This is a genomic window from Streptococcus sp. 27098_8_12, from assembly GCF_041432115.1.
GTDB classification, from domain to species: domain Bacteria; phylum Bacillota; class Bacilli; order Lactobacillales; family Streptococcaceae; genus Streptococcus; species Streptococcus parasanguinis_V.
The window spans coordinates 1-115,343 of sequence record NZ_JAPVZA010000005.1 but is presented as its reverse complement, the minus strand read 5'-3'; the positions used below and the strand labels follow the sequence as shown (position 1 = coordinate 115,343).

Genomic DNA, 115,343 nt, shown 5'->3' with positions numbered 1-115,343 from the left:
GAATTTTTATTGGAAGAGCTTTCTCTTTTATGATAAAATAGGAGAGTAGAAAGTAAAGAGGAGAAATAAAATGGAATCACATTTAGTACGGATTATCAACCGTTTGGAGACGATGACAAAAGACGGTGGAAACTTGAAACGTAATTTTGAACGTGACGGTGTTGTTGTCGCTGAAGTAGCATACAACCACAATGAAGAAGAAGGTTCAACCTTTACACTTCGTGATGTTGAAGCGCGTGAAACCTATACATTTGATAGCATTGATTTAATTGCAATGGAAATTTATGAATTGCTTTACTAAGCAGCTGTGTGGATGAGTTTGGGGTGGTCTCAAGCTCATTTTTTGTCCATCTGGCTATAGTTTTCGTCTATAAGAAATTCTAATTAGGAACAGTTAGGTTTGAGAGTTGAAATCTGCTATAATAGAGAGGACTATTTTCATTACTTGACTAGAAAGAGAATTGATATGACGACACTCATTGATGGAAAGGCGCTCGCTACAAAATTACAGGGTGAGATTGCAGAGAAAACAGCACGATTAAAAGAAGAGACAGGAGTTGTGCCTGGCCTCGTTGTCATCGTGGTAGGAGATAATCCAGCTAGCAAAATCTATGTAAGAAATAAAGAGCGTTCTGCTATTGCGGCAGGCTTTCGGAGTGAAGTGAGACGACTTCCTGAAAGCATTAGCCAAGCTGAATTATTAGAAGTGATCGAACACTACAATCAAGATCCCCTTTGGCATGGGATTTTGGTGCAGTTGCCACTGCCTAAGCATATCGATGCGGATGCAGTCCTTTTAGCCATTGATCCGACAAAAGATGTGGATGGCTTTCATCCATTGAATATGGGACGCTTGTGGGCTGGAAATCCTCTCATGGTGCCTTCAACTCCCGCTGGGATCATGGAGATGTTCAAAGAGTACGGGATTGATCTAGAAGGGAAGCGAGCAGTCGTGATTGGTCGTTCCAATATCGTTGGAAAACCAATGGCGCAGTTGCTCCTCGCCAAAAATGCGACGGTAACCTTGACCCATTCCCGGACCCATCATCTGCCTAAAATTGCTAGAAGAGCAGATATCTTGGTTGTTGCGATCGGTCGTGCGAAATTTGTAACAGCAGACTTCGTGAAAGAAGGCGCCGTTGTTATTGACGTCGGAATGAATCGCGATGAGAATGGCAAATTGTGTGGGGATGTCGATTTTGAATCCGTTGCACCTTTGGCCAGTCATATTACTCCGGTTCCAGGAGGGGTTGGGCCTATGACCGTCACCATGCTGATGGAGCAGACCTACGAAGCAGCTGTTCGTGCCTTAAAAAAATGAAAGTGTGAACAAGATGAAGTTTGTATTTGATTTAGATGGAACCCTGTCATTCGATGGTGTCACAATCGATGATGAAATCAAACAGGTCTTATTGAGAGCAGAAGAATTTGGTCATGAAGTCGCCTTTGCTTCTGCACGTTCTTACCGGGACAGCTTGGGCCTTTTAGGGGACTCATTGAGTCAGCAACTCGTGATTGGCTTAAATGGTGGATTGGCCTATCGTCAGGGACAATTAGTATATGAGGAACAATTGGACAAGGATGTGTATCGGGAAGTCCTTGGCTTTTGTCGCCATTACAATCTACCATTTTTTGTGGATGATACCTTTGATTATAGCGGACAGATTTTGGAAAAGATTCCTTTTGTTGCTAATGTAGATCCCCTCAAGAAAGCCAAGTATCGTTCGTTAGAGGAGCTGACAGATCCGATTAAGGTCGTGATCTATATGGGTGGCCATGAGGAGCTCGTGGATGAGATCATCGAGCGGATCGAAAAGACTGATAAGGCCCATATCCGATATCATGCGCATGAAAAATGCATCTATCTCAATCCAGCAGACACGCATAAAGCGACAACCGTAGAAGAACTCTGTGGAGAGAATTTCGTGGCTTTTGGCAATGATCAAAATGATATCGAGCTCTTTGAAAAAGCTCTTTATGCAGTTCAAATTGGTGATTTTCCAGCCCTTCAGCCTTATGCGGATGATCAATTGGTAGCCAAACAAAATCAACCACAAGCTGTGGCTGCTAAGATCTTGCAAGTCTTCGCAGAATTCAGAGGAAAATAAAAGAAGGAGGGGGAGTCGTGGCTTCTCCTTTTTCGCTAGAAATGAGGAAGGTATGAGAAGAGTTGAGATAGGAATATCTCGGCTTTTTTTATTTATTGTAAAGCAGGTTTTGTCAATTGAAGTTTCTTTCTATTGTTTTGTAGTATAATGATAGTAAGAAAATTTGAGGAGAAGGAATATGCTTGTAAAAATTTGTAATGCAGATTATAGTCTCCAGTGGGATGGAATTTATCAATTTGCTCTTGAAAACTATCCACAGATTCAAGAATGGGAATTGGAGAAGCTAGCAAAGTTTATTGCTTACGAACAGGACCATCATCGTCAGACCATTGTGGAATGTGAGAATCATGAATTAAATATACAAATTCATGATTACTTGCAAGAGCATAGCTATTTTCCTCCCTACAGGCCAAGTCATCGGCTTGTAGCTTCTACCTATGATATCCATAGGAAGTTAGTTACTTCAAATTATTGTAGTCATACTTGTACAGTTGAGGTGGCTCAGGCTATTTTTCAGATTGGAAAACTCATGTCGGCGGTAAAAGTATTTGGTAAAAGTGGGGCTGAGTTAGTTACAGATAGTCGTAATGCAGCTTCTGATCCAGCAGACTATTTTGACTATATCATGTTCGGATGGTCTAATACGACTTCGGGTTACCGACTCGCTATGGAGCGTTTGTTAGGACGGGCACCGTCTGAGGAGGAATTACAAGAAAAGTTCATTCCTGGTGTTAGTTTTCATTTTCTGTATGAAGAATTAATTCAAGCACCAGGCTATATGTTTGATGGCTATCATGTTGCGAAGGTAAGAGATAGTTTAGATTTGGATACCTTTCTTCATTTGTGTGTTATTCCTTCAAAAGATAAGTCTTGTTTTGAAGGTTTGATTCCTTGTCAATTACAAGATAGAGTGATTTACCTAGACTATGAAGGAGAAGGGTTACAGGCTTGGAATACTAAGGTTAATCAAGTACTATATGGTAAGGATAAGTTGAGGGAGTAGTGTATGAAAGAGATTGATCAAACTCTACTGAAAAAAGTTATCATTGAGCGTCCTCGTTCTAGTCATAAGGGAGATTTTGGTCGTCTGCTCTTGATTGGGGGAACTTACCCCTATGGAGGAGCTATTATTATGGCAGCCCTTGCTGCGGTTCATAGTGGTGCGGGGCTGGTTACTGTCGCAACAGATCCTGATAATCTGACAGCCCTTCATAGCCATCTTCCTGAAGCCATGGGCTTTGATTTGGCAGATCACGAACTCCTTTGTGAGCAGCTCCAAAAAGCCAGCGTGATTCTTGTAGGACCGGGCTTAAATGAAGCAAGAGAAAACCAAGCAATCTTGCACATGATTTTTGAGCAAGTCTCTAGCCAGCAGGTCTTGATATTAGATGGAGGGGCTATTAGTCTTTTTGCAGTCTCTCAGTTTGACCTGCCAGAGGCTCAGTTGGTCTTTACCCCTCATCAAAAAGAGTGGGAAAAGCTGTCAGGACTTGATCTAGCAAGCCAGACTGAAGATAGAAGCCGAGAAGCGGTTCAAAGCTTTCCTAAAGGGACTGTCATTGTAGAAAAAGGGCCTCACACCCGCATTTGGACAAGTGGGCAAGAAGAGGGCTATCAGCTAGATGTTGGTGGTCCCTATCAAGCCACAGGTGGAATGGGGGATACCTTGGCAGGGATGATCGCAGGATTTGCGGGTCAATTCCCACAGGTCAGTCTCTATGAGCGCGTGGTGGTTGCGACCTACCTCCATTCAGCCATTGCTGAAGACTTGAGCAAGGAGGCTTATGTGGTTCTACCGACAACCATCAGCCAAGAAATCCCAAAATGGATGAAGAAATGGAGTGACCAAGACCAGGTTGCCAGCACTGAAAATAGAAAATAGGTAAAAAAGATGAAGGAAAGCATTCGAAAAGCAAATCAGTATATCGATGAAAACAGGGTAAAGGTTAACCAGCAATATAGAGGAGCATTTCATTTGCTACCTCCAATCGGCTGGATGAACGATCCAAATGGCTTTGTTTATTTCCTTGGGGAATACCATTTGTTTTACCAATTCTATCCCTATGATAGTGTTTGGGGTCCCATGCATTGGGGGCATGCCAAATCAAAAGATCTTCTCCATTGGGAAGAACTGCCAGTAGCTTTAGCGCCAAGTGAAAGCTATGATAAGGATGGCTGCTTCTCGGGTAGTGCTATTGTGAAAGATGACAAGCTCTATTTGCTGTATACGGGTCATGTAGACGATGAGGAAAAGCGAGAAGAGACGCAGTGTCTTGCGGTGTCGACAGATGGCATTACCTTTGAAAAGTTGCCTACTAATCCAGTGATCCATGCTCAACATATTGAGGGGATCGCAGATATTGCAGATTTTCGTGATCCTAAAGTATTTGAATACCAAGGAAACTATTACGCTGTCGTTGCTTCTAAGACGCCAGATGACAGAGGTCAAATTCTCCTATTTGCATCAAGTAATCTAGTAGATTGGACCTTTACATCAGTTCTTTTAGAAGGTGAAAAAGGGCAAGGGATTATGTGGGAGTGTCCCGATTTCTTCCCTTTAGATGGCAAATGGGTCTTGATCCTGTCTCCCATTGAAATGGAAAGGCAGCAAGAAAAATACTGGAATTTAAATTCGACGGTTGCCTTTATCGGTGACATGAATTGGGAAACGGGGCGCTTTCATGTCGATTCCTATGATGAAATCGATGGTGGTTTGGATTTCTATGCCCCTCAAACTTGTCAAGGACCAAATGGCGAACGATACATGGTTGCCTGGATGCAAATGTGGCACCGGTCTATCCCCAGTCATGATTTAGCTCATGGGTGGGCAGGTAGTATGACTCTTCCAAGAAAATTGTCTCTGAAAAACGGACGATTGGTTCAGGGGTTACCTGAGTCAGTGAAAGAACACTTTCTTGTAGAGCATGCGTCAGAAACCATTGTTAAGGCCAATCAGATCACGATCCCAGCGAAAGGGAAACAAACCTTGTTTGAACTAAATGCCAAACCGGGTCGCTCCTTTATCCTAGGTTATGGTGATGAAACTGATCCTGATAGTGTCTTGCAATTGAGTTACGACGCCTCTCAAAAACGCTTTAGCTTAAGTCGAGACCAATTTGGGCACCCAATTTCTGGAAAAGAAAATCCAGCATTTCAATCGAGATGGATTCAGTTGGATGCTGAAAAAGATCATCATTTTTCGATCATTCGCGATACCAACTCAATTGAAGTATTCGTTGATGGTAAAACTCTCTCGATGACCTTTTATGAAACGAGTCAAAATCCCGTCTATACCCTCACGGCAGATGAAGGGATCGATTGGGTCGTAAAAACCTATCAAAAATAGGAAATCAATAGCCTCCTAAAGAAAAAAAGACAAGTTCTATGACTTGTCTTTTGTATTAGGAAAGAATGGAAGCGAGGAGTCCTCCCAGAATGAGGATGATAGCACCGCTCAGTCGGTTGGCCATTTGGGCGAAGGCGATCATTTCCATACGATCAGATGCGGAGAGAACAGCGATATTTCCGGTTCCTCCCATCGAGTTATTGATCATACCAGATCCGATAGCAGTCTCGACTGGATACAATCCAACCAGTTTTCCGATCAAAGCAGAAGCAAGCCCCATAGCTAGAACAGAGGTCAAGCTTAGGAGAATGAATTGCCAGGTCATCGCCATAGCTAGAGTTGAAAGGTCAATCAAGGAAAGACCAATCCCAGCTAGGACTGCATGGGTGAGGTTGGTCATAATGACTTGGTTGAACATAACCACACAGTTTTCCAAAGGTTTTGGGACAGCATTGAAAGCTTTCAGGATAAAGACGATGATAATCATGAAGGCATAACTGTGGATTTTTGGAACAAAGGCATTGCAGATGACCCCGATAAGAAAAATACTAAAGGCAAACATCATTCCAACTCCGATTTGGGTCGGATCAAGTATGAGTTTTTCTTTCTTCAATTCATCTTTATTGACGGGAATCAAGACACCGTGACCATTGTAAGGACTGTCTGCAAAGATTTTGACGATCAAAACAGCTCCAATGATGGCAAGGATATTACCAAGTGTGGTAGCGGGTGCCAATTGAGAGAAGATGGCTGCTTGGCTTCCATGGAGATTAGCAGCGTATATCTTTGAAAGAGGCAGGATTCCAGCTCCCATTCCTCCGACCATTTGTGGGAAGGAAACATAGAGAATCGAATGTCCAAATCCTTGTCCCAAAAGGCTTCCAACGATCCCAACAGAGAGAGCCCCAATGACCATGGTGACCAAGGAAACAGGAATAAAGCGAGCAGAAGCTTTTACCAAGAGATTGCGATTCATCCCTAGAATAGCCCCACAAATCAAGGCTGCGATATAAAAATCCAGAAAGCCAAAGGAATCTCCCAAAAAGCCCTTGGTAGCTGTGATGATGTTTGCCGGAATAACATGGAAGGTCGCTAGAAGAGTAGCTCCTAGTAAGGTGAAGACGGATCCTCCACCTAGGTAAGAATTCATAATTGGCAGTTTCTCACCGATAAAGTAGAGAAGATGCCCCATGACGACCAAAAGGAGGGTTAGTCCAAGCATATTGAGTGGGAGTTTCCCCATAGCAATCGTCACCGAAAGAACGATGACGATGAATGCATATAGAGGAAGACTGACACCGGAAATGTTGATTTCATTCAATTTTTTCATGGTTGTTCAGTCAGCTCCTTATTAGTATTTAGGATACCATTTAAGGTCACGTACAGCTTTGGCCATATCTGTTTCTTTAGCTTGTGCAAGCCCTTGTTCTTGAGCTTTCTTGGCAACAGCTTCTGCCACCTTGATAGACACGTCAGCTACATATTGGAATGGTGGAAGGACTGGCGCACCTGGTTGACCTGGATTGACAATACCTGACAATGAGTGAGCTGCTGCCCCGATCATTTCGTCTGTCAACAATTTGGCTTCAGAGGCCAACATACCAAGACCAAGACCTGGGTAGATCAAAGCGTTATTGGCTTGACCGATTTCGTAGTTCACACCTTTGTAGCTAATGGTTCCTGAAGGGACACCGGTAGCGACAAAGGCTTTACCGTCTGACCATTCGATGACTTGTTGGGCTGTTGCTTCCAATTTCTTGGTTGGGTTAGAAATTGGGAAGATAACTGGGCGTTCAGTGTTTTCACACATGGCTTCAACCACTTCTTTAGTGAAGGCACCTGGGTTTGTAGAAGTTCCGACCAAGATCGTTGGTTTCACTGTTTTGATCACTTCAAGAAGATTGGTCATATCGCCTCTACCTTCGAAGTCAGCACGTTTTTTAGCAAATGGTTTTTGAGCTGGCGTCAAATCTTCCATATCGTCAAACAAAAGACCTTGTTTATCGATCATGAAGAAACGTTTGTAAGCTTCTTCTGGAGAAAGACCTTCAGCAACCATTTCAGCGTGAACACGGTCTGCGATACCAGCACCAGCAGAACCACCACCATAGCAAAGGTAAACTTGGTCTGTCAATTTTTCACCAGTGATATCCATCGCTCCAAAGATACCACCCAAGACAACGATCCCAGTTCCTTGAATATCATCGTTGAAAGTTGGAATTTCTTTCTTGTAACGGTTCAAGATATCAGCCGCATTTGAACGACCGAAGTCTTCCCAGTGAAGGTACAATTTAGGGAAAAGTTTTCCAGCTGTTTGAACGAATTGATCGATAAAGGCATCGTATTTTTCACCACGAACACGTTCATGACGATTCCCCAGATACATTGGATTGTTTAACAATTCTTCACGGTTGGTACCAGCATCGATGACAAGAGGCATAACGCAAGCTGGATCAATTCCGGCTGCAGCAGTGTAGACCATCAATTTCCCGACAGAGATATCAACCCCTTGGACACCCCAGTCACCAATACCGAGGATTCCTTCTGCATCAGTTGCAACGATCAAGCGGATATCGCGATCGCCAGCTGCATTTTTCAACGTTTCTTCGATATTTTCTGGGTGGTTAATATCAAGGTAAGCGGCATATTGTGGGTCTACAAAGAGTTCAGAATATTGTTCAATGGTGTCTGCGATCACTGGATCATAGACGATTGGGTTGAACTCAACGATGTGTTGGTTAAAGAGGTAGTAGAAAAGAGTACGGTTTGTATTGAAAATTTCCATCAAGAAAAGACGTTTTTCAAGGTCTGATGGTTTGCGCAAGAAATGTTGGTAAGCTTGTTCAGCTTGTTCTTCGATGGTTTGAACATATGGAGGAAGAAGACCAATCAGGCCAAGTTCTTTACGTTCTTCCATTGTGAAAGCAGTTCCTTTATTTAAGAAAGGATTGTTTAAAATTTCATGTGATTTCATTGCGAAATACTCCTCATAAATAATTTATCTGTAAGATTTTTTCTCACGCAAGCCATTATAGTCTTCTGTAATTCTTATAGTCAACTTCCCTTGTCCTTATAAAAAAATTTTATAAGTAAGGGTTTTGTGTTAAAATGAAGGAAATGGAAATTGTAGAAATAGAGGGATAGAGATGAATATCCGAGACTTGGAATATTTTTATCAACTGTCGAAATTAAAGTCTTATACAGATGTGGCGCATTATTTTCAAGTGAGTCAACCGACTGTGACCTATGCCATCAAGCGTTTAGAGGACCACTATGCTTGCCAGTTGGTAGAAAAATCGTCTTCTAATCGTGTCTTGCACTTAACTCAGCCGGGGAAGGTTTTAGCCAATCACGCGCGAGAGGTTTTAATCGAAATCGAAAAGACAGAAAAAGCTGTTGAACGAAGTAAAAAGAATCTGTTGCGCATTGGACTACCACCATTGATCACTAGCGATATCATGAAAAAATTTGGGACGCATGATGAAGAGCTTGAGATTTTTCGTCAATCGCAATTGGTGCAATTAGGTTCCAGGGATTTGATGCGTTTGTTGGTGCGTGGAGATTTAGATTTTAGTCTGTTGGGAAGCTTAGAGCCCATTTCACACGCGCATTTGACCAGTCAGCTCTTGTATAAAAAAGAATTTTTTGTGATTGTTTCAAAGGATCATCCACTAGCAGATCGCAAGGAAATTTCTTTTAAAGAGGTGTTAGAGGAGACCTTCATTCTGTTAGATGAGCATCATGTCCACATGACGGCTTTTAAACGCTTGAATGCTCGCTTTGATGATTTAGCCCAGTCTACTGTTGTCTTGACCGATTCCAACTTGGTCTTGAGTTTCATCGAAGAAAATTTGGGAATTGGTCTCATGACCGATCTGACTCTCTTTCCAGAATATCCAAATCTTGTCAAAATTCCGCTGGTTGAAGAGGAAAAAACAGTCTTCTATATTAGTTATGCCTATCCAAATGAAGGGGAACCCCAAGCGCTTCTTAGCTCCTTTATTGAACGGTTAGAGAAGTGTGAAAAATAAGGAAGCTGGTGTCAAACAGACAAGTAGAGGGTAACTTGAATAAAATGAGGCTTGTAGAGAAAGGAAATTCATGATTTCGCTTTGTCTCCCAGCCTTTTTTGGTGTTTTTTGGTATAATTAAACTTGATCATATTCTGCAGAAAGGAGTTCCTATGTCCAACTATTTATCCGTATCAAGTTTGACCAAATATTTGAAATTAAAATTTGATAAGGATCCCTATTTGGAAAGGGTTTATCTGACAGGGCAAGTCTCCAATTTCCGAAAACGTCCCAACCACCAGTATTTTTCATTAAAGGATGAAAAAGCGGTCATTCAGGCAACGGTCTGGGCTGGGGTTTATCGAAGCTTTGGTTTTGAGCTAGAAGAAGGCATGAAGATCAACGTCATCGGTCGCATTCAGCTCTATGAGCCAAGTGGGAGTTATTCCATTGTCATTGAAAAGGCTGAGCCAGATGGGGTAGGGGCCTTGGCCATCCAATTTGAGCAACTCAAGAAAAAGTTGACCGAAGAAGGGCTCTTTCAGGATCGGTGGAAGCAAGCTCTGCCACAATTTCCAAGAAAGATCGGGGTCATCACCAGTCAAAGTGGGGCCGTGATTCGCGATATTATCACAACGGTGAGCCGACGCTTCCCTGGTGTAGAGATTGTGCTCTACCCGACCAAGGTTCAGGGTGAAGGCGCATCTAGTGAGGTGGTTGCTAATATTCAAAGAGCCAACCAACGGGATGATTTGGATGTCTTGATTATCGGTCGTGGGGGTGGTTCGATTGAAGACCTCTGGGCCTTTAATGAAGAAGCAGTGGTGCGAGCCATTTTTGAATCGCGGATTCCGATTATCTCCAGTGTTGGACATGAGACAGATACGACTCTAGCCGATTTTGTAGCAGACCGACGAGCTGCTACTCCGACAGCCGCTGCTGAATTGGCCACTCCAGTAACCAAATTGGATCTCTTGTCTCATATACAAAAGCAGGAGAACCGCATGGCAACAGCTATGTCCAATCGCTTGGCCTATAATCGTGAACGCTTGGCCAAATTAAGTCAATCGGTTATTTTTAGACAGCCTGAAAGACTCTATGATGGCTACCTGCAAAAGATTGACCAGTTGCAATTGCGATTGAAACAAGGGATGCGCGATGCGTATGGAGAAGGGGCCAATCAGCTACAAGGTCTGCGTCATTGCCTAGAAGCCATGTCTCCTTTGCATCGTATTGAGCGCTACCAAGATCGCCTGCTCCAAGATAAGAGAATCTTAACCAACCGAATGGAACAAGTCCTAAAAGAGCAAAAGATCAAAGTGCAAGGCTTATCAGAAGCCCTCTTGATGCTCGATACCAGTCGGATTATTGCGCGTGGCTATGCCATGGTCAAGGAAGGAGATCAGGTCCTAGATTCCGTTGCGAAAGTAACAGAAGGGGATCCGCTATCCCTCATCATGAGAGATGGCCAGTTAGAAGTAGAGGTAAAACATGTCGAAAGAAAAGAAATTTGAAGAAAATTTAGCAGATTTGGAAGCCATTGTCCAAAAATTGGAGAGTGGTGATGTGGCTTTAGAAGAAGCCATCACAGAATTCCAAAAAGGAATGAAGTTGTCAAAAGAATTGCAAGATACCTTGGATCAAGCAGAGAAAACCTTGGTCAAGGTCATGCAAGCAGATGGTACTGAAGCGGATCTAGCATGAGACAAGAAGAAAAACGAAATAGAGTAGAGCAAGCAGTTCGCTCTTTTTATGAGGAGAAAGCCGTTGCCCCCCATTTAGTGGACTCGGTCCTGTATTCGATCCAGGCAGGTGGAAAACGCCTGCGCCCCTTGCTCCTTCTAGAATTGTTAGAGGCTTTTGGGCAGGAATTGACGGAGGCTCACTTTCAAGTGGCAGGGGCTTTAGAGATGATCCATACAGGAAGCCTTATTCACGATGATCTGCCTGCCATGGACAATGACGATTACCGTCGGGGACAACTGACCAATCATAAGAAATTTGGAGAAGACCTGGCGATTTTAGCAGGGGATGCGCTTTTTCTTGATCCCTTTGGGATGATTGCTGCGAGTGCCCTTCCTGATGCGGTCAAGGTCTCCTTGATCCTCGAATTGTCGGATGCTTCCGGTAGTCGTGGAATGGTAGCTGGCCAAGTCCTTGATATGGAAGGGGAGCACAAACAGCTCACACTAGCAGAGTTGAAGACCATCCATGCCAATAAGACAGGACGCCTCCTTGCCTATCCTTTCATCGCAGCAGGTTTGATTTTAGAGTTGCAAGCAGACATTGCTCAGCTCTTAGAAAAAATCGGGAAAAAATTAGGCCTGGCTTTTCAAGTGCGGGATGATATTTTGGATTTGGTCGCTGATTTTGAAGCTTTGGGTAAGACTCCTCAAAAGGACTTAGTAGCTGAAAAATCGACCTATCCAGCCCTGTTGGGATTGGAAGAATCAAAAGCTTTGCTGACAAGCGAATTAGACGCTTGCGAGGACTTGTTGGATCAGATTACAAGTGCTTGTGACTTTGATCCGCGAGCGATCAAGAAATTAATAGAAGGATTACGAATAGATGGCTAAGGAAAGAGTGGATGTATTAGCCTATAAACAAGGCCTATTTGATACCCGCGAACAAGCCAAAAGAGGGGTGATGGCAGGTCTTGTCGTTGCCGTCATCAATGGTGAGCGCTTCGATAAACCGGGTGAAAAAATTGATGAAGCAACCGAGTTGAAATTAAAGGGTGAAAAGCTCAAATATGTCAGCCGGGGCGGTCTTAAATTAGAAAAAGCACTGAACAAATTTGGTTTGTCTGTAGAGGGTAAAATTACGATTGATATTGGAGCTTCTACAGGTGGCTTTACAGATGTCATGCTGCAAAACGGAGCCAGCCAGGTCTTTTCGGTGGATGTCGGGACCAATCAGTTGGCCTGGAAATTGCGCAATGATCCTCGGGTGGTCTCGATGGAGCAGTTCAATTTCCGATATGCCGAGCCAGGTGATTTTGAAGCGACACCGAGCTTTGCGAGCATCGATGTCAGCTTTATTTCCTTGGACTTGATTCTGCCAGCCCTTCACCGGATTTTGGCAGATAATGGACAAGTCGTGGCCTTGGTGAAACCTCAGTTTGAGGCAGGACGCGAACAGATCGGGAAAAATGGGATCATTAAGGATCCTAAGATTCATTTAGCCGTTCTTGAAAAGGTCGCTACTTTTGCAGGGACACATGGCTTTGCGGTAATGGGAGTGGATTATTCCCCTATCCAAGGAGGCCATGGCAACATCGAATTTTTGATGTATCTAGAAAAAAAAGAAGAGAAAACAAAGCCTAGTACAGAGCAGCTGGAGGCTGTTGTGGAGCTGGCACACAAGGAATTTAAACATGAAGAGTAAGAATATCAGATTAGAAAAAATTCGTCGCTTTATACGTGATCATGAGGTGGGGACCCAAGAAGAGATCGTCGAACATTTGAAAGAAGAAGGCATCTCAGCAACCCAAGCGACAGTATCACGGGATATCAAAGAATTGGGCATCGTAAAACGCCCTCTGAAAGACATGACCTATGTCTATGAATTGCCACGTAAGCACCACCAAGGAATTGGGATGATTGAAAGCAATATCTTGTCTCATCGTCGCATGGGAGAATATGTCAATTTCACCATGGTTCCAGGGACAGCGCCTTTGGTCAAACGTCGTTTGCGGGAGATTTATAAAGATCATATCTTTAGTATTGTTGCAGATGATGATACGATTTTACTGATTGCTTATTCCGCACCAGAAGCAGAGAACATCCTCAAATCAATCTTTGGGTGGTAAGAGCCTATGCTATTAGAAATTTCGATTAAGAACTTTGCCATTATCGAAGAGATTTCCTTAAATTTTGAAAAGGGAATGACGGTACTGACAGGGGAAACAGGTGCAGGGAAATCCATCATTATCGATGCTATGAACATGATGCTGGGAAGCCGTGCAACGACGGATGTCATTCGACACGGAGCCCCAAAAGCGGAAATCGAAGGTCTCTTTGCTGTTGAGAGCAATCGCCACTTGACAGCGCTCTTTGAAGAACAAGGATTAGAGTGGACGGATGAATTGATCATCCGCCGAGAGATCCTGCAAAATGGACGAAGTGTCAGCCGGATCAATGGCCAAATGGTGAATTTATCGGTCTTAAAAGCAGTCGGTCAACATTTGGTGGACATCCATGGCCAGCATGATCAGGAAGAACTCATGCGCCCCCAATTGCATATCACTATGCTAGATGAATTTGGGGATGCCGCCTTTTTCCAAACCAAGGACGCTTATCGTCAGACCTTTGAAGACTACAAACGCCTGCGTAAACAAGTGGTGGAACTCCAGCGCAACCAGCAGGAAAACAAGGCCCGTATTGAGATGTTGGAGTTTCAGATTGCAGAGATTGAGGCAGCTGCCTTGGAAGTGGATGAGGACGTGCGTCTGGAGCAAGAACGCCAACGCCTGCTCAATCACAAGATGATCGCAGATACCCTAACCAATGCCTATACCATGCTGGATGCAGAAGAGTTTTCGAGCCTCTCCAATGTTCGCTCAGCCATGAATGATCTGGAAAGCATCGAAGAATACGATCCCAGCTACAAAGAGCTCTCAGGCCAGCTGGCGGAAACCTTCTATGCCCTTGAGGACATTACCAAACGCTTAGAAGATGTGGTCGATGGTCTGGAGTTTGATGGCAATCGCCTCATGCAGGTGGAGTCGCGTTTGGATTTGATTCATTCCATCACGCGAAAGTATGGTGGCCAAGTCAAGGATGTCTTGGAATACCTGGCGCAAATTACTAAAGAATATAGTCTCCTCACCGGAAGTGACCTCTCATCTGAGGAATTAGAAAAAGAACTCAAACGTTTGGAAAAGAGTTTGGTATCCTTGGCTCAAGATTTGAGTGATCAGCGGCATGCCTTGGCCCAAGCTTTAGAAAATGAAATCCAGCAAGAATTAGCGGACCTCTACATGGACAAAGCGCGCTTCCAAGTGCGCTTTAGCAAAGCTAAGTTTAATCGTGAAGGAAATGAAGCTGTTGAATTTTACATTTCGACCAACCCAGGTGAGGACTTTAAACCGCTGGTCAAGGTAGCATCCGGCGGAGAATTGTCACGCTTGATGTTGGCCATTAAGTCTGCTTTTTCTCGAAAAGAAGGAAAAACCAGTATCGTCTTTGATGAGGTGGACACAGGAGTTTCTGGGCGCGTGGCTCAAGCGATCGCAGCGAAAATTCATAAGATTGGTCAAAATGGCCAAGTGCTTGCTATTTCGCACCTACCTCAAGTCATCGCAGCAGCGGATTATCAATTCTATATTGAAAAGATCAGTGATGCACACTCTACCGTATCAACTGTGCGCTTGCTCAATAGAGAAGAACGAATCGAAGAAATTGCCAAGATGCTGGCAGGAGAGGATCTAACGGAAGCTGCCCGTCAACAGGCAGAGCAACTTCTCAAGCGTTAAGAGAGAAAGAAGGTTTATAACCATGTCAACATACTTTGTAGTCGGAGATATTCACGGGAAAGCACAAATGCTAGAAGAGCTCATGACAGAGTGGGATGGAAAAGCTCAATTGGTCTTTTTAGGGGATTTGATAGATCGAGGCGAAAACAGCAAACGATCGATTAAGATTGTAAAAGACTACGTAGACCATCATGGAGCTGTTTGCCTTTCCGGGAACCACGAGTACATGTTTTTAGCTTGGTTGGACAATCCAGAAGAGCGTTATGACCACTACCGAAGAAATGGTGGCGATACGACCATTAATTCTCTATTGGGACGCCCGCTCGATGCTCCTGTAGATGGGGTTGCAGATGCGCAAGCAGTAGAGAGCGCTGTTCCTGAATTGGTGGCCTTCATCCGCAGTTTGCCCTTTGACTATGAGACAGAGAGCTATTACTTTGTTCATGCCGGTGTGGATTTAACCCTTGAAAATTGGCGGGAAACCAGTGATTACCAAAAGGTCTGGATCCGAAAACCATTCCATGAAGCGGAGAATCAGACAGGCAAATGGATCGTCTTTGGTCATACACCGGTCTATGGACTGCTCAATGAGCCAGTCGGTACCGAAAATCTTTGGATTTCAGATCAAAAAATGGGTGTCGATGGGGGCGCTGTTTATGGAGGGGTTCTTCATGGGTTGCTCTTGGATGATCAAGGAATTGTCCAAGACCATGTCCTTCACAATACAGGTTTTTCTGCTGCAGATGATTAAGGGAGCCGAACTAGTTATCTTTCACTGCAAAACCCCGTGTTTTTTGATATAATAAAAGCAGAACATTCTAGGAAGAGTATAGGAATATATGGCAAATATTAAAATAGTTACAGACTCATCTATTACAATTGAGCCTGAAGTGGTTGAAGAATATGGCATCACCATTGTGCCACTTTCTGTTATGGTGGATGGAGTCCTTTATTCCGACAGTGAGTTGGGCGAAGGGGACTTCTTGCGCTTAATGCAGTCTAGCAAAAATCTTCCAAAGACCAGCCAACCACCCGTTGGAGTCTTTGCGGAGGTGTATGAAAAGTTAGCAGCAGACGGAGCTCATATCGTTTCAATTCATATGTCTCATGCCTTGTCAGGAACCGTAGAGGCGGCTCGCCAAGGGGCAACCTTATCAGGGGCAGATGTGACCGTGATTGATAGTGGCTTTACAGACCAAGCCATGAAGTTCCAAGTGGTTGAGGCAGCTAAGTTGGCTAAAGAAGGAGCAGATCTAGACACCGTTTTAGCTCGTATTGAAGAAGTCAAAGAAAAGACAGAGTTGTATATCGGCGTATCTACCTTGGAAAATCTAGTAAAAGGTGGTCGGATTGGCCGTGTTACCGGACTTTTGAGCTCGCTTCTTAACATCCGTGTGGTGATGCAAATGAAGGACCATCAGTTGGAACCAATCGTCAAAGGACGTGGAAACAAGACCTTTAAGAAATGGTTGGATGAATTGGTAGAGAAACTTTCCCATAGTAAGGTGGCTGAGATCGGGATTTCTTACGCAGGGACACCAGAGTGGGCCAATGAAATGAAGGCTCAGTTGCAATCGCTCGTTGAAAAAGCAATCCCAGTTCTCGAAACTGGATCGATTATTCAAACCCATACAGGTGAGAATGCATTTGCAGTTTTGGTGCGCTACGAATAAGCTGAATAAATGTTTGAAAAAACAGGTTTAGTACTTGACCTAAAGGCTTTTTTTAGATATTATAGTACTGTTAAGGCGTAAAGCCTAAAAAAATTTGGAGGATTTGTTAAATGGCTAACAAACAAGATTTGATCGCAAAAGTGGCAGAAGCTACAGAATTGACTAAAAAAGATTCAGCAGCAGCTGTTGATGCTGTATTCGCAGCAGTTTCAGAATACCTTTCAAAAGGTGAAAAAGTTCAATTGATCGGTTTTGGTAACTTTGAAGTTCGTGAACGTGCAGCTCGTAAAGGTCGCAACCCACAAACTGGTAAAGAAATCAAAATCGCAGCTTCTAAAGTTCCAGCATTCAAAGCTGGTAAAGCTCTTAAAGAAGCAGTTAAATAATTGCATTTTGAAAAGCCATCCTAGATTTCTAGGATGGTTTTTTTGTTGGACAGCTCTATAGGATAAGGGTATAATAGGAAAAAAGAAAGAGAGAGAAGAGACCATGCGATTCATTTTAGGACTCTTTGCCTTGTTGTTTATCCGACCTATTTTGTATCTACTGAAAGGGCTGTGGTTCGTACTGGAGTTCTGTTTTATGATCCTCGTGGTCAAAATGATCCTAGGAACCGTGCGCTGGATGACCAGTTGGATCGGCTGAGAGTAGATTAGACTCGCTCTTCCATTTTCAGGCTCGTGAAAAAAATGTCCCCCGGACATTTTTTTTAATTAAAAGCATTCTAAATAGTGATTTATTTTGAAACATGATATAATAAGGGTAACGAATCGATTAAATCATATTGGAAAGGGGGAATCATAGTGAACGCATTGCATCGTCATGAAGAAGAGCGCGTGGAAGAAGTCTTGCAAAATTTGCGTGCCAAGGGTATTCGGATTACTGATACCCGTAGAGCAGTTCTTTCCTATTTAGTGGCGAGTCATGAACATCCAAGCGCTGAGAAGATCTATCGTGATTTATTGCCTCAGTTTCCAAGCATGAGTCTAGCAACTGTCTACAACAATATCAAGGTTTTAATTGATGAGGGGGTTGTCTCTGAGATCAAGGTTCGCAATGATACCACGACCTATTTTGATTTCATGGGGCATGACCATTTGAATGTGGTGTGTGAAAAATGTGGCCGTATCGCAGATGTGGACATTGAAGTCCCAGATCTTCGCGAAGAAGCAGCCAGTCAAAGTGGCTACCAGATCACCAAGACCCAGATGACGGTCTATGGCATTTGTCCCGACTGTCAGAAAAATTAATGTGAGAGAAAGCAGAGCCGTCAGGCTCTTTTTTGTGAGAAATTGCACTTTTCTATGGTCGCCACTAGATTTTTTACTGAAAATCTAGTAGAATAAAATAGATAAACGGGGGAAACCTCGGAGAATAAAAAGGAGATCCATCTAATGGTAAAATTGGTTTTTGCTCGCCACGGTGAGTCTGAATGGAACAAAGCTAACCTTTTCACTGGTTGGGCTGATGTTGATTTGTCTGAAAAAGGTACACAACAAGCGATCGACGCTGGTAAATTGATCAAAGAAGCTGGTATCGAATTTGACCAAGCATACACTTCAGTATTGAAACGTGCGATCAAAACAACAAACCTTGCGCTTGAAGCTTCTGACCAATTGTGGGTCCCAGTTGAAAAATCATGGCGCTTGAACGAACGTCACTACGGTGGTTTGACTGGTAAAAACAAAGCAGAAGCTGCTGAACAATTTGGTGATGAACAAGTTCACATCTGGCGTCGTTCATACGATGTATTGCCTCCTGCAATGGACCGTGATGATGAACACTCAGCACACACTGACCGTCGTTATGCTTCACTTGACGATTCAGTGATTCCAGATGCTGAAAACTTGAAAGTTACTTTGGAACGTGCTCTTCCATTCTGGGAAGATAAAATCGCTCCAGCTCTTAAAGACGGTAAAAACGTATTCGTAGGAGCACACGGTAACTCAATCCGTGCTCTTGTAAAACATATCAAACAATTGTCAGACGACGAAATCATGGATGTGGAAATCCCTAACTTCCCACCATTGGTATTCGAATTTGACGAAAAATTGAACGTTGTAAAAGAATACTATCTTGGAAAGTAAGATAGCGTGATTCGTTATCAATCATAGAAAGCTGACTTCGGTCAGCTTTTTTGCTTGTCTTTCCAAGCTCCTAGCTGGTTTTGGGTTTTCAGGGTCTCCTAAAAATGTTATAATAGAGTGTTACTAAATTGGGTTCCATTAGCCCTGAAAGGAAAAGAAACATGACAAAATCATTCTACATCACAACCCCTATCTATTACCCATCTGGTAAATTGCATATTGGTTCAGCATACACAACGATCGCCTGTGACGTCTTGGCGCGTTACAAACGTATGATGAACTACGATGTGTTCTACCTGACTGGTCTTGATGAGCACGGTCAAAAGATCCAGCAGAAAGCAGAAGAAGCTGGGATCACGCCGCAAGCTTATGTAGATGGGATGGCCGTTGGAGTGAAAGAACTCTGGCAATTACTCGATATCTCATATGATAAATTCATCCGTACGACAGACGACTACCATGAAAAAGTGGTGGCCCAGGTCTTTGAACGCTTGCTGGCACAAGATGACATCTACTTGGGTGAGTACTCTGGCTGGTATTCAGTCTCTGATGAGGAGTTCTTTACAGAAAGCCAATTGGCTGAGGTTTACCGTGATGAGAATGGCAAGGTCATCGGTGGGGTAGCCCCATCAGGCCACGAAGTAGAATGGGTTTCTGAAGAATCTTATTTCCTTCGTCTCAGCAAATACCAAGACCGCTTGGTTGAATTTTTCAAATCCCAACCAGATTTCATCACGCCAGATGGTCGTCTCAATGAAATGTTGAAAAACTTCATCGAGCCAGGCTTGGAAGATTTGGCAGTATCTCGGACTACCTTTACTTGGGGAGTCCCAGTTCCATCTAATCCAAAACACGTGGTCTATGTATGGATTGATGCCCTTCTCAACTATGTGACGGCTCTTGGTTACGGTCAAGAAGATCATGAAAACTTTGATAAATTCTGGAACGGAACCGTCTTCCACATGGTTGGAAAAGACATCCTTCGTTTCCACTCGATCTACTGGCCAATCCTTCTAATGATGTTGGATATCAAATTGCCAGAACGCTTGATTGCCCATGGTTGGTTTGTCATGAAAGACGGCAAGATGTCGAAGTCTAAAGGGAATGTCATCTATCCAGAAATGTTGGTGGAACGCTTCGGCTTGGATCCACTCCGTTACTACCTCATGCGTAGCCTTCCAGTTGGTTCTGATGGGACCTTCACACCAGAAGACTACGTGGCTCGTATCAACTATGAATTGGCCAATGACCTTGGAAACCTCCTTAACCGGACGGTAGCCATGATTAACAAATACTTTGGTGGTCAAGTTCCAGCTTATGTGGAAAATGTCACTGCATTTGATGCAGATTTGGCTAAGGTAGTTGAAGAAAACATCGCAGAATACCACAAGCAAATGAACGCGGTTGATTACCCACGCGCTTTGGAAGCCGTATGGAACATCATCTCTCGGACCAATAAGTACATCGATGAGACTGCTCCTTGGGTCCTCGCTAAAGAAGATGGGGACAAGGAACAATTGGCAGCGGTCATGGCTCACTTAGCGGCTAGCCTTCGTGTTGTGGCTCACTTGATCCAACCATTCATGATGAACACCTCAAATGCCATCATGGAACAACTTGGCTTGGGCTTGGACTTCGATCTTGAAAACTTGACCCTAGCAGGTTTCCCTGAAAATGTCACAGTGGTTGCCAAAGGAACTCCAATCTTCCCACGTCTCGACATGGAAGAAGAAATTGCCTACATCCAATCTCAAATGACTGCTGGAAAACCAAAAGAAAAAGAATGGATTCCAGAAGAAGTGGAACTCAAGTCTGAAAAAGACGAGATCAAATTTGAAGACTTTGACAAGGTTGAAATCCGTGTAGCAGAAGTCAAAGAAGTGGAACGCGTCGAAGGATCAGACAAACTGCTTCGCTTCCGCCTAGACGCAGGAGATGGCGAAGACCGTCAAATCCTCTCTGGTATCGCGAAATTCTATCCAAATGAACAAGAATTGGTCGGTAAAAAACTTCAAATCGTGGCCAACCTTAAACCACGTAAGATGATGAAGAAATATGTCAGCCAAGGCATGATTCTTTCCGCAGAACACGGAGATCAATTAACAGTCTTAACAGTTGATCCATCTGTTCCAAATGGAAGCATCATCGGCTAAACGATAGAAAAAGAAAAAATCATCTAAAAAACTTTCCTTAGGTGAGTACGGACGTCAGCGAACTTCGAAGAAGTTCCATGACTTAGTTTTGGACCCTAGGTTCCAAAACTCCCGAGTGCTAGAAACACAATTGTTTCTAGCACTTTTCTCACGGCGGAAAGTTTCAGTAGATGATTGAATAATTCTAACGAATAAATTTTTTGATTTTTATAAAATTAATTTGATTTGTAAGGAAGAACAAATTGTATACGCTCTCAAGCACTCCCGCGGGAGTGCTTTTCTTGTATTGATATAGTTCCCATCATTGAGTTTTACAAGGATGGTATTTGAGTCCTATTAGTAATGGATATTAATGGAGACTTCCGCAGTGAGAAAAGAGTCTGAAACGGTATCATTTCAGACTTTCGGGAGATTTGAGACAGTAGGCTCAAATCTTAGGTATGGAATCCCAAAGGGATTCGCTACCGTCCGTCCTCACCCAAGGAAGGTCTCAAATTATATTTTCCTATTCATCCGGCCGGTATTCTAGGATATCTCCTGGCTGGCAGTCGAGTTCTTTGCAGATGGCTTCAAGGGTGGTGAAGCGGATGGCTTTGGCCTTGCCGGTCTTGAGAATGGAGAGGTTGGCTGTCGTGATGCCGATTTTATCGGCTAGCTCATTGGATTTCATTTTCCGCTTGGCCAGCATGACATCTAGATTGACGATAATCATGGCACCCTCCTTAAATGGTTAGCTCATTTTCTTCGGCAATCTCAATCCCTCTCTCTAAAATCTTGCCAGAGACCCAGACGATTGGAACGGCAAGGAGAAGCCCTGTGTTAAAGGTAAATTGGAAAGTGAAGGGAAGGAGATAAGCATTGCCACTGGTCTCAAGTGTGCCAGACATAAAGGACAAGACCAAGAGAATCTTCCAAGCTCGGTTGCAAAGATCAATGTTGGAGTGAGAAAAGATCTTTTCTTGGTAGAGATTTTGGAGGAAGCTGCGAATGGTGATGAGAAGGTAAATATAGATAGCGCTTGAGGCTAGTGGGAAGAGCAACTGCCAGAGAGGTTGCAGATGTTTGGGGAAGAGCTGGATGCCATTCACATCAAAGGACAAGCGTCCAGTTTGAATGAGATCTTTAAACACTCCCATCCGTGAAAGCAGGTGGACGACCAGTGCAGCCACAGTCATAAAGCCACAGAAGTAAATGAAAGCCGTCAAGACTTCAATGACATTTTTTAAGGTTTTTGAGTTTTTCATCGCAAGCCTCCTTGAAGTTTATTTATTTTTCACTTATAGTATACTCCTTATAAAAAATTAGTCAATAAAAAAGTATCGAAAAACGATAAAAAAATAACGATAAACAAAATATTGTTTTTGAAAAACAGGTATTCTCTGCTCAAACTAGTCGGTTTAAGCCGGGGAAACCACTACATAGAGGGGAATTTTACTATACTTTCGATTTAGGGTATACTAGTGTAAAGATCTTATTCCATGGAGGTAGTAAAATGAATCTTAAGTGGAAGAAAAAATACCTGGGGCCGATTTTGGGGCTTGTCGGAGCAGTTGTTCTGATCGGTGGAGTCTATCTCTACTCTAGTTCCAACATCCAACCAGACCATCAAAAGGAATTTAACCAGACTAGCAAGAAGGTCACCAAGCCAAAGGAAAAAGCTATTGACCTGAGTGGTGACTATGTCTCTAATGAACGGGATGAAGCCAAAATCGAGAAAAAAGGCAAGGCCTGGAAGATCGATTACCAAACAGCTGACGGCAAGGTATCCGCTGAATTTAGCACGGATTGGAAGGTCGAAGGGTCTAATAAAGTTTCGACAGGCAAGATGAAAAAGTCCGATGGCAATACAGACTTTACAGTCACTGTTCGTGTCTTTAAATACAAGACAGATAAGAAGCCTTTGATCACGGTCACCATGTCTGACAAAAATCCCGACCACGAGATGGTCTTTGCAAATCGGGAGGATTTTTTCAAATCGACAGATCCAAATGATGTCGTCCTTGATGGCAATCTCTCACCGTTTGAAGGTGCTTATTCCAATGATACCTATGAAAAGGAAATCGCAGATTCCGGTTTTAAACTTTATGGCTATACTCCAGAAGAATACTACCAAAACAAGACCAATGCCTTTCCAAGTATTGTAAATGGGGAGACTGGCTGGACTTTCTGGAGTGGAGGCACTCGGGCAAGTTACTTGTTCAATAAAGAAAAAGAGCCCAAGAAGCGAAAAGGCTATTATGAAGTTTATTTCACAGGGGCAAATGCGACTGCGATCCAAGGGCAGGAGCAAACCTTGTACTTGATCCCAGCGGGTGTGACAGGTCCTGACGGAGTAGCTTCCCAAGAACGTCGGATTCTCTTTGGTGACGTGGCCTACAGTGATTACCATCTAGAGTGGTGGAAAGCTTACCCACAACCGAAAAAAGAGAAAGACTTGGATATTGCGGCTATTAACGGAGGAGACTTCTCAAGCTTAGCTGGAACCTGGCGCAATGGCAAGGGAGCTGAGATCGTCATCCAAGCAGATGGAAAAGTCAAGGGCCAAGGTAGCCTCAAGGCTGTTGCGGACTCGGATAAGAAGAGCAAGATCCCTTATGTTGAGATGAAGATGGGTGAGACTGGTGCTGCAATTGGACTTCTGAAAATCGGTTTCCAAAATCCAGATGGAGACCAGTCTGATACCAGCAAGCCACGTCTAGTGGTCACTCAATCTGCAGGCAACTATCCGGCTGATCAATATTTCTACCGTCAATAAAAAGTTTGAGACAGGTTTGTCTCAAACTTTTTTACTGTCTAAAAGGCAGCTATCTATTTGCAGAATGCTAGTCTCTAACATTAAAAGGAAAAAAATGTAAAAAAAGCTTGACAAAGCAAATGATTCGCAGTATTATTAACTAGTTAATTAACTGATTAATAAATTAGTTAACGAAAGTGAAAAAGAGGTGAAGGATGAATAGGAGAAGAATGAAGGTTCTGGGACTTTTGTTTCTCGGTTTCTTTCTGCTGACAGCTTGTGCTAGTCAAGGAAATGCAAAGCCCCCTTCTAAAAAAGGTCTTAAAATTGTCACGAGTTTTTATCCCATCTATGCCCTGGTCAAGGAAATCTCTGGCGATCAAAATGATATCTGGATGGTTCAGTCAGGTGCAGGGATCCATGATTATGAACCCTCAACCAAGGAAGTGGCCCAGATCTATGATGCGGATGTATTTGTCTATCATTCTCAGACCCTGGAATCTTGGGCCGGTCGCTTAGATCCCAATCTTCAAGGTTCCAAGTTGCGAGTGATCGAAGGCAGCCAAGGAATGACCCTTGATAAGGTGGCTGGATTAGAGGATGTCGATGCTGGTCAGGGAAAAGAATCCAAGCACTTGTATGATCCGCATACTTGGTTGGATCCTGTAAAAATTGCAGAGGAAGGAAAGGTTATCGCCCAGCGTTTGGGAGAGATCGATCCAAAGAACAAGGAGCTCTATCAGGCCAATGCTCAAAAGCTTGAAAAGCGCTGTGAGGACCTAGTAGCCCACTACCAGCCTCTCTTTGACAAGGCCAAGCAAAAGACTTTTGTGACCCAGCATACGGCCTTTTCTTATCTGGCCAAACGCTTTGGTCTCAAGCAGTTAGGGATTGCAGGGATATCCCCAGAGCAAGAACCGACCGCTCGGCAATTGGCCGAGATCCAGCAGTTTGTCAAAGACTACAAGGTGAAAACGATCTTTGTGGAAAAGCACACGTCGTCAAAGGTGGCAGATAGTATCGCCAAGGCAACAGGGGCGCGTGTTAAGGTTCTGGATCCACTGGAAGCTGATCCACAAAATGATAAGGATCTATTAGAAAATTTAGAAGAAAATATGGCGACTTTAGCCAAGGAATTAGAGGAGTAAATCAAGAATGAAGAAAAAGGGAACGATTGGAATTGTAGCGACTTTGGGGCTAGGACTCTGTGCCTATGCGCTCAGTCAGCAACCACAAGTCAAGGAAGAGAAAAAGAATCAGATTCAGTATTTGCAAGCGGACAAGAAATCGTCATCGTCTGCCTCCAGTAAAAAGGAAGACAGCATCGAAGCGGTCAATGCCAAGGAAAAGACCCAGGCAGAGCAGATTGTCATCAAGATTACAGATGAAGGCTTTGTCACTTCTCATGGGGATCATTTTCATTACTACAGCGGCAAGGTCCCATTTGATGCCATCTTTAGTGAAGAGTTGATTTTGCGGGATCCAACTTATCAGCTGCAAGAAGCAGATATCGTGAGCAAGGTCAAGGATGGCTATATCATCAAACGCGCTGGGAAATACTATCTCTACTTAAAGGATGCCCAACATACAGTTAATGTGCGCTCGATCGAAGAGATCGCCCAACAACAAAAGGGAGGCACCAAAGAAGAAGGAGAGACGGGATCGGTGCAAGCTAGCTCCTCGCACAAGGCAGGCAAGACCCGTGACTTCCGTCAACCGAGTCAAGCGCTGAAAGAAGGTAAGACTCTTGAGATGTTGACGGCTAAGAACCATACAGGTGGTGGCTACCGTACGGACGATGGTTATGTCTTTAGCCCTGGAGATGTTATTTCAGATACAGGGGACGGCTTTATTGTGCCCCATGGAGGCCATTTCCATTATATTCCAAAGAGTGCCTTATCTGCTGGAGAGTTAGCAGCAGCCCTCTCCGTCTTAGGTGGTCAAGCCGGCCATCAGGCTGGGAACTCACGCCTAGCTGGAGCAAGCACAGAGCAAGGTACTCCAGATCAAGTCTCTCCAAGCCTTGGGAAGCAAGCGAGCAACCAGCCGTCATCCAGTCCAACCAATACACAGACAACCCCAACGACGTCTAAACCAGCTACCTCTAAACCGAGTCCAACCCTGACCAACTTGATCGAAGAATTGCAGAAAACACCTCTGTCTTCTCGTCATGTGGAGTCTGATGGTTCTGTCTTTGATCCAAGTAAGATTACCAAGTGGACCGATCAAGGAATTGTCTACCCTCACGGGGATCATTTCCACTTTATCCCATACAGCTCTCTATCGCCTTTAGAGCGTGAGTTGGCGCGGCAATTCCAATTGCTTCGTGCTCAAGGAACTGGTAGTTCAACAGAAGGAAGTCCAAGCTTGCCTTCAAATCCAAGCACAAGACCAGTTGATCCTGATCATGAGCATGGAAATAGTCATGATCACGAAGAGGAGCACGATCACGGCTTCCACGCTGACAAGGTCATCAGCAAGGACGAGGAAGGCTATATGGTCGCTCATGGCAACCATGCCCATTATTTCTATAAAAAGGACCTCTCTCCTCAAGAGATTGCGGCAGCAGAGGCAACTCTAGCTGGTAAGAAGGAAGAGGACAAGGGTCAGCCCCTGACAGATGACGTTGCGACCTATTCTCGTGATGCCTCAGATGAGGAAAAGATCCAGTACATCAGTAAGACCTACGGTGTCCCTCGCGAGGCCATTAAGATTTCCAATGGTTTCTTTGTCTTTAACAATCCAGACCAAGAATATGATCCGACCCACATCCATCCTTATGCCGTTCGGAAGGAACATGTCCGCATCCCACTTGAAACTGGCAATCCTGAACTAGACTTTATCAATGAACTCTATGCAACAGCGCTTCGTTCAGGGATTTCTCCTTATAGCCTCCAGATTGAAAATGGTCAGTTTGTTATCCCGCATGGCGATCACAACCACTACATCAAGGTACGTTCAGCAGGACTAGCAGACTACTTAGCCCACCGTCTTCCAACAATCCAATCTCCTTACAAAAAAGGAGACTTGGACAAAAAAGCAGTAGAGGAAAAGGTCAACCAGCTCTTAGCAGAAAGCCGGACTCTCTATGCTTCTGATCCATTGCAACAAAGACGGATTGAGCTCATCTTGGGCCACTTCTTGGAAAATGTCAAGAGTTTCCCAAGTAACTCAACAGAGGGCTATCTGGCCAGTCTCAAACAGGTTGATGCGCAGTACATTCATGCGACTCAAGCGGTCAAGCCAAAAGAAGAGACAGCCTTGGACCGTCGTTACCAAGAATTGCTGGAACAAGTGCGCTTGCTAGACACAGAAGCCTTCCAATTGAAGAAGGAAGAGTTGGTCTCTCAACTGCAGGAAGCCTATGCTGCCAAGGACAGTAAGCGTCTAGAGCAGGAAGGGAAGCTATTAGAAGCTGTTCAGGAGATGCAAGATCGGACGGGTGTGACATCGGTCGATTACCTCAAGTATTTCTACCAAAGCTTGAGCGATGCGCGCTTGACACCAGAACTCCGCACTAAGGCAGCAGATCTAGCCTTGAAGCTCTACCGAGCTCAAGCCTTTGAAGAAGCTTGGGATTCCAAGTCTCACTTTATGGAGCTCTACCAAACTAAGCAAGCTATTGACCAGCTTTTCTCCCAAGATAAAGGCCAAACCTATCCTATTGAAAAAACAGTTTTGGATCAAAAAGGAAGTCAAACTCCATCCTACAACGTAGCGGTTTATGATTTCCTCAAAGGCTTGTATGGAGAGTTGGATAAGGCAACAGAAGCCCGTCAACAGAACAAGATTTTGACAGCCCTCTTAGAGCAAATCCAGTCGCTCTTGCCACAAGTCGAAGACCAAGGTAAACGAACGGCTTTTGAAACAGGCTTGGCTCAACTTGGAAAAGAATCTGATCCAGACAAGGCTATTTCAAGTGGGGAAGCACTTCTACGCGAAATCAGTGATACCATTGAAAAGCAAAAACAAAAGAAAACCGAAGAACCTCAAATTGGGGATGTCGCGCTTTATCAACAGCTCTATAACCAATTGATGGCCTTGCACCAACAATTGCAGGACAAGGGAGCTAGTGATGCTGTATTTGATCGCTTAGAAGCTCTCTTTGACCAATTGTCTAATCCAAAGAGTGATAAAGCAGCCTTACTACAGGCCATCCAAGCCTTCCAGGCAGAATTAGCTGCAGCCCCATCTGCAAGCGAAGCGGGCAAACCAGCTTCCACAGCTGAAACGCCTGTCGCTACAGAGACTCCAGCAGCAACAGAAGCAGCAGCTTCAGAAGGGAACAAGCCTGCCACAACTGAGACAGAAACAGAGCCTGCAAGCGCAGCTGTAACAGAAGCAAGCACGCCAGATGCTCCATCTCCTCAGAACCAATAGAAAATAGAAAAGAGAGTGGGACAGAAATCGGTAATTCGTTAGAATTCGATTTCGTCCTCCCACCTCCGCACAGTTGAGTAGGGCTGTAAAAGCTGATGAAATCAGCGTAGTAGAGCCCACTCAACCACTGCGTATTGCTCGACAATCCAAAGATAATTAAGAGGCTAGGACTTTTGTCCCAGCCTCATTTTGCGTTCTAGTGAATAGAAGAGGTCAGTAGTTGAGCTTCACTCCTTGTGCTCAAGAAGCAGTGGTGAGGAAGTCTCGACTGCTTTTTTTCGCTTGAAAAATGCAGCCATTTGAACCAGGATACGGGGAACCGTCTGCCATTTTTTCCAAGCTTGTACCCTGGTGTCGATGAGTTGTTTAGCGAGACGTTCCAGCATTTCTCGCTCGGTTGGATCCAAATCCTGGGCATTTTGGAGGATTTCCTTGGCTTTAGCTAGCTGCTTGAGATCGGTTAGATCATTGATGGAAGTGATGCCGGCATCTAGAAAAATGCCAAAAAAGGTATCAAAGAACTTCTTGCGCTCGTCTGCCGAGGTCTCACGAACCCATTGTTTCAAGGTGAGATCTGTCTGTTGGCTATCTGGGCTGGTTTCAGAAACGGTCACAAAGCTGTAGTCCTTAATTTCCCAAGTGAAGGCGTCGTGCTGGGCAAAACCACCCAAGGCGCGACTTTTGACAATGGTCGTCGGTTCTGGCACTTCCAACATCATGCCAACGATGGATCCTTGAGGGACAAATCGACGAATGTTTGGGGACGTGCGCTGGTAGCCTTCGGTTTCGATGATGGCCTTGTTGAGGCCAGGAGCATCGTAGCTGTAGATCGCGTCGACCCGCTCAAATAAGGAATCAGGTAGATACGAGCAGGCATAGGTCGCAAGGTTGCCCCCTTTGGAGTGACCGGCTACTAAGAAACGTCCTTTTGGAAATTCCTTCATGACATGTTGCAGGTAGCTGGCTGCGCGCCTCTGAGCTGGAACATGGTCCATATAGGTCATGTGGAAGTCTTCCTTCCAGCCGATCAAGGTATCATCCGTTCCTCTGAAAACGACCAAATACGCATCCAGACTAAGCCGATAGGTCATGGCCGCAAACTGTTTTTGTACATCGGGATCGTACTCATCGACATAGTTAAGGAGTTTGATGTTCTTAAAGCGCTTTGAAGTAGCTAATTCATCGACTAATTGGAGGTGCTGGTTACTCACGATGAAATCGGTTGTCCGGTCGATCAGTTCCATCGCATCAGACAGGCGCACTGGGATTCCTGTTGTATCTCCTTGAGGTACAATGTGTCCAAAGGGCAGATAGGTCAGCTCTGTCAAAGCGAGAACATCCAGCTCCTTGAAGGGACGGTCATATATGGAATCATAAGTCACTTCTTTTAGGTAATCAAAAATCGTCGACATCTGTGCCTCCCGTGTCTTATTTCTTTCAGTATAGCACAAAAATGGATGTAGAAAAAGCGCCTCCTATCAAGAAAGTAGAGGCCAGCTCTTCTTTCCCTCTGAAACAGCCTTTTTCTCTGCTGTTTAATCTGTTATAATAGGAAGAAGAAAAAAAGAAGGAAAGAAAGCCATGCATAAAATTCTCTTAGTAGAAGACGATGAAATTATCCGCCAACAAGTCAAACAATTATTGGAACAATGGGGCTATGAAGTGGTCGCAGTAGAGGACTTTATGGATGTCCTCGGGATCTTTGTCGAAAGTGACCCCCACTTGATCCTCATGGATATTGGCCTGCCTCTCTACAATGGTTACCACTGGTGCCAGGAGATTCGTAAGGTTTCAAAGGTTCCGATCATGTTTCTTTCTTCACGGGATCAAGCCATGGATATTGTCATGGCCATCAATATGGGGGGAGACGACTTTGTCACCAAGCCGTTTGATCAAAATGTCCTCCTTGCCAAGGTCCAAGGACTCTTGCGCCGCTCTTACGAATTTGGGACAGATCAAAATTTGCTGGAACACCGGGGAGCCATCCTCAATCTCAAGTCCACAGACTTGATGTACCAAGGAGAAGTCATTAAGCTGACCAAGAATGAATTTCAGATCCTGCGCGTCCTATTTGAACATGCGGGCAGTATCGTGGCGCGCGATGATATGATGAAGGAGCTCTGGAATAGCGACTTCTTTATTGATGACAATACCTTGTCTGTCAATGTGGCCCGCCTTCGCAAGAAACTAGAGGAGGCTGGCTTGTCAAACTTCATCGAAACCAAGAAAGGCATCGGTTACGGGTTGACCCATGAATAAATTTGGAACGATCTTCTGGCAATATGTGGTATCCCGCAGGCGCCTACTCTATCTATTGGTCATCTTTTTGATGGTCGATCTGGTCTTTGCCTATCTATTTCCAGAGACCGGGACGGTTTTCCTCTATGCGACCCTAGTGCTAGGCTTTTTTGCCCTCTGTGTCTTGATCTGGGATTTCGCCATGACATTTCAGGACTATCGCAAAGCCTCACTTTATGAGGAAGTTGAGGTTGCCTCACCACTAGAACACCTTCTTTATGAAAAATACAGGGAAGAACAGCAGGCGCGCTTGGAGGAAGGGAAGACAGCCCAGGCCAAGTTCAATGACCTGATGGATTACTATACCCTCTGGGTTCACCAGATTAAGACGCCCATTGCGGCCAGCCAGCTCTTGGTGCAAGATGTCGAGACGCCCATTGTCAAGCAGCAGATGGAGCAGGAGCTCTTTAAGATTGACTCCTATGCCAATTTGGTTTTGCAGTACCTGCGACTGGAGAGTTTTCATGATGATCTGGTCTTAAAGCGCGTGTCGGTAGCAGATTTGGTCAAAGAAGTAGTCCGCAAGTATGCCCTCTTTTTTATCCAAAAGAACTTGACAGTGGACCTACATGATTTGGAGCAGGAGGTCATCACCGATCGCAAGTGGCTCCTGGTCATCATCGAGCAGCTCTTGTCCAATAGCCTCAAGTACACCAGCACAGGTGGAATCGAAATCTATTTTAAAGACCAGACTCTCTATATAAAAGATAGCGGGATTGGGATCAAAAATAGCGATGTCCTCCGTGTCTTTGAGCGGGGCTTCTCCGGCTATAATGGCCACCTGACCCAGCAATCTTCAGGGCTGGGGCTCTATCTGTCTAAGAAAATCGCAGAGCAATTGGGCCACAGGATCACCCTCCATTCAGAGGTCGGCCAAGGCACGACTGTTGCCATTCGCTTTGAAGAGAAGAAGTTGGTCATGGATTAAGATTTCCCCATCTTACAAAAATGTAAGAAATAAAGGTCAAAATGAAAGGTTAGGTTATGGTAGCCGCCTTTTATTTTTTATACAATAGTCTCATCAAATGAAGGAGGTCAAGAAAATGAAACTCTTGAAATGGATGAAACAACTCAAAAAGACTGAGAAACCCTGTAACCAAACCGATCTGGAAAAGACGGAATTTGGTCTCCAAGTCCTGCAACAAACCCAAGAATTTTTCTTGATCTACTAGTAAAAGGAGAAAAGCATGTCATTACTAGATGTTCAACATATCAAAAAGATCTACAAAACCCGCTTTCAAGGAACGCAGGTTGAAGCCTTAAAGGATATTCACTTCACCGTGGAAAAGGGTGAGTACGTGGCTATTATGGGGGAATCAGGATCCGGGAAATCGACCCTCCTTAATATCCTGGCCATGCTGGACCAGCCGACCGAAGGGCGGGTCTACCTCAATGGCACCGATACCTCCACTATCAAGAACAAGGATGCTTCGAGCTTTCGTCGGGAAAAACTAGGATTTGTCTTTCAAGACTTTAACCTGCTCGATACTTTATCGGTCAAGGACAATATCCTCTTGCCACTAGTCCTCTCTCGCAGACCGGTCAAGGAAATGATGAGCAAGGTCGATAGCGTCAGTCGGGAGTTGGGCATCCACCAACTGCTTGAAAAATACCCTTACGAAATCTCTGGTGGGCAAAAACAACGGGTGGCTGTAGCACGGGCTATCATCACCTCACCTGAAATTCTCCTTGCTGATGAGCCAACAGGGGCACTGGATTCTAAGTCTTCGGCTGCTTTGCTAGATGTCTTTGAAGATATCAACAGCATGGGACAAACCATCCTCATGGTGACCCACTCAACCGCCGCAGCAGCGAGGGCCAAGCGCGTGCTCTTTATCAAGGATGGGATCCTTTACAACCAGATCTTCCGCGGGGAAAAGACAGAGCGTCAGATGTTCCAAGAAATCTCGGATACCCTAACGGTCATGGCAAGTGAGGTGGAGTAGATGTTTCGATTAACCACTAAATTAGCTTGCTCCAATCTGATCAAGAACCGCAAGCTCTATTATCCCTTTGCGATTGCGGTCATTCTCGCAGTGACCATCGCCTATCTCTTTGACTCCCTGACCTTTAATCCTCGCATTTCCGAGCTTCGAGGGGGCTCTTCTATAGTGTTCACCCTCAGCTTGGGATTCTTCGTGGTCAATGTCGCGGGGGCCATCATCGTGCTTTATGCCAATAGCTTCGTCATGAAAAACCGCTCCAAGGAGCTGGGCATCTACAGCATGCTGGGCCTTGAGAAACGCCATCTCATCAGCATGATTTTCAAGGAACTCTTGCTTTTTGGCTTTCTAACCATCTCAGCCGGAGTCTTGATCGGAGCTCTCTTTGACAAGCTGATCTTTGCCTTCCTCTTGAAACTCATGAAGATGAAGGTCCAGCTGGTATCTACCTTCCAACCTGGGATTGTCGTCCTGGTCTTTGTCACCTTTGGTCTCATCTTTGGCCTTTTGGTTCTTCTCAATGCTTGGCGCATTCTCCGTTTGAATGCCCTGCAGTTGACGCGTGAGAAGGCTAGTGGTGAAAAGAAAGCCCGCTTCTTGTGGCCCCAAACCATCCTGGGCTTAGCCTCTCTTGGTTTTGGCTACTACCTAGCTGTGTCTGTCAAAGACCCTATCATTGCGCTTGTGACCTTCTTTTTAGCCGTTATCTTGGTCATGATCGGGACCTACCTGCTCTTTAATGCGGGGATCACCGTCTTCTTGCATCTGCTTAAGAAAAAGAAGAACTATTATTACCAACCCAACAACATGATCTCGGTCTCTAACCTCATCTATCGCATGAAGAAAAATGCAGTGGGGCTTGCGACCATTGCCATCCTCTCGACCATGGTATTGGTAACCATTTCTGCTGCGACCAACATCTATATCGGTGGTGAAACGATCAAGAAGATCATGTCTCCTCATGATTTCTCTGTCCAAGGAAAAGGGGTAGACCTAGAGCAAATCAACCAGAAATTTGATGAATTTGCCTCTGAGCATCATCTTGAGATCAAAAATCGTGACCTGATGACCTATGCCAACTTTGGAGTTAAATCACAAAATGGCACGGCTTTCACCGTCTATCCAGCTGATGAGCGCAACGTCACTCCCAAAACCGTCTTTATGGTCTTTGATGTAGCTAGTTATGAACACATGACAGGCGAACAAGTCGATCTGACTGGCAACCAAGTCATCCTCTTTGCCCATAACAAGGCTCTTAAGGGGCAAAAGCAGTTCACTATCAATGGGCAAGACTTCCAAGTCAAGGAAGAAGTGAGCAAGGATTTTATCACGGATCATGTGCCAAATCAGTTCAATATGCTGACGGAGGATTTCAATTACTTGATCGTGCCAGACCTTTCAGCATTTGTCGCCCAGTTTCCAAATCTTGCCATTAATACCAATATCTACGGTGGCTTCAATGTCAATGTTGATGAAGACCAGCAGCTCAAGCTAGCAGCCAGCTATGACAAGATGATCGATGAATTGAGTAGCCAACAGGCCCAAGGAACATTTATCTATGGAGGCAACCGAGCCAATGATGTGGCAGAGTTGAATAGCCTCTTTGGCGGCATCTTCTTTATCGGTATTTTCTTGTCATTGATCTTTATGGTCGGAACCGTCATCGTTATCTACTACAAGCAAATCTCAGAAGGCTATGAAGACCGTGACCGCTTCGTCATCCTCCAAAAGGTAGGGCTTGATGAAGATGAGGTCAAACGGACCATCAACCGTCAAGTGCGGACTGTCTTCTTCCTCCCCCTCATCTTTGCCTTTGTCCACCTGGCCTTTGCCTACCATATGATCCGCCTCATTCTCAAAGTGCTCGGTGTCATCAATAGTGGCCAAGTCCTCATCGTGACCCTCAGTGTCTGTGCCGTCTTTCTCATCACCTATCTGATCGTCTTTTGGATCACCTCTCGGAGTTATCGTAAGATTGTGCAGATTTAGGAAAAGAAACTCAAATTAAATTAGAAACTTTCCTTAGGTGAGTACGGACGTCAGCGAACTTCGAAGAAGTTCCATGACTAATTATTGAGCCTAAGGTCTCAATAATTCCGAGTGCCTGAAACATAATTATTTCAGGCACTTTTCTCACAGCGGAAAGTTTCAATATACTCTAATAATAATCAGATATTATTTGGATATTTTTGCACAATAATCCAGCATAGGTTATTCAAAGAAAAGAATTGTCAATTTTTTTAGCTTGCTCATAGCGGGCTTTTTTGTACGAAAACCGACTGCGATTGTTTTTGTTTTTCAAAGGGATACACAAAAAAGACTGAACCCGTAGAGTTCAGTCTTTGTTCACTTTCTATTAAAGTGATGTAAGGAAAGTCAATCCCCCTAGGATGACACCTGCCGAATTCGGAATGATCAAAATCCAGTCTTTTTTAGGTTCCTTTGTCCAACCATAAATGACCCAGATCAAGCAAGAAATAGCAGCTGACAAGGGTTGGAAAGGTTGGGCCTTATTTCCCTGTAAATTAGCAATAATTTGTGGGATGTAGGCAATGAAAACGATAATCCCAATAAAGGCACCGATCGAGCCAACGATTTGGTTGATTTTTTGTTTATTCATAAAATTTTACCTCTGTGTATCAAAATAGCATAAGTAGGAAGAAAATGCAATTAATTTGCATGCTATGCAAGATGAAAATGATTACATTCGCACAAAATTAGACAATGTGTCAAAAAATGGCAACTAGAGAGAAGACTCTCTCGAAAAGAAATCCATCTTCCTGCAAAATCACAAGATTGTGACACTTTACAGTTCGGTAACATTTGAAAAAAAGACTTGAATTTGTAAAGGACAAAAGGTAGAATAGTGCATACTTTAAAAAAAGAAAAGGAAATGGTAGTTTCAAAATGAATGAAAAACAAATGAAAATTCTTGGTTGGGTTGCGACCTTTATGTCTGTTATGATGTATGTGTCTTACTTCCCACAAATCATGGATAACCTCGCAGGTCACAAAGGGAACTTTGTTCAACCCCTTGTCGCAGCCATCAACTGTAGCCTTTGGGTTTACTACGGACTCTTCAAAAAAGAACGCGATATTCCACTTGCTGCAGCCAATGCACCAGGGATCATCTTTGGTTTGATCACAGCCATCACAGCCTTGTAATCAATGAAAGAGAGAGTGGGACAGAAATTGGTAATTCGTTAGAATTCGATTTCGTCGTCCCACCTCCGCACAGTTGAGAAGGGCTGCAAAAGCTGATGCAATCAGCGTAGTAGAGCCCACTCAACCACTGCGTCTTGCTCGACAATCCAAAAACAATTGAGAGGCCAGGACTTTTGTCCCAGCCTCTTTTTGATGGAATGAAGCATTTCCATGGTATAATGGGAGGACTATTGATAGAGAGAATCAAAAGGAGACAAGAGTGGATCAAAAACATCACTGTCAAGTCCTATGGGCGAAAAATAAATACTTGGTGCTCAGTCGTTCCAGTAATATCTACAAGGAAATCCGGGAATACCTCAAGCAAGACCAGGTAGAGGTCAGCCACGTCGAGGACCTGATCCAGCAAGCGCTAGCCCTGCCGGAAAATCGTGGGCAGGTCTCCAATGCCTTTCAGCATATCTGGGGCTATTTCAAAAAGCAGGCGACTGCAGAGGAAAAGGCGGACTTTATGTTGCTACTTGAGAAATACCAGCATGGGCAAGCTAGCCAGGAGGATCTCATCAAGGGGATCCAAACGCTCCTTGAGCGCTATCCAAATCGCTACTTGCAAGACTCGACGCTACTAGGAGGTCAATAGATGAGACTGTGGCACCAAGATTTGATTCCCAAACTCCCTCGTCCCCAGCTCCTGGGCCAACACCGGGAATGCTGCGCCCTGAGAGGCAATGGCTGGGGCAAGAAGCACGCGACGGTCAACTATGTCTTTGACTACTCGCCCTATCGCCTCTATGCTTATCACCGCCTGATTATGGAGGAGATGACGGCTCGTGGCTACAAGGTGAGCCCAGAGTGGTGGGAGCCTACCTACCGAGGCAAGACCTGCCCTGCTTATACAGAGTTGGAAGAGGAAGCCTTGAGCACCCCTATCTATCCCGAGCATCAGGACACTTACCTCCAAGAATGCCTGGATAACCTGGCAGAAAAAGGGATTCATTTAGATTAATCATTGATTAAGTAAAAATGTAAGCTAAACCATTCGTAATCAATTATTACGAATGGTTTTTAGTATCTAAAATATGATAAAATAAAAAGGATAATACATTAATTAAGGAAAGTAAAAATGGCAAGTAAAGAAAATGCAGAGCGCAAGGAACTTCACCGTAAAATTTGGGCGATTGCGGACGATGTTCGTGGGGCTGTTGACGGTTGGGATTTTAAGCAGTATATCCTAGGAATCCTATTCTATCGCTTTATTTCTGAGCACATGGCTGACTATTTTGATCATGCTGAGCACGAGGCTGGAGATTTAGAATTTCGTTATGCTAACCTGAGTGATCAAGAAGCTGAGCGAGATTTCAAACCAGGGACAGTTGAGGATAAGGGATTCTTTATTTTTCCTAGTCAACTATTTGAAAATGTCGTCAAGAATGCTTCACAAAATGAAAATTTAAACGAAGATTTAGCCAATATTTTCCAAGATATTGAAAAATCAGCAATTGGGTTCAAATCAGAAGATGATATCAAAGGCTTGTTTGATAACTTGGACACACGAAGCAACATACTTGGTGGAACTGTTCCAGAAAAAAATAAACGTCTTTCTGATATTATTAATGGTATCAATAGTATTAACTTTGGCAACTTTGAGGAAAATGACATTGATGCCTTTGGGGATGCCTATGAGTTCTTGATTTCAAACTATGCGAGTAATGCTGGTAAAAGTGGTGGTGAATTTTTCACTCCACAGACAGTTTCTAAATTACTTGCTCGTTTGGTAATGGTTGGTAAGGACAAGATTAACAAGGTCTATGACCCAACATGTGGTTCGGGTTCGCTCTTGCTTCAAATGAAAAAACAATACGAAGACCATATCCTAGAAGATGGTTTCTTTGGTCAAGAAATTAATATGACTAACTATAACTTGGCTCGTATGAATATGTTCTTGCACAATATCAACTACAATAACTTCGATATCAAGCGAGGAGACACCCTTTTAAATCCTCAACATTTGGAAGAAAAACCGTTTGATGCGATTGTTTCAAACCCTCCTTACTCTGTCAAATGGGTGGGAGATGGAGACCCAACTCTCATAAACGATGACCGTTTTGCGCCAGCAGGGAAGCTAGCTCCTAAGTCAAAAGCTGACTTTGCCTTTATCATGCATAGTCTCAACCATTTGTCTAACAGAGGTCGAGCAGCCATTGTTTGTTTCCCAGGTATTTTCTATCGTGGTGGTGCTGAGAAGACCATTCGTCAGTATCTAGTAGATAATAACTTTATTGAAGCAGTGATTGCTCTACCTGATAATCTCTTCTTTGGAACCTCTATCGCGACTACGATTTTAGTGTTGGCGAAGAATAAACTAGAAAATAAAACACTCTTTATCGATGCGAGTAAGGAATTCAAAAAAGAGACCAATAACAATGTCTTGACGGATGACAATATCGACCATATCGTTGAATTATTCACTAATTATCAAAGTGTAGACTATAAAGCAACTCTTGTTGATAATGAAGTGATTGGTTCAGAACAGGATTACAACCTATCTGTCTCAACCTATGTTGAGCAAGAAGATACACGTGAGAAGATTGATATTGATGTGCTTAATAAAGAAATCGCTGAGACTGTTGCTAAGATTGACCACTTGCGTGCAGAGATAGATAAAATTGTAGAGGAACTAGGAGGTAAATCATGAACATCCTAGAAGAAATCCAAAACTGCCCCGTTGAGTGGAAAGAGTTGGGGGTAGTTTGTTCTGTTAATAAAGGTAAGCAGCTAAACAAGAATCTGTTGATAGATGATGGATTATATCCTGCGTATAATGGAGGACAAACTTATTCAGGAAGAACTAATGATTACAATGTCGAAGCTAATACAATTATTGTAAGTCAAGGTGGTGCTTCTGCAGGTTTTGTCAATTTTGTAGAGACTAAATTTTGGGCTAATGCTCACTGCTATTATATACTTCCCGATGAAACTCAAGTGAAAAATAGATTTGTATATCATTTTTTAAAAATGAATCAAAAATATCTTATGGATTTTCAACACGGCGCCGGTATACCTGCGTTAAAATCTGATAAATTAACTAAACTATTAATTCCCGTCCCTCCTATAAAAATTCAGGAAAAAATCGTGCAAATACTTGACAAAATGACAGAGTATGTTACAGAATTGACCTCAGAATTGACCTCACGTAAAAAGCAATATTCTTTTTATCGAGATAAACTCTTATCATTTGAAGATGAAGTTTATCAGGTTGAGTGGAAGACGCTAGGGGAAGTAGCTAAATTTAATTATGGATATACTGATAAAGCAAAAGAGACGGGAGATATTAGATTTATTCGAATTACTGATATTGATGAAAATGGCTATCTCAAGTCGAATGATAAAAAATATATTTCTTTAACCGAAGAATCTAGAAACTATCTAGTAAAACATGGTGACTTATTGATGGCTAGAACGGGTGCTACATATGGTAAAACTCTATTTATTGATACTGATGAAACTAGCGCGTATGCCTCTTTCTTAATAAAAATTACTCCATCAGATAAATTGAATTCGAGATACTATTGGCACTTTTCAAAGAGTGAATTGTACTGGAAACAGGCTAATAATTTGGTTTCAAAGGCAGGTCAGCCCCAGTTTAATGCGAATAGTTTGAAAAATGTAAAAATCCCAATACCTTCTCTAGAAATCCAGTCTCGTATTGTTCAAGTTCTGGACAACTTTGATATGGTTTGTAACGACTTAAATATCGGACTGCCTAAGGAGATTGAACTGCGTCAAAAACAGTACGAATATTTCCGAGAAAAACTCTTGACATTCGTCGCCGAAGGCGAGTACACTGACAGTACAGTACAGACAAGACATCATTAGGCTCTTAAATTGGGTATTTGGACCAATTCGAGTGGAGTTGGGTAGTATTTGTGAATTTGTAAGAGGAAATGGTCTTCAGAAGAAAGATTTTACCCAAGCTGGAAGATCTGTTATCCACTATGGACAAATTTACACTAAATATGATTTTACAGTAGTTTACACTTTCTCCAAAACTAGTGAAATGGTGTTTAAAAAGTTAAAAAAAGCCCAACCAAATGATTTGGTAATGGCAACTACATCTGAGAATGTTGAAGATGTCGGGAAAGCAATTGTTTGGGAAGGAAAAGAAGAGATTGGAATCTCTGGAGATAGTTATATCATTCGTACAAGTCAAAATTCACGGTACTTGAATTATTGGCTAAGATCGATTTCGTTTCAATCTCAAAAGGAAAGAAAAGTGACTGGGACAAAAGTTGTTAGAATCAATTCGAAGGATATGGAAAAATTTCAAATTGTAGTTCCATCCATTACAGAACAAGAAAGAATTGTCTCCATTCTTGACCGTTTCAACACTTTAACTAACTCTCTTTCTGAGGGCCTCCCAAAAGAAATCGAACTAAGACAGAAACAGTATGAATACTGGCGAGAACAATTATTAAACTTTACTAGATAAAGTCTTTAATCATTTTGAGAAAGAATCTCAATTAAAATAAAAAAGGAACATACTATGGTTGATTATTCAAAAATACATGAAGTAATTGCGGAAACAAATGAAGGGATTCTCTTGGCTGAGTATCAACCAGAGTATCGTACAGATAGGGAGTATCAGTCAGAGGCTGATTTAGAAAATCAGTTGATTTCTGATTTGGTAAATCATCTCAACTATGAACGCTTAAATATTCATACACCTGAAGAGCTCTTAGCAAATGCTAAGGTGCAAATTGAAAAACTTAATAAGGTAACGTTTACGAATGCTGAGTGGAATCGATTTGTAGTAGAGTATTTAGACTGCCCCAATGAAGGATTAGTTGAAAAAACTCGAAAAATCCAAGAGAATTATATCTATGATTTTGTCTTTGATGATGGACGGATTAAAAATATTTTCATTCTTGATAAGAAAAACATTCACAACAACAGCATGCAAGTCATCAACCAGGTGACCCAAGTGGGTAGTCATACCAACCGTTATGATGTCACCATCTTGGTAAATGGACTTCCTTTAGTTCAGATTGAATTAAAGAGACGAGGGGTTAGTCTTAAAGAAGCTTTTGAGCAAATCCATAGATATAGCAAGGAAAGCTTCAATAGAGAAAATTCTTTATACAAATACATTCAAATTTTTGTCATTTCTAATGGGACTTATACACGCTACTTTGCCAATACGACAGCTCAAAATAAAAATCATTATGAGTTCACCTGTGAATGGGCAGACCGAAAAAATAAAACGATTCACGACCTGGAGGACTTTACCATTACCTTTTTGAGCAAACGAGTTCTTTTAGAAGTTTTAACCAAGTATTGTGTCTTTGATGCTGATAATACATTACTCATCATGCGCCCATATCAGATAGCTGCAACAGAGAGTATTTTACGAAAGATTCATTCCACAAATGAAATGAGGAATTTCGGTACGATCAATGCCTGTGGCTATATCTGGCACACTACTGGTTCTGGGAAAACTTTAACTAGTTTTAAGACTGCTCGTTTAGCAACAGAGTTGGACTATATTGACAAAGTGATTTTTGTGGTTGATAGAAAAGACCTAGACTATCAAACCATGAAGGAATATCAAAAATTCCAACCGAATTCAGTCAATGGTAGCAACAATACAAAAGAACTCCAACGTAGTATTGAAGAAAATGATGATCGAATTGTTGTCACAACGATTCAAAAGTTAAATAAATTTATAACAGCAAATCCAAACCATGAAATCTATAGTAAAAAATGTGTTCTAATCTTTGATGAATGCCACCGTTCCCAGTTTGGAAAGGCTCAAAAACGTATCAAAAAAGCCTTTAAGCAGTATGCTTTATTTGGATTTACAGGGACCCCAATTTTTCCAGAAAATAGCTTGACTGGAGAAACAACACAAGAGGTTTTTGGAGAGCAACTTCATAACTACGTTATCACAGATGCTATTCGAGATAAAAAAGTGCTGAAGTTCAAGGTTGACTATAACTATATCAAGCCTGAAATCAATAAGTATAGAGAAGCGGAAAAGGCAGTCGGCCGAGAGCTTGATGAAAAGAAACTCAAAAAGATGGAGAAGGAACTCCTTTTACATCCAGAACGGATTGCAACCATCACAGAGTATCTGTTGAGAGTTTATAATGATAAGACGCACCGAAATCAACACTATACTCATAAACAAAAACAACTGTCTGGATTTAATGCCATGCTGGCAGTACAAAGCATTGAAGCTGCGAAATTATACTATGAAGAACTTCAGCGACAACAAGCAGCATTACCAGAAGCTAAGCGTTTGAAGGTCGCAACTATCTTTAGCTTTGCGCCTAACGAAGAACAGTCAGCTTATGGAGAAATTCAAGATGAAGAGCTAGAACCTCAAGATACAGCTATGCCTCTTTCATCTAAAGAGTTTCTTTCTAAAGCAATCTATGACTATAATCAAATGTTCAAGACCAACTTTTCGACTGATGGGAAAGAGTTTCAAAATTACTATCGTGACCTTTCTAAACGAGTTAAGTCCAAGGAAGTGGATTTGCTGATTGTAGTGGGTATGTTCTTGACAGGTTTTGATGCGCCGACCATGAATACTCTCTTTGTCGATAAAAACCTACGTTATCATGGTTTGATTCAGGCTTTTTCTAGAACCAATCGAATTTTTAACAAGGTTAAACCTTTTGGAAATATCGTATGTTTCCGTGATTTAGAAAAAGCTACTCAAGAAGCTATTAAAACCTTTGGGGATACTAATAAACTTGATATTATCTTAGAAAAAAGTTTTAGCGAATACATGGATGGTTTCGTGGATCAGATAACGGGTATCAAGGTTAAAGGTTATACAGAAGTCTGTCAGGAAATTCTCGAAAGATTCCCTAATCCACAAGAAATAGAAACAGAACATGATAAAAAAGAGTTTGTTAAGTTATTTGGTGAGTTTCTGAAACTTGATAACGTGCTCCGAAATTATGATGAGTTTCAGGAAATCGATAAGCCTATCTCGGAAGGATATCTCCAAGATTTAAGAAGTTCTTACGTGGAAATTCGAGATGAATTCTTAAACCTTAAAAACTATGAAAGAACAAAAGATTTAGGTGTTGACCTTTCAGATATTGAATTTGAGATTGAACTCTTAAAAACGGATGAGATTAATCTAGACTATATACTTGCTTTGATTGTCGAAAAATCGAAGAACTCTGAGTCTAAAGAAGCAATGAAAGCTGAAGTTAGCCGTGTCATCCGCTCAAGTATTGATATTCGTGCTAAGGAAGAGTTGGTGATTGGCTTTATCAATGATACTGATTTAGCGAGTCTGAAAGACCATGATGAAATTATCAATGCATTCTATGCTTATGGTAAAGAACGTAAAGCAGTCGCTATTCGTGAATTGGCAGAATCTGAAAATCTTGTAAAAGATTATCAATTATTCATTGATCGTTCTATTCAACGTGGTTATGCTGAGAATAGTGGAGCTGATTTGGATTCGATTATTCCACCGACTTCTCGTAGACATGGAGCTCGTGAACGTAAGAAACAAGAAGTTCTACATCAGATTCAAACATTAGTAGAAGTATACTCAGGTATTTGATCATGAAACTAAGAATAATTACCTAAGAGAAAGATCAATTCACTATTAAGAAATTTTGGGTTTAATAATGAAGGATATTATTAATAAGTGGATTGAAAAAACAGTAGAGGTTAAATTTCAACTATTCCCAAATTTTTTTCGAATGATAGAAGTAGAGGGGCCTTCCCTCTATTTTTTATCGAAAAGGAGCAGGAATGCAGAAAAGACATGCACATGTATCGCCGACCTTGGACATCATGGTCAAGAAGATTTTTAGTTTGCCGGAGGTGACGGCAGCATTTATTCGGGACATTTTAGAGCTAGATGTGGCAGATGCTCAGATTGTGGAGGGAAACCAACCCCACAGCATGGCCTATGAGGAGGATGATTTGTTCTCCACTGCGGTGGATGTGAGGGCCAAGCTCCATGACGGGACCGAGGTGATCATCGAGATCCAGATTCGCAAGCAGCAGTATTTCTTGAATCGGTTCCATTACTATTTGGCCAATCAGCTGGTGGAGAATGTGCAAAAACTGCGCCAGCAAGGACAGACACATAAGATGTACGAGCAGATGGAGCCCGTCTATGGGATTGCCATTTTGGAGAAGTCGCTCTTACTAGACGAAGAGGCCGCCATCAACAAATACTGGCTGACCAATAGCCGGTCCGGGAAGCAACTCAAGGCCTATTATAAAAATGGCAAGCACCAAAATCTTCTGCAGGTTGCCTTTTTAGAGCTAGACAAGTATAATAAAGATGAGAACCTGACAGATGCAGGTAGACAGTGGTTGGAGTTTTTTGGGAATCTTCCGTTTACAAAAGCTCCCAGTCAGGCTGTGGCTCACGCAGATTCATTATTAGATTCATCTAGCTGGACCAAGGAGGAGAAGACCATGATAGACGAGCGAATTCGGATTCAAGAAAATTATGATATGACTATGGAGACGGCGATTGATGAAGCGCGTGAAGAAGGTTTGGAGCAAGGATTGGAACGTGGTCTGGAACAAGGTTTAGAAAAAGGCTTGGAACAAGGCCTGGAACAAGGTCGTAATGAAGAACGTCTGCAGTTAATCCGCAAAATGGTCTCACGAGGAATGACACCTGAGCTTATCTCAGATATGACGGGCTTATCGCTTAAAGAGATCAATTCTATGTTAGTGTAAGATCTAGCTGGACCAAGGAGGAGAAGACCATGATAGACGAGCGAATTCGAATTCAAGAAAATTATGATATGACCCTGGAAACAGCGATAGACGAAGCGCGCGAAGAAGGCTTAGTACAAGGTCTGGAACAAGGACGTAAACAGTTGGTATGTGAGATGATTTCACGAGGGATGACGGCTGAACTTATCTCGGAGATGACGGGTTTGTCCATTGAAGAAATTGAGACTCTTCTTTCCTGAGTCGTTAACGGAGGCATCGCCTCTTTTCTTTTTTGAAAAAAATTGAAAATTTTCCCATTTTTTCAATCCGCCTTTCTAGAATTGTGGTAGAATAGAGTCAACAAAGAGCTATCCTCACCAACAGTGTGATCGATACTAGAAAAGAGGATTCTGATGACAAGAAAAATTGGTATTATTGGTTTGGGGCATGTGGGTGCGACCTTGGCCCACAGCATGATTTTGAAACACACCTGTGATCACTTGGTCTTGATTGATACCAATGAGAAAAAGGTCAAGGCAGATGCCTTGGATTTCTGTGATACAGTTGCCAATACGGGGTATCCGGTTCATATCACGGTCAATGACTACGCGGCTTTAAAAGATGCGGATGTCGTGGTGTCGACTCTTGGAAATATCGAGTTGCAGGCTAATAACACTGATGACCGTTTTGCAGAGCTTCCTTTTACTAGCAAGCAAGTGGTGCAAGTAGCGCGTGATTTGAAGGCTTCTGGCTTTAGTGGGGTCTTATTGGTAGTGACCAATCCGGTCGATGCAGTCACTCAACTCTATCAACAATATACCGGCCTTCCAAAAGAGCAGGTGATTGGGACAGGAACCTTGCTGGATACAGCTCGGATGAAGCGCGCAGTCGCCGATCGTTTGCAGGTTTCTCCTGCTAGTGTATCAGGCTATAACCTTGGTGAGCATGGAAATTCTCAATTTGTTGCTTGGAGTCAGGTCCGTGTCAAAGGACACGCTATTACCGATCTCTTCTCTCAAGAAGAGCTGGACACCATCAACTACGAGTCCTTGCGTGGTGGTCATACTGTCTTTTTTGGCAAATTCTATACCAATTTTGGAATTGCTGCAGCAGCCCAACGCTTAGCAGAAGCTGTGATCAATGATAGCCACGAGGAAATGCCAGTGTCTAACTATCGTCCAGAATATGGAACTTATCTTGGCTACCCAGCGATCGTGGGTCGAAAAGGAATTCTTGAACGATTGGATTTGCATTTGACAGAAGAAGAAAAAGAAAAATTGCTCCATTCAGCCGAAACTATCAAAGAAAATACACGAAAAGGATTGGAGCATGCATAAAAGCAAAGAGAGTGGGACAGAAATCGGTAATTCGTTAGAATTCGATTTCGTCGTCCCACCTCCGCACAGTTGAGTAGGGCTGTAAAAGCTGATGAAATCAGCGTAGTAGAGCCCACTCAACCACTGCGTCTTGCTCGACAATCCAAAAATAATTGAGAGGCTAGGACTTTTGTCCCAGCCTCTTTTTCTGCAATTTTTTCGAATGGTATAAGTGAGGGGATTCCCTACACGAAATCATTGGAGGTTGCTATGAAGAAACGACACGAGTATGTATCGCCCACCTTGGATTTAATGGCAAAAAAGATTTTTAGTCTGCCGGATGTGACAGCCAAATTCATCCGCGAAGTATTGGATCTGCCAGTAGAGTCCGTTGAGATCTTAGAAGGAGACCAGATCCATGAGCAGGGGTTTTTAGGAGATCTTCCTTTTGAAACATCCGTTGATGTGAGAGCAAGACTAGATAGTGGGCTTGAAGTGATCATTGAGATTCAAGTTTTGAAGCAAGAGTATTTCTTGAATCGTTTTCACTATTATTTAGCCAATCAACTGGTAGAAAATGTCCAACGCAAGCGAAAGAAAGGGGCGACCCATTCTATGTACCAGGAGCTGGAGCCGGTCTATGGGATCGCTATCCTGGAGCGAAGTATTTTTCCTCATTTAGATTCACCTGTCAATGTCTATGAAATGCGCCATACAGTAGATGGGACACCTCTTTATAGCTCTCGAAAGGATGGAGTAGCGCACAATATGTTAAAGGTTGCCTTTTTAGAGTTGGATAAGTATAATGAAAGTAGAGATACGGAGTTGAATGCTCACTGGAGACAATGGCTTGAATTTTTTGGCAATCGCCCATTCAGTCATCAACCAGATCAAGTGATCGAGCAGGCAGAATCACTCCTGATCCCATCAAATTGGACAAGGGAGGAAAAAGAAATGATTGATGAACGGATTCGTATCAGAGAAAATTGGGAAATGAGCATGGATACCTTTCGGAAAGAACAACTGGAAGCCGGTTTTCAGAAAGGGTTGAAAAAAGGTCTTGAACAGGGAATCGAACAAGGTCTTGAACAAGGTCTCGAACAGGGACTCGAACAAGGTCTCGAACAGGGACTCGAGTGTGGTCTTGAACAAGGTCTCGAGCGTGGTCTTGAACAGGGATTGGAACAAGGCAGACAAGAAGGCATGGAGTTGGGAGTTCAAGCTGGTCAGCAGTCTCTGATTCAAAAACTATCTTTGAAGGGGATGAGTATCGAGATGATTGCTGAAATGACGGATTTATCCAGCGAATCCATCAAAAAAATGTTGGCTACGGATTCGTCTGACGAGGAGTAGTAGCGTGAACAGAATTTTGGGAACAATGAAACTTCGAGAATTACCTTGCTGAGAAAAAAGTAGTTCTAAAATGGATTGTAAAGATCGTCAGGAGTTCGTTATTTTTGGATCTTGATCCTCTACAGATTTATACGGTTATGATTTATTGAAGGTTGGAAACTTTTATCCAACCTTTTTTTCTCACTCCTCTTGCTCCTCACCTAGTGAACTGGAATAGAAGTTTAAAAATACGAGTTGTAATCCTTGACATTACATTGTGATCCTGTATAATAGCTATTGTAATAAATAATCTTACAACAGAAAGAGGAAGCAACTATGAAAAACATTTTATTTATTGTCGGATCCCTTCGTCAAGGATCTTTTAACCACCAAATGGCTAAGAAAGCAGAAAGCCTTCTTGAAGGAAAAGCAACAGTGACTTACTTGGACTACAAAGACATCCCAATGATGAACCAAGATTTGGAAACGCCAACCTTACCAGCAGTGCAAGCAGCGCATGATGCAGTCCTTGCTGCGGATGCCATCTGGATCTTCTCGCCAGTCTATAACTTTGCTATTCCAGGTGTAGTGAAAAACCTGATCGACTGGCTTAGCCGTGCCCTTGACCTGTCAGAAACTCGTGGTCCATCTGCCCTTCAAGACAAGATCGTAACGGTTTCTTCAGTAGCCAATGCCGGACACGAACCAATGTTTGCGGCATACCAAGCGCTTTTGCCATTCGTTCGAACTCAAGTAGTTGGAGAGTTCACTGGAACAACCGTAAACCCAGAAGCCTGGGGAACAGGTGAATTAATCTTGACGGACGAAGCAGTGGAAGGACTGAAAAAACAAGCACAAGATCTATTAGAAGCATAAGAAAAAGCTGAGACAAAATTCTCAGCTTTTTTAGATACTAAAGAGTTGTCCGAAGAAGTAAGTCACACCCATGGTGAGAAGTCCAATGATGAGGTTGCGAAGCATGGCTGGCTTGGTTGGTGCTTTTCCCAGTTTTGCACTGGTATAGCCAGTGAAGATCAAGGATAGTCCAACAACGAAGACTGTCACCGGAATGCGATAGGCAGCTGGAAAGAGAATGATAGAGAGCATTGGAGGAAGGGAACCAACCGAAAAAGCAAGGAAGCTAGATGCAGCAGCATGCCAAGGATTTGTAAACTCCTCGTATTCAATACCATATTTCTCTTCGACCAGGGCTTTGAGGGGATGTTTCAGAAAGGCTCGTTCTGTCAAAATCTTTGCGGAAGTTTCGCATTCTCCATTTTGAAGATAAGCGTGGTAGAGAGATTCTCTCGCTAACTTGGGATCGCGATCCAACAAGGCTTGTTCGCGGTTCACAGCGGCTTCTTCCGTGTCTTTTTGTGTGGAAACAGAGACATACTCACCGCCCGCCATCGAAAAGGCACCTGCCAGAATCGCCGACAAGCCAGATAGGAAAATGATCCAGATGTTTGGTGTGGCACTGGCTACCCCAATCACCACCCCAGCAATAGAAATAATCCCATCATTGGCCCCGAGAACAGCGGCTCTCAAGATATTCAAGCGGTCGTTAAATGATTCATCTACTCCATGTTTCATTTCAGTCATACAATGTCTCCTTTATCTTATTTAGAATGATTATAAATAAAATACAAAAAGAAAGCAAGGATTTTAACTCAAATGATAAAAGTTCGACAATTTAATGAAGTTTAAGTTGTAATATTTGACATTACAACACAAAAAGATATAATGTAATAAATAAAGTTACAACAAAAAGGAGAAAGAATATGGTATACGCCTATCGTAGCAAGAATTATTTAGCAGAAGTGACTTTACCTTTCAAGATCCTGATGGCATTGTCACACGGGTCAGAAAAGGATAAAAAAACAGCAAATCTTGCTGTTTTTGATGAGATAAATTAGTTGGTTTCATTTTCTTTTCCGACAACCCAAAATAAGAGAAGGAGTTGGAAGATGCCTAAGGCAAATAAGACCATAAAACCGTTGCGACTTCCTTTAGCAGTGGCTTGGGTGAAGTCCATCTTTTGATTGGCTTGGCTCATGGCAACGATCAGTGAAGCCAGGGTTGTTCCGACAGCGCCTGCAAATTGTTGCAAGGTGTTAAAAATCGCGTTCGCATCGGGTTGCTCTTCCAGAGTGAGTTGTTTTTGTCCGTTGGTCATGATATTGCCAAAGGCAAGTCCCATACCGGTCATGAAGATCATGTAAAAGATAAGAATCAAGCCATTTGTCAGTTTCAGGGCAAAAAGGGTGAAGTGGAAATGGGCCAGAAGGATTAAAGCAGCTCCAAGGAGAATCGGTTTACGGGCGCCCAACTTATCTAGAATGAGACCAGAGAAGGGAGCAAAGCCAGCCCCAATGATGGCACCTGGAAGCAGCATCAAGGCTGCAAGCGTGGTACTCGAATGGTTGACCAATTGGACATAATTGGGCAAGAGGAAACTCATGGCCAGAGAACCTAGTTGGAAGGTGAAAAAGGCAAGAACATGGCCAGTGAGGAGATGGTTCTTTAAGATGGCAAGGTTGATAATGGGAGTCTCCAACTGATTGGACCGCCAGACCAAGAGAACGAGTCCCAAGAACCCGATCACCAGCCAACCAAGGACAGAAAAACTAAAGAAAGCATGATCAGAAAGACCGTGAATCCCTAAAATCAAGCCTAAAAATGAAGCAATAATGGCGAGAAGGCTCATGATATCAAGTGTTTCCCGCTTGACTGTACTGATTTGCTCAATGGAGCGAAGTCCTGAAACTAGCGAAGCTAGAAGGATCGGGAATTGCACTAAGAAGATGGACCGCCAGCCAAAGTTAGCTGTCAAGAGACCACCGACAGTAGGCCCAATGGCGGGAGCGATGGCTGTAATCAGGGTTCCCACTCCCATCATGAGACCTATCTTGCGTTTTGGGACCTGTTCTAGAATGATATTAAACATCAGAGGAAGGGCAAAACCAACCCCCATTCCTTGAACCAATCGCCCCAGAACCACAAAGCCAAAACTTGGAGCTAGGAAGTCAATGAGAACACCTAAAACAGATAGGAGATTTCCAACTAAAAAGATGGACTTCATTTCAAAGGAACGCTTGAGATAAGCAGACAAGGGGACCACACAGGCAACCACTAGAAGATAAATGGTGGTGACCCACTGGACGGTTGCTGTATTGATCTCAAATTCCTTCATCAATATTGGAAAGGTGATGTTCATGGCAGTTTCTCCAGCCACCCCGCAAAAGGAAAGGATCCCTGTCGCAAAGATCGCGAACAAGACCTTGGCTGAAATTTTTTCTTGTGACATAGACGTCTGATTCCTCCTAAATCTTTCTATAATCTTGTAAAAATGGTCTGAAAATCCATCCTAGCTCTCTCATTTCCCATCAATTCCAATTGCTATGAGCATAGCAGGACCGACGTTAACCTGATCCATCGTTTTGTTAGCTAACAAATAGTATAGAGGAAATGAAGACCCCTGTCAAAGAGTTTTTGAAAAGTTTTGAAAATAATAGCATTCTCAAATGATGACGTCTCTCCAAACGAAAGGAAAGGCTCGCCAATATGATATAATAAGAAGAAAGCAGTAAACGTGAATAAGTCAATCAACTCGAACAGGAGGCCTCATGACCAAGTATTTAGTCCAGAAGTTTTTCTGGTTACGAGAAAAAAGTTTGATTCAAATTTCCCAGAAAACCCTGGTTTCCTTATTTCCTTTTTTTCTATTTTCAGGAATCATTCGGGTGATCGCTCTATCGGTCTTCTCCGATCGAGGCTATATCCATCAGCTCTTTTCGATGGATAGCTGGTTGCCATGGGATCAGGCCATTAGTCAAGTCCTCATTAATTTTTCCAATTTTTTAGGAGGTCTAGCTGGGCCTTTAGCGACCTACTTCGCTGGAAAATACACAGCTGGGCACTACGGTAGAAGTACAGGGACAGCAGGTGTCACCGCTCTTTTGGTCAGCTTGATTGTAGGGTCCCAGGAATTGTTGGTGAGACCACTCAATGATGGGCAACTGACGCGTATCAACTTACCTGCGACGACCAATATCGTCTTAGCGATTTTTTTAGGCTATCTAATCGGGCAAATCTTTCGTCTATCCAAGGCCAGTGACGACCAGATTGTGGACAAGGATTTCATCTATCAGCCCAAGACTGTGCGTCCCATTTTCTTGTCCTTAGTTCTAGGGGTCAGCCTCAATCTTCTTGTGGTTCTTGGGAACCAATTTAATATTTTTCAGACTATCCGACAGTTCTTGGATTCTCTAACGGTAAGCAGTCATCATCTCTTGTCCACCTTTGTCATGGGACTATTTAGTGGGCTATCTGCTTGGTTTGGTAATAGTCAAGCCTTTGCCTTGAACTCAATTGCGGATGATAACTTTGCTTTGGAAAATCTCACCTACGCTGTGACGCATCATACAACGACAGGCATTCCTCATCTCTATACCTTGACCAATTTGTACCGCAGTTTTGGTCTGGTAGCTGGTGTCGGAGCCGTCCTAGCTCTTTTGGTTGCAATCTTATTGGTTTCACGAAGTCAAAAGGACAAGAAAGTCAGTTTTCTCAGTCTGTTTCCAAGCCTCTTTAACAACGGGGCGTCTTTCATGGTAGGGATACCGGTCCTTCTCAACCTCCTATATGTGATTCCCTTCTTATTGATCCCCTTGGTGAATATGGGAATAGCAGCTCTAGCTTTGTGCTTTAAGCTGATGCCAGCAGCTGTTTATCCGGTACCAGATGGTACACCTAGTCTCCTCTATGCTTTTATTGGAACGGGAGGAAGTCTGAGAGCCTTAGCTGTCAGTATCCTTTGTTTTGCCGTCGATGTGCTCCTCTATCTACCATTTGTCCGCATGGGAAATCGTATACGAAAAGATTTAAAAGTGAAAGGAGAAAGCGATGAAACAATCTAAAAAAACAGCCATCGTCCTCACTTTGGTCAGTCTTTTCTTGATCGCTTTGGCCATTCCTTCTTATAGCTGGACTCGAACCAATGTTTCAAAAATCGAGAAATTTTATAATTCCAAACTGTCTCCCATCATCATGATCCCGGGAAGCTCTGCGACAGAGAACCGCTTCGATGGCTTGGTGACTAAGCTCAACCAAGACCGTCAAGGAACCAAACACAGTCTGCTCAAGGTTAAGGTTTGGAATGATGGGCATATCACCTATAGTGGTAGTATTGATGCCAAGGACAATGAGCCGGTAATTGTAGTTGGTTTTGAAAACAACAAAGATGGCTATAGCAACATTAAAAAGCAAGCCAAACTATTTAATCAAGCCTTCGAAGCCCTTCAAGAAAAATACAATTTTAATAATTTTAAAGGCTTGGGTCATTCCAACGGTGGCTTGATGTATACAGCCTTTATTGAAAATTATTTGGGGGATTATGATATAGATCTCAAGACCCTCATGACCATCGGAACTCCCTATAATTTCACGGAGACCAATATCAAAAATAAATCTGAGATGTTGGCTGACTTTATCAAGGGAAAAGAAGCTATCCCCACAACCCTTCATATGTATTCAGTAGCAGGGACCATCACCTATGATTCAGATGAGTTGGTCCCAGATGCCAGTGTTTCTGCTGGGAAATATATCTACCAAAACCAAGCAGCTAGCTATACGGAGATTACGGTGACGGGGGAAGATGCCCAGCACTCGGACCTTCCAACCAATGATGAGGTGGTTGCCTTGGTGAAAGAGCATATTGAAAGTCAAACGGATCGTCGAGCTAAACCGAATAAAATAAACTAAGTGTGAAGAAGGGATTCCTTCCTCACCTTTTTTTTAGTATAATAAAGTTTAGTATGAAAATAAGGGAGATTATAGGAAATAAGATGAAAAGAAAAAAATGGGTGCAGTTAGGATTAGTGGCTTCGAGTATGGTCATGTTAACAGGATGTTACCAAAGATACCAGCGCCAGTCCAGTCCTAAAAAAGAGGCTGCAACGAGCCAGACTTCAGCAAAAAAACAAGCGAAAAAAGCAGATAACAAACAATTATACCAGTCTGTTTTTTCAGACTACCAAAAGATTTTTGCCACTTCAAAAGATTTAGATGCTATTTCCAAATTGAATGATGCATTAGCCAAAGAAGATCGGATGATCAATAGCTGGGTGATCGAGACCGTGATCAATCAGCCAGAAGCTGTTCGCTATGCCTTTAAGGACTTAAATAACGATGGGGTAGATGAGATGATCATCGCCAATCAGCAGACCGATGGAAGCTACTTTGTGACAGGAGTCTATTACCTCAAGGAGCAAAAACCGACTCTGCTAGCTGAAGGTTTCGTCGCTGGACACGGTGGAGCGCGCAATGCGACGACCCTCTATCAGGGAGGAGAAGTCTTAGAAGTCAGCTGGATGTCAGGAACTGGCCGTGGGGTAGCTGTGCTCTCACGAATAGAAAAGACGCCTCAAGCCGCGACCAAAGTCCAGGAAGAAGAAGTCCAAGTACCTGGGTCAGATCTGAATAGCCTCTTTGGAAAATCGGATGAGGAAAAATTGGATATCAAGAGTTTCGATTGGCAAACTTTTGACAGCACACCATCAGCGGGAAATAGCCAAAGCCAGGAAAAAACGCCTTGGAATGCTGAAAAATCAGCAAAATTGGCAGAATTTATGAAGACCTGGGGCGAAAAGATGGGCCAACCCAACTATCAAAAAGGCATCGCTGGCGGTGATGTAGGACCAGACAACCTCTATACTCTAGGGGAAAATAGTAAGATGGATGCCATTTATACAGATACTGGTCAAGGAAATGCAAAATACCGCATCGTGGAACGCTATAGCAATTGGGACAAGTATCCAGATGTGCATAGTTATTTCTTTGCCATTACAGATACAGGAGAAGGCATTGTCTTTCATTCTCCAACGACTAATGGTGGGAAGATGTATCTAAAACCAACGGACAACAAGGAACTTCAAGAAGAATTTACACAGTTGCTTCATCAATAAAAAGAAGAAACAGCCAGAAAAGGACTGTTTTTCTGGTTTTGTTTATTCAAACAATGAATAAAAATACAATAAAAGAAATAATTTTTAGGATATAAAATATGTTAAAAACTAGTGATAATTAGCGGTGCATAAGTATTTGAAAACAGAAAATGTTTGACAATTAAAGGAAAATCATTTAAAATATATTCATTCTTTATTTATAGGAGAAAAAATATGAAAAAACTTCTTACAGCCGGTGTGGCTCTCTTGTCAGTTGCAACGTTAGCAGCTTGTTCTGGTAAAACTGCTTCAGAATCATCAAGCAAAGATGCAAAAGCTTCTTCTAGCAAAGTAGAAAAATCATCTACTTCAGAAAGCAAATCAAGCAGTTCATCAAAATCATCTAAATCAGCAACCTCTTCTGTTAAAATTCCAGAAATTGTCTTGTTGACTGATGACGAAATCGATAATGCCAAAACAATTGGTGATATGAAAACTCTTTATAGTAAATTAGTGGATAACTATAAAAAATATGCTCAAGATATTGGCGATCAAATTCCCGAATCACTGAGATCTAAATATACTCAACAAGTAGAGCCAGCTCTCAAGACATTGGACGAATCAAAAACTCAATTTGATACAGCACTTTCAACTGGTGGTTCAGATGATACGGTTGTTCCTGAACAAGGGCGTACTGTTTTTGTACAACAATTGAAATCTGGACGTGACACTATGAAACAAGCTCTTGAAAGTGCATATAAATCAATTGCGCCATTGCTCTCTTCATCAGCTGAATAATCAATGAAAAAAATAGGGTAGGACCTCAAGTCCTAGCCTATTTTTTGCTTTCTTACAAAAATGTAAGAAATAAAGGGGAAAATGTAAGGTTATGTTATGGTGAAAGCGTTTTAGTTTTAGTACAATAGATTTGTAAAAAACGATTGAAGCTTTTATCAAGCTAGAAAGGAACGGACCATGACCCTACTAGACGTTCAACATATCAAAAAAATCTACAAAACCCGCTTTCAAGGAACGCAGGTTGAAGCCTTAAAGGATATCCATTTTACCGTGGAGAAGGGCGAATACGTCGCAATCATGGGGGAATCAGGATCCGGGAAATCCACCCTCCTCAATATCCTGGCCATGCTGGACCAGCCGACGGAAGGACGGGTCTACCTCAACGGTACCGATACTTCAACTATCAAGAACAAGGACGCCTCCAGCTTCCGTCGGGAAAAACTAGGCTTTGTCTTTCAAGACTTCAACCTGCTTGATACCTTGTCGGTCAAGGACAATATCCTCCTGCCCTTGGTCCTCTCTCGTAGACCTGTCAAGGAAATGATGAGCAAGGTCGATAGCGTCAGTCGGGAGTTGGGCATTCACCAGCTCTTAGAAAAATATCCCTACGAGATCTCTGGTGGGCAAAAGCAACGAGTGGCTGTAGCACGGGCCATCATTACCTCGCCAGAAATCCTCCTGGCCGACGAGCCAACAGGGGCGCTGGATTCCAAATCATCGGCTGCGTTACTAGATGTCTTTGAAGATATCAACACCATGGGCCAAACCATTCTCATGGTGACCCACTCAACCGCAGCGGCATCGCGTGCCAAGCGCGTGCTCTTTATCAAGGATGGGATCCTTTACAACCAGATCTTTCGCGGGGAAAAGACGGAGCGTCAGATGTTCCAAGAAATCTCAGATACCCTGACGGTCATGGCGGGGAAGGAGGATCGTGATGTTTAAATTAACAAGTAAATTAGCTCTTTCCAACCTCAAACAAAATCGCAAGCTCTATTACCCTTTCGCTATAGCTGTTATTTTAACGACCATGATCCTCTATAGCTTTATCGCCCTGGCAACGACCCCTCATTTAGAGGATTCTTACGGAGGGGGAGCGGCGAGAACTGTTCTTGGTTTTGGTAGTTTCGTTGTCCAATTAGTCGTCATCATTTTAGTGGCTTATGCCAATGGCTATGTCATGAAAAATCGTTCCAAAGAACTGGGACTCTACAGTGTTCTGGGAATGGAGAAGAAGCATCTCCTCATCATGACCTTATGGGAATTGCTCTTCTTCTATGTTCTCACAGTTGGAGTAGGACTGGGCTTGGGGCTCTTGTTTGATCCTTTGATTTTTGCCCTGCTCTTAAAATGTATGGGGCTTCCAGTCGTCATTCAATCGACCTTCCAGATAGAGGCTGTTCTTAACACTTTACTTGGATTAGCCTTAGCTTTTGGTCTCATTCTTTTGTTGAATTCTTTCCGCCTCTTGCGCTACAGTTCCCTCCACCTCATGCAACAGAAAAAGGCAGGAGAGAAGAAGGGACGCTTCTTGCTGGTTCAAACTCTGTTAGGACTAGGGCTCTTAGGAATTGCTTTTTATATGGCGCTAACCGTTGAGCGTCCGGTTGCAGCGGTTCAAGGATTCTTTATTGCTGTCATCTTGGTCATTCTAGCGACTTATCTCTTATTTAACGCAGGCTCGATTACCTTCTTAAGATTTCTCAGAGGTCGGAAATCCTACTATTACAAGCCAGAGAATTTTATATCTGTCTCCAACTTAATAGCTCGGATGCGAAAAAATGCAGCGGGTCTTGCGACGATTAGTATTCTATCCACCATGGTCTTGGTCACCTTAACCGGGTCGCTCAATATCTTTATTGGAGGGCAGAATTACCTAGATACTGTTTACCCTTCTGATTACATGATTAGTGTGGGGCATATGCCTTCAGATGCTGAAACAGAAACGGTTATTGAAGATGTTCAAGCTCAAATTAAGAAAACAGCCGATGCGACACATCTATCAGATTATCAGGTGGCACAGACAACATACTGGTCGGCTGAAATTCGAAAGATTGATGGAAGGAGCTTAGAGGTGAATGACCAGTCCACTCCATCAACTGGTCAGGAGTTGAAGTCAGAAGGAACAGTCTACTTTTTTGATCAGGCGACTTATGAGCAACTGACCGGTCAAAAAGTTGAGCTTGGGGAAAATGAAATCCTAGCCTATGGGTATCAATATCCTGGAAGATTAGACGCACAATTAGAAATCAATGGGAAGACCTTCACGATTAAAGAAAAGCTAAACTCCAATTTTATCCAAGGGAAACTCCCTCAAGCCGACCTGTTTCAACACCAAATGGGCTTGTACCTGGTCCTCCCTGACTTGAACCAACTGGGACTAAAAGTTGATAAAAATTTGGAATTCTCTATTAGTGCTAAAAATAAAGATAACCAAGATTTTATTTCTGGCTTGATCAAAGAGCTGTATTCGACAGACAAAATCAGTCAATATGGTGCGACTTATTTTGGTGGATTTGATCGATACAGTATAGAGAAAGATTGGCGTGAAACAGCAGGGACTCTTCTATTTATCGGGATTTTTTTATCTGTGATCTTTCTATTAGCTACGGTTCTCGTCATTTACTACAAACAGATTTCAGAAGGCTATGAGGACCGGGAAAATTTTGTGATCTTGCAACAAGTAGGATTGGACCAAAAGCAAACCGGCACCACCATACGCAAACAGATTCTCACCGTCTTTTTCCTTCCATTATTCTTCTCCTTCCTCTACCTAGGAGTGGCCTATAAGATGATTGCAAAAATCGTTGCTCTCTTAGGAGCGAACAATGCGGGCTTGGTCCTTCAAACAACCTTAGCCATCTGCGCTGTCTTTTTCATCTCTTATATCCTCGTCTTTCTTCTGACTTCTAGAAGTTATCGGAAGATTGTCGTGAGGTAGCGCTGAGTCTATAAAAGATTGAGAAATGAAAAATCCAATAAATAGACAAACTGTTTTTTACATAGGACAAGCCAAGTGTTGCGGAAAGAATTATAATAATCTAATTTATTAAGCTTATTTAAACAAATACCGAAACTTTCCGCCGTTAGAAAAGTGCTAGAAATACTAGTATTTCTAGCACTCGGGAGTTTTGGAACCTTAGGTCCAAAACTAAGTTATGGAACTTCCTGGATTGCTGAAATCATCCACTGGATAATTTCACCTAACGTCCGTACTCACCTAAGGAAAGTTTCAAAGATAGGTATTTCCTTAATCAAAAACACCGAGGATTTTATCCCCGGTGTTTTCTATCACGATTATTTCACGTGTTTTGCAAGTTCTTCTTGCGCTTTTTTGTTTGATTCTTCTTTTTCTTTCAACCAATTCTTATAAGCTTTTTCATGTTCGGCAGTTGTAACTGTCTTATCTTGAAGTTTTTGGTATTTGAAGAAGGTTGTTTCACCTTTAATACCAATTGCAGAATTTGCTGCTGAGAATGGTGTTACCTTCGTGATAGATGGTACTCCACCCTTAGAGTAGATTGGAAGAACCATTGCGTTTTCAGTCAACCAAGCTTGGGCATCAGCGTATTTTTCATAACGTGCATTGGTATCCAATTTTTCAGCATTGGCAGCATCTAGCAATTCTTTGTATTGATTCAAACCAATTTTCTCGATGAGCGCTTGGTCTTTCTTAGGATCAAGTCCCATACCAGTCAAGGTTGAACCATCTGTTGGGTTCAAGATATCCAAGTAAGTAGATGGATCTTGGAAGTCAGGTCCCCAACCTGTGATATCCATATCAAAGTCTTTTTGATCTGGTGATTGGGCGAAGTAAGTAGCGTTGTCTGCATCGTCTGTAGACAATTTTTGTACATCGATCACGACATTGTCTTTACCAAGAGCTGTTTCAATAGAACTCTTCATAGAGTCTGCTTGTTGGACAAGAGCATTAGAAGATTGGTCTACGACATAGTCGATATGGATTGGGAATTGAACACCTTGTGATTGCAATTCAGATTTCGCTTTTTCAAGTTCCGCTTTGGCTTTATCCGCATTATGCAAGCTGTCTTGAGCATCAGCAAAGCTCACACCTTTCCACTCATCTCCTGTTGCGGCAAGTTTTTCTTCAACGAGCGTACCGAAGTCTTTTCCGTTGGCTTGCACAAATGTTGGTGGAACTAGAAGGGTACGTAGAGTTTTTGATGCTCCGTCTTTCCCGTTAACTTGAGCGCTGTAGGAAGTTCTGTCTAAAGCAAAGTTCAAGGCTTGACGGAAATTCTTGTTTTGAAGAGCTGTCTTAGTACTGTTCTTTTGCTCATCAGACGTCTTCTTCGTATGACCGTAGTTTTGACGGTTAACGTTGAAGTAAGCGTAGTAAACAGTAGAATCTTGAGGTGTATAAACGATGTTATCCTTGAATTTCTTCTCAATTGTGCTGTAAGTTGAGCTTGTTGGGAAGAGACGAGCAGTAGATAGGTTCCCATCTGAGAAGTTACGAGCAAGATAGTCTTGGTCAGATCCATCGAAGTAAGTCAATTTAACCGTATCGATGTGAACATTTTTCTTGTCGTAGTAATCAGGGTTTTTATCCAACTCGATTTGTGATTTTGAAGTGAAGGATTTCAAAATGTATGGACCATTGTAGAGGATACCATTTGGTTTCACGCTACCAAAGTCTTTCCCAGCTGATTCCAAGAATTTTTCATTAACTGGCATCATGGTAGCAGTCGTCAATTTAGAATTCCAGAAAGATTCTGGTTGGTTCAAAGTGTATTGAAGAGTGTGATCATCAACAGCTTTTACCCCAACAGTTGAGAAGTCTTTGGTTTTCCCGTTTACATAGTCATCCAAGCCTTTGACCGAGTTTTGAACCAAGTAAAGAGCATCCGATTTTTTATCTGCTACGTATTTTAGAGATGTCACGAAATCTTGTGCAGTGACGTCAGCGTATTCATTTCCTTCTGAATCATACCACTTCGCATCTTTTCGAAGCTTGTAAGTATAAGTCAGACCGTCTTTTGAAACGGACCAGTCCTCAGCAAGAGCAGGCACTAAGTTACCGTATTGATCGTTTTCAAACAAACCATCGACCAAGTTGGTTGTAATGTCGCTTGTAGTTGAACGATTTGAAGTCAAATAGTTCAAGGAATCAGGGTCTGTACCATACACGTAGTTGTAAGTAGTCCCTTTTGACGCATTAGAAGATGAGCCACATGCAGCAAGGAAAAGCGTTGAAGCCGCGGCGACACCTGCTAAAAGAGCAAGCTTCGATTTTTTCATATTCGTGTCTCCTTTTGAATAATTTTAATTATTATACTCCAATCAATCTACAAAATAAAGTGTTTTTTGAACTTTTTTTGTATATTTACACACCACTATACAGTAAAACCCTTGATTTTAAGGGATTTTTAAGGAATAAAAATTTTTTTAAAAAATTACTATTATGCTTTACATACTAGTAAAGAAAGAGTATACTGATAGTGAGCAAACTAGTATGTAAAACAAACTAGTGAAAAATGTGAAGAAAGAGGTGAGAAGGATGAAAGAGTCCCAATTACTAAAGGGAGTCTTGGAGGGCTGTGTGCTGGAGATTATTTCCAAAAAGGCTATCTATGGCTATGAATTGATCCAAAGTCTCAAAGAGATGGGATTTGATAAGATTGTCGCTGGGACCATTTATCCCCTGCTTCAAAAATTAGAAAAACAAGGGGTCATTCATGGGGAAATGAGGCCGTCTCCAGATGGTCCTGATCGCAAGTATTTTTCACTCAGTGATGCTGGAAGAGAGCGCTTAGAGGAATTTTGGGACCAGTGGCAGGAGCTAGTCACAAAAGTAGAACGTATCAAGAAGGAGGGAGAAGAATGGTAGAAAGTTATACCGAAAAAATGTCAGATGAATTGATTCATCTAAACAAAGAGGATCAAGCCTATGTGAAAAAAATGGTGGCCTATATTGGGGCCAAATCCTATTTTTATGATGATGAAGCACTCGGTGAACAACTCTACAATATGGTTTGCGACCTGAAAGTTGCTGAAAAAGAAGGCATTCGGGCGGTGGATTATTTTGGAAAGGATCCACGGGCGATGGTGGATCAAGTTCTTTCAGACTTGCCTAAACGCTCTTTAGGATCTTATGTGGGACTCGTCTTCCTACTTGGAGTGATCTTGGTTGGCATGCGTTATTTAATGGATTTTACCTGGATGACGCCACTAAAAATCGAACCCTTGACCTATGTTGTCATTCTCCTCAATTTCTTGGTGTTCAGCCAGTTCATCACGTGGCTTTGGTCTAAACAGAGCTATGGTGAAATGAAGTGGTCTTGGGCTATGTTTATCAGTGTGATCAGCCTGATGGTATTTCTGAACATCGTACGACAATTTTCGATCTATTTTGGCCACATTGGGAGTCTCTTCTTATCAGATGGTTGGGCAATTGTTCTCGCTGTCCTAGTCTTACTTGGGTTTACGGTCATGGCTTTTAGAAGCAGGAATCGTCTGATGTCGAGTCTACTAGTCATGGGCCTGACTTTCCTAGTTACAGGATGCTGGATTCGTCTTGTGAATCAGGAAACTGCTCATTTAATAGGCTGGTTACTTCCTCTCATGGGACTAGTCCTGACCCTTATTGTATTTTGTCTCCAAAGAAAGAAGGAAGAAGCATGAAATCAGCAATGTATTTTGAAGAAACGCAGGCCTTGATGCAAACCTTTAGCCAGGAGGACCAAGCCTATTTCCAAGATCTCTGGGATTATTTCAATTTTGCAGGTTTCTTATATGAGGAGAAAGCCTTAAGAGAGCAGGTCTATAATCTAGCGCTAGATTTTTCGCAAGCAGGAGCGGATGGCTTAACGGCCAAGGACTATTTTGGTCTCGATCCAAAGGGAATGGCAGACCAAATCATCGAAAATATGCCCAAAGAATCGACGCGGTCTGTTTTGAAATATGGGGCTATCTTTTCAGGTATTGTGATATTTTATCGCCTCTTAAGTGATTTTGCTTCTCAAGCGGTCCTTGTGCTCAAGCCACTAGTCTATTTGACAGACATCATTTTGGGACTCCTAGCTGTTGGGATCATCTTCTATCTCCTTCGTCGTCTCATTTTTGCGGAGGAAAAAACGAAAAAAGCAATTTATGTAGCATTTGTTCTAGTTCTAGGATTCTATTTTGTCGGTGAAATAGTGGGAGTCCGCTTCTTGCCAGCTCTTGCTTGGTTTGTAGTCCCTAGTCCTTGGGATACTCTTCTCATGACAGGGGCTAGCGGGGCTCTCATTCTTTGGCAATGGAAAGAAGAGTTTGGACGAGCTTTCATCTTTCCTATCGTCGCCTTTTTAGTGGTTGGATTCTTACATCGCTGGACCTTGGCACAAGGAGTTCAGAATCTTGGTATGACGGTTCTTCTGCCCACAGTGATCATCGTCTTTGGGTTGGTTATTTATTATTGGTTTACGATTCGTGCTTTGAAAAAGAATAGGACGGAAAGTGATAAATAGTAAGAAAAGGGGGGGCTGGGACAAAAGTCCTAGCCTCTCAATTATTTTTGGATTGTCGAGCAAGACGCAGTGGTTGAGTGCTCAAAGCACTGCTTTGAGGTGGTAGATAGGACTTGCTAAGCAAGTTTCCTAAGTAGTTGTTCGCTTTTCAAGTTCCAAAGATGCCCTACTCAACTGTGCGGAGGTGGGACGACGAAATCGAATTCTAACAAATTACCGATTTCTGTCTCACTCTCTTTCTTATCCAAGTATGATAGAATAAACTCATTAGATGGGAGAATATACATGAATCTATTTCGAAAAAAGGCTTGGGGACAGGTTCACCCAGGGTTAAACCGCTATTTACGGTTGTGGGATTTGATTATTTTAGGAATCGGTGCCATGGTGGGGACAGGGATCTTCACGATTACGGGGACTGCAGCGGCGAATTTAGCTGGTCCAGCCTTGATCATTTCAATTGTGATTGCGGCTTTTTGCGTCGGCTTATCTGCCCTCTTCTTTGCAGAATTTGCATCCCGCATTCCTTCAACTGGTGGAGCCTATAGCTACCTCTATGCCATCTTTGGAGAGTTTCCAGCCTGGATTGCAGGTTGGTTGACCGTGATGGAATTCATGACAGCCGTATCAGGTGTGGCCTCAGGTTGGGCTGCTTATTTCAAGGGATTGTTGGCCAATCTTGGCTGGCGTCTGCCGACGGCTTTAAATGGGACTTTTGATCCAGCTGCGGGAACTTATGTGGATCTCTTACCTATTTTGGTCATGGTCCTCGTCACAGCCTTGGTCCTTATGAATGCAAAAGCCGTCTTACGCTTCAATTCCTTGCTGGTCTTACTCAAGTTCTCAGCTCTTACCTTGTTTATTCTTGTCGGGATTTTTCACCTAAACCCTGGCAACTGGGGAAACTTTGCCCCTTATGGCTTTGGCGAAATTTATGGTGGTCAAACAGGGATTATGGCTGGCGCTTCGCTCATGTTCTTTGCCTTTCTTGGTTTTGAGTCCATTTCAATGGCGGTCGATGAAATCAAGGAACCACAAAAGAACGTTCCTCGCGGCATTGTCCTTAGTCTTTTGATCACAACGGTTCTTTATATCTTGGTTACCCTGGTTTTGACCGGCATGGTTCCTTTTAAGAACTTAAATGTAGAGGATGCGGTTGCCTTTGCCCTCCGTCAGGTAGGAGCTAGCTGGGCAGGGAATTATGTATCGTTGGTCGCTATTTTGACCCTGATTACCGTCTGCATTTCTATGACTTTTGCCCTCTCACGGATGATTTACAGTTTGGCGCGAGATGGCCTTTTGCCAAAAGCGATGAAACAGCTCGATCCTAAAACCAGAATCCCAAAAAATGCGACCCTGGTCGCTGGAGTAATGGCTGCCATTGCTGGTGGAGTTTTTCCGCTAGCTAGTATCGCTTCCTTTTTAAATATCTGTACCTTGGCTTACCTGGTTATGTTGGCCTTTGCCCTCTTGAAATTGCGCAAGGAACACGGTGCTCCTGGACCTGGTGAATTTAAAACGCCTTTGGTTCCGGTCTTGCCAATTCTATCGATTGTGGTCTGTGTGTCCTTTATGACCCAGTATTCTCTATCGACCTGGCTGGCCTTTGGAGTTGCTCTCTTGATTGGGATAGGAATTTATTTTGGCTATGGGTATCGCCATTCAGAAGAACATAAATAAAAGATGAAAGCTAGAGTAGAAGAACTCTGGCTTTTTGTATAGGGAAAGCTCTTTTTTTGGTATAATAAAGGGAGAAAGTTAAATAGATAACAAAGGAGAACACCATGACATTTGAAGAGATTTTAAATAATAGTAATCATAAATTTCTTTAATGAATTCCACATAGAGTTCTGGTTTCTTAAAATTATATTTTATAGAGTTCGTCTACATTTCTTATTGTTTCACTCTAGAATAATTGGTAGAGGGTTATAATAGAATTATATTTTCGAAAAGTCGAAGTAGTTATAAATATTTATAAAAGTATAAGAAAGTAAAAGATAAGATTGAAAAATGAATAGGAGGTTATTATGAGATTCATTATTTCTTTTATCACATTTTGTGGTTTAGTTGGTGTTTGGTATTTTATAAAAAAACAACCTAATATAAAATATCGAAACATTTCGGCTTTGATCTCTTTAATTAGTTTTGTTATATTTGGTTTATTCTTTCGAGAAGATAAATCTCAACAAGGTTCGGTCAGATCTGTTGTTAGTTCAAGCAGTTCGTCTTTGAATTTATCTACAACAACTCAGGCATCTTCCTCGATATTAGAAGTGAGTTCATCAAGCGAATCAGCTTCGATATCAAATCAATTTAATGATGAAGAGTTTCAAAAATATGCTAGTCAATTTCAGAATAAATTGAATGAGTTGGTAAAAGAAACTGGGCAAGTTTATAGTGCTACAGGGAGAGGTCTTATACTATATCTGACTGTTCCACAAGACTTTAAATATAATTCAAAAGATAATATTCAAGAATTTGCTGATAAAGTGTTGCAGGTCAAGAATGAAACTTTTCCTGTTTGGCTTGTTGAAAATGGCTATTCTGCACAAGATGTAAGTATTCGTCTACACATTAAGACAGAAGATGGAACGGTACTCGCAAAAGAAAAGTTATCGGGAATAATGAAAGTTACGAAGTAAAAAATCAAATTAAGCAAACCTACCTCAAAAATGTTGGCTGATCTGTCTATTAAAAATGAAATAAGTCATCTTATTAATTTGCTAAAAAATAAATACATATTTTGGTTCTTCTAGTTTTGATAGAAGAAAAATTAAAATGTTAGTTTTTGTTAGTATGTGTTATTTTTCGAAGAAAACCGAAAATTTTATCTAGGTTTTCACAATATGTGATATAGTTTTTTTGAAACTATTTTTATATAGACTTTGAACTAATTAATTCTTGACATTGGAGTACGTGGAATTTACTTGGAAAATAAAAAAACGCTGATTTTACGACGTTTTTAACCTATTTAGAATTTACTTGGAAAATAAAAATTATGGAAGATAAAGATTTAAAAAAGTTATTAGAATTATTGAATAAAAATGAAGATGAAATTATTGAATACAAAGTTAATAATAAAGATCATGATCGTATAGGCAAATATATATCAGCTTTAGCTAACTCAGCAGCAATGTTAGGTCAGCAATTCTCATACTTAATTTGGGGGGTTAATGATGTTTCAAAAGAAATTATTGGTACAAAATTCTATCCAAAAACTGAAAAACATGCACAGGGTGAGCCGTTTATTACTTGGTTAGAAAGGATGCTTGATCCTCGTATCACAATTCGTTTTGAAGAATATGATATCGAACAAAAACATGTTGTCGTTTTAGTCATCCACATGAATGCTGGTAGACCTGTTGCTTTTAGCGGTAGTCGATACATTAGAAGTGGATCTTCATTAAAAAACTTAAAGGATTATCCTGAAAAGGAAAGAGAACTGTGGAAATCCTTTGAATCGCGATCATTTGAAAGAGAGTATGCAAAAACCGCATGTACATTTGAAGAAATTAAAGAATTGATTGATGTTAATTCCTATTTGAAAATGATGGGATACTTTGAAGATTCAAACGATGAAGAGATAATTTTTCATATGATAGAAGATGGTGTGATAGAATCTTCTGGAAAAACTTTCAATCTAACCAATATGGGAGCATTTACATTCGCAAAAAATCTTAAAAATTTTGAAAATTTATCTGCTCATGCTTTACGAGTAATTAGATATGCCGGTAATAATAAACTAAGTGCAGTAGCTGATAATACAGCTAGTAAAGGAGCTGCCGTTGGTTTTGAAGGTTTACTAAAATTTATCAATGGTCATTTACCTCGTAATCCTGAAACGTTAAAAGATAATGGACAAATCACTTCTGATACAGATTATCCTCCTCTGGTTATACGTGAAATAGTTGCAAACCAAATAGTACATCAGGATTTTTCTGTAAAAGGTAGCTCACCAACAATTGAAATATTTGATAATAGAGTAGTATTCACAAATCCTGGATCTCCTCTTAATCGTCCTGAAAGATTGCTTGATATGCCTCCTTACTCTCGAAATGAAGCTTTAGCTGAACTATTTCGAAAGATGCATTTAGTAGAGTCTCGTGGTAGCGGTATAGATAAGATTATCTTAACGTTGGAATTAAATCACTTACCTGCTCCGGATATAGCTGCTAAGGATAATTATACTGTTGTTACTTTACATCAACGACGAACAATCCAAGAAATGGGGAATAGAGAAAAAATAAATGCTATTTATTATCATTCTGCATTACTCTACATAGAAGATAATTTTATGACAAATAGTACACTAAGAAAAAGATTCGGATTGACAAATAAACAATCATCTATCGCTTCTAAACTCATTGCTCTTGCGTTAGAAAATGACAAAATAAAAATTTATGACGAAAACGCTGGAAAAAAGAATATGCAGTATATTCCATACTGGGGCATTAGTTACAATAATAACTCTACTCCAATTTCCTCAAAATAAACGCTAATAAGGGATTTCACAAGTTCAAACATGATTTGAACCACAATTTAAAACCTTTTTAATAATAGTTTACCTAATGATGTTTTTTGAAAGGAATATAAAAATTTCAGAAGTAAAAAAAGATGGCAGTACAGTATATTGTGCTAGTATGTATTTAGAAATAGATTAGATAACTGGAAAAAGGTGAAAACTAGTATAACTGCCCAAACTAGAAAAGAACAAAATTAAATGATAAAACCTAGCAAAAAAATTTAAATATAAATTCAGTTACATTACTGAGTTAGTGTAGATATAACATTATTAGGAACCAGCTGATTTATGGCTAGATACATTTAAATTAACTGTAAAACCATAGACCTTAAAATATAACGAAATCACAATTGTATAACATTTAGTTCTTATTATAAAAGAGCCATGAATGCTCTTTAGGTTCACAAAAAGGTGAACAAAATACAATGAATATGTTTTACGAGTTCATAAAGTTCATCATATCAATATTAAATTACATCAAAGGAGAACACCATGACATTTGAAGAGATTTTACCAGGATTAAAGGCCAAGAAAAAATATGTACGAACAGGATGGGGTGGAGGAGAAAACTATGTCCAATTGTTTGATACCATCGAGCAAAATGGAGTGGCTCTGGAAGTGACACCTTATTTCCTCATTAACGTGTCTGGTGAAGGCGAAGGCTTTTCCATGTGGAGTCCAACTCCCTGTGATGTTCTAGCGACAGATTGGGTGGAAGTCCATGACTAAACGGGTCTTGATTACAGGCGTGAGCTCCGGGATTGGTCTGGCGCAAGCTCGTTTGTTTTTAGAAAAGGGCTACCAGGTCTATGGGGTGGATCAGGGAGCTGATCCCCAGTTGCCAGGTGAGTTTCACTTCTTACAGCTAGACTTAACCTTGGATTTGACGCCGATTTTTGACTGGTGTCCTGAGGTAGATGTCTTGTGCAATACAGCTGGAGTATTGGACGATTATAAACCGCTTCTGGAGCAAAGCGCTCAGGAGATTCAGGAGATTTTTGAGATTAACTATGTGACTCCGGTGGAGCTGACACGGCATTATCTGACTCAAATGTTGGAGAAGAAGCGAGGTATCATCATCAATATGTGCTCCATTGCATCTATTCTAGCTGGTGGAGGCGGTCACGCTTATACTTCCTCCAAGCATGCTCTAGCGGGCTTTACCAAGCAGTTGGCCCTGGATTATGCAGAATCTGGCATTCAAGTCTTTGGGATCGCTCCAGGTGCTGTCAAGACTGGCATGACTGCTGCGGACTTTGAACCCGGTGGCTTAGCAGACTGGGTAGCCAGTGAAACACCTATCAAACGCTGGATTGAGCCAGAAGAAGTGGCAGAAGTCAGTTTCTTTTTGGCCAGTGGGAAGGTATCTGCCATGCAGGGACAAATCTTGACCATTGATGGTGGTTGGAGTTTGAAGTAGGAGGAATTGATGGAAATCAAAAAACACTTTGGTGTCTACGGCATTTGCTATGAGAATGGGAAACTTCTCTGTATTGAAAAAACAAGAGGCCCCTATCAACATCGTTTTGATCTACCGGGTGGTAGTCAGGAACTCGGTGAGGGGTTGACAGAAACCCTTAAGAGAGAAGTTCTGGAAGAGACGGGTTATACGCTTAGCCGTTACTTAAATCCTAGGATTTATGACGTGCTGGTTCAAGAAGAGGGGCAAGACTTCGCTGTACATCATACCATGGCCTTTTATGATGTAGTGCTCGATTTCGAGAGCTCTCAAAAATCCCTTCCTCATGAAGTTCTTGATGGAAGTAATGATTCAGCAAATGTTATTTGGCTGAATTTGGAAGAAATTACCGAAGAAAATGCCTCGCCTTTAGTATTAAAAGTGAAGGCAGAGTTACGAGGATTTCCAGAATTAGAACGGATAAGTTATAGGAATTGGAAGGTAAAATAGAGGGATAATGGAACTATTTAAAACATGGAAGAAAAATATGGTTCTCTATGGTCTTAAATCTCAAATTGGAACTGTATACCGAAACAGTGATGGGACAACAAGTTTTTATGATATTGGGAATTTTCTATACTTAGCAGGGGAGCTAAATTCTAGATTTTGGGAAGATTTTGTTAGGCAATATGGTTTAGATTATAAGATTATTATTTCAGAAGACACTAAGTGGCAAGATTTTCTGCATCAGAAACTGGAGCTAATTTCTTTTGCTCGCTATTCTTTTAAAGATAAGGCAAATTTTCAAGTTGAATTTCTAAATGATCTAGTTAGTCAGTTAGAGAAAGGTTACAATATTGTACCTATTGATAATCGTATTTATAACTGCCTTTCTGAGGAAGAATGGTCACAAGATTTACAGGGGGATTTTGAGTCCTACCAGGATTTTGCTTTAAAAGGTGGATTTGGCTTTGTGATTCTTAAAAATAATGAAGTGATTGCTGGGATTTCCTCAGGGTTAGTTTACCGTGAAGCAGTTGAAGTGGAAGTTGCAACTAGACCAAACGAACAAGGAAATGGATTTGCCAAAAAGCTTGGTGCTGCAATGATTCTAGAGAGTTTAAATAGAGATATGTTTCCACTTTGGGATGCTCATAACGAGGCTTCCAAAAAAGTAGCAGAATTTTTAGGATATGAGTTAGTTGAACCTTATGAAGCTTTTGAACTAGAGGAAAGTGTCATATAATGATATCTGATATTGTATCTTTTAAGACGAGGTGAATGAACATGCAAAATCAACTAGCTCTTAGTGGCGAAAAAATTGTTGAGAAAGTTTATCCCCATTTATTGCACCACGTCGGCTTGATTCGTGGGGAATACTTGTTGAGAGAACTAAACCAAAACATACTATTACCAAATTGTCAGCAATTTGTGAAAGATTATCTAGACACTATTTGTCATTTGTACTCAGATGAAGAAGTCTGGTATCGCTTTTCAGAGTTAACAAATGCAGAAGCAAATAGTCTAGACGGGACTAAAGAGTATTTTGACGAACGCCACCCCTTATTTGGATACAGAGGTATCAGGCGTTTGTTGGCGTGTCCAGATGAATTTCAGGCTGAGACTAATGTTGTTACGGAAGTTTTTCAAACCAATCCCAATCTGTCTGTTATTTTTCCTTTTGTCAATGATGCCGAACAATTAAAACAAGCTATTACAGTATTGCGTCAGTATGGTTTTACCGGGAAAGTCGGCACGATGATTGAATTACCATCAGCTTATTTCGACTTGGACAGGATACTGGAAACGGGCATTTCAAAGATTGTAGTTGGAATGAATGATTTAACTTCTTTTATTTTTGCGACTGTGAGAAACAGTCAATGGCATGATATGGAAAGTCCAATTATGTTAGATATGTTGAGACAGATGCAGGATAAAGCAAAGAAGAACAAGATTGATTTTGCTGTAGCAGGCTATCTTAATACTTCTTTCATACAAAAAATGAATCAGATGGGTATCGAATGTATTCTCCATTACAGCTCTATTCCAGAGATTTTTGATTTAGAAATTGACCATCCAGACCATCTTAAACATATAAAAGAAGAAAGTAAAAAATTACAAAGGAGAACTCATGACACCTCAAGAAATGTGGAATTCATACAAACAAATCAACCCCTCGATTGGAGATGAGATAGATGCCTGGGCGTTTGGAGTGGATCCAGACCTTTTAGCGGAACTGGTGTTTACAGGCGAAAAAACAGCAACAGCTTCAGCTTATGACCTCTATGCACTAGAGGACGAACCCCTTCCCCAAGAAGGAACCTTTGATGTTATCTTAGACAGTCAAAACCAAGCTATCTGCATTGTCGAAATTACCAAGGTTTCTGTTCAGCCCTTCCATCAAGTGTCAGCCGACCATGCCTTTAAGGAAGGTGAGGGAGACAAATCTTTAGCCTATTGGCGTCAGGTTCATGAGGACTTTTTCAAAGACTGCTTTGGAGAAGCAGGTCTGGTTTTTACACCTGACAGCAAGGTGGTTTTAGAAGAATTTCGCAGAGTTTATCCATTATAGAACACGCTCTCCTTTTCGGAGAGTTTTTTGATCTGGTCTGATTTTCCAAAAGGGGTGAAAAATGGTATAATAAGTACGATATTGTACAGAAAAGAGAAATGTTATGCCAAATTATGCCATTATTTTAGCAGCGGGGAAAGGTACCCGTATGAAATCAGATCTGCCCAAGGTTCTCCATAAGGTTGCAGGGATCTCTATGTTGGAGCATGTCTTCCGTAGTGTTGGAGCCATCTCACCAGAAAAGACTGTAACAGTTGTGGGCCACAAGGCGGAATTGGTAGAGCAAGTCTTAGCGGGACAAACAGAGTTTGTCAAACAAACCGAACAATTGGGAACTGGTCATGCGGTCATGATGGCAGAGCCAGTCTTGAAAGGTCTTGAAGGGCATACCCTCGTCATTGCAGGAGATACTCCTTTGATTACGGGTGACAGTCTCAAACACTTGATCGACTTCCATATCAACCACAAGAATGTGGCAACGATTTTGACAGCCGAAGCAGCTAATCCATTTGGCTATGGTCGGATTGTCCGTAATGACAATGCGGAAGTGCTTCGCATCGTCGAGCAAAAAGATGCGACAGATTTTGAAAAACAAATCAAAGAAATCAATACAGGGACTTATGTCTTTGACAATGCCCGCCTCTTTGAAGCTTTGAAGAATATCAATACCAACAATGCCCAAGGTGAATACTATATCACAGATGTGATTGGGATCTTCCGAGAAGCAGGAGAGAAAGTTGGAGCCTATACGCTCAAAGATTTTGATGAAAGTCTCGGGGTTAACGACCGCGTTGCCCTTGCGACAGCAGAAGGCATCATGCGTCGTCGCATTAACCAAGCCCACATGGTCAATGGAGTGAGCTTTGTCAATCCAGATGCAGCCTATATCGATGTCGATGTTGAGATCGCACCAGAAGTGCAAATCGAAGCCAATGTTACCCTAAAAGGGCACACAAAAATTGGGGCTGAAACCGTCTTAACTAATGGAACCTATATTGTGGACAGTGAAATTGGTGCAGGTGCCGTTATTACTAACTCTATGATTGAAGAGAGCACGGTAGCCGATGGTGTGACAGTGGGACCTTACGCCCACATTCGTCCAGGATCTAGCTTGGCCAAAGATGTCCATATCGGAAACTTCGTCGAAGTCAAAGGTTCGTCTATCGGAGAAAATACCAAAGCAGGTCATTTGACTTACATTGGCAACTGCCAAGTTGGTAGCAACGTCAACTTTGGTGCTGGAACTATCACGGTGAATTACGATGGCCAACACAAGTTTAAAACAACAATTGGCAACAATGTCTTTGTTGGTTCAAATTCGACCATCATTGCACCCGTCGAGCTCGGAGATAATTCCCTAGTCGGGGCTGGATCCACCATTACCAAAGATGTGCCAGCAGATGCGATTGCGATCGGTCGTGGCCGTCAAGTGAATAAAGAAGAGTATGCTCTTCGCTTGCCACACCATCCTAAAAATAAATAGGAGAATCTCATGCAATTTGAAGAAAAAACCATTGAGCGCAAGGAAATTTATCAGGGACCGATTTTCCAAGTGGTGACTGATCAAGTAGAACTACCTGACGGAAAAGGTCAAGCGCAGCGTGATTTAATTTTTCATAATGGAGCAGTAGCTGTTTTACCGATCACAGGTGAGGGCAAGACTATTTTGGTCAAGCAGTACCGCAAGGCGATCGAGAGGACTTCAGTAGAGATCCCTGCAGGGAAGTTGGAAAAGGGTGAAAATGCGGATCCTCAAGCAGCTGCTCTGCGTGAATTGGAAGAAGAAATTGGTTACACAGCGGATCTAGAGTTATTGTATGATTTTTATTCTGCCATTGGATTTTGTAATGAGCGGATTAAACTCTATCTTGCAACCAACTTGAAAAAGGTGGAAAATCCACGTCCACAAGATGCGGATGAGACCTTAGAGTTATTAGAAGTAACCTTGAAGGAAGCCAAAGACTTGATCCAAGCTGGCGAAATCTGTGATGCCAAGACCATCATGGCGATCCAATACTGGGACTTAATCAATAAATAGAGGAGGATCCGATGGGAAAACCTTTATTAACCGATGAAATGATTGAACGAGCGAGGCGAGGTGAGGACATTTCGAGTCCTAAAATGGTCGATGCTGAAGAGACGAAGATTATTCGGACAGACCACAGGGGATTTGGCTACGAACGTCCTATGAGAGAAAGCCGTATGGAGCGCCCGCAGGAGAGCTATTCACAGGATACCTTGCAGATCCAAGTGGAGCCCACTGTGACCAAGAGTCGTCGCATTGAAGAGCGCAAACAAAGTGTGGTCCAATCCAAACTCAATAAGATTTTGTTCTGGATCATTGTGCTCCTCATTGTTTTGATCATTGCTATTTGGCGTCTGTAAGGTCGTCACAAGGAGAGAATGGATATGAAAATTGGAATTATCGCAGCCATGCCCCAGGAGTTGAAGATCTTGGTTGAAGCCCTTGAAAATGGGGAAAAGCATCTGCGTCTTGGAAAAGTCTACTATACAGGATCGATTGGTCGCCATGAAGTCGTTTTGGTTGAAAGTGGCATCGGGAAAGTCATGTCTGCCATGAGTGTAGCGGTTCTAGCCAATGATTTCAAAGTGGAAGCTATTATCAATACCGGATCTGCAGGAGCAGTCGCACCGGGAATGGCTGTTGGGGATATTGTCCTTGCCGACAAACTGGCCTATCATGATGTGGATGTGACAGCCTTTGGCTACAAGTATGGTCAAATGGCAGGTCAACCGCTCTACTTTGAATCCAGTCGCTATTTTGTTTCAGAGATGAAAAAAGTTCTGGAAGAAGAAGCTGCAACCACACATGTGGGCTTGATTACAACAGGAGATAGCTTTATCGCGAGTGAAGAAAAAGTCGCAACAATTCGGGAGCATTTCCCAGAAGTATTAGCAGTTGAGATGGAAGGGGCAGCTATTGCCCAAGCCGCTCATGCAGCTGGACGTCCCTTCATGGTCATCCGAGCGATGAGTGATACGGCAGATCACGCAGCCAATATTTCTTTTGATGAATTTATCGTAGAGGCTGGTGAGCGCTCTGCTCAAACCCTGATTACCTTCTTAAAGAGATTGGTGTAAAACAAAAAATAGATAGAAGTGGGATTGGATGAATTTTTTACAATTCGTTTTGTCCCTCTTCTTTTTTTGAAGCTGATTCTTTCAGAAATAGGGTGCTTTCATGCTATAATAAAGTCTAGTAATGCAAAGGAGAAGTTATGGTCTTATCAAAAAAACGGGCCCGTCATGTGATTGAAGAAATTATTGCCCTCTTTCCGGATGCTCAGCCAAGTTTGGATTTTCGCAACCATTTTGAATTACTAGTGGCAGTCATGCTCTCAGCTCAGACGACAGACGCGGCTGTTAACAAAGCGACACCAGGTTTGTTTGCGGCTTTTCCAACCCCACAAGCCATGGCAGCAGCCAGTGAAGCTGATATCGCCAAGCATATTTCTAAATTAGGCCTCTATCGAAATAAGGCCAAATTTCTCAAAAAATGTGCCCAGCAATTGCTAGACAATTTTGATGGTCAAGTGCCTCAGACTCGTGAAGAGTTAGAAAGTCTAGCAGGAGTAGGACGCAAGACAGCTAATGTGGTTATGAGTGTAGGATTTGGGATTCCAGCTTTTGCTGTCGATACCCATGTGGAGCGGATCTGCAAGCACCATGATATCGTCAAGAAATCAGCGACGCCATTGGAAGTTGAAAAGCGGGTCATGGATGTTCTGCCAAAGAGCGAATGGCTAGCGGCCCATCAAGCCATGATTTATTTTGGACGGGCCATCTGCCATCCTAAAAATCCTGAATGTGACCAGTATCCACAACTCTATCATTTTGATTAGGAATCAGTTCCTCTGCTCGAAAGAGCAGAGGTTCTTTTTTTGTAATGAAACGTATATTTATTAAAAGGATTGAAAGGTGATATCTTTGTTGGATCTGGTGGTAGGTGCCTAGACTCCCATATCCGGCTTCTTTGAGGTCGATTTCAAGATGCTTTTTCTTTATATCTTATTATATTCATTCAGAAAAAACGAACTTTTTTAAAATAAATTTGGTTTTTTTTAAGAAATAGTGTATAATGGTAGAAAATCTAACATAAGGAGATAGTGATGAAAGCAAAAAAACTGTTAGCTCTTGCAGGAGTTTCTGTTGCAGGTGCCTTTTTCTTAGCAGCGTGTGGCGGTGGTAGTAGCAATCAAGCAACTTACTCATTCGTCTATTCAGCAGATCCAAATACCTTGGATTACATCGCTGCAACTCGTACAACAACTTCAGATGTCACAAGTAACCTTGTAGATGGTCTTCTTGAAAACGACCGATACGGAAACTTTGTGCCAAGTCTAGCAGAAGATTGGACTGTCTCTGAAGATGGATTGACCTATACTTACAAACTTCGTAAGGATGCCAAATGGTATACGAGTGAAGGAGAAGAATATGGTGCTGTAACGGCTCAAGACTTTATTACAGGGATTAAACACGCGGTTGAGTCTAAATCAGAAGGTCTCTTCTTGATTCAAAATTCGATCAAAGGTTTGGATGCCTACGTAAAAGGGGAAACCAAAGACTTTAACACAGTTGGAGTGAAAGCTTTAGATGATCACACCATCCAATATACCTTGGTCCGTCCAGAAAGCTTCTGGAACTCCAAAACAACTTCAGGTGTTCTTTTCCCAGTCAATGCGGATTTCTTGAAATCTCAAGGAAAAGATTTTGGTTCTTTGAAACCTAGCAGCATCTTATACAATGGTCCATTCTACTTGAAATCTTTGACTTCAAAATCTGAAATTGAATTGGTCAAGAACAAAGACTATTACGATGCGAAAAATGTTCATATCGACAATGTCAAATTGACCTTTAACGATGGATCAAACCCAGATTCTATCATTAAAAACTTTGAAAAAGGTCAATATTCCTTTGCATCTGTTATGCCAAACAGCTCGACTTATAAGAGTGTTAAGAAAAACTTTGGCGACAACATTGTCTACGGTTTGCAATTGGGAACATCCTACTATCTTGGATTCAACTTGGACCGTCAAAAGTATGACCACACTGCCAAAACTACGGATGAACAAAAAGCTTCTACCAAGAAAGCAATCCTGAACAAGGACTTCCGTCAAGCGGTGAACTTTGGTTTTGACCGCAAATCTTATGCGGCACAAGTTTCAGGGGCTGATGCGGCTGAAAATACGCTTCGTAGTACCTTGGTGCCACCAACTTATGTCCAAGTCAATGGAGAAGACTTTGGTAAAGTCGTTGAAAAACAATTGGTTACCTACGGAGACCAATGGAAGGGTGTGAGCCTGGACGATGGTCAAACGAGCCTTTACAGCCCAGAAAAAGCCAAAGCTTCCTTTGCGAAAGCCAAAGCTGAATTGCAAAAACAAGGCGTTCAATTCCCAATTCATTTGGACTACATTGTTAGCCAAGTGGACAACAGCATGGTCCAACAAGCTAGCTCCTTCAAACAATCTGTAGAGTCAGCGCTTGGTGCAGACAATGTCGTTGTGGACCTTCAAAAGGTATCGGATGATGATTTCCAAAATATCACCTACTTCAGCGATACAGCGGCTGCGAGAGATTACGATATCTCAGGCGGTGGTTGGGCTCCTGACTACCAAGACCCATCGACTTATCTTGAAAGTATCAGCCCAGTAAATGGTTCTGTCTTCTACTATCTTGGTATTGATGCAGGTTCAAACAATCCAGCCATTGCAACAGTTGGTTTGGATCAATACGCTAACATGTTGAAAGACGCCGATGCTGAATTGTTGGATCAAGGAAAACGCTATGAAAAATATGCAGCAGCGCAAGCTTGGTTGACAGATAGCTCGATTACGCTTCCAACTGTCTCAAATGGTGGTGCTCCAATGCTTCAACGGACCGTGCCATACAGCCGTGCTGCTTCATGGGTAGGTACTAAAGGAACAGGAACATTCTACAAATACCTTGAAATGTCTAAAGATGTTGTCACAACAAAAGACTTTAACAAGGCCAAAGAAGAATGGTTGAAGAAAAAAGCAGAATCCAATAAAAAAGCTCAAGAAGATCTCAAAGATCACATTGAGAAGAAAAAATAAAAAAATCAATCATTGGTCTATCAATGAGGATAAAAAAAGTCGAGGCTGGGACAAAAGTCCTAGCCTCTCAATTGTTTCTGGATTGTCGAGCAAGACGCAGTGGTTGAGTGGTCTCTACTACGCTGATTTCATCAGCTTTTACAGCCCTACTCAACTGTGCGGAGGTGGGACGCTCCAGTCTTCTATCAACTATTTGAAAGCTGGAAATCTAGGGGATGTCCTAACCATCAGGGGGGAATGTGTCCATCAAGGTCGTACAACCTGTGTCGTCGATGTAGATATCACCAACCAAGATGGCCGAAATGTCTGCAAGGCAACCTTCACCATGTTTGTCACAGGCCAACGATCTGAAGATAGACAGGTGAGGATATAAAAGAAAGAATGAGTAGATAGTTACATCCCAAAAATCCCGAGTGTGATCACTATCCGCAACTCTATAACTTTAAAGACATTTGAAAAGCGAGGTCTGATGACTTCGCTTTTATTTGATAGGGAAGAAAGTAAGTAAGAGCCAAGAAAACAACAGAGCAATAGCGCCAATTCCAAGGCTAAATAGAACAGGAAGGATAATATTTTGGTAAGGAGCCTTGCCCCTTTCCTCGGCTTCTTCAATCTCGCTCAGGCTGCGTCCTTGATCATAGGCGACAATCTGGCGAAAGGTACGAAGATTATGCTGTTTCTTAAATTTCTCAATGCGTAGGGCGTAGAACATTGTGATAGCATAAATCAAGCAACTAATAGCGATACCGAACCATTCCAGATAAAGTATTAGAGGAATCATTATTATAGGACTTCCAATTAGTAAAATGGTAAAAACCACTCCATCTTTTTGATAGCTCATAAATTCTTGGTCGTGAATAATTTGTTTCATGGTTTCTAAATCTCCTTTGACTAGTTTGTCCAATGACACTTCAAAGACCTTGCTCAGTAAAAGCAGGTTTTGAATATCAGGGTAGGTTGCTCCGCGTTCCCAGTTGGAAATGGATTGACGGCTGACAAAGATGATTTCAGCCAAATCATCTTGAGATAAATTTTTCTCTTTACGATAGTGCTGGATCTGCTTTCCGACTTGCATAAGATTTCCTCGCTTTCTGATTTCATTCTACCTAATTATACAAAAAATGGCTATCAAAGTTCTTTGACATGCTGATTTCATGGGCTTTAGCAAAGGTTTCTGTCACTGGATTTACAGGTCTGTCAATTTATATTTACTTACTGAAAAAGAGGCCAACAACCTCCTTTTTCTTATTCACTAAATCTTAAAAAATAGCCATCTGGATCTAGAACTGCAAATTCATGGGGATAGATATATTGTTCACCAACACGAAATTTTCTTTTGGTCAAAGGACGATGAATAGGATAGTTAGACTCGATTACTTTTTGATAGAGTCTAGGGACATCTTTTATGCCGAAGGAGATATTAACTCCACGACCAAAGGGGTAGGTCAGTTCAGCTAGTTCCTCCTTACTCCCCTCCTCTATCATTAGCTGGCACTCTTCAAGAGAAAGAAAGAGGAAGTTCTCTTCTGGTCGCCCGTATTCGATGGTAAAACCCAGTAAATCACAGTAGAAGGAACGGGACTGCTCTAAATTCGATACAATAAACTCAGGAATCACTGCATTGAAATTCATAAAGACCATCCTTACAAATCAATTTCTAATACAATTGGTGTATGATCTTGACGAGCGCCTGAGTCAATCATATCTGATTTAGTGACCTTGTCAGCAATGCGGTTTGAGGTTAACCAATAGTCGATTCTCCAGCCCGTATTGTTGATTTTTGAGGTTTTACTTCGTTGTGCCCACCAAGTATAGCGCTCAGGAACATCACCATGTAGGTGACGAAAGGTATCTGTAAATCCTTTGGCCAAAAGATTTGTAAATCCTTCACGTTCTTCGTCTGTGAATCCTGGTGAACGGCGGTTGCTGGCTGGGTTGGCAAGGTCAATTTCCTTGTGGGCAACGTTGTAGTCCCCAGTTGCAAGGACGGTTTTTTCTTTGTCTAATTCAGCCAAATATTCAGCATACTTAACGTCCCAAATTTGACGTTCTTCCAAACGTTTGAGTCCATCACCAGCGTTAGGTGTGTAGACCTGAGTCACGAAAAATTCATCAAATTCCAAAGTAATGATCCGACCTTCCAAGTCCATGGTCGAAGGAGCTCCGATTTCTGGGAAAGTCACAACTGGTGTGAGCTCTTTTTTATAGAGGAACATGGTTCCAGCGTAGCCTTTACGAGCCGGTTCTTGAGAAGAGCGCCAGGTGTTTTCGTAGCCAGGGAAGAGCTCCTCAAGGATTTCGAGGTGTTTTTTAGTAGGACCTTTGGCGGATAACTTGGTTTCTTGAATGGCAATGATATCTGCATCCTCAGAAACCAAGGTTTGGAGGACTTCTTGAGAGAGTTTGGCGCGTGCTGAATCACTAGTTAATGCAGCATTAAGCGAGTCGATATTCCATGAAATGAGTTTCATTGTATTTCCTTTTCTTGACATGATAGATAATTTTATTATAACAAAAAATATATTTTTTTCTGATTAGAATGCCTTGAATTCTCCCCTGAAATACATTATAATAGCTTGAATTCATTTGGAGAAAGGGAGTTCATTATGAAATTTTACTCTTATGACTATGTATTGAGTCAGATCAGTCAGCAAAACTGGGTGACCATTGGGATATCTGGCTTGCTTGTTCTTCTGACTGGTTTTTTTGCGGTGAAAGCCTATCGGGAGAAGCACGATAGCAAATTCCGCGAATTATCTATTATCTCCATTTTAACTCTGGTGGCAGTGGTCTTGATCAGTATCAGCAATTTCCAAAATAGCCAAAGTAATAATGATCAGTTCCAACTCTCACTCCATTTTATTGAGGTCATCTCAAAGGAGTTGGATGTCAAAAAAGAAGATGTCTATGTCAATACTTCAGCAGCCACAGATGGGGCGATCCTGAAGGTTGGAGAGGTTTATTACCGAGCTATCGCAGGCTCTGACCCAGATAGCTACCTATTAGAAAAGATGGATCTGTATAAAACAGACGTGGAACTTGTGGAGGTGAACAAATGACAGTAGATTTTTTAGCCATTTTGATTAAATTAGCTATCGGCTTGATTTCCTTGGTATTTGTAATCAATGTGACCGGGAAAGGAAACTTAGCACCAAGTTCTGCAGTAGACCAGATACAGAACTTTGTTCTTGGGGGAATTATTGGTGGGGTCATCTACAATAGCTCCATTACCATTCTTCAATACATTGTGATTCTCTTGATGTGGACTATTTTGATCTTACTCTTAAAATGGCTCAATACCAATGTCCGTTTTATGAAGCACTTGATCGATGGCAAACCAACTGTCATTATCAAAAATGGGAAGCTTGATCCGGAAGCTTGTCGATCCAAGGGACTTTCTGCTTCAGACGTTGCCTTGAAATTGCGTTCACAAGGAATTTTCCAATTAAAGGGAGTGAAACGAGCTGTAATTGAACAAAACGGTCAAATGATCGTTGTCCGTGCGGGGGATGAAAATCCTAAATACCCAATCATTACGGATGGTGTGGTTCAGCTTGAAATTTTGGAAACAATTGGGAAAAGTGAAGAGTGGTTGCTAGCTGAATTGGAAAAAAAAGGCTATGACAACGTTTTGGATATTTTCATTGCTGAGTATGACAAAGGAAAAATCAATGTTGTGACTTATTAGAAAAAAAGATTGGGCGAGCATGTCCAATCTTTTTTCCTTGCAAAAAAGAGAAAAGGACCCTTCCTTTTCTTGAGATACTCTTGGAAAAATAGTAAAATGGAGTGTAAGTGTTCATTAGAAAAGAAGGATAAACTATTTCATGAAGAAAAAAATACGGAAGTTTGAAAATCATTCGATTACACGCAGAATGTACCTGCTGTTTAGTTTGATTTGCCTTCTTTTTTTGGCTCTCATTGCCAGGCTTGGCTATATGCAGATCACTCACCAAGCCTACTATACAGATAAGTTGGCAAAGGCTACGAAAAAGACGGTCAAACAAGGGAGTGTGCGAGGGCAAATCTATGATGCCACTGGTAAGCCCTTGGTGGAAAATGTTGGCAAACAAGTCTTGACCTTTACGCGCGATCGCAAAATGACGGCCCAAGAAATGCGAGAGACCGCAGGTAAACTCTTGCAGTATGTGGATGTAGAAAATCCTCAAGTAACCGAACGGCAAGAAGTGGATTACTATCTAGCCAATACCAAAGTCTACCAAGAGGTTGTAGGTCACTTACCCGAGAAAAAGAAATTTGATACAGATGGCAACCGTCTACCAGAAGCTAAGATTTATCAAGCAGCTGTAGAGAGTGTCGATCCCTCTAAACTTGGTTACACAGAAGATGAGAAAAAGATTATCTATCTCTATAGTCAGATGAATGCTGTGGAGAATTTTGCCACCGGAATCATTACGACACAAGCACTAGGAGCTGAGCAAATCGCGACCATTGCTGCAGACAGTCAAGATCTTCCAGGAATTGCGATTACGACTAGCTGGGATCGCAAGGTTTTGGATACTCCTTTAGCCTCTATCATCGGAACGGTTTCGACTGAGCAGGCGGGACTTCCGGCAGAAGAAGTTGAGGACTATGTCAAAAAAGGCTACGCTCTGAATGACCGGGTCGGAACCTCTTATCTCGAAAAGGAATACGAGGAGGTCCTTCAAGGAAAACGCAGTGAAAAAGAAATTCTCCTGAATAAAAATGGCAACATGGAGAAAGTGGTAGATATTTCAAAAGGAGCTAAGGGGGAAAACCTCAAGCTCTCGATTGACTTGGATTTCCAAAAAGGGGTGGAAGATATTCTCCGCTCTGCCTTTAGCGCAGAGTTGCAAGCTGGAAATGCGACCTACTCCGAAGGTGTCTATGCTGTAGCCCTTGAGCCTGATACAGGGAAAGTTCTTGCCATGGCAGGCATTAAGCACCAGGCTGGTAGCCAGGACTTGTCAACCGATGCTCTGGGGACAGTCACCAATGTTTTCGTCCCAGGATCGGTCGTTAAAGGAGCAACCTTGACTTCAGGATGGGAAAATGGTGCCATTTCTGGCAATCAGGTACTGACCGATCAGCCTATTGTCTTTGCAGGATCGACGCCGATTAACTCTTGGTTTACCCAATACGGCAGTCGTTCTATCAATGCAGTTGAAGCTTTGGAATACTCCTCTAATACCTATATGGTCCAAATTGCCCTTAAGATGATGGGGCAACCTTATACCCCAAATATGACCTTAAAAGTGGATCAGGTCGAACCTGCCATGAAAAAACTCCGCTCCACTTTTGCAGAGTATGGACTTGGAGCGGCGACAGGTATTGACCTTCCCAATGAATCGACCGGTTTTATTCCAAAAGACTACACAGTCGGTAATTATTTGACCAATGCCTTTGGCCAGTTTGACAACTATACACCGATGCAATTGGCCCAGTATGCGGCAACCGTTGCAAATGATGGGAAGAGGGTGAGTCCTCATGTCGTCGAAGGTATCTATGACAATAATGATCAAGGGGGGCTTGGTCAGTTGAAAAAAGCGATCGAAACCAAGGAGCTCAATCAGGTCCATATCTCTGCTGAGGACATGGCTTTGATCAAGCAAGGATTCTACCAGGTTGTCAATGGTACGAGTGGGTTGACGACAGGGAAAACCGTCGGTCAAGGTGCTAGTGTCTCTATTAGTGCCAAGACCGGTACGGCCGAAACCACAGTCGATGGAGGCAAACAAGCCATTAATACCAATGTGGTGGCTTATGCACCGTCAAACAATCCAAAGATTGCAGTAGCAGTGGTTTTTCCACATAATACCAATCTACAAGCGACGGTCAGTCATTCCATTACGCGTGACATTATTAATTTATACAATCAGAAACACCCCATGAATTAGAGAGGAAACTATGCTTTATCCAGCACCTATTGCAAAATTAATTGACAGCTATTCGAAGTTACCAGGAATTGGGATCAAAACAGCGACTCGTCTGGCTTTTTACACCATTGGTATGTCAGATGATGATGTGAATGAATTTGCCAAAAACTTACTGAATGCCAAGCGTGAGCTAGGGTATTGCAGTATTTGTGGCAATTTAACCGATGAAGAAACCTGCGAGATTTGTCGAGATGAAACGCGGGATCCATCCCTCATACTTGTTGTAGAAGATAGCCGGGATGTATCTGCTATGGAAAATATCCAGGAATACCATGGCCGTTACCATGTCTTGCATGGCTTGATCTCGCCCATGAATGGCGTGAGACCCGATGATATCAATCTCAAGAGTTTGATTAGTCGCTTGATGGATGGAACAGTCACAGAGGTCATTGTTGCGACCAATGCGACGGCAGACGGGGAAGCGACATCTATGTATATCTCGCGTGTGCTCAAGCCAGCAGGGATCAAAGTGACTCGTTTGGCACGGGGGCTAGCAGTTGGAGCCGATATCGAGTATGCGGACGAAGTGACCTTGCTTCGCGCGATTGAAAATCGGACAGAATTATAAGAGAAGTTCTTTCGAAAGGGCTATCATTGTGGTATACTATCAAGTGAGAAATCAAGGGAACAATTAGGGAGAAACTATGAGTAAACAAGACTTAATCCTGTTGTATGGTGGACGTAGTGCAGAACGTGAAGTATCTGTTCTTTCAGCAGAAAGCGTGATGCGCGCGATTGATTACCAAGCATTTTCGGTTCAAACCTACTTTATTACGCAGTCAGGAGATTTCATCCAGACGCAAGCTTTTGAAGAGAAACCAGCGGATGATGAGAAATTGATGACCAATGAGACAGTGGACTGGTCTAAAAAAGTGGCACCATCTGCGATTTACAAGGAAGGAGCAGTAGTCTTTCCAGTTCTTCATGGACCAATGGGAGAAGATGGTTCCATTCAAGGCTTCTTAGAAGTCTTGAAGATGCCTTATGTCGGCTGTGGCATCCTAGCTTCCAGTGTTGCGATGGACAAGATCACGACCAAACGGGTCTTGGAGTCTGCTGGAATTCCTCAAGTTCCTTATGTAGCTGTAGTGGAAGGCGATGACGTGGATGAGAAAATTGCTACAATTGAAGCGACTCTCTCTTATCCTGTCTTTACCAAACCATCCAATATGGGCTCTAGTGTTGGGATTTCAAAATCTGAAAACCAAACAGAGCTTCGGACTGCTCTCGAATTGGCCTTCAAATACGATAGCCGTGTCTTGGTAGAGCAAGGAGTCAATGCGCGTGAGATCGAAGTTGGACTGCTTGGAAACTATGATGTGAAGAGTACCTTGCCAGGTGAAGTTGTGAAAGATGTGGCCTTCTATGATTATGATGCCAAATACATCGACAACAAAATTACCATGGCGATTCCGGCTCAATTGGACCCTGAGGTTGTGAAAACCATGCGGACCAACGCAGAAAAAGCCTTTCGTGCGATCGGTGGTCTAGGTTTAGCGCGTTGTGATTTCTTCTATACCGATAAAGGAGAGATCTTCTTAAACGAACTCAATACCATGCCAGGATTTACTCAATGGTCTATGTATCCCTTGCTTTGGGACAATATGGGACTCAACTATACAGATTTGATTACCAAGTTAGTAGAGCTTGGAAAAGAAGTCTTCCAAAAACACGAAGCGCATTTGTTGTAAGAAAAGAGAGAGTGGGACAGAAATCGGTAATTCGTTAGAATTCGATTTCGTCGTCCCACCTCCGCACAGTTGAGTAGGGCTGTAAAAGCTGATGAAATCAGCGTAGTAGAGCCCACTCAACCACTGCGTCTTGCTCGACAATCCAAAAACAATCAAGAGGCTAGGACTTCTGTCCCAGCCACTTTTTTTGTGGTCTAGAATATGGTATAATGAGAAGAATTTGATAGGAGCGTCCAAATCTTTGAGGACGTTACGGAGAACTGAGGAGTCGGATATGAATCTCACATTACATGAAGTTGCTCATCTAGTACATGCAAAAAATGATATCAGCCAATTTGAAGATGTGGCCCTCGTCAAGCCGGAATTTGACAGCCGTTTAATTGGGCCTGGAGACCTGTTTGTTCCTTTAAAGGGAGCGCGTGATGGTCATGACTTTATTGAGACTGCTTTTGAAAACGGAGCCGTAGCCACTTTTTCAGAGAAAGTGGTAGAAGGCCACCCTTATATTTTGGTGGAAGATGTGCTGAGCGCTTTTCAAACACTTGCTGCAGCCTATCTTCAAAAGACAAAAGTAGATGTTTTTGCAGTGACGGGGTCAAATGGTAAAACAACTACAAAAGATATGTTGGCACAGCTTTTATCCACTACCTACCTGACCTATAAAACACAGGGAAACTATAATAATGAAATTGGTCTTCCTTATACGGTTCTCCATATGCCAGAAGGGATAGACAAACTCGTCCTTGAAATGGGGCAAGACCATCTAGGAGATATCCATCTCTTGTCAGAACTGGCGCATCCCAAGGCTGCTATTGTCACCTTAATTGGGGAAGCCCATTTGGAATTCTTCAAAGATCGAAGCGAGATCGCAAAAGGAAAACTCCAAATTGCGGATGGCATGCCAGAAGGTGGCCTTCTGGTGGTTCCAGCTGATCCGATTGTGAATGCCTACCTCCCTGAAAAACAAAAAGTGGTCCGCTTTGGTCCAGACGAGGAGATTTTTATTACCGAGTTGGTAGAGCGAAAGGATAGCTTAACTTTCCGCGCTAATTTCTTAGAAGAAGCGATTGATCTACCAGTAACAGGAAAATACAATGCGACCAATGCCATGATTGCAGCTTATGTTGCCCTGCAAGAAGGAGTGAGCGAAGCGGCGATTCGTGATAGTTTTGCTACTTTGCAATTGACGCGCAACCGCACAGAATGGAAGAAGGCCAGTAACGGAGCGGATATCCTATCCGATGTCTACAATGCTAATCCGACGGCTATGCGCCTAATCTTAGAAACCTTCTCAACTATTCCTGCCAATCAAAATGGTCGAAAATTAGCCGTCCTGGCAGATATGAAAGAACTAGGGGAGCAATCTGTAGATCTGCACAACCAAATGATTCTCAGCCTGTCACCGGATGTTTTGGATACGGTTATTTTCTATGGTCAAGACATTGCGGGATTGGCTCAGTTAGCGAGTCAGATGTTCCCACTCGGACATGTCTATTATTTCAAGAAAACAGCTGAGGAAGACCAGTTTGAGGACATGGTCAAACAAGTCAAGGAAAGCTTAAAAGAGCAGGACCAAATCCTCATCAAGGGAAGCAATTCCATGAATCTAGCCAAATTGGTAGAGGAGTTGGAGAAAGCCTAGTGAAAAGAGAGGATTCATCTCTCCAAGGATAGGCTATTATAAACTAAAGGAATGTGAAAATGACACTTTGGGATTTATTGTTTACGAACCAAAAATCAGCCCCGCCTGAGTTTGGACTCTGGTATGTTTTCCTACCAGCTTCCTTGTTGGTGGTTGGCTACTTTTCTATCAAATATGCACAGTCTAAAAGCTACCAACGCTTTTGGTATTGGGCGCAGTTGATCCAAGTCTTGACTATTAATGCTTGGTATATTCTCGCCCACATGCCTTTGACGGATAATTTGCCTTTCTATCATTGCCGCTTGGCCATGCTTGCGATCCTCTTTGCGCCTAGAGGGACCTATATCAAGCAATATTTTGCCTTGTTGGGTGTTCTAGGATCCATTGCGGCTTTGGTTTATCCGGCCTTTGACCCCTTCCCATTCCCTCATATTACTGTACTCAATCTGATTTTTAGTCACTGGGCTTTGTTTGCCAATAGTTTGATTTACCTGCAGGATTTTTACCAGTCGGAAAAACAGGACACCTTACGAATTGTTAAGATCACCTTTGGTATGAATGCAGTCATCTTTTTGGTCAATCTCTTGACAAGTGGAGATTACGGCTTCTTAAAGCGTCCACCAATCATTGGAGACCATGGTTCTCTCTTAAACTACCTCTTGGTCAGCATCGTGATGGTGGCTGGTATTTGCTTGGTCAACCAGCGCTACAAATACAAGATGGCTGAAGAGACTGTTGTTTCGCGTTCGGAATAGAAAAAAGAGTAGATGAGGGAAAGAAATCATGGCACTTTGGAACTTATTTTTCACTAGTCAACCAACATCCCCTCCTCAATTGGGGGTCTGGTATTTCTTATTGCCGACTTCTTTGGTAGTGGTGGGAGTTCTGTCCGTTCGATTTGCTCACTCCAAAAGCTACCAAACCTTTTGGTATTGGGGACAGTTGATCCAGTTGCTGATTATCAACGCTTGGTATCTAGCTGCTCGCTTGCCTCTTTCAGAGAGTCTTCCTTTCTATCATAGCCGGATGGCCATGTGGATCATTCTTTTGGCGCCCAAGGGCAGCTTCAAACAATATTTTGCCCTTGTGGGAGTCTTTGGCTCCATTATGGCCTTGGTTCATCCTGTTTTTTATCCCTACCCTTTTCCTCACGTTTCCTCGATCAACAATGTCTTTGGTCACTGGGCCCTCTTGGCCAACTGTTTGATCTATCTGGTTCAATCCTACCAGGTGGAAGAAGGGGCTGTTTGGAAGATCTGTCAGATGACGTTTGGAGTCAATGCTATTATTGTTCTAGCCAACCTTGTAACGGGCGGAAACTATGGATTTCTGCGTCGGCCACCTGTGCTAGGAGACCATGGCCTTGTGCTCAACTATTTCATCGTGACAGTCCTAATGACGGGGACACTGATCCTCATCAATACGATCGTTCAGTACAGTAAGAAAAGAAGAATACCTGAATCTGTTTAAATAAGGAGACTTTATGCATCATTTTTTCACTACAGAATCAACAGCACCACCAGCAATCTCAGCACTTTGGTATAGTGTGATGGTCTTGTTCGTTGTGACAGCGATCATGATGTCACTTCGCTATTATCAGAATGAGCAATTTCGCAAATGCTTTCAATACTTACAAGGCTTCCAGTTAATTTGCTTGTATCTTTGGTATTTTGCCTACCACATTCCTTGGTCCAACAGTTTACCATTTTATCATTGCCGCTTGGCCATGTTTGCGGTCTTGTTTTTACCAGACAGATGGAAAAGCAAACAGTTCTTTGCCTTGATGGGAGTGAGTGGAGCCATCTTTGCTTTGGGCTATCCAGTCTTTGATCCCTATACTTTCCCTCATATTACAAGCTTTTCTTTCCTCCTCGGACATTACTGTCTTTTAATCAATTCCTTGATTTATCTCTTGAGATGGTATGATCGAAACCTCTTAAAAAATAGTCAGATTGTTCTCTATACCTTTGCCTTAGATTTATTCCTGGTTGGAGTCAATCAATTGACGGGAGGAAATTATGGCTTGATGGCCCGCCCTCCGATTATGAGAGGGGATAAGGTGTGGCTCAATTATCTGGTTGTATCCAGTATTTTAGCCCTTGCTTTATTACTCTTTAATCAGTTCTTCAGTCGCAGAAGTGAGCGGGTGAAAGTGAGAAAATAAATATGATTGAATTAGACTAGAATCGACGGATTTTAGTCTTTCTTTCTGCTCTCAAAGAAGAATCATCATTGAAAAAAGTGCCTATTTTCGCTATAATAGAAAAGATAGAGAAATTGAGGAGAGATCCGATGTAGAGATGAATTTGTAAATTTATCAGAAAATAAAAAGAGAAAGAATTAGGAATATGAACGTACAAGAAGAAATTAAAAAACGCCGTACCTTTGCCATTATCTCCCACCCGGATGCTGGTAAAACGACGATTACAGAGCAGTTGCTCTACTTTGGGGGAGAGATTCGAGAAGCAGGTACCGTAAAAGGGAAGAAAACAGGAAACTTTGCTAAATCTGACTGGATGGATATCGAGAAGCAACGTGGGATTTCGGTAACTTCATCTGTTATGCAGTTCGACTATGATGGCAAACGGGTCAATATCCTAGATACCCCAGGGCACGAGGACTTCTCAGAAGATACTTACCGAACCTTGATGGCGGTGGACGCTGCCGTCATGGTGGTAGACTCTGCCAAAGGGATTGAAGCTCAAACCAAGAAATTGTTTGAGGTTGTGAAACACCGTGGCATTCCCGTCTTTACCTTTATGAATAAGCTGGACCGTGACGGTCGTGAGCCACTGGATCTCTTACAAGAATTGGAAGAAGTCTTAGGTATCGCCAGTTACCCAATGAACTGGCCGATCGGGATGGGGAAAGCCTTTGAGGGACTCTATGATCTTTATAACCAACGTTTGGAACTCTACAAAGGGGATGAACGTTTTGCGAGTCTAGAAGACGGAGACAAGCTCTTTGCCAACAACCCCTTCTATGAGCAAGTAAAAGATGATATCGAACTCTTGCAAGAAGCTGGAAATGAATTTTCAGAAGAAGCCATCCTTGCGGGTGAATTGACTCCCGTCTTCTTCGGCTCAGCCTTAACCAATTTTGGAGTACAGACTTTCTTGGAAACCTTCCTCAAGTTTGCCCCGGAGCCACACGGCCACAAGAAGACAGATGGAGAACTTGTCGATCCTTATGACAAGGATTTCTCAGGCTTTGTCTTTAAAATCCAAGCCAATATGGATCCTCGTCACCGCGACCGGATCGCCTTTGTGCGGATCGTATCTGGCGAATTTGAGCGTGGGATGAGCGTCAACCTGCCTCGTACTGGTAAGGGTGCTAAGTTATCTAACGTAACTCAATTTATGGCCGAAAGCCGTGAAAATGTCAGCAATGCTGTAGCAGGAGACATCATCGGGGTTTACGATACCGGTACTTATCAGGTTGGAGATACTTTGACAGTGGGCAAAAACAAGTTTGAATTTGAACCCCTGCCAACCTTTACGCCTGAAATCTTCATGAAAGTGTCAGCTAAGAACGTCATGAAGCAAAAATCCTTCCACAAAGGGATTGAGCAATTGGTGCAAGAAGGAGCTATTCAGCTCTATACCAATTACCAAACAGGTGAATACATGCTTGGTGCTGTTGGTCAACTTCAGTTTGAAGTCTTTAAGCACCGGATGGAAAATGAATACAATGCCGAAGTGGTCATGAGCCCAATGGGTAAAAAGACCGTTCGCTGGATCAAACCAGAAGACTTAGATGAGCGCATGTCTTCAAGCCGAAATATCTTGGCGAAGGACCGCTTTGACCAACCAGTCTTCCTCTTTGAAAATGACTTTGCCCTCCGCTGGTTTGCGGATAAGTATCCAGATGTTGAGCTGGAAGAAAAGATGGGATAAGGAACGATTCAAAACCGATCCATAACAATAGAATAAGAAAACGGATAAGATCCGTTTTCGCTTTTAAAGGAGAAATAATGGGATTATTAAGTGGTTTGATGGGCAATGCCTCTCAAAAGAATGTTGATAAAGTAGAAAGAGATCTGGAAGATATCTTGGTGCCGGGAGAGCAAGTCACACTTGCTTTTAGCTTGATTCGTGATTTAATCGTCTTTACAGAGTTTCGTTTGATCTTGGTGGATAAGCAAGGAGTAACAGGGAAGAAAACATCCTACAAATCCCTTCCTTATCGCTCCATCTCTCGATTTTCAGTAGAAACTTCCGGTCATTTTGATTTGGATGCCGAATTAAAAATCTGGGTTTCTTCAGCAGTGGAACCTTCAGAAGTTTTACAATTCAAGAGTGACAACAGTGTCATCGAAATTCAGCAAGCATTAGCCAGTGCGGTCTTTAAATAAAATAATCATTTTGATAGAGAACAGTTGAGAAAGGAGACGGAATGTTTATCGAAAAACAATTGGGTCAAGATCGGAAATGGATCAATATCGACTCGGATATGATTGCTGAAAACTCATATCTTTATAAAAAATACGAGATTGACAAAGAAACCATTGAGTACGCGATGGATAAGAACGAACGTGCCCATATGGATTATAATCGAGAAAACGGTACGATCACATTTATCTACAATGTATTGGATTTAGAAAAGGACAAGGAATACTACGAAACCATCCCTATGACCTTTATCGTTCAAGATACGCGACTCGTGACCATCAGTAACCAGGACAATGCCTATATCATTGAACAAATGGTTCGCTATTTGGAAAGCCATGGGGAGTTGTCGATCTATAAGTTGCTTTTTGCAGGTCTTGAAATGATCAGTAATGCTTATTATCCGATTATTGATCGCTTAGATAAGCACAAGGATGAACTCAATCGTTTGCTTCGAAAGACAACGACGACCAAGAATCTTTATGCCCTGTCTGACCTTGAGACCGGTATGGTGTATCTGGTCGCAGCAGCCAAGCAAAATCGGATGTTGCTAGAACATATTAAAGCGCATGCCATTTATCGCAGGATGAATGATGTTGAAAAAGAGCAGTTTGATGATGCCATGATCGAAGCGCGTCAGTTGGCTTCGATGACTGAGTTGATTTCCAATGTCTTGCAACAGTTGTCAGGATCTTACAACAATATCCTAAACAACAACTTGAATGACAACTTGACAACCCTAACCATCTTTGAAGCCTTGTTGGCGGTTTTAGCCGTTATCACCGGTTTCTTTGGAATGAATATCCCTCTTCCTATGACAAAGGATCCCAATGCTTGGATTTATGTATCCGTATGTAGCTTTATATTATGGCTCATTTTGGGAAAGGTTATGCGGTGGATTGTGAAACAAAGATAAAAAAGAGGCTTGGAGAAATCCGAGCCTCTTCGTATCTAGAATAATCTGAGAAATAGGAACCATCTAGACACCTGCCCTCCTCTCCAAAGAAGGGGCAGTGTGAATAGTTCATTGACTGTACAAAATCTTCTTGGAAATAGTAGGAGTAGATTTAATAGTACTGAGTGGTTCTAAATAAATCAGAACGTAGAATAAATCGTTGAATCAGATAAAATGATCCTATTTCTTTATACAGAAATATTTTAGATACTAACTGTATTATACATATTTATTTGTAAAAACGCAAGAACTACCAAAAAAAGTTTTTCCGAAGTTTTTATACTCCTATTTAAAGGGATTCTTGAACGGTGTCAGAAGAAAGTCAGCTAAATCTAGGGGAAACTGCCCTCTTGACTATTTTCAAGTTTTTAAAAATTTTTCCTAAAAAATAAAATTATTCTCCTTTGACTATCATTTGGTCGTCCATTGTGTTATACTAGATAAGTTGCAAACTTGTATGAGAGAAATGCTGGTGAGATGGAACAATTAGAAAAGGAATGTTGGTCAATCTCCCACAAGGAGGATCTTGGTGTCTTTTCGTTTGGAAAACGACTTTAATCAACCAAATCCGCTAGTGCGAAAACATTTTTCGCAGAAGGGAATTCCATAAAAAAACGATTGGGTTTTCCTTTAGATGAGTCTTGCGACAGGTAACCGGGAAGGAGACTTCCTATGCAATCAGTGCGTTTTCGCATTGAAAAGAAGTGTGATAAAGTGGCTTCGCACCACTTTTTAGAAAGAAGAAAGAATTGAAATTCAATGAATTTAACTTATCTGCTGAATTATTAGCAGAAATTGAAAAAGCTGGCTTTGTAGAAGCGAGCCCCATCCAGGAACAAACCATTCCTTTGGCCCTTGAAGGAAAAGATGTCATTGGTCAGGCACAAACAGGGACCGGTAAAACGGCTGCTTTTGGTCTTCCAACTTTGGAGAAGATTGATGTTGATAACACAGTAATCCAAGCCCTTGTTATTGCCCCGACACGTGAGTTGGCGGTTCAAAGTCAGGAAGAACTCTTCCGTTTTGGACGCAGCAAGGGTGTCAAAGTCCGCTCTGTCTATGGTGGATCAAGCATCGAAAAGCAAATCAAAGCCTTGAAGTCAGGTGCTCATATCGTTGTGGGAACCCCTGGACGCTTGCTAGATTTGATCAAGCGCAAGGCCTTGAAACTCGATCATATTGAAACCTTGATCTTGGATGAAGCAGATGAAATGCTCAATATGGGCTTTTTGGAAGATATCGAAGCTATCATTAGCCGTGTTCCAGAAACACGTCAAACTTTGCTCTTTTCAGCAACGATGCCAGAAGCCATCAAACGCATTGGTGTTCAGTTTATGAAAGAGCCAGAACACGTTAAGATCGCAGCCAAAGAATTGACAACTGACTTGGTCGATCAATACTATATTCGTGTCAAAGAAGGCGAAAAGTTTGATACCATGACTCGATTGATGGATGTCGAGCAACCGGAGCTTGCCATTGTCTTTGGTCGGACTAAACGCCGGGTCGATGAATTGACGCGTGGCTTGAAGATCCGTGGTTTCCGAGCAGAAGGGATTCACGGAGATTTGGATCAAAACAAACGTCTTCGTGTACTTCGTGACTTTAAAAATGGGAACTTGGACGTCTTGGTGGCAACGGACGTTGCGGCACGTGGTTTGGATATTTCAGGTGTGACTCATGTCTACAACTACGATATTCCACAAGATCCAGAAAGCTATGTTCACCGGATCGGACGGACAGGTCGTGCTGGGAAAACAGGGCAATCCATTACCTTTGTTTCGCCAAATGAAATGGGCTATTTGCAAATCATTGAGAACTTGACTAAAAAGCGGATGAAGGGAATGAAACCTGCAACAGCAGCAGAAGCCTTCCAAGCGAAAAAACAAGTAGCGCTGAAGAAAATTGAGCGAGACTTTGAGGATGAAAAAATCCGAACTAACTTTGAGAAGTTTGGTAAGGATGCTCGCAAATTGGCTGCAGAATTCACTCCTGAAGAATTGGCTATGTATATCTTAAGCTTGACCGTTCAAGATCCAGATAGTCTTCCAGAAGTTGAAATTGCGCGTGAAAAACCATTGCCATTTAAACCATCTGGTGGTGGCTTTGGTGGGAAAGGCAAAGGGGGCCGTGGAAATGGCCGTCGTGGAGACCAACGCCGTGACCGAAATCGCAGAGATGACCGTGAAGGTGGACGCCGTGATTTCAAACGCAAGTCCAATAAAAATAGCCGAGACTTTGAAGGTAAAGGCAACAAACGTCCTCATCGTACTTCTAATGAAAAGAAAAATGGCTTTGTCATCCGCAACAAAGGGGATAAATAAGTCCTAAAGACGGTCTAGCAATAGGCCGTCTTTTTAATGAAAATCAAAAATACAAGGGTTAACTAGCTGTTAACCCTTGTATATTTATAAGGAGACCTAAATGATAACTGACTCTTTTAGAAAAAATGTATCATGATAAGGAGCATCCTAAAAAAGTCAGAAAACAGAAAGAACGGATTCCTAAAACGGAATGTTTCTGTTAACATATTAAGTTTACAATTATTTCTGAGCTTTGTCAAGGTTTTTTTCTTATTTTTTTAAAAATTTTTAACGAAAAAGATAAAAATTGACAATCTTAGCTAAAAGGTTATAATGAATATAATAACTATATTAATTATAAAGAGGTGGCGTCCATGGTGATTGCATTAAAAAACGATGATCTAGAACTACAATGTAAGACATTTGGAGGGGAATTGAGCTCCATTCGAAGTAAAGAAGGCATAGAATATCTCTGGCAAGGGGATCCAGAGTATTGGTCAGGACAAGCGCCTGTTTTGTTTCCAATTTGCGGAAGCGTTCGTAATGGCCAAGTACAGTATCATCTAAAAGATGGAGTGAAGACCGGTCAGCTGCCAAGACACGGTCTCATTAGGAAGAGAGAGTTTGAACTCAAAGAACAAACAGACCATCGTCTTGTCTTTGAAATCACCTCTAACGAAGAGAGCCTGCAAAATTATCCCTACCATTTTCGAGTTGAAATCGTTTATGAATTACAAGGGAAAGAAATCACCATCACCTATCGTGTACAAAATCTAGAGTCTGATCAAGTCATGCCTTATTTCATTGGAGGGCATCCAGCCTTTCATTGTCCCCTTTTAGCAGATGAAGACTATGAAGACTACGAGTTGATTTTTGAAAAAGAAGAAAGCTGTAGTGTCCCTCTCTTGTTCACAGAAACTGGATTGGTCGATCGCCTGCAGCGGACGCCATTTTTCGATCATAAGCGTAGCCTACCTTTGCGACATGAACTATTTGAAAAAGATGCCATTATTTTAGATCAGTTAGCCTCTAAATCTGTGAAGCTTATCTCGAAAAAGTCAGGTAAAGGTTTGGAATTTGATTTTGCAGATTTTGAAAATCTGGTCCTTTGGTCTACTAATAACAAGGGGCCCTTCATTGCCTTAGAGCCTTGGACAGGTATTTCCACATCTGCAGAAGAGGGCGATTTCTTCGAAGACAAAAAAGGTGTGATCCAGTTGGACCCTCAAGAGACACGGAGTCATCAGTACCGTATCACCATTTTGTAAATGAAAAACCGTTGGACTATGGAGTCCGACGGTTCTTTTTGATATAGTTTAGTTTTTCCTGGCGCGATTTCTTTTTAAAGAGAGCTTCGGCAGACATCGCAGAGGGTTTATCTGGATAGGATTCTTTGTAAAGAAGTTTAACGGGGAGGCGAGCCCGTGTGTATTTGGCCCCTTTTCCAGCATTGTGAGTCTTCAGGCGTTTTTCGACATCAGTGGTATAGCCAGTGTAGAGAGAGCCATCCGCACACTCTAAAACATACATGTAAGCCTTAGTTTCCATAGTAGATCTCATGAATCTCGTCTGTATAGCTGCCATCTTCATTGTGAATAAAGAGAGGAGGCAGAATTTTTAAACCATCCAGTGAGCCATCCTTGATCGCCTCAATCAATAACATATTCGCCTCTTTGGTCACTTTTGGATAGACAAACTGGATCCGCTTAGGTGCAAGATTGTAACGCTTCATGGTTTCGATGATATCTAAAAAGCGATCTGGACGATGGACCATCGCTAAGCGACCATTTGATTTGAGAACCCGCTGGGCCACATGGCAAATCTCATCTAAATTGGTGGTAATTTCATGCCGTGCTAAGAGGTAGTGTTCGCTCTCATTGAGATTGGAATGCTCATCTACCTTGAAATAAGGAGGATTACAGAGGATAATATCCACCTTACTCCCCTTGATATGTCGAGGCAAATGCTTGAGGTCATCGGTGATCATGGACATTTGCTGGTTCAAGCCATTGAGGGCAATCGAGCGGGTAGCCATATCTGCTAAACGTTCCTGAATTTCGACACCAATGATCTGAGCCTCTGTTCGGGTACTTGCAAATAGTCCCACAGCTCCATTTCCAGCGCAGAGATCCACGATCAATCCTCGCTTGGGCAATTTTGGAAAACGCGAGAGCAGGACGCTATCCACGGAGTAACTAAAAACTTCCCGATTTTGTATGATTTTTACATCACTTGAAAAGAGTTGGTTGACGCGCTCGCCGTCTTTTAATTCGATATCTGTCATGGCTCTATTATAGCATGAAAAGAGGCTCGGGGAAAGATGATAATTTTTGATATATTAAAATAATATTTTTTTGTAAAAACGCTTTCTTTTCTTATTTAAATATGTTACTATATATTAAAAAAATGGGAGGTTTTGTAAATGAACAAATCGAAAAAATGGTTTGGCTTGGGGGTAACATTGCTTTCAGCAAGTATACTAGTAGCCTGTGGAAATTCTAGTAGTAAGTCTGATGATACTTCAAAAGAAGCTAAAACAGAGAAAAAGGCATCTACTGAGAAGAGTAGTGAAAAGAAATCAACCTATGCAATTGGTGATAAGATTGTTTTTGATAAACAAGCTGAGTACACTATTACAAATGTTGAATGGACTGATGAACGGAATGATTTTGATAAAACAAATCCCGATAAAGTATTAAAAGTGACCTATAATGTGAAAAATCTATCAGATAGTGATCTAGCAGTTGGGGTTGACATTGATCTATTTGTTGGTGGAAATAAAATGGAGACTTATCCTAATACAAATACAATGGGGTCAATTTCACCGGGTCGATCAATGGAAGGTGCTGTACAACATTTTGGTGTAAAAGGGGATGGCAAATTAGAACTGGAAATAAAACCATTTGCTGCATTTAATGAAAAACCTGCGATTGTTGCTTTTGATGCACCGTAAAAAAAGTTGAGAGTAAAACTCTCAACTTTTTTTAATCAAATTCATATTTTTGGAGAATCGTAGTGAGGATAAAGACTCCTGTAAAGATAGCCATCAATGCCAGATAAACTGGGAAAGTAGTGGCTGTAAGGAGGGAAATCTCGATCAAGTTTTTCAACACGACCGCAGATGCGTAGAATCCTACTACAGAGAAGAGGATGAGGAGGGCCCTCCAGATATTTAGTGGCAGGCAAGCACGGATAACGGATAGGAAACCGATGGAGCCAAGTAAGTAGTAGGATACAGTAGACATATCGGCTGCAGACCAACCATGGCTTGCTCCCCAAAGGTGAATAAACAAGACACTAAAGACGACCATCAAGGCGCTTGGTAAGGCTAACAGAAGGGAACGTCTCAAGAAGTGTTTTTCAACCGGTTTGATATTGCGTTCAAAGGTCAACACAAATGGTGGGAATCCTTCGACGAATTGGTCAATCAGGGTGATTTGAATAGGGATGAAAGGGAAAATCAGCAAATAGTTGACGTTAAAGAAGAGAGCACTGGCAATACAGATGATAGCCAAGAGGAAGGAATAGATCGTTTTGATAAAGAAGATTGGAGCGATTCGTCCAATGTTATTCACCACACGACGGCCTTCAAAAAGAATTTCTGGAACGTCATTAAAGTCAGAGTTCAAAAGAACAATATTGGCAATTTGACGGGTTGCTGGATCTCCCTCGGCCATCACGATGGAGCAGTCTGCTTCGCGAAGAGCAAGGATATCATTGACCCCATCTCCTGTCATAGCAGTCGTCCGACCAGCTGCTTTCAAGGTTTGGATAAGCAGTTTTTTCTGGTGAGGAGACACACGCCCAAAGATAGCTGTTTCTTCTGCTTGATCCACTAATTGATCATCAGAAATTTTTGAACAATCGATGTAGTTTTCATAATTTTTGAAGCCAGCTTGTTGAGCGATATAAGAGACCGTCACAGGGTTGTCACCGGAGATGATTTTGAGATCCACTCCTTGAGAGCGCAAATACTCAAGAGTATCTGAAGCCCCTTCACGAATGGGGTCTGTAATCTCAATAACCGCAATCCCTTCAAGATTTTCAGGCAGTTTCAATTCCTGCATGCTGATCAGTTCTGAACTGTGAGCCAAGACGAGCACGCGCGATCCACGAGCTTGTGCTTCGACGACAGGAGCTGGATTTTCTTGAAGGAGCATTTCAGGAGCACCGAGAAAGACGGTTCCAAGGTTGGATAGGTGCATGGCTCCCCATTTCCGATCACTTGAGAAAGGAATAATGTTTTCCGCAGTATAAGCATGCTCCAACTCCCCATAAGCCTTGCGAATAGCTTGAGCAGTAGGATTGGTGTCCTCGCTATTTTGCATGTAAGCTGAAAGGATAACTTTGATGGTTTCCTCAGAAAAATGATCAGATAAGCTATAGAGAGCTTCGACTGTCATCTTCCCTTGAGTGATGGTACCGGTCTTATCAAGACACAAGGTATCCACACGCGCCAAGGTTTCTACTGAGTACATTTCTTGGACAAGAACCTTGCGCATACCGAGCTTAATAACCGCTGTCAAAAGAGACGTAACTGTCAGTAAGGCAATTCCTTTTGGCAACATTCCCAGGAGAGCTGTGGAAGAATTCACGACAGAATCCTTGATTGGCAGCATCTTGATCAACAATGCTTCAAAGAAGAGGGCAAGGCCAAATGGGATGATAATTTTACCAGTGAAGCTAGAAATTTTCGCTAAGTTATAAAGAATACGCGAATTGATAGGCTTCAAGGTTTTAGCTTCCATCATCAGTTTGTTGGCATAGTTGTTTGCTCCAACTCGCTTGACACGGGCATAGACTTGACCACTGGCAATATAACTACCAGAAAGCAGTTCATCACCAACTTCTTTTAAGACCAGATCACTCTCACCAGTCAGCATAGCCTCATTGGCTTCAGCGATACCAGACATGACTTCGGCATCACTAGGGATCTGCTCACCCGAAGACAAGAGCATTAAATCACCTAGAACAAGCTTTTCTGGTGGAATCGCATCTTTTTCCCCGTCACGAATGACAGTCACTAGCTCACGACTCATGAGGTTGAGCTTATCAATCATCCGTTTAGCGCGCATCTCGGTCATGATCCCTGTAATGGCATTGAAGCAAATGACTGCGAAAAAGATCATATTGCTCCAGGCCTGTACAGCAGCCAAGGCCACGGCAATCACAAAGTTTAAGGTATTAAACAAGGTGAAGACGTTGCGCTTGATAATTTGCCAGGTACTGGTACTTGTATTCGTTGTAAAATCATTGGTTTGTCCGCGATCCATTTTCTTGCGGACTTCACTGAGGGACAAGCCCTTTAAATCAATAGTTTCCATAGACAATATGATATCATTTTTTTGAGAAAAAGACTATCTAGAATCGGTCCGCTGAGACAATTTTTATCTAAAAAAGGTTTGCGGTCAAAATCAGGATACGGTATAATAAGAAAGAACCTTTTACAGGATGGAATATCTTGTAGAGAGACGAATGAAATGGATTTGAGGAATAACTATGTTTTATACCTACTTACGTGGCCTTGTTGCCTTTATTCTTTGGGTTTTAAATGGGAATGCCCATTACCATCATAAGGACAATATTCCAGATCGGGAAGAGAACTACATCTTGGTATCCCCTCACCGGACTTGGTGGGATCCGGTCTATATGGCCTTTGCGACTAAGCCAAAGCAGTTTATCTTTATGGCAAAAAAAGAGCTCTTCACCAATCGTATTTTTGGCTGGTGGATTCGCATGTGTGGGGCTTTTCCGATTGACCGTGAAAATCCAGGAGCAGAAGCCATTAAGTATCCTGTCAATATGCTGAAAAAGAGCAACCGTTCTTTGATTATGTTCCCAAGTGGAAGTCGTCATTCTCAAGACGTCAAAGGCGGTGTTGCCATCATTGCCAAAATGGCGAAGGTCCGTATCATGCCAGTGACTTATACTGGCCCAAGAGACTTGAAAGGGTTGGCAACGGGTGAACGCATTGATATGAACTTTGGACATCCCATTGATATTTCGGATATTAAAAAGATGAATGACGAAGGAGTGGCAGAAGTTGCCCGCCGTATCCAAGAGGAGTTTGATCGCTTGGATGCGGAAGCACAAGCGATCAACACCCCAACAAAACCTTTTATCTTGATTCGTTTGTTAAAAATCCTTTTGATTCCCCTTGTCTTAGTCGTTGGCATCTTGACCTTGCTCTTTAGTTACCTAGCAAGCTTTGTATGGGATCCAGACAAACATCGGAAAAATAAGTAAAAAAGCTGAGAGTTTTTCTCAGTTTTTTTTATTTTTACGAATAATAAAAGTGAGAGGAGGTTTCTTATGGAGGATATCATCGAAAAAATCAAAGAATATAAGCTCTTTTTAGCTCTTACTGCTATCGGACTCTTACTTGGAGGGTATTTTCTTTTTCATCGACCTCAGTCAAGTGCATCCACCATACCGGATCTTTATCAGTCTTCTAGTTCAACTTCGAGCAAAGAAAAGGTGCAGACCGCTAGTTCTAAAGAAGAAAAGACGGCGACTTCTGTGTCTGATGCACCTGAGATCATTACCGTCGATGTCAAAGGAGCCGTCAAACAACCAGGGGTCTATGAGTTGCGCTCCGATAGCAGAGTCCACGATGCCATTCATAAGGCGGGTGGGATGACAGCCGATGCCAATAGTCAATCGGTCAATTTGGCGCAAAAACTCTCCGATGAAGCAGTGATCTATGTGGCTAAAGAAGGAGAGGATGTTCCAGCACTTGGAAGTTCAGAAAGTTCTGCAACTTCGTCAGCGCCAGCAGAAAAAACAGGCAAGGTCCATTTAAATCGAGCAACCGAATCAGAGCTCCAGACCGTATCAGGCATTGGACAGAAACGTGCCCAGGACATTATCGCCTATCGCGAGGCAAATGGGCCTTTTCGATCTGTGGATGATCTGAAGAATGTTTCAGGAATCGGAGAGAAAACACTGGAGAAACTAAGAGATGCTTTCACGGTGGATTAAAGACCTTCCTTTTTCGCTTGTCCATCTCGCCTTTGTACTCCTATGGCTGTATTTTAGTACCTATCAACCATCTTGGCTTTCGATCAGCGGTCTAGTAGTAGTGGGAATTTTAGCGGTTCATCACTATAAAGGGGAGCGCTCAAGTTTGCTAGGGCTTGCTTTAGCAACCCTTTGTTTTGCAGCCTTCTTTGTCTTTCAGCGAATACAGGATCATCCAGTACAAGCAGAAAGTCAGCTGCCACCCCACTTACGTCTGATTCCAGATACCATCAAGATCAATGGGGACGCCCTGTCTTTTCGTGCTAAAAATCAGGGAAGGATCTACCAAGTCTTCTACACTTTAAAATCAGAAAAAGAAAAACAGCAGTGGCAAAGTCAAACTCATTTGTTGGAGTTGACGTATAAAGGTGCTATAGAAGAGCCAGAAGGGCAGCGAAATTTTAGAGGATTTGACTATCGGTCTTATTTGGAAACACAGGGGATTCACTATCAAATAAAAATTGAAGCGATCCAATCCGCACTTCCTAGACAGACTTGGAATGTTTTCGATTGCCTATCTCAATGGAGGCGCCAAGCCATTGTTTGGAGCAAGGAGCACTTTCCGCAACCGATGAACCAGTATATGACCGGCCTTCTTTTTGGCTATTTAGATACGGATTTTGAAGAGATGGATCAGCTTTACACGAGTTTGGGAATCATCCATTTATTCGCCTTATCTGGGATGCAGGTCGGCTTTTTCATTAATGGGATCCGGAAAGCTCTCTTACGTCTAGGAATCTTGCAAGAGACAGTCGATATCTGGATGGTTCCAATTTCTTTGGTCTATGCTGGCTTGACAGGTTTTTCAGTTTCAGTGGTTCGTAGTCTCTTGCAGAAGATCCTCTCTCAAAAGGGGATCCGAGGGATGGAGAATATGGCGATGACCTTGATGATCTTAATGGTGCTCATGCCCAAGTTTCTTCTGACAGCTGGAGGGGTCTTGAGTTGTGCCTACGCCTTTATTTTGACCTTGGTAGATACCAGTTCTTATTCAGGACTTAAAAAGCTACTAGTGGAAAGTTTCTGGATTAGCCTGGGAATTTTGCCCCTTTTGACCTATTACTTTAGTGTCTTTCAACCGTGGTCACTCCCTTTAACCTTCCTCTTTTCTTTCTTATTTGACCTTGTCCTTCTTCCAGGTTTAACGGTGCTATTTATCTTATCGATTCTAAAGCCCCTTACAATTTTTAACAGTTTCTTTCTTCTCATAGAGGAGTGTATTCGTTGGATTTCAAAGCTCACGTCGCTACCTTTGGTATTTGGTCAGCCGACGGGACCAGCTCTGATTGCTCTCTTCCTTCTTTTAGGAATCTTGTATGATCTTCGAAAGCAAAAAAAACGTCGTTTCCTGTTAATAGGCATGATTCTACTCATCTTTTGTTGGACCAAGCATCCTTTAGAAAATGAGATTACCATGGTGGATATCGGTCAAGGAGATAGTATCTTTTTACGCGATTGGAAAGGAAGAACCATATTGATTGATGTCGGAGGACGTGTCACTTTTAAAAGTGGAGAAAAGTGGCAAGAGCGCAGTCAATCTGCCAATGCGGATCAAACCTTGATTCCCTATCTCAAGAGTCGAGGTGTTGGAAAACTTGATGCTTTGGTCTTGACTCATACAGACCAGGACCATATGGGTGATATGGTGGAGGTTGCCAAACAAATCCCAGTTAAAAAAGTGTATGTCAGTCCAGGTAGTCTAACTAATTCTCAATTTCGAGAGAAATTGCAACAGCTTCATAGTCCGATTAAAGTAGTCCAGAGAGGAGATCAACTACCTATTTTTGATCATCATCTAGAAGTCTTATCCCCTGATGAAGTGGGGGATGGTAAAAATGATGATTCGATTGTCCTCTATGGGCAGTTCTTTCAGAAACGATTTTTGTTCACGGGTGATTTGGAAGAAACTGGAGAGAAAAAACTATTGAAAAACGATCCACAATTACAAGTAGATGTCTTGAAAGTAGGCCACCACGGTTCTAAAGGTTCCTCTAGTGATGTGTTTTTAGATCAGTTACATCCTCAGTTGGCCTTGATCTCTGTTGGAAAGAAAAATCGCTACCAACATCCCCATAAAGAATTGCTCGATCGTCTAGAGGAACGCTCTATTTCTTATCTTCGTACCGATGAAAGGGGAGCAATTCGCTTGATTGGGTGGGACCATTGGAGGGTAGAAACGGTCCACTAGAGACGAGGAGAGGTTTGCTTTCTATGCTGAAAATTGCTATTATAGAAAGTGAAATCAATGTAAAGGTAGAATCGTATGAACGCATTTAAGCAATTTTGGATACAGTATGCAGATTTTTCAAGTAAGACCAGTCGGGCCCATTTTTGGCTAGCTTTTTTCTGGAATTCCCTGATTTCTTTGCCTCTTTGGGTTTTTTACATCGTGACCTCTTTATCCCATCAAAATGCTCAAGAAACGCTCAATTTTTCAACTGTTCATTCTAAGACAGGTTTATGGGCGCTCGCTTTCTTAGCATTCTTTTACTTCCTCATTTTAGTACCCAGTCAAGCCATTTGTGTACGTCGCTTGCGGGATGCGGGAATCCATTGGTCTTGGATCTTTTTGAACCTTGGACCGGTTCTGCTCTATTTGTTGACGGGGCTAGATATTTTCCTATTTCTTTGGGGGATTACAGTTATTTCTCTCTTGATTCTCATGATGCTTCCAGGGAAAAACACCTTCCCACAACCAGTAGAAACTCCTATGGGAGTGGCTTCTGAACCACAGGTCACAGCGACAGGGGGGAGCTTTGGCGGCAACTCGTTTGAGCAAATTCCAAATTTTGTAGCAGCACCTGATTTGTCTGATGAAAAACCACCATTGGAACAAAAAATGGCTGCTGAACACGAAATACACTAGACTGATAGAGATAAGAGAGTTTCATGCAAGCAATTACCGACATTAAACATCTGACGGTTCAAACTCTGCCTCCTATTCTTGTCTTGACGGGTGAGGATGTAGGTCAATTTGAATGGTTAAAAAAAGACATTTTAAAAAAAATAGGCTATGATCCCTCAGATTTGAATTATTCTTATTTTGATATGAAGGAAGCCTCCTATGCTGAAGTCGAGCTAGATTTGGTCAGTCTTCCCTTTTTTGCAGATGAAAAAATCGTGATTTTGGATCACTTATTGGATTTGACCACTGCCAAAAAACGCAATTTAACCGATGAAGATCTGAAGCAATTTGAAAATTATCTGGAAAATCCTTCTGAATCAACCCGTTTGGTGATATTTGCAGAAGGAAAATTAGATAGTAAGCGTCGCTTAGTCAAACTCCTAAAACGGGATGCCCAGATCATTGAAGCAACAACACCTAAAGAGCAAGATTTAAAGCGTTATTTTGCAAGTCAGGCCCAAGAATTGGGCTTGCAGTTTGTGGGCGATTCCTTGGACCAGCTACTCTTAAAATCTGGCTATGATTTTGGAGAGTTACAGAAGAATCTCGCTCTGTTGCAGGCTTATAAAGAAGATGGTCAGATTACCCTCCAAGATATCAAGGAGGTTGTTCCAAAGTCCTTGCAAGATAATATTTTTGATCTGACACAGATGATTCTCAAACGCCAAATCGATCAAGCCCGGAATTTGGTTAAGGATCTCCGCTTACAAGGAGAAGATGAAATAAAATTGATCGCTATTTTGTTGGGACAATTCCGAATGTTTTCTCAAGTTAAAATTTTCTCAGAAGAAGGCCAATCCGAAAGCCAAATTGTAGCGAGCTTGTCGGAGTTGTCAGGACGCAAGGTCAATCCTTATCAGGTGAAGTTTGCCTTACGGGATAGCCGCAGGCTTTCCTTGTCCTTTTTGAAGCAAGCTATGATAACCTTCATCGAGACGGATTATGCGATTAAAAGTGGAACATATGAAAAAGACTACTTATTTGATTTGGCCCTGTTGAAAGTAGCTAATAACGTCTAACGATGAATGAAATCGCAAGCAGATTAGTTGAATAATTTAGCTGTTTACGTTATCATCAAGTCAGTAATAAAGAAAAGAGGACCATAAAATGGCTATCATTTTACCAGAATTACCATATGCTTATGATGCATTGGAACCTTATATCGATGAAGAGACCATGCATTTGCACCATGATAAACACCATCAAACATATGTAAACAATGTGAATGCAGCTCTTGAAAAACATCCTGAAATTGGAGAAGACCTTGAAAGCTTGTTAGCTGATGTTGAATCCATTCCAGCTGACATTCGCCAAGCTGTGATCAACAATGGTGGTGGTCATTTGAACCACGCTCTTTTCTGGGAATTGATGACTCCAGAACAAACAGCTCTTTCAGCAGAACTTGCTGCAGCGATTGATGCTACATTTGGTTCATTTGAAGACTTCAAAGCAGCCTTCACAGCAGCAGCAACGACACGTTTTGGTTCTGGCTGGGCATGGTTGGTTGTCAACAAAGAAGGCAAACTCGAAGTGACTTCAACAGCAAACCAAGATACACCAATCTCTGAAGGTAAAACACCAATCCTTGGTTTGGATGTTTGGGAACATGCCTACTACGTGAAATACCGTAACGTACGTCCTGACTACATCAAAGCTTTCTTCTCAGTGATTAACTGGAATAAAGTGAATGAATTGTTTGCAGCAGCAAAATAATAAAATGAAGGAATCTATAAGAGCAAGTATTGGCTCTTATAGATTTTTTTATTTGCATCCGAAAAATCGGAGTATAATTTCTTGCGTTTGGTCAGGAAAATGATACACTAGTAGGAGTGTGTCTTACTTGTCTGAAGCCTGGTTTGAAGGGCCTAGGCAAGGAAAAGATAAACCTTAAAATGAAAACTGAAACATTCAGGGAGAAATGAAATGACTAGTATTACCATTACTAAAGGAGCCGTTGAGACGCCTATCTATTTGCGGATGTTGAATCGTCATGGCTTGATTGCAGGTGCAACAGGAACAGGAAAAACGGTTACTCTCAAGGTCCTAACAGAAAAATTAAGCAAAGAAGGTATTCCGGTCTTTCTAGCCGATATCAAGGGAGATTTATCTGGCTTAGCCAAAGCCGGGCAATGGACGCCAAAACTGGAAGAACGCTACAAGCTTCTTGGGATCACAGATCCGTTTGAGCCACAAGCCTTCCCTGTTCGATTGTGGGACGTCTTTGGCCAAGCTGGTCATCCTGTTCGGGCGACTGTCGAAGGGATGGGGTCATTGCTTTTTTCTCGTCTGCTTGATTTGAATGAAACCCAATCAGGAATTCTCGCAATTGTCTTTAAAGTGGCCCAAGAGAAAGATTGGCCCTTGATTGATTTGAAGGACCTACAAAGCCTTTTAAAGGAAGTCTATGAACACAGTTCAGACTATTCGGCCCAATATGGCAATATCACCAAACAATCTGTCGGAGCGATCCAAAGAAGTCTCTTGGTTCTCGAAGAAGAAGGAGCAGACCAATTTTTCGGAGAGCCCGCACTTGATTTAAATGACTTCATGCAACTCGATGCATCTGGTCGTGGTTATATCAATATTCTTTCGGCTACAAAGCTCTTTCATTCACCAAAATTGTACTCAACCTTTTTGATTTGGATGCTGTCTCGTCTTTTTGAAACACTTCCAGAGGTTGGGGATCCTGAAAAGCCAAAATTGGTCTTCTTCTTTGATGAAGCGCATCTTCTCTTTAAGGATGCAAGCAAGCTCTTTCTTGAGAAGGTCGAGCAAGTGGTACGCCTGATTCGTTCGAAGGGTGTAGGGATTTACTTTATTACCCAAAATCCTCAAGACCTTCCAGAATCTGTTTTGGCACAGCTTGGAAATCGTGTTCAGCATGCGCTTCGAGCTTATACACCCAAAGAAATGAAGGCAATTAAGGTTGCTGCCCAAAGTTTTCGTCCAAATCCAGATTTTGATACAGAAACAGTGATCACAGAGTTAGGGACAGGGGAAGCCTTGGTTTCTTTCCTGAATGAAAAGGGACAGCCTAGTGTGGTTGAGCGTGCTTACATTCTCTCTCCTCAATCGAGTTTTGACCTCTTAAATGAGAGTGAACAATTGGCCTTGATCACAACATCGCCTTTCCATCAAAAGTATGCGACGACGATTGATCGGGAATCTGCCTATGAAAAATTAGCAGCTAAAGCAAGCAAGGAAGCACAAGAAGAAGAGCAAAAAGAAGCAGAAAAAGAACGAGCTGCGGCAGAAAAAGCAGAGCAAAAACGCAGTCCAGGTCGCCCAAGAAAATCCAGTCTTGAAAAAGCCAAGGATTCCTTCTTGAGTTCCTTATTCCGGACGATTGCGCGTGAGATCGCTAAGCTAATTATGGGCTCCTTTAAACGGAAATAACCCTTTTATGAAAAGAAAAAAACTTTTTAAAAAGAAACCGTTTTCTCTTTCTGATAATTCTTGTTATTTTCAGTAGAATCTTTTATAATTAATCTCGTATGAAAAAATATTTTAATCTACGCTCGATCATGATTGCGGTCAGTATTTTATTGTGCTTAGTGGGAACAAGCGCACTGGGCTACTTGCATGTTACGCAACCAACAGCATCAGCAATTGAAAAAAAAGCAAAGAAAACAAAAGAAGCAAAAGAACAAGATATCGAAAAGTCTACCCCTGAGACGAAAAAACCACGTGTCAAATCTCCTGAAGCTAAGCAAGCAGTAGTAGATGCAGACATGGAAACGATGAGTGCTTATGGCCTTGTCTATGATTATGCTAATAAGGGTTTGGTAGAGGTTGTTCAGGATTTCCTAGCGGAAAGTGGGATTGATCCGTCACAAGTTGCCTTCACGTATCGCAATGCCATTACTGGAGAGCAATTTGCCATGAATGATCTTCAACCAATGACGGCAGGTAGTACCTATAAGCTACCCTTGAACATGTTGGTGGTGGATGAAGTTGCAAAGGGCAAACTGAATTTAACAGACCGATTTGACATTACCAATACCTACTATGAATATGTAGGGGAGCATGACAATTACGTTGCTGCCTTTGATGGAGCTATGTCTATCCCTGATATGCAGCGCTATTCATTGGTTTACTCTGAAAATACCCCAGCCTATGCTTTGGCAGATCGTTTAGGAGGGATGGAGCAAGCGCGTAAGTTGTTCAGTCGCTATGGTCAATCTCGTTCACCAGAGGTTAAAACCTTTAGCGAAGATAATAAAACGACAACGGATTATTACATCCATGTCTTGGAATATCTTTGGAATCATCAAGAAAAATATGCAGATTTACTAGAACTGATCGGGGAGTCTTTCCCAGGTGAGTACTATAAAAAATTCTTGCCAGATTTGGTGATTCAACAAAAGCCAGGGTATGTTGCTGAAGCACTTAATGTGGATGCGATTGTCCGTGAATCGACTCCTTATTTGGTTGCCATCTACACTGCAGGACTTGGAGGTACGACTCCAGAAAGTTCTGAAATCAGTGGCGTTGGTCTTTATCAATTGGGACAATTGGCTTATGTTATCAATGAATGGCATCGTGTCAATATGAATGAATAATCGACAAAAGGTCTGAGTTTTGCTCAGACCTTTTCTTCTAACAAAGTATCATGAAAATGACTTGGTGTTTCGAATTACTTTTCTGTTCTAAAGAGACTTCTTTCCCTTTTCTATAAAAAGTATGTTATACTACTAATAGTAATAAGAGGAAGTATAGACATGATTACAAAGGAAGATTACCAGTTGCTCCGCTCGCATCCAGCCTTTTCTGCGCTACCAGTGGAGCTATTTGATAAATTAGCTGTTGAAATTCATGCCAGGGATATCCCCAAGGGACAAATTTTATTTTATGCAGGAGATAGGCGGGAGCGCATTTTTCTTCTGGCAAAAGGCTTTGCTCGTATTGAGCAATTTGATTCGTCTGACCAATTCTCCTATATGGATTATGTAAAGAAGGGGGCTCTGTTCCCTTATGGTGGGATGTTCCAGGATGAGCGTTACCACTATACAGCTAGTGCTGTGACGGATTTGCGTTGTTTCGTGATTCCCGTCAATCTCTATGAATTATATGCCCAAGAGAGCAAGGAGCAGTTGCTCTTTATTATGAGAAAGCTCTCCTCCATCCTAGAATTTCAAGAGTTGCGCTTGCGCAATGTCGTGACAGCTAGTGCCAGTGAGCGTGTGATTCAATCCTTAGCCATTCTGTGCAAGGACTATGAAAGCCTTGGAAATCAACTTCCATTTCCAATTAGTATGAAGGAAATGGCCAAATTAGCAGCCACAACTCGAGAAACTGTCAATCAAGTTTTAAAGAAACTCATCGATTCTCATAAGATCCAGTATGAGAGAAAACAACTAACTTTTCTAGATACAGCCTACTTTTTAAAAAGTTTTGAAGAGATCAACTAATTTGTTGATCTTTTTTTATTTTTTACAAAAAAATATATATTCATAAAAATAATATAAAAGGCAAAATATGCAAAGAAAACGCTTCATATTAACTAAAAAATAGGAAGGATTCAAAAAAACGCCAAATTCTTTGCATTCAAAAAGTAGAATCCTTTGTGAAAGCGGTATCATTAAAGACTATAATAACAACTGTAATAAGCTTGTGAACAAGCTCAAAGAAAAAAGGAGGATGACAGATGTCAACTAAACCAATTCATGTTTTCTCAGAAATTGGAAAACTGAAAAAAGTAATGTTGCACCGTCCAGGTAAAGAGTTGGAAAACTTGATGCCTGACTATCTAGAGCGTCTTCTTTTTGATGATATTCCATTCTTGGAAGATGCACAAAAAGAACACGACAATTTTGCTCAAGCGCTTCGTAACGAAGGAATCGAAGTACTTTATCTTGAAAAATTGGCAGCTGAGTCATTGACTACTCCAGAAATTCGCGAACAATTCATCGAAGAATATCTTGATGAAGCAAACATTCGTGGACGCCAAACTAAAAACGCTATTCGCGAAATCCTTCGTGGTATTGAAGACAACCAAGAATTGGTTGAAAAAACAATGGCTGGTTTTCAAAAAGCTGAGCTTCCAGAAATTCCAGAAGCTGACAAAGGCTTGACTGACCTTGTTGAATCTGACTACCCATTTGCGATCGATCCAATGCCAAACTTGTACTTCACACGTGACCCATTTGCTACAATTGGGAATGCAGTATCATTGAACCACATGTATGCTGATACACGTAACCGTGAAACCTTGTATGGTAAATACATCTTCAAATATCACCCAGTATATGGTGGTAATGTAGATTTGGTATACAACCGTGAAGAAGATACTCGTATCGAAGGTGGGGACGAATTGGTCCTTTCTAAAGATGTCTTGGCAGTTGGTATCTCACAACGTACAGATGCTGCATCAATTGAAAAATTGTTGGTAAACATCTTCAAGAAGAACGTTGGCTTCAAGAAAGTATTGGCCTTCGAATTTGCGAACAACCGTAAATTCATGCACTTGGATACAGTATTCACAATGGTGGACTACGATAAATTCACCATCCACCCAGAAATCCAAGGCAACCTTCGCGTCTTCTCTGTAACATATGAAAATGAAGCATTGAAGATTGTTGAAGAAAAAGGTGATTTGGCTGAATTGCTTGCTGAAAACCTTGGTGTTGAAAAAGTTACATTGATTCCTTGTGGCGATGGCAATGTGGTTGCTGCTGCTCGTGAACAATGGAACGACGGTTCAAATACTCTTACAATCGCACCTGGTGTGGTAGTTGTATACGACCGTAACACAGTTACAAACAAGAAATTAGAAGAATACGGACTTCGTTTGATTAAGATCCGCGGAAGTGAATTGGTTCGCGGTCGTGGTGGACCTCGTTGTATGTCAATGCCATTTGAACGTGAAGAAATCTAATAGAGAAGACCGAGAGCTGGTCTTGAGGGATCAGCTCTTCCTTCTTACTGATCAATACTAGAAAGAAAATAGGAGACAATTAGAAATGACAGATTCAGTATTCCAAGGACGTAGCTTCTTGGCAGAAAAAGACTTTACACGTGCAGAGTTAGAATACCTTATCGGACTTTCAGCTCACTTGAAAGACCTTAAAAAACGCAACATTGAACACCACTATCTTGCTGGTAAAAACATTGCGCTTTTGTTTGAAAAAACTTCAACTCGTACTCGTGCTGCCTTCACAACAGCAGCTATCGACCTTGGTGCTCACCCAGAATACCTAGGTGCAAACGACATCCAACTTGGTAAAAAAGAATCTACAGAAGATACTGCTAAAGTTCTTGGACGTATGTTTGACGGTATTGAATTCCGTGGTTTCAGCCAACGTATGGTTGAAGAATTGGCTGAATTCTCAGGTGTTCCAGTATGGAATGGTTTGACTGACGAATGGCACCCAACTCAAATGCTTGCAGACTACTTGACAGTTCAAGAAAACTTTGGACGTTTGGAAGGTTTGACACTTGTATACTGTGGTGATGGACGTAACAACGTTGCGAACAGCCTTCTTGTAACAGGTGCTATCCTTGGTGTGAACGTACACATCTTCTCACCAAAAGAACTCTTCCCAGAAAAAGAAATCGTTGAATTGGCAGAAGGATTTGCAAAAGAAAGTGGCGCTCATATCTTGATCACTGAAGATGCTGACGAAGCAGTGAAAGGTGCAGACGTACTTTACACTGACGTTTGGGTATCAATGGGTGAAGAAGACAAATTTGCAGAACGTGTTGCCCTTTTGAAACCTTACCAAGTAAACATGGATTTGATTAAGAAAGCTGATAACGAAGACTTGATCTTCTTGCACTGCTTACCAGCCTTCCACGATACAAATACTGTTTACGGTAAAGATGTTGCTGAAAAATTCGGCGTAGAAGAAATGGAAGTTACTGACGAAGTGTTCCGCAGCAAATATGCTCGTCACTTTGACCAAGCTGAAAACCGTATGCACACCATCAAAGCGGTTATGGCAGCGACTCTTGGTAACTTGTACATTCCAAAAGTTTAAGACTTTATAACCGTATACCAACAGCTATAGGGGCTGGACTGCTAGCTTTAGTCCTGCCCCTATTTTTTATAGAAAGGGATAACTTATGTCAAGAAAAATCGTCGTTGCTTTGGGAGGAAATGCTATTCTCTCATCTGATCCTTCTGCTCAAGCTCAACAAGAAGCACTTGTAGAAACAGCAAAACACTTAGTCAAATTAATCAAAAACGGGGATGACTTGATCATCACTCACGGAAATGGTCCTCAAGTAGGGAACCTCTTGCTCCAACACTTGGCAGCAAACTCTGAAAAGAACCCTGCTTTCCCACTTGATTCATTAGTTGCTATGACCGAAGGAAGCATTGGCTACTGGCTTCAAAATGCTCTTCAAAATGCTCTTCTTGAAGAAGGAATCGAAAAAGATGTGGCTTCTGTTGTGACACAAGTCGTTGTTGATAAGAACGACCCAGCTTTCGTTAACCTCAGCAAACCAATTGGCCCATTCTACTCAGAAGAAGAAGCAAAAGCAGAAGCTGAAAAATCAGGTGCAACTTTCAAAGAAGATGCTGGTCGTGGCTGGCGTAAAGTTGTGGCTTCACCAAAACCAGTGGATATCAAAGAAATCAATACCATTCGTACTTTGTTGAACGACGGTCAAGTCGTGGTAGCTGCTGGTGGTGGCGGTATCCCGGTTGTGAAAGAAGCAGATGGTAGCTTGACTGGTGTTGAAGCGGTTATCGATAAAGACTTTGCATCTCAACGTTTGGCTGAATTGGTAGAAGCAGACCTCTTCATCGTCTTGACTGGTGTCGATTATGTCTTTGTGAACTACAACAAACCAGACCAAGCGAAATTGGAACATGTGAATGTGGCTCAATTGGAAGAATATATCAAACAAGACCAATTTGCACCAGGAAGCATGCTTCCTAAGGTGGAAGCTGCCATTGCCTTTGTAAATGGTCGCCCAGAAGGAAAAGCAGTTATTACATCACTTGAAAACCTTGGAGCTTTGATTGAGTCTGAAAGTGGAACAATCATCCAAAAAGACTAATGAAAAATTAGGAAAAAACTAGTATTTTAAAGCTTATTGTGATAGAATAAGTCTATAGGTAAGCGTTTTACAAGAGACTCTTGTAAAACATCACTCACACTTTGTTGCGTTAGGAGGAAGACAAATGAGTGAAAAAACGAAAAAAGGATTTAAGATGCCTTCATCTTTTTCCGTATTGTTGATCATCATTGCCATTATGGCAGTGTTAACTTGGATCATTCCAGCTGGTCAATACAAAGTTGACGATGCAGGTGCTATCATTGCAGGTAGTTATGAATCTGTAAAAGCACATCCTCAAGGGATTTGGGATATCTTGATGGCTCCAATCAATGCGATGCTTGGTAAAGCACCAACCAGTGCAGCGATTGACGTAGCCTTCTTCATCTTGATGGTCGGTGGTTTCCTTGGAGTTGTGAACGAAACAGGTACCCTTGATGTAGGGATTGCTTCTATCGTTCGCAAATACAAAGGCCGCGAAAAAATGTTGATCTTGATCTTGATGCCATTGTTTGCCCTTGGTGGTACAACTTATGGTATGGGTGAAGAAACTATGGCCTTCTATCCACTTCTTGTTCCTGTTATGATGTCTGTTGGTTTTGACAGCTTGACAGGGGTAGCTATTATCCTCTTAGGATCACAAATCGGATGTTTGGCGTCGACATTGAACCCATTTGCGACAGTTATCGCTTCTGATACTGCAGGTATCTCAAGTGCTTCAGGTCTCTTGCTCCGTGTAATCTTCTGGATCGTATTGACAGGACTTAGCACCTACTATGTATACCGTTATGCAGATAAGGTTCAAAAAGACCCAACTAAATCTCTCACTTATGCAACTCGTGAAGAAGATTTGAAACACTTCAACGTAGAAAGTGGCGAAGAAATCCCTTCACAAATGAACAAGAAACAAAAACGTGTCTTGCTCGTCTTCATTTCGACATTCGTCATCATGGTTGCTGGATTTATCCCATTCAAAGATTTGGGTATTAAATTCTTTGAAAACTTTAACGAATCTCTTCATAAAGTTCCAGTGCTTGGTCAATTGATCGGTAACACAGATGCTCTTGGTACATGGTACTTCCCTCAAACAGCTATGCTCTTTGCCTTCATGGGAATCCTTGTTGGTATCATTTATGGCTTGAAAGAAGATAAAATCATTTCATCCTTCATGAATGGTGCAGCTGACCTCTTGAGTGTTGCTCTTATCGTAGCAGTAGCACGTGGTATCCAAGTCATCATGAACGACGGTATGATCACTGCAACAATTCTTCACTGGGGTGAAGAAGGACTGAAAGGTCTTTCATCTCAATTATTCATTGTCTTGACTTACATTTTCTACTTGCCAATGTCATTCTTGATCCCATCATCATCTGGTCTTGCCAGCGCAACAATGGGTATCATGGCACCTCTTGGTAAATTCGTCAATGTACCAGGTAGCTTGATTGTCACAGCTTACCAATCTGCATCTGGTGTCTTGAACTTGATCGCACCAACTTCAGGTATCGTAATGGGAGCTCTTGCTCTTGGACGTGTTGACTTGAGTGCATGGTGGAAATTCATGGGTAAATTGGTCGTAGCGATTGTTGTAATCACCATTGCCCTTCTTCTACTAGGAACTGTGGTTCCATTCTTGCAATAGAATAAAGTAGGTGTTTCATGAAAAATAGAATAAAGAACGATGTAAAAGAGCAGTATTTAAACTCGCTTCAAACCATCATTTCTTACCCCTCAGTATTAAACGAAGGGGAAAATGGAACACCGTTTGGACAAGCTATCCAAGATGTCCTAGAAAAAACCTTAGAGCTTGCTCGAGAATTAGGTTTTCAAACATATATAGATCCTGAAGGATACTATGGATATGCAGAGATCGGTCAGGGGGAAGAACTCCTGGCCGTTCTTTGTCACTTGGATGTTGTTCCAGCCGGTGATCTAAAAGATTGGCAAACGCCACCTTTTGAAGCGACCATTGTCGGTGACTATCTAGTAGGTCGTGGTGTGCAGGATGATAAGGGGCCGTCACTCGCTGCCCTCTATGGAGTTAAGAGTTTACTGGATGATGGCATCCAGTTTACCAAACGAATCCGCTTTATTTTTGGGACGGATGAAGAAACCTTGTGGCGCTGTATGAACCGCTACAATCAAATCGAAGAGCAAGCAGATCTTGGATTTGCACCGGATTCTTCTTTCCCATTAACCTATGCTGAAAAAGGCTTATTACAAGTGAAATTGCATGGTCCAGGTTGGGATGATCTTCCCTTACAGGCTGGTCAGGCCCTCAATGTTGTTCCGGATAAGGCGACCTATGCTGGTCATCGTTTGGAAGAGTTGCTTCCTGTTTTGGATCAAAGTGGGGTTCAGTATAGCCAAACTGAAGATTCTGTAACGGTTTTGGGTGTTTCCAAGCACTCTAAAGATGCAGCTGAAGGAGTGAATGCCATTGTCGGTTTATCGGAAAGTTTATCCCTCATCCAACCCCATCCAGCTTTGCTCTTTATCGCAGATGCTGTTGGTGAGGATGCGACTGGTGAAGCTCTATTTGGCAGAATTACAGATGAACCAAGTGGCGATCTTTCCTTTAATCTTGCGACCTTTGTGATCGATCAAGAACAATCGGAAATCGGAATTGATATTCGGATCCCCGTCTTAGCAGACAAGGATGCCTTGGTAGCTCGTTTGCAAGAAATTGCAGCTAGTTATCAGTTGGAATATGAAGAGTTTGATTATTTGGCTCCTTTATATGTTCCTTTGGATAGTCCTTTAGTCAGCTCTTTGATGGCCGTCTATCAGGAAGAAACTGGTGATAAGACGCCAGCTATGTCTTCTGGTGGTGCGACATTTGCGCGGACCATGGAAAATTGTGTTGCCTTTGGGGCTCTTTTCCCGGGTGCAGAACAGACCGAGCATCAGGCCAATGAACGGGCAAAAATTGACGATCTCTACGCTGCGATGGAAATCTATCGAGAAGCCATTCAACGCTTAGCCACCATAT

The 115,343-nt window shown here is 42.1% G+C and carries 107 protein-coding genes and 2 pseudogenes; 94 read left to right on the top strand and 15 right to left on the bottom strand.

All coding sequences use genetic code 11. From position 1 onward, the window contains the following. Nucleotides 1-70: 70 nt before the first annotated feature. The 6 genes from O3629_RS03325 (at nucleotide 71) to O3629_RS03300 (ending at nucleotide 5,454) form a co-directional block, all read left to right on the top strand. Nucleotides 71-301, top strand: coding sequence for a DUF1797 family protein (locus O3629_RS03325; protein ID WP_003005989.1), 231 nt, complete (start codon nucleotides 71-73; stop codon nucleotides 299-301). Nucleotides 302-466: 165 nt separating this feature from the next. Beyond that, nucleotides 467-1,321 carry a bifunctional methylenetetrahydrofolate dehydrogenase/methenyltetrahydrofolate cyclohydrolase gene (locus O3629_RS03320; protein ID WP_371608715.1) on the top strand — a complete coding sequence of 285 codons (855 nt, stop codon included), beginning with the start codon at nucleotides 467-469 and terminating at the stop codon, nucleotides 1,319-1,321. A 13-nt stretch (nucleotides 1,322-1,334) separates the two neighbouring features. After that, on the top strand, nucleotides 1,335-2,108 hold the full coding sequence (locus O3629_RS03315) for an HAD-IIB family hydrolase (protein WP_371608714.1): 774 nt from the start codon (nucleotides 1,335-1,337) through the stop codon (nucleotides 2,106-2,108). Nucleotides 2,109-2,286: 178 nt separating this feature from the next. After that, nucleotides 2,287-3,111 carry a phosphate ABC transporter ATPase gene (locus tag O3629_RS03310; protein WP_254727991.1) on the top strand — a complete coding sequence of 275 codons (825 nt, stop codon included), beginning with the start codon at nucleotides 2,287-2,289 and terminating at the stop codon, nucleotides 3,109-3,111. 3 nt (nucleotides 3,112-3,114) lie between these two features. Then, nucleotides 3,115-3,990 (top strand): NAD(P)H-hydrate dehydratase, encoded by an 876-nt coding sequence (locus O3629_RS03305; protein ID WP_254727989.1) that lies wholly within the window; start codon nucleotides 3,115-3,117, stop codon nucleotides 3,988-3,990. Nucleotides 3,991-3,999: 9 nt separating this feature from the next. Then, a complete protein-coding gene (locus O3629_RS03300; protein WP_049522596.1) occupies nucleotides 4,000-5,454 on the top strand; it encodes a glycoside hydrolase family 32 protein in 1,455 nt (484 codons plus the stop codon). Nucleotides 5,455-5,509: 55 nt separating this feature from the next. On the opposite strand, the gene O3629_RS03295 is transcribed toward O3629_RS03300, so the two are convergent. Then, a complete protein-coding gene (locus O3629_RS03295) occupies nucleotides 5,510-6,784 on the bottom strand; it encodes a 2-hydroxycarboxylate transporter family protein (protein ID WP_049522597.1) in 1,275 nt (424 codons plus the stop codon). 21 nt (nucleotides 6,785-6,805) lie between these two features. Continuing rightward, a complete protein-coding gene (locus O3629_RS03290) occupies nucleotides 6,806-8,428 on the bottom strand; it encodes a malolactic enzyme (protein ID WP_371608713.1) in 1,623 nt (540 codons plus the stop codon). Nucleotides 8,429-8,600: 172 nt separating this feature from the next. On the opposite strand from O3629_RS03290, the gene O3629_RS03285 reads away from it, so the two are divergent. From O3629_RS03285 to metG, 13 genes are all read left to right on the top strand, one after another. After that, a complete protein-coding gene (locus O3629_RS03285) occupies nucleotides 8,601-9,485 on the top strand; it encodes a LysR family transcriptional regulator (RefSeq protein WP_049472943.1) in 885 nt (294 codons plus the stop codon). A gap of 152 nt (nucleotides 9,486-9,637) precedes the next feature. Beyond that, the gene (gene xseA / locus O3629_RS03280; protein WP_371608712.1) at nucleotides 9,638-10,978 is read left to right on the top strand and encodes an exodeoxyribonuclease VII large subunit; all 1,341 of its coding nucleotides are present in this window, start codon (nucleotides 9,638-9,640) and stop codon (nucleotides 10,976-10,978) included. Then, the gene (locus tag O3629_RS03275; protein ID WP_003006013.1) at nucleotides 10,956-11,168 is read left to right on the top strand and encodes an exodeoxyribonuclease VII small subunit; all 213 of its coding nucleotides are present in this window, start codon (nucleotides 10,956-10,958) and stop codon (nucleotides 11,166-11,168) included. The genes xseA and O3629_RS03275 overlap by 23 nt, the downstream gene beginning before the upstream one ends. Beyond that, nucleotides 11,165-12,040, top strand: a complete 876-nt coding sequence (locus O3629_RS03270; RefSeq protein ID WP_371608711.1) for a polyprenyl synthetase family protein — start codon at nucleotides 11,165-11,167, stop codon at nucleotides 12,038-12,040. The genes O3629_RS03275 and O3629_RS03270 overlap by 4 nt, the downstream gene beginning before the upstream one ends. Then, entirely contained in the window at nucleotides 12,033-12,851 is an 819-nt protein-coding gene (locus O3629_RS03265) for a TlyA family RNA methyltransferase (RefSeq protein ID WP_371608710.1), read from the top strand. The genes O3629_RS03270 and O3629_RS03265 overlap by 8 nt, the downstream gene beginning before the upstream one ends. Beyond that, a complete protein-coding gene (locus tag O3629_RS03260) occupies nucleotides 12,841-13,275 on the top strand; it encodes an arginine repressor (protein WP_003012247.1) in 435 nt (144 codons plus the stop codon). The genes O3629_RS03265 and O3629_RS03260 overlap by 11 nt, the downstream gene beginning before the upstream one ends. 6 nt (nucleotides 13,276-13,281) lie before the next feature. After that, nucleotides 13,282-14,940, top strand: a complete 1,659-nt coding sequence (recN, locus tag O3629_RS03255) for a DNA repair protein RecN (protein WP_371608709.1) — start codon at nucleotides 13,282-13,284, stop codon at nucleotides 14,938-14,940. A gap of 22 nt (nucleotides 14,941-14,962) precedes the next feature. Beyond that, a complete protein-coding gene (locus tag O3629_RS03250) occupies nucleotides 14,963-15,691 on the top strand; it encodes a metallophosphoesterase (protein ID WP_371608708.1) in 729 nt (242 codons plus the stop codon). Between the two features lie 88 nt (nucleotides 15,692-15,779). Beyond that, a complete protein-coding gene (locus tag O3629_RS03245) occupies nucleotides 15,780-16,613 on the top strand; it encodes a DegV family protein (RefSeq protein ID WP_118095796.1) in 834 nt (277 codons plus the stop codon). 110 nt (nucleotides 16,614-16,723) lie between these two features. Continuing rightward, on the top strand, nucleotides 16,724-16,999 hold the full coding sequence (locus O3629_RS03240) for an HU family DNA-binding protein (RefSeq protein WP_003006038.1): 276 nt from the start codon (nucleotides 16,724-16,726) through the stop codon (nucleotides 16,997-16,999). A gap of 417 nt (nucleotides 17,000-17,416) precedes the next feature. Beyond that, nucleotides 17,417-17,863 (top strand): Fur family transcriptional regulator, encoded by a 447-nt coding sequence (locus O3629_RS03235; RefSeq protein WP_003006041.1) that lies wholly within the window; start codon nucleotides 17,417-17,419, stop codon nucleotides 17,861-17,863. 144 nt (nucleotides 17,864-18,007) lie between these two features. Continuing rightward, on the top strand, nucleotides 18,008-18,700 hold the full coding sequence (locus O3629_RS03230) for a phosphoglycerate mutase (protein WP_003012031.1): 693 nt from the start codon (nucleotides 18,008-18,010) through the stop codon (nucleotides 18,698-18,700). Between the two features lie 161 nt (nucleotides 18,701-18,861). Next, nucleotides 18,862-20,853, top strand: a complete 1,992-nt coding sequence (metG, locus tag O3629_RS03225) for a methionine--tRNA ligase (RefSeq protein WP_195326860.1) — start codon at nucleotides 18,862-18,864, stop codon at nucleotides 20,851-20,853. 505 nt (nucleotides 20,854-21,358) lie between these two features. On the opposite strand, the gene O3629_RS03220 is transcribed toward metG, so the two are convergent. Both O3629_RS03220 and O3629_RS03215 read right to left on the bottom strand, forming a co-directional pair. Further along, nucleotides 21,359-21,565 carry a helix-turn-helix transcriptional regulator gene (locus O3629_RS03220; RefSeq protein WP_003006064.1) on the bottom strand — a complete coding sequence of 69 codons (207 nt, stop codon included), beginning with the start codon at nucleotides 21,563-21,565 and terminating at the stop codon, nucleotides 21,359-21,361. Between the two features lie 10 nt (nucleotides 21,566-21,575). Then, nucleotides 21,576-22,097, bottom strand: coding sequence for a DUF2975 domain-containing protein (locus O3629_RS03215; RefSeq protein ID WP_272107302.1), 522 nt, complete (start codon nucleotides 22,095-22,097; stop codon nucleotides 21,576-21,578). A 248-nt stretch (nucleotides 22,098-22,345) separates the two neighbouring features. Between O3629_RS03215 and O3629_RS03210 the strand changes: the two genes are divergently transcribed. The 3 genes from O3629_RS03210 (at nucleotide 22,346) to O3629_RS03200 (ending at nucleotide 27,967) form a co-directional block, all read left to right on the top strand. Further along, nucleotides 22,346-23,608: a DUF6287 domain-containing protein gene (locus O3629_RS03210; RefSeq protein WP_371608707.1), complete on the top strand. Its 1,263-nt coding sequence runs from the start codon at nucleotides 22,346-22,348 to the stop codon at nucleotides 23,606-23,608. 194 nt (nucleotides 23,609-23,802) lie between these two features. Next, the gene (locus tag O3629_RS03205; RefSeq protein ID WP_371608706.1) at nucleotides 23,803-24,735 is read left to right on the top strand and encodes a metal ABC transporter solute-binding protein, Zn/Mn family; all 933 of its coding nucleotides are present in this window, start codon (nucleotides 23,803-23,805) and stop codon (nucleotides 24,733-24,735) included. A gap of 7 nt (nucleotides 24,736-24,742) precedes the next feature. Further along, the gene (locus tag O3629_RS03200; RefSeq protein ID WP_049471820.1) at nucleotides 24,743-27,967 is read left to right on the top strand and encodes a pneumococcal-type histidine triad protein; all 3,225 of its coding nucleotides are present in this window, start codon (nucleotides 24,743-24,745) and stop codon (nucleotides 27,965-27,967) included. Nucleotides 27,968-28,194: 227 nt separating this feature from the next. On the opposite strand, the gene O3629_RS03195 is transcribed toward O3629_RS03200, so the two are convergent. After that, the gene (locus O3629_RS03195) at nucleotides 28,195-29,379 is read right to left on the bottom strand and encodes a DUF2974 domain-containing protein (protein WP_049473137.1); all 1,185 of its coding nucleotides are present in this window, start codon (nucleotides 29,377-29,379) and stop codon (nucleotides 28,195-28,197) included. Between the two features lie 169 nt (nucleotides 29,380-29,548). Here O3629_RS03195 and O3629_RS03190 point away from each other — a divergent pair, with 169 nt between their 5' ends. From O3629_RS03190 to O3629_RS03170, 5 genes are all read left to right on the top strand, one after another. After that, on the top strand, nucleotides 29,549-30,226 hold the full coding sequence (locus O3629_RS03190) for a response regulator transcription factor (protein WP_049473138.1): 678 nt from the start codon (nucleotides 29,549-29,551) through the stop codon (nucleotides 30,224-30,226). Then, the gene (locus O3629_RS03185; protein ID WP_371608705.1) at nucleotides 30,219-31,193 is read left to right on the top strand and encodes a sensor histidine kinase; all 975 of its coding nucleotides are present in this window, start codon (nucleotides 30,219-30,221) and stop codon (nucleotides 31,191-31,193) included. Before O3629_RS03190 ends, O3629_RS03185 begins: the two co-directional genes overlap by 8 nt. A gap of 115 nt (nucleotides 31,194-31,308) precedes the next feature. Next, nucleotides 31,309-31,437: a hypothetical protein gene (locus O3629_RS03180; protein WP_256263225.1), complete on the top strand. Its 129-nt coding sequence runs from the start codon at nucleotides 31,309-31,311 to the stop codon at nucleotides 31,435-31,437. A 15-nt stretch (nucleotides 31,438-31,452) separates the two neighbouring features. Then, entirely contained in the window at nucleotides 31,453-32,211 is a 759-nt protein-coding gene (locus tag O3629_RS03175; protein WP_004219620.1) for an ABC transporter ATP-binding protein, read from the top strand. Then, complete coding sequence (locus O3629_RS03170) at nucleotides 32,212-34,197, top strand: FtsX-like permease family protein (RefSeq protein WP_371608704.1); 1,986 nt, start codon at nucleotides 32,212-32,214, stop codon at nucleotides 34,195-34,197. A gap of 367 nt (nucleotides 34,198-34,564) precedes the next feature. Here the strand turns inward: O3629_RS03170 and O3629_RS03165 are convergent, their stop codons facing one another. Beyond that, complete coding sequence (locus O3629_RS03165) at nucleotides 34,565-34,828, bottom strand: SemiSWEET family transporter (protein ID WP_003012241.1); 264 nt, start codon at nucleotides 34,826-34,828, stop codon at nucleotides 34,565-34,567. Between the two features lie 287 nt (nucleotides 34,829-35,115). Between O3629_RS03165 and O3629_RS03160 the strand changes: the two genes are divergently transcribed. From O3629_RS03160 to O3629_RS03105, 12 genes and pseudogenes are all read left to right on the top strand, one after another. After that, a complete protein-coding gene (locus tag O3629_RS03160; protein ID WP_003006102.1) occupies nucleotides 35,116-35,373 on the top strand; it encodes a SemiSWEET family transporter in 258 nt (85 codons plus the stop codon). A 259-nt stretch (nucleotides 35,374-35,632) separates the two neighbouring features. Beyond that, on the top strand, nucleotides 35,633-36,010 hold the full coding sequence (locus tag O3629_RS03155) for a YbgA family protein (RefSeq protein WP_129269549.1): 378 nt from the start codon (nucleotides 35,633-35,635) through the stop codon (nucleotides 36,008-36,010). Next, nucleotides 36,011-36,376 carry a TIGR02328 family protein gene (locus tag O3629_RS03150; protein WP_371608703.1) on the top strand — a complete coding sequence of 122 codons (366 nt, stop codon included), beginning with the start codon at nucleotides 36,011-36,013 and terminating at the stop codon, nucleotides 36,374-36,376. It abuts the gene before it with no gap. A 117-nt stretch (nucleotides 36,377-36,493) separates the two neighbouring features. Next, nucleotides 36,494-38,065 (top strand): type I restriction-modification system subunit M, encoded by a 1,572-nt coding sequence (locus tag O3629_RS03145; RefSeq protein ID WP_313790674.1) that lies wholly within the window; start codon nucleotides 36,494-36,496, stop codon nucleotides 38,063-38,065. Beyond that, complete coding sequence (locus O3629_RS03140) at nucleotides 38,062-39,246, top strand: restriction endonuclease subunit S (protein ID WP_371608702.1); 1,185 nt, start codon at nucleotides 38,062-38,064, stop codon at nucleotides 39,244-39,246. The genes O3629_RS03145 and O3629_RS03140 overlap by 4 nt, the downstream gene beginning before the upstream one ends. A gap of 31 nt (nucleotides 39,247-39,277) precedes the next feature. After that, entirely contained in the window at nucleotides 39,278-39,859 is a 582-nt protein-coding gene (locus O3629_RS03135) for a restriction endonuclease subunit S (RefSeq protein ID WP_313790676.1), read from the top strand. Nucleotides 39,860-39,913: 54 nt separating this feature from the next. Beyond that, a complete protein-coding gene (locus O3629_RS03130) occupies nucleotides 39,914-42,958 on the top strand; it encodes a type I restriction endonuclease subunit R (protein ID WP_313790677.1) in 3,045 nt (1,014 codons plus the stop codon). A 194-nt stretch (nucleotides 42,959-43,152) separates the two neighbouring features. Beyond that, nucleotides 43,153-44,100: an Rpn family recombination-promoting nuclease/putative transposase gene (locus O3629_RS03125; protein ID WP_371608701.1), complete on the top strand. Its 948-nt coding sequence runs from the start codon at nucleotides 43,153-43,155 to the stop codon at nucleotides 44,098-44,100. After that, nucleotides 44,100-44,339 (top strand): annotated as a pseudogene (locus tag O3629_RS03120) (hypothetical protein); the annotation flags it as partial. The gene O3629_RS03125 and the pseudogene O3629_RS03120, both read left to right, overlap by 1 nt. Before the next feature lie 153 nt (nucleotides 44,340-44,492). After that, nucleotides 44,493-45,416 (top strand): L-lactate dehydrogenase, encoded by a 924-nt coding sequence (locus O3629_RS03115; RefSeq protein WP_371605286.1) that lies wholly within the window; start codon nucleotides 44,493-44,495, stop codon nucleotides 45,414-45,416. 249 nt (nucleotides 45,417-45,665) lie between these two features. After that, nucleotides 45,666-46,748: an Rpn family recombination-promoting nuclease/putative transposase gene (locus O3629_RS03110; RefSeq protein WP_371608700.1), complete on the top strand. Its 1,083-nt coding sequence runs from the start codon at nucleotides 45,666-45,668 to the stop codon at nucleotides 46,746-46,748. Nucleotides 46,749-47,063: 315 nt separating this feature from the next. Continuing rightward, on the top strand, nucleotides 47,064-47,603 hold the full coding sequence (locus O3629_RS03105; protein WP_371468992.1) for an NADPH-dependent FMN reductase: 540 nt from the start codon (nucleotides 47,064-47,066) through the stop codon (nucleotides 47,601-47,603). A gap of 30 nt (nucleotides 47,604-47,633) precedes the next feature. Here O3629_RS03105 and O3629_RS03100 read toward each other — a convergent pair whose 3' ends face one another. Beyond that, nucleotides 47,634-48,329 carry a VIT family protein gene (locus O3629_RS03100; RefSeq protein ID WP_195915405.1) on the bottom strand — a complete coding sequence of 232 codons (696 nt, stop codon included), beginning with the start codon at nucleotides 48,327-48,329 and terminating at the stop codon, nucleotides 47,634-47,636. 179 nt (nucleotides 48,330-48,508) lie between these two features. Here O3629_RS03100 and O3629_RS03095 point away from each other — a divergent pair, with 179 nt between their 5' ends. Next, nucleotides 48,509-48,643 carry a hypothetical protein gene (locus O3629_RS03095; protein ID WP_371468989.1) on the top strand — a complete coding sequence of 45 codons (135 nt, stop codon included), beginning with the start codon at nucleotides 48,509-48,511 and terminating at the stop codon, nucleotides 48,641-48,643. Here O3629_RS03095 and O3629_RS03090 read toward each other — a convergent pair. Then, nucleotides 48,640-50,034 (bottom strand): MFS transporter, encoded by a 1,395-nt coding sequence (locus O3629_RS03090; RefSeq protein ID WP_371468987.1) that lies wholly within the window; start codon nucleotides 50,032-50,034, stop codon nucleotides 48,640-48,642. The genes O3629_RS03095 and O3629_RS03090 overlap by 4 nt on opposite strands. Nucleotides 50,035-50,353: 319 nt before the next feature. On the opposite strand from O3629_RS03090, the gene O3629_RS03085 reads away from it, so the two are divergent. From O3629_RS03085 to O3629_RS03060, 6 genes are all read left to right on the top strand, one after another. Further along, nucleotides 50,354-51,646, top strand: coding sequence for a PTS transporter subunit EIIC (locus O3629_RS03085; protein ID WP_371468985.1), 1,293 nt, complete (start codon nucleotides 50,354-50,356; stop codon nucleotides 51,644-51,646). Then, nucleotides 51,633-52,490, top strand: coding sequence for an alpha/beta hydrolase (locus O3629_RS03080; RefSeq protein WP_371468982.1), 858 nt, complete (start codon nucleotides 51,633-51,635; stop codon nucleotides 52,488-52,490). Before O3629_RS03085 ends, O3629_RS03080 begins: the two co-directional genes overlap by 14 nt. Before the next feature lie 83 nt (nucleotides 52,491-52,573). Continuing rightward, on the top strand, nucleotides 52,574-53,692 hold the full coding sequence (locus O3629_RS03075; protein WP_371468979.1) for a DUF4767 domain-containing protein: 1,119 nt from the start codon (nucleotides 52,574-52,576) through the stop codon (nucleotides 53,690-53,692). A 213-nt stretch (nucleotides 53,693-53,905) separates the two neighbouring features. Then, nucleotides 53,906-54,469: a hypothetical protein gene (locus O3629_RS03070; protein WP_021152825.1), complete on the top strand. Its 564-nt coding sequence runs from the start codon at nucleotides 53,906-53,908 to the stop codon at nucleotides 54,467-54,469. A gap of 177 nt (nucleotides 54,470-54,646) precedes the next feature. Then, entirely contained in the window at nucleotides 54,647-55,414 is a 768-nt protein-coding gene (locus O3629_RS03065) for an ABC transporter ATP-binding protein (protein ID WP_371468976.1), read from the top strand. Beyond that, nucleotides 55,407-57,410, top strand: coding sequence for an FtsX-like permease family protein (locus tag O3629_RS03060; RefSeq protein WP_371608699.1), 2,004 nt, complete (start codon nucleotides 55,407-55,409; stop codon nucleotides 57,408-57,410). The genes O3629_RS03065 and O3629_RS03060 overlap by 8 nt, the downstream gene beginning before the upstream one ends. 356 nt (nucleotides 57,411-57,766) lie before the next feature. Here O3629_RS03060 and O3629_RS03055 read toward each other — a convergent pair whose 3' ends face one another. Beyond that, nucleotides 57,767-59,731 carry a peptide ABC transporter substrate-binding protein gene (locus O3629_RS03055; RefSeq protein WP_371608698.1) on the bottom strand — a complete coding sequence of 655 codons (1,965 nt, stop codon included), beginning with the start codon at nucleotides 59,729-59,731 and terminating at the stop codon, nucleotides 57,767-57,769. A gap of 259 nt (nucleotides 59,732-59,990) precedes the next feature. Here O3629_RS03055 and O3629_RS03050 point away from each other — a divergent pair, with 259 nt between their 5' ends. From O3629_RS03050 to O3629_RS02960, 19 genes and pseudogenes are all read left to right on the top strand, one after another. Beyond that, a complete protein-coding gene (locus tag O3629_RS03050) occupies nucleotides 59,991-60,320 on the top strand; it encodes a PadR family transcriptional regulator (RefSeq protein ID WP_003012258.1) in 330 nt (109 codons plus the stop codon). Next, nucleotides 60,314-61,114 carry a hypothetical protein gene (locus O3629_RS03045; RefSeq protein ID WP_070589537.1) on the top strand — a complete coding sequence of 267 codons (801 nt, stop codon included), beginning with the start codon at nucleotides 60,314-60,316 and terminating at the stop codon, nucleotides 61,112-61,114. The genes O3629_RS03050 and O3629_RS03045 overlap by 7 nt, the downstream gene beginning before the upstream one ends. Further along, a complete protein-coding gene (locus tag O3629_RS03040; RefSeq protein ID WP_070589535.1) occupies nucleotides 61,111-61,941 on the top strand; it encodes a hypothetical protein in 831 nt (276 codons plus the stop codon). The genes O3629_RS03045 and O3629_RS03040 overlap by 4 nt, the downstream gene beginning before the upstream one ends. Before the next feature lie 285 nt (nucleotides 61,942-62,226). Then, nucleotides 62,227-63,618, top strand: a complete 1,392-nt coding sequence (locus O3629_RS03035; protein WP_195422884.1) for an APC family permease — start codon at nucleotides 62,227-62,229, stop codon at nucleotides 63,616-63,618. 347 nt (nucleotides 63,619-63,965) lie between these two features. Next, a complete protein-coding gene (locus tag O3629_RS03030; RefSeq protein ID WP_070589531.1) occupies nucleotides 63,966-64,580 on the top strand; it encodes a hypothetical protein in 615 nt (204 codons plus the stop codon). Between the two features lie 356 nt (nucleotides 64,581-64,936). Then, entirely contained in the window at nucleotides 64,937-66,430 is a 1,494-nt protein-coding gene (locus tag O3629_RS03025) for an ATP-binding protein (RefSeq protein ID WP_070589529.1), read from the top strand. Between the two features lie 522 nt (nucleotides 66,431-66,952). Beyond that, nucleotides 66,953-67,189: a DUF2829 domain-containing protein gene (locus tag O3629_RS03020; RefSeq protein ID WP_070589528.1), complete on the top strand. Its 237-nt coding sequence runs from the start codon at nucleotides 66,953-66,955 to the stop codon at nucleotides 67,187-67,189. Then, nucleotides 67,182-67,880 (top strand): 3-oxoacyl-ACP reductase, encoded by a 699-nt coding sequence (locus tag O3629_RS03015; RefSeq protein WP_070589525.1) that lies wholly within the window; start codon nucleotides 67,182-67,184, stop codon nucleotides 67,878-67,880. The genes O3629_RS03020 and O3629_RS03015 overlap by 8 nt, the downstream gene beginning before the upstream one ends. A 9-nt stretch (nucleotides 67,881-67,889) precedes the next feature. Beyond that, a complete protein-coding gene (locus tag O3629_RS03010; protein WP_070589523.1) occupies nucleotides 67,890-68,369 on the top strand; it encodes an NUDIX hydrolase in 480 nt (159 codons plus the stop codon). A 7-nt stretch (nucleotides 68,370-68,376) separates the two neighbouring features. Then, the gene (locus O3629_RS03005) at nucleotides 68,377-69,105 is read left to right on the top strand and encodes a GNAT family N-acetyltransferase (RefSeq protein WP_070589521.1); all 729 of its coding nucleotides are present in this window, start codon (nucleotides 68,377-68,379) and stop codon (nucleotides 69,103-69,105) included. A gap of 41 nt (nucleotides 69,106-69,146) precedes the next feature. Further along, a complete protein-coding gene (locus tag O3629_RS03000) occupies nucleotides 69,147-70,049 on the top strand; it encodes a putative PEP-binding protein (RefSeq protein WP_195422885.1) in 903 nt (300 codons plus the stop codon). Next, nucleotides 69,991-70,431 carry an ASCH domain-containing protein gene (locus O3629_RS02995; protein ID WP_195422886.1) on the top strand — a complete coding sequence of 147 codons (441 nt, stop codon included), beginning with the start codon at nucleotides 69,991-69,993 and terminating at the stop codon, nucleotides 70,429-70,431. Before O3629_RS03000 ends, O3629_RS02995 begins: the two co-directional genes overlap by 59 nt. A gap of 103 nt (nucleotides 70,432-70,534) precedes the next feature. Beyond that, on the top strand, nucleotides 70,535-71,914 hold the full coding sequence (gene glmU / locus O3629_RS02990) for a bifunctional UDP-N-acetylglucosamine diphosphorylase/glucosamine-1-phosphate N-acetyltransferase GlmU (protein WP_195422887.1): 1,380 nt from the start codon (nucleotides 70,535-70,537) through the stop codon (nucleotides 71,912-71,914). Between the two features lie 9 nt (nucleotides 71,915-71,923). Further along, the gene (locus tag O3629_RS02985; RefSeq protein WP_155171487.1) at nucleotides 71,924-72,469 is read left to right on the top strand and encodes an NUDIX hydrolase; all 546 of its coding nucleotides are present in this window, start codon (nucleotides 71,924-71,926) and stop codon (nucleotides 72,467-72,469) included. Between the two features lie 11 nt (nucleotides 72,470-72,480). Further along, nucleotides 72,481-72,816 (top strand): cell wall synthase accessory phosphoprotein MacP, encoded by a 336-nt coding sequence (macP, locus tag O3629_RS02980; RefSeq protein WP_155171489.1) that lies wholly within the window; start codon nucleotides 72,481-72,483, stop codon nucleotides 72,814-72,816. Between the two features lie 24 nt (nucleotides 72,817-72,840). Next, nucleotides 72,841-73,533: a 5'-methylthioadenosine/adenosylhomocysteine nucleosidase gene (locus tag O3629_RS02975; protein WP_070586486.1), complete on the top strand. Its 693-nt coding sequence runs from the start codon at nucleotides 72,841-72,843 to the stop codon at nucleotides 73,531-73,533. 137 nt (nucleotides 73,534-73,670) lie between these two features. Beyond that, a complete protein-coding gene (gene nth / locus O3629_RS02970; RefSeq protein ID WP_371608697.1) occupies nucleotides 73,671-74,294 on the top strand; it encodes an endonuclease III in 624 nt (207 codons plus the stop codon). Between the two features lie 267 nt (nucleotides 74,295-74,561). Next, nucleotides 74,562-76,529: a peptide ABC transporter substrate-binding protein gene (locus tag O3629_RS02965; RefSeq protein ID WP_371608696.1), complete on the top strand. Its 1,968-nt coding sequence runs from the start codon at nucleotides 74,562-74,564 to the stop codon at nucleotides 76,527-76,529. A gap of 163 nt (nucleotides 76,530-76,692) precedes the next feature. Continuing rightward, nucleotides 76,693-76,902, top strand: a pseudogene (locus O3629_RS02960) (PaaI family thioesterase); the annotation flags it as partial. Nucleotides 76,903-77,010: 108 nt separating this feature from the next. Here O3629_RS02960 and O3629_RS02955 read toward each other — a convergent pair. From O3629_RS02955 to O3629_RS02945, 3 genes are all read right to left on the bottom strand, one after another. Further along, nucleotides 77,011-77,604 carry a helix-turn-helix domain-containing protein gene (locus O3629_RS02955; protein ID WP_049522943.1) on the bottom strand — a complete coding sequence of 198 codons (594 nt, stop codon included), beginning with the start codon at nucleotides 77,602-77,604 and terminating at the stop codon, nucleotides 77,011-77,013. A 170-nt stretch (nucleotides 77,605-77,774) separates the two neighbouring features. Then, nucleotides 77,775-78,161 carry a VOC family protein gene (locus tag O3629_RS02950; RefSeq protein ID WP_004219638.1) on the bottom strand — a complete coding sequence of 129 codons (387 nt, stop codon included), beginning with the start codon at nucleotides 78,159-78,161 and terminating at the stop codon, nucleotides 77,775-77,777. Between the two features lie 11 nt (nucleotides 78,162-78,172). Continuing rightward, on the bottom strand, nucleotides 78,173-79,000 hold the full coding sequence (locus O3629_RS02945) for an exodeoxyribonuclease III (RefSeq protein WP_049522944.1): 828 nt from the start codon (nucleotides 78,998-79,000) through the stop codon (nucleotides 78,173-78,175). A 135-nt stretch (nucleotides 79,001-79,135) separates the two neighbouring features. Between O3629_RS02945 and O3629_RS02940 the strand changes: the two genes are divergently transcribed. The 14 genes from O3629_RS02940 to O3629_RS02875 all read left to right on the top strand — a co-directional run bounded on the left by O3629_RS02940 (nucleotide 79,136) and on the right by O3629_RS02875 (nucleotide 94,691). Then, nucleotides 79,136-79,588 carry a DUF3290 family protein gene (locus O3629_RS02940; protein ID WP_070589498.1) on the top strand — a complete coding sequence of 151 codons (453 nt, stop codon included), beginning with the start codon at nucleotides 79,136-79,138 and terminating at the stop codon, nucleotides 79,586-79,588. After that, complete coding sequence (locus tag O3629_RS02935) at nucleotides 79,585-80,217, top strand: DUF421 domain-containing protein (RefSeq protein ID WP_371608695.1); 633 nt, start codon at nucleotides 79,585-79,587, stop codon at nucleotides 80,215-80,217. Before O3629_RS02940 ends, O3629_RS02935 begins: the two co-directional genes overlap by 4 nt. A gap of 139 nt (nucleotides 80,218-80,356) precedes the next feature. Further along, entirely contained in the window at nucleotides 80,357-82,408 is a 2,052-nt protein-coding gene (gene pbp2b, locus O3629_RS02930; protein WP_371608694.1) for a penicillin-binding protein PBP2B, read from the top strand. Between the two features lie 10 nt (nucleotides 82,409-82,418). Then, on the top strand, nucleotides 82,419-83,015 hold the full coding sequence (gene recR, locus O3629_RS02925; protein WP_371608693.1) for a recombination mediator RecR: 597 nt from the start codon (nucleotides 82,419-82,421) through the stop codon (nucleotides 83,013-83,015). Between the two features lie 76 nt (nucleotides 83,016-83,091). Further along, nucleotides 83,092-84,138 carry a D-alanine--D-alanine ligase gene (locus tag O3629_RS02920; RefSeq protein WP_150905683.1) on the top strand — a complete coding sequence of 349 codons (1,047 nt, stop codon included), beginning with the start codon at nucleotides 83,092-83,094 and terminating at the stop codon, nucleotides 84,136-84,138. A gap of 274 nt (nucleotides 84,139-84,412) precedes the next feature. Next, nucleotides 84,413-85,780, top strand: a complete 1,368-nt coding sequence (murF, locus tag O3629_RS02915) for a UDP-N-acetylmuramoyl-tripeptide--D-alanyl-D-alanine ligase (RefSeq protein WP_371608692.1) — start codon at nucleotides 84,413-84,415, stop codon at nucleotides 85,778-85,780. Nucleotides 85,781-85,839: 59 nt separating this feature from the next. Further along, a complete protein-coding gene (locus O3629_RS02910) occupies nucleotides 85,840-86,535 on the top strand; it encodes a TIGR02206 family membrane protein (RefSeq protein ID WP_070666310.1) in 696 nt (231 codons plus the stop codon). 28 nt (nucleotides 86,536-86,563) lie between these two features. Further along, the gene (locus O3629_RS02905) at nucleotides 86,564-87,250 is read left to right on the top strand and encodes a TIGR02206 family membrane protein (protein ID WP_070666307.1); all 687 of its coding nucleotides are present in this window, start codon (nucleotides 86,564-86,566) and stop codon (nucleotides 87,248-87,250) included. Between the two features lie 13 nt (nucleotides 87,251-87,263). Beyond that, the gene (locus O3629_RS02900) at nucleotides 87,264-87,944 is read left to right on the top strand and encodes a TIGR02206 family membrane protein (protein ID WP_003006294.1); all 681 of its coding nucleotides are present in this window, start codon (nucleotides 87,264-87,266) and stop codon (nucleotides 87,942-87,944) included. A gap of 184 nt (nucleotides 87,945-88,128) precedes the next feature. After that, nucleotides 88,129-89,676, top strand: coding sequence for a peptide chain release factor 3 (locus tag O3629_RS02895; RefSeq protein ID WP_023917622.1), 1,548 nt, complete (start codon nucleotides 88,129-88,131; stop codon nucleotides 89,674-89,676). A gap of 77 nt (nucleotides 89,677-89,753) precedes the next feature. Next, nucleotides 89,754-90,134 carry a PH domain-containing protein gene (locus tag O3629_RS02890; protein ID WP_003015210.1) on the top strand — a complete coding sequence of 127 codons (381 nt, stop codon included), beginning with the start codon at nucleotides 89,754-89,756 and terminating at the stop codon, nucleotides 90,132-90,134. Between the two features lie 41 nt (nucleotides 90,135-90,175). Continuing rightward, nucleotides 90,176-91,084: a magnesium transporter CorA family protein gene (locus O3629_RS02885; protein WP_003006305.1), complete on the top strand. Its 909-nt coding sequence runs from the start codon at nucleotides 90,176-90,178 to the stop codon at nucleotides 91,082-91,084. 788 nt (nucleotides 91,085-91,872) lie between these two features. Then, nucleotides 91,873-93,444, top strand: coding sequence for a DEAD/DEAH box helicase (locus O3629_RS02880; protein ID WP_049497241.1), 1,572 nt, complete (start codon nucleotides 91,873-91,875; stop codon nucleotides 93,442-93,444). Nucleotides 93,445-93,797: 353 nt separating this feature from the next. Continuing rightward, a complete protein-coding gene (locus O3629_RS02875; protein WP_070465555.1) occupies nucleotides 93,798-94,691 on the top strand; it encodes an aldose 1-epimerase family protein in 894 nt (297 codons plus the stop codon). Nucleotides 94,692-94,707: 16 nt separating this feature from the next. Here O3629_RS02875 and O3629_RS02870 read toward each other — a convergent pair whose 3' ends face one another. Together O3629_RS02870 and O3629_RS02865 are read right to left on the bottom strand one after the other, a co-directional pair. After that, nucleotides 94,708-94,971: a GIY-YIG nuclease family protein gene (locus O3629_RS02870; RefSeq protein ID WP_070465557.1), complete on the bottom strand. Its 264-nt coding sequence runs from the start codon at nucleotides 94,969-94,971 to the stop codon at nucleotides 94,708-94,710. Then, nucleotides 94,961-95,707: a tRNA1(Val) (adenine(37)-N6)-methyltransferase gene (locus O3629_RS02865; protein ID WP_070465559.1), complete on the bottom strand. Its 747-nt coding sequence runs from the start codon at nucleotides 95,705-95,707 to the stop codon at nucleotides 94,961-94,963. The genes O3629_RS02870 and O3629_RS02865 overlap by 11 nt, the downstream gene beginning before the upstream one ends. 138 nt (nucleotides 95,708-95,845) lie before the next feature. Between O3629_RS02865 and O3629_RS02860 the strand changes: the two genes are divergently transcribed. Then, entirely contained in the window at nucleotides 95,846-96,376 is a 531-nt protein-coding gene (locus O3629_RS02860; RefSeq protein WP_371608691.1) for a DUF4352 domain-containing protein, read from the top strand. A gap of 31 nt (nucleotides 96,377-96,407) precedes the next feature. On the opposite strand, the gene O3629_RS02855 is transcribed toward O3629_RS02860, so the two are convergent. After that, nucleotides 96,408-98,747 (bottom strand): cation-translocating P-type ATPase, encoded by a 2,340-nt coding sequence (locus O3629_RS02855; RefSeq protein WP_371608690.1) that lies wholly within the window; start codon nucleotides 98,745-98,747, stop codon nucleotides 96,408-96,410. 175 nt (nucleotides 98,748-98,922) lie between these two features. On the opposite strand from O3629_RS02855, the gene O3629_RS02850 reads away from it, so the two are divergent. The 14 genes from O3629_RS02850 to O3629_RS02785 form a co-directional block, all read left to right on the top strand. Next, complete coding sequence (locus O3629_RS02850) at nucleotides 98,923-99,669, top strand: 1-acyl-sn-glycerol-3-phosphate acyltransferase (protein WP_003006324.1); 747 nt, start codon at nucleotides 98,923-98,925, stop codon at nucleotides 99,667-99,669. A gap of 66 nt (nucleotides 99,670-99,735) precedes the next feature. Then, a complete protein-coding gene (locus O3629_RS02845; RefSeq protein ID WP_371608689.1) occupies nucleotides 99,736-100,404 on the top strand; it encodes a helix-hairpin-helix domain-containing protein in 669 nt (222 codons plus the stop codon). Beyond that, a complete protein-coding gene (locus tag O3629_RS02840; RefSeq protein ID WP_371608688.1) occupies nucleotides 100,385-102,631 on the top strand; it encodes a DNA internalization-related competence protein ComEC/Rec2 in 2,247 nt (748 codons plus the stop codon). Before O3629_RS02845 ends, O3629_RS02840 begins: the two co-directional genes overlap by 20 nt. 75 nt (nucleotides 102,632-102,706) lie before the next feature. Beyond that, the gene (locus O3629_RS02835) at nucleotides 102,707-103,309 is read left to right on the top strand and encodes a DUF805 domain-containing protein (protein WP_049474294.1); all 603 of its coding nucleotides are present in this window, start codon (nucleotides 102,707-102,709) and stop codon (nucleotides 103,307-103,309) included. 23 nt (nucleotides 103,310-103,332) lie between these two features. Then, the gene (gene holA / locus O3629_RS02830; protein WP_049474295.1) at nucleotides 103,333-104,367 is read left to right on the top strand and encodes a DNA polymerase III subunit delta; all 1,035 of its coding nucleotides are present in this window, start codon (nucleotides 103,333-103,335) and stop codon (nucleotides 104,365-104,367) included. 88 nt (nucleotides 104,368-104,455) lie between these two features. Then, nucleotides 104,456-105,061, top strand: a complete 606-nt coding sequence (gene sodA / locus O3629_RS02825; RefSeq protein ID WP_049523139.1) for a superoxide dismutase SodA — start codon at nucleotides 104,456-104,458, stop codon at nucleotides 105,059-105,061. A gap of 210 nt (nucleotides 105,062-105,271) precedes the next feature. Next, nucleotides 105,272-106,744, top strand: coding sequence for a helicase HerA-like domain-containing protein (locus O3629_RS02820; protein ID WP_371608687.1), 1,473 nt, complete (start codon nucleotides 105,272-105,274; stop codon nucleotides 106,742-106,744). Nucleotides 106,745-106,842: 98 nt separating this feature from the next. Next, nucleotides 106,843-107,910, top strand: a complete 1,068-nt coding sequence (locus tag O3629_RS02815) for a serine hydrolase (protein WP_003006341.1) — start codon at nucleotides 106,843-106,845, stop codon at nucleotides 107,908-107,910. A gap of 159 nt (nucleotides 107,911-108,069) precedes the next feature. Then, nucleotides 108,070-108,759 (top strand): Crp/Fnr family transcriptional regulator, encoded by a 690-nt coding sequence (locus O3629_RS02810; protein ID WP_371608686.1) that lies wholly within the window; start codon nucleotides 108,070-108,072, stop codon nucleotides 108,757-108,759. Nucleotides 108,760-108,995: 236 nt separating this feature from the next. Next, nucleotides 108,996-110,225 (top strand): arginine deiminase, encoded by a 1,230-nt coding sequence (arcA, locus tag O3629_RS02805; protein ID WP_003017680.1) that lies wholly within the window; start codon nucleotides 108,996-108,998, stop codon nucleotides 110,223-110,225. A gap of 85 nt (nucleotides 110,226-110,310) precedes the next feature. Continuing rightward, nucleotides 110,311-111,327, top strand: a complete 1,017-nt coding sequence (argF, locus tag O3629_RS02800; RefSeq protein ID WP_021152877.1) for an ornithine carbamoyltransferase — start codon at nucleotides 110,311-110,313, stop codon at nucleotides 111,325-111,327. Between the two features lie 85 nt (nucleotides 111,328-111,412). Continuing rightward, a complete protein-coding gene (gene arcC / locus O3629_RS02795; protein ID WP_070595140.1) occupies nucleotides 111,413-112,357 on the top strand; it encodes a carbamate kinase in 945 nt (314 codons plus the stop codon). Nucleotides 112,358-112,481: 124 nt separating this feature from the next. Continuing rightward, a complete protein-coding gene (locus tag O3629_RS02790) occupies nucleotides 112,482-113,993 on the top strand; it encodes a YfcC family protein (RefSeq protein ID WP_155199430.1) in 1,512 nt (503 codons plus the stop codon). A gap of 17 nt (nucleotides 113,994-114,010) precedes the next feature. After that, the coding region (locus O3629_RS02785; RefSeq protein WP_371608685.1) for a dipeptidase at nucleotides 114,011-115,343 on the top strand (1,333 nt) is incomplete at its 3' end.

Coding starts and splice junctions, on each gene's coding strand:
- pbp2b (WP_371608694.1), top strand. CDS start 80,357: ATGAAGAAAAAAATACGGAAGTTTGAAAATCATTCGATTACACGCAGA.
- O3629_RS03100 (WP_195915405.1), bottom strand. CDS start 48,329: ATGACTGAAATGAAACATGGAGTAGATGAATCATTTAACGACCGCTTG.
- O3629_RS02855 (WP_371608690.1), bottom strand. CDS start 98,747: ATGGAAACTATTGATTTAAAGGGCTTGTCCCTCAGTGAAGTCCGCAAG.
- O3629_RS03130 (WP_313790677.1), top strand. CDS start 39,914: ATGGTTGATTATTCAAAAATACATGAAGTAATTGCGGAAACAAATGAA.
- O3629_RS03170 (WP_371608704.1), top strand. CDS start 32,212: ATGTTTCGATTAACCACTAAATTAGCTTGCTCCAATCTGATCAAGAAC.
- O3629_RS02790 (WP_155199430.1), top strand. CDS start 112,482: ATGAGTGAAAAAACGAAAAAAGGATTTAAGATGCCTTCATCTTTTTCC.
- O3629_RS03230 (WP_003012031.1), top strand. CDS start 18,008: ATGGTAAAATTGGTTTTTGCTCGCCACGGTGAGTCTGAATGGAACAAA.
- O3629_RS03060 (WP_371608699.1), top strand. CDS start 55,407: ATGTTTAAATTAACAAGTAAATTAGCTCTTTCCAACCTCAAACAAAAT.
- O3629_RS03105 (WP_371468992.1), top strand. CDS start 47,064: ATGAAAAACATTTTATTTATTGTCGGATCCCTTCGTCAAGGATCTTTT.
- xseA (WP_371608712.1), top strand. CDS start 9,638: ATGTCCAACTATTTATCCGTATCAAGTTTGACCAAATATTTGAAATTA.
- O3629_RS03195 (WP_049473137.1), bottom strand. CDS start 29,379: ATGTCGACGATTTTTGATTACCTAAAAGAAGTGACTTATGATTCCATA.
- O3629_RS03305 (WP_254727989.1), top strand. CDS start 3,115: ATGAAAGAGATTGATCAAACTCTACTGAAAAAAGTTATCATTGAGCGT.
- O3629_RS03040 (WP_070589535.1), top strand. CDS start 61,111: ATGAAATCAGCAATGTATTTTGAAGAAACGCAGGCCTTGATGCAAACC.
- O3629_RS02835 (WP_049474294.1), top strand. CDS start 102,707: ATGAACGCATTTAAGCAATTTTGGATACAGTATGCAGATTTTTCAAGT.
- O3629_RS02910 (WP_070666310.1), top strand. CDS start 85,840: ATGACACTTTGGGATTTATTGTTTACGAACCAAAAATCAGCCCCGCCT.
- O3629_RS03140 (WP_371608702.1), top strand. CDS start 38,062: ATGAACATCCTAGAAGAAATCCAAAACTGCCCCGTTGAGTGGAAAGAG.
- O3629_RS03000 (WP_195422885.1), top strand. CDS start 69,147: ATGCAAAATCAACTAGCTCTTAGTGGCGAAAAAATTGTTGAGAAAGTT.
- O3629_RS02975 (WP_070586486.1), top strand. CDS start 72,841: ATGAAAATTGGAATTATCGCAGCCATGCCCCAGGAGTTGAAGATCTTG.
- murF (WP_371608692.1), top strand. CDS start 84,413: ATGAATCTCACATTACATGAAGTTGCTCATCTAGTACATGCAAAAAAT.
- O3629_RS02850 (WP_003006324.1), top strand. CDS start 98,923: ATGTTTTATACCTACTTACGTGGCCTTGTTGCCTTTATTCTTTGGGTT.
- O3629_RS03320 (WP_371608715.1), top strand. CDS start 467: ATGACGACACTCATTGATGGAAAGGCGCTCGCTACAAAATTACAGGGT.
- O3629_RS03110 (WP_371608700.1), top strand. CDS start 45,666: ATGAAGAAACGACACGAGTATGTATCGCCCACCTTGGATTTAATGGCA.
- O3629_RS03065 (WP_371468976.1), top strand. CDS start 54,647: ATGACCCTACTAGACGTTCAACATATCAAAAAAATCTACAAAACCCGC.
- O3629_RS02940 (WP_070589498.1), top strand. CDS start 79,136: ATGAAATTTTACTCTTATGACTATGTATTGAGTCAGATCAGTCAGCAA.
- O3629_RS03180 (WP_256263225.1), top strand. CDS start 31,309: ATGAAACTCTTGAAATGGATGAAACAACTCAAAAAGACTGAGAAACCC.
- O3629_RS03175 (WP_004219620.1), top strand. CDS start 31,453: ATGTCATTACTAGATGTTCAACATATCAAAAAGATCTACAAAACCCGC.
- O3629_RS02885 (WP_003006305.1), top strand. CDS start 90,176: ATGTTTATCGAAAAACAATTGGGTCAAGATCGGAAATGGATCAATATC.
- O3629_RS03020 (WP_070589528.1), top strand. CDS start 66,953: ATGACATTTGAAGAGATTTTACCAGGATTAAAGGCCAAGAAAAAATAT.
- O3629_RS03160 (WP_003006102.1), top strand. CDS start 35,116: ATGAATGAAAAACAAATGAAAATTCTTGGTTGGGTTGCGACCTTTATG.
- O3629_RS03200 (WP_049471820.1), top strand. CDS start 24,743: ATGAAGAAAAAGGGAACGATTGGAATTGTAGCGACTTTGGGGCTAGGA.
- O3629_RS03290 (WP_371608713.1), bottom strand. CDS start 8,428: ATGAAATCACATGAAATTTTAAACAATCCTTTCTTAAATAAAGGAACT.
- O3629_RS03145 (WP_313790674.1), top strand. CDS start 36,494: ATGGCAAGTAAAGAAAATGCAGAGCGCAAGGAACTTCACCGTAAAATT.
- O3629_RS03115 (WP_371605286.1), top strand. CDS start 44,493: ATGACAAGAAAAATTGGTATTATTGGTTTGGGGCATGTGGGTGCGACC.
- arcA (WP_003017680.1), top strand. CDS start 108,996: ATGTCAACTAAACCAATTCATGTTTTCTCAGAAATTGGAAAACTGAAA.
- O3629_RS03015 (WP_070589525.1), top strand. CDS start 67,182: ATGACTAAACGGGTCTTGATTACAGGCGTGAGCTCCGGGATTGGTCTG.
- O3629_RS03270 (WP_371608711.1), top strand. CDS start 11,165: ATGAGACAAGAAGAAAAACGAAATAGAGTAGAGCAAGCAGTTCGCTCT.
- O3629_RS02870 (WP_070465557.1), bottom strand. CDS start 94,971: ATGGAAACTAAGGCTTACATGTATGTTTTAGAGTGTGCGGATGGCTCT.
- O3629_RS02920 (WP_150905683.1), top strand. CDS start 83,092: ATGAGTAAACAAGACTTAATCCTGTTGTATGGTGGACGTAGTGCAGAA.
- O3629_RS03300 (WP_049522596.1), top strand. CDS start 4,000: ATGAAGGAAAGCATTCGAAAAGCAAATCAGTATATCGATGAAAACAGG.
- O3629_RS03215 (WP_272107302.1), bottom strand. CDS start 22,097: ATGAAAAACTCAAAAACCTTAAAAAATGTCATTGAAGTCTTGACGGCT.
- O3629_RS02965 (WP_371608696.1), top strand. CDS start 74,562: ATGAAAGCAAAAAAACTGTTAGCTCTTGCAGGAGTTTCTGTTGCAGGT.
- recN (WP_371608709.1), top strand. CDS start 13,282: ATGCTATTAGAAATTTCGATTAAGAACTTTGCCATTATCGAAGAGATT.
- O3629_RS03265 (WP_371608710.1), top strand. CDS start 12,033: ATGGCTAAGGAAAGAGTGGATGTATTAGCCTATAAACAAGGCCTATTT.
- O3629_RS02815 (WP_003006341.1), top strand. CDS start 106,843: ATGAAAAAATATTTTAATCTACGCTCGATCATGATTGCGGTCAGTATT.
- O3629_RS02865 (WP_070465559.1), bottom strand. CDS start 95,707: ATGACAGATATCGAATTAAAAGACGGCGAGCGCGTCAACCAACTCTTT.
- O3629_RS03210 (WP_371608707.1), top strand. CDS start 22,346: ATGAATCTTAAGTGGAAGAAAAAATACCTGGGGCCGATTTTGGGGCTT.
- O3629_RS02985 (WP_155171487.1), top strand. CDS start 71,924: ATGCAATTTGAAGAAAAAACCATTGAGCGCAAGGAAATTTATCAGGGA.
- O3629_RS02950 (WP_004219638.1), bottom strand. CDS start 78,161: ATGAATTTCAATGCAGTGATTCCTGAGTTTATTGTATCGAATTTAGAG.
- argF (WP_021152877.1), top strand. CDS start 110,311: ATGACAGATTCAGTATTCCAAGGACGTAGCTTCTTGGCAGAAAAAGAC.
- O3629_RS03150 (WP_371608703.1), top strand. CDS start 36,011: ATGAGACTGTGGCACCAAGATTTGATTCCCAAACTCCCTCGTCCCCAG.
- O3629_RS03075 (WP_371468979.1), top strand. CDS start 52,574: ATGAAAAGAAAAAAATGGGTGCAGTTAGGATTAGTGGCTTCGAGTATG.
- macP (WP_155171489.1), top strand. CDS start 72,481: ATGGGAAAACCTTTATTAACCGATGAAATGATTGAACGAGCGAGGCGA.
- nth (WP_371608697.1), top strand. CDS start 73,671: ATGGTCTTATCAAAAAAACGGGCCCGTCATGTGATTGAAGAAATTATT.
- O3629_RS03090 (WP_371468987.1), bottom strand. CDS start 50,034: ATGTCACAAGAAAAAATTTCAGCCAAGGTCTTGTTCGCGATCTTTGCG.
- O3629_RS02845 (WP_371608689.1), top strand. CDS start 99,736: ATGGAGGATATCATCGAAAAAATCAAAGAATATAAGCTCTTTTTAGCT.
- O3629_RS03070 (WP_021152825.1), top strand. CDS start 53,906: ATGAAAAAACTTCTTACAGCCGGTGTGGCTCTCTTGTCAGTTGCAACG.
- O3629_RS03050 (WP_003012258.1), top strand. CDS start 59,991: ATGAAAGAGTCCCAATTACTAAAGGGAGTCTTGGAGGGCTGTGTGCTG.
- O3629_RS03185 (WP_371608705.1), top strand. CDS start 30,219: ATGAATAAATTTGGAACGATCTTCTGGCAATATGTGGTATCCCGCAGG.
- O3629_RS03315 (WP_371608714.1), top strand. CDS start 1,335: ATGAAGTTTGTATTTGATTTAGATGGAACCCTGTCATTCGATGGTGTC.
- O3629_RS03030 (WP_070589531.1), top strand. CDS start 63,966: ATGAGATTCATTATTTCTTTTATCACATTTTGTGGTTTAGTTGGTGTT.
- O3629_RS03190 (WP_049473138.1), top strand. CDS start 29,549: ATGCATAAAATTCTCTTAGTAGAAGACGATGAAATTATCCGCCAACAA.
- O3629_RS02955 (WP_049522943.1), bottom strand. CDS start 77,604: ATGCAAGTCGGAAAGCAGATCCAGCACTATCGTAAAGAGAAAAATTTA.
- O3629_RS02895 (WP_023917622.1), top strand. CDS start 88,129: ATGAACGTACAAGAAGAAATTAAAAAACGCCGTACCTTTGCCATTATC.
- O3629_RS03005 (WP_070589521.1), top strand. CDS start 68,377: ATGGAACTATTTAAAACATGGAAGAAAAATATGGTTCTCTATGGTCTT.
- O3629_RS03250 (WP_371608708.1), top strand. CDS start 14,963: ATGTCAACATACTTTGTAGTCGGAGATATTCACGGGAAAGCACAAATG.
- O3629_RS02945 (WP_049522944.1), bottom strand. CDS start 79,000: ATGAAACTCATTTCATGGAATATCGACTCGCTTAATGCTGCATTAACT.
- O3629_RS03165 (WP_003012241.1), bottom strand. CDS start 34,828: ATGAATAAACAAAAAATCAACCAAATCGTTGGCTCGATCGGTGCCTTT.
- glmU (WP_195422887.1), top strand. CDS start 70,535: ATGCCAAATTATGCCATTATTTTAGCAGCGGGGAAAGGTACCCGTATG.
- metG (WP_195326860.1), top strand. CDS start 18,862: ATGACAAAATCATTCTACATCACAACCCCTATCTATTACCCATCTGGT.
- O3629_RS03125 (WP_371608701.1), top strand. CDS start 43,153: ATGCAGAAAAGACATGCACATGTATCGCCGACCTTGGACATCATGGTC.
- O3629_RS03080 (WP_371468982.1), top strand. CDS start 51,633: ATGAAACAATCTAAAAAAACAGCCATCGTCCTCACTTTGGTCAGTCTT.
- O3629_RS03220 (WP_003006064.1), bottom strand. CDS start 21,565: ATGATTATCGTCAATCTAGATGTCATGCTGGCCAAGCGGAAAATGAAA.
- O3629_RS02900 (WP_003006294.1), top strand. CDS start 87,264: ATGCATCATTTTTTCACTACAGAATCAACAGCACCACCAGCAATCTCA.
- O3629_RS02810 (WP_371608686.1), top strand. CDS start 108,070: ATGATTACAAAGGAAGATTACCAGTTGCTCCGCTCGCATCCAGCCTTT.
- holA (WP_049474295.1), top strand. CDS start 103,333: ATGCAAGCAATTACCGACATTAAACATCTGACGGTTCAAACTCTGCCT.
- O3629_RS03010 (WP_070589523.1), top strand. CDS start 67,890: ATGGAAATCAAAAAACACTTTGGTGTCTACGGCATTTGCTATGAGAAT.
- O3629_RS03325 (WP_003005989.1), top strand. CDS start 71: ATGGAATCACATTTAGTACGGATTATCAACCGTTTGGAGACGATGACA.
- O3629_RS03310 (WP_254727991.1), top strand. CDS start 2,287: ATGCTTGTAAAAATTTGTAATGCAGATTATAGTCTCCAGTGGGATGGA.
- O3629_RS03035 (WP_195422884.1), top strand. CDS start 62,227: ATGAATCTATTTCGAAAAAAGGCTTGGGGACAGGTTCACCCAGGGTTA.
- O3629_RS03260 (WP_003012247.1), top strand. CDS start 12,841: ATGAAGAGTAAGAATATCAGATTAGAAAAAATTCGTCGCTTTATACGT.
- arcC (WP_070595140.1), top strand. CDS start 111,413: ATGTCAAGAAAAATCGTCGTTGCTTTGGGAGGAAATGCTATTCTCTCA.
- O3629_RS02820 (WP_371608687.1), top strand. CDS start 105,272: ATGACTAGTATTACCATTACTAAAGGAGCCGTTGAGACGCCTATCTAT.
- O3629_RS03285 (WP_049472943.1), top strand. CDS start 8,601: ATGAATATCCGAGACTTGGAATATTTTTATCAACTGTCGAAATTAAAG.
- sodA (WP_049523139.1), top strand. CDS start 104,456: ATGGCTATCATTTTACCAGAATTACCATATGCTTATGATGCATTGGAA.
- O3629_RS03275 (WP_003006013.1), top strand. CDS start 10,956: ATGTCGAAAGAAAAGAAATTTGAAGAAAATTTAGCAGATTTGGAAGCC.
- O3629_RS02875 (WP_070465555.1), top strand. CDS start 93,798: ATGGTGATTGCATTAAAAAACGATGATCTAGAACTACAATGTAAGACA.
- O3629_RS03055 (WP_371608698.1), bottom strand. CDS start 59,731: ATGAAAAAATCGAAGCTTGCTCTTTTAGCAGGTGTCGCCGCGGCTTCA.
- O3629_RS03245 (WP_118095796.1), top strand. CDS start 15,780: ATGGCAAATATTAAAATAGTTACAGACTCATCTATTACAATTGAGCCT.
- O3629_RS02995 (WP_195422886.1), top strand. CDS start 69,991: ATGACACCTCAAGAAATGTGGAATTCATACAAACAAATCAACCCCTCG.
- O3629_RS03085 (WP_371468985.1), top strand. CDS start 50,354: ATGACCAAGTATTTAGTCCAGAAGTTTTTCTGGTTACGAGAAAAAAGT.
- O3629_RS02935 (WP_371608695.1), top strand. CDS start 79,585: ATGACAGTAGATTTTTTAGCCATTTTGATTAAATTAGCTATCGGCTTG.
- O3629_RS03295 (WP_049522597.1), bottom strand. CDS start 6,784: ATGAAAAAATTGAATGAAATCAACATTTCCGGTGTCAGTCTTCCTCTA.
- O3629_RS03095 (WP_371468989.1), top strand. CDS start 48,509: ATGGTATACGCCTATCGTAGCAAGAATTATTTAGCAGAAGTGACTTTA.
- O3629_RS03205 (WP_371608706.1), top strand. CDS start 23,803: ATGAATAGGAGAAGAATGAAGGTTCTGGGACTTTTGTTTCTCGGTTTC.
- O3629_RS02890 (WP_003015210.1), top strand. CDS start 89,754: ATGGGATTATTAAGTGGTTTGATGGGCAATGCCTCTCAAAAGAATGTT.
- recR (WP_371608693.1), top strand. CDS start 82,419: ATGCTTTATCCAGCACCTATTGCAAAATTAATTGACAGCTATTCGAAG.
- O3629_RS02905 (WP_070666307.1), top strand. CDS start 86,564: ATGGCACTTTGGAACTTATTTTTCACTAGTCAACCAACATCCCCTCCT.
- O3629_RS03240 (WP_003006038.1), top strand. CDS start 16,724: ATGGCTAACAAACAAGATTTGATCGCAAAAGTGGCAGAAGCTACAGAA.
- O3629_RS02860 (WP_371608691.1), top strand. CDS start 95,846: ATGAACAAATCGAAAAAATGGTTTGGCTTGGGGGTAACATTGCTTTCA.
- O3629_RS03045 (WP_070589537.1), top strand. CDS start 60,314: ATGGTAGAAAGTTATACCGAAAAAATGTCAGATGAATTGATTCATCTA.
- O3629_RS02840 (WP_371608688.1), top strand. CDS start 100,385: ATGCTTTCACGGTGGATTAAAGACCTTCCTTTTTCGCTTGTCCATCTC.
- O3629_RS03025 (WP_070589529.1), top strand. CDS start 64,937: ATGGAAGATAAAGATTTAAAAAAGTTATTAGAATTATTGAATAAAAAT.